General features: G+C 65.2%; 113 protein-coding genes, 1 tRNA gene and 1 pseudogene (1 of these 115 only partly in view). 61 read left to right on the top strand and 54 right to left on the bottom strand.

The genetic code is table 11. The features are described from left to right. The 3 genes in view from EBS11_RS00575 to wrbA are tightly spaced (at most 11 nt apart) and all read right to left on the bottom strand, a layout consistent with a single transcriptional unit that may run on beyond the window. A protein-coding gene (locus EBS11_RS00575) for an FAD-binding oxidoreductase (protein WP_290599734.1) crosses the window boundary here: on the bottom strand, positions 1-481 show its beginning. The gene continues 935 nt to the left of window position 1, outside the view; 481 of the gene's 1,416 nt are visible here — the first part of the coding sequence; it begins with the start codon at positions 479-481; its stop codon lies beyond the left edge, outside the window. An 11-nt stretch (positions 482-492) separates the two neighbouring features. Continuing rightward, positions 493-906, bottom strand: coding sequence for a DUF2069 domain-containing protein (locus EBS11_RS00570; protein WP_290599733.1), 414 nt, complete (start codon positions 904-906; stop codon positions 493-495). After that, complete coding sequence (gene wrbA / locus EBS11_RS00565; RefSeq protein ID WP_290599732.1) at positions 903-1,511, bottom strand: NAD(P)H:quinone oxidoreductase; 609 nt, start codon at positions 1,509-1,511, stop codon at positions 903-905. Before wrbA ends, EBS11_RS00570 begins: the two co-directional genes overlap by 4 nt. 67 nt (positions 1,512-1,578) lie before the next feature. On the opposite strand from wrbA, the gene EBS11_RS00560 reads away from it, so the two are divergent. Beyond that, positions 1,579-2,955 (top strand): YihY family inner membrane protein, encoded by a 1,377-nt coding sequence (locus tag EBS11_RS00560; protein WP_290599731.1) that lies wholly within the window; start codon positions 1,579-1,581, stop codon positions 2,953-2,955. Positions 2,956-3,212: 257 nt separating this feature from the next. Here the strand turns inward: EBS11_RS00560 and EBS11_RS00555 are convergent, their stop codons facing one another. The 3 genes from EBS11_RS00555 to EBS11_RS00545 are packed head-to-tail and all read right to left on the bottom strand — an operon-like array spanning position 3,213 to position 6,775. After that, positions 3,213-4,604, bottom strand: coding sequence for a PoNe immunity protein domain-containing protein (locus tag EBS11_RS00555; protein ID WP_290599730.1), 1,392 nt, complete (start codon positions 4,602-4,604; stop codon positions 3,213-3,215). 46 nt (positions 4,605-4,650) lie between these two features. Next, a complete protein-coding gene (locus EBS11_RS00550; protein WP_290599728.1) occupies positions 4,651-5,463 on the bottom strand; it encodes an alpha/beta hydrolase in 813 nt (270 codons plus the stop codon). 1 nt (position 5,464) lies between these two features. Further along, positions 5,465-6,775 carry an O-acetylhomoserine aminocarboxypropyltransferase gene (locus tag EBS11_RS00545; RefSeq protein WP_290599726.1) on the bottom strand — a complete coding sequence of 437 codons (1,311 nt, stop codon included), beginning with the start codon at positions 6,773-6,775 and terminating at the stop codon, positions 5,465-5,467. 284 nt (positions 6,776-7,059) lie between these two features. On the opposite strand from EBS11_RS00545, the gene EBS11_RS00540 reads away from it, so the two are divergent. Together EBS11_RS00540 and EBS11_RS00535 are read left to right on the top strand one after the other, a co-directional pair. After that, positions 7,060-7,683: a 2OG-Fe(II) oxygenase gene (locus EBS11_RS00540; protein ID WP_290599724.1), complete on the top strand. Its 624-nt coding sequence runs from the start codon at positions 7,060-7,062 to the stop codon at positions 7,681-7,683. A 247-nt stretch (positions 7,684-7,930) separates the two neighbouring features. Continuing rightward, complete coding sequence (locus EBS11_RS00535) at positions 7,931-8,377, top strand: CBS domain-containing protein (protein WP_092709205.1); 447 nt, start codon at positions 7,931-7,933, stop codon at positions 8,375-8,377. A 72-nt stretch (positions 8,378-8,449) separates the two neighbouring features. Here EBS11_RS00535 and EBS11_RS00530 read toward each other — a convergent pair whose 3' ends face one another. Beyond that, entirely contained in the window at positions 8,450-10,708 is a 2,259-nt protein-coding gene (locus tag EBS11_RS00530; RefSeq protein WP_290599722.1) for an EAL domain-containing protein, read from the bottom strand. 423 nt (positions 10,709-11,131) lie between these two features. On the opposite strand from EBS11_RS00530, the gene aroC reads away from it, so the two are divergent. After that, a complete protein-coding gene (aroC, locus tag EBS11_RS00525; RefSeq protein WP_290599720.1) occupies positions 11,132-12,226 on the top strand; it encodes a chorismate synthase in 1,095 nt (364 codons plus the stop codon). A 120-nt stretch (positions 12,227-12,346) separates the two neighbouring features. Here aroC and EBS11_RS00520 read toward each other — a convergent pair whose 3' ends face one another. The 3 genes from EBS11_RS00520 to EBS11_RS00510 form a co-directional block, all read right to left on the bottom strand. Continuing rightward, on the bottom strand, positions 12,347-13,843 hold the full coding sequence (locus tag EBS11_RS00520) for an HDOD domain-containing protein (protein WP_290599718.1): 1,497 nt from the start codon (positions 13,841-13,843) through the stop codon (positions 12,347-12,349). Next, the gene (locus EBS11_RS00515) at positions 13,840-15,579 is read right to left on the bottom strand and encodes an EAL domain-containing protein (protein WP_290599716.1); all 1,740 of its coding nucleotides are present in this window, start codon (positions 15,577-15,579) and stop codon (positions 13,840-13,842) included. The genes EBS11_RS00520 and EBS11_RS00515 overlap by 4 nt, the downstream gene beginning before the upstream one ends. 178 nt (positions 15,580-15,757) lie before the next feature. Next, a complete protein-coding gene (locus EBS11_RS00510; protein WP_290599714.1) occupies positions 15,758-15,955 on the bottom strand; it encodes a hypothetical protein in 198 nt (65 codons plus the stop codon). Here EBS11_RS00510 and EBS11_RS00505 point away from each other — a divergent pair. The 4 genes from EBS11_RS00505 to EBS11_RS00490 all read left to right on the top strand — a co-directional run bounded on the left by EBS11_RS00505 (position 15,954) and on the right by EBS11_RS00490 (position 19,357). Next, complete coding sequence (locus EBS11_RS00505; protein WP_290599711.1) at positions 15,954-17,636, top strand: isovaleryl-CoA dehydrogenase; 1,683 nt, start codon at positions 15,954-15,956, stop codon at positions 17,634-17,636. The two genes, EBS11_RS00510 and EBS11_RS00505, sit on opposite strands and share 2 nt — an antisense overlap. Before the next feature lie 183 nt (positions 17,637-17,819). Beyond that, positions 17,820-18,470 (top strand): uracil phosphoribosyltransferase, encoded by a 651-nt coding sequence (gene upp / locus EBS11_RS00500; protein WP_046682928.1) that lies wholly within the window; start codon positions 17,820-17,822, stop codon positions 18,468-18,470. Between the two features lie 22 nt (positions 18,471-18,492). Then, the gene (locus EBS11_RS00495) at positions 18,493-18,855 is read left to right on the top strand and encodes an Hpt domain-containing protein (protein ID WP_290599701.1); all 363 of its coding nucleotides are present in this window, start codon (positions 18,493-18,495) and stop codon (positions 18,853-18,855) included. Between the two features lie 298 nt (positions 18,856-19,153). Continuing rightward, entirely contained in the window at positions 19,154-19,357 is a 204-nt protein-coding gene (locus tag EBS11_RS00490) for a cold-shock protein (RefSeq protein WP_010398811.1), read from the top strand. 336 nt (positions 19,358-19,693) lie between these two features. Here EBS11_RS00490 and EBS11_RS00485 read toward each other — a convergent pair whose 3' ends face one another. Beyond that, entirely contained in the window at positions 19,694-20,602 is a 909-nt protein-coding gene (locus tag EBS11_RS00485) for a LysR family transcriptional regulator (protein ID WP_290599666.1), read from the bottom strand. 217 nt (positions 20,603-20,819) lie between these two features. On the opposite strand from EBS11_RS00485, the gene aceB reads away from it, so the two are divergent. Next, complete coding sequence (aceB, locus tag EBS11_RS00480) at positions 20,820-22,418, top strand: malate synthase A (RefSeq protein ID WP_290599665.1); 1,599 nt, start codon at positions 20,820-20,822, stop codon at positions 22,416-22,418. Positions 22,419-22,544: 126 nt separating this feature from the next. Here aceB and gloB read toward each other — a convergent pair whose 3' ends face one another. Then, complete coding sequence (gene gloB, locus EBS11_RS00475) at positions 22,545-23,354, bottom strand: hydroxyacylglutathione hydrolase (RefSeq protein ID WP_290599664.1); 810 nt, start codon at positions 23,352-23,354, stop codon at positions 22,545-22,547. 19 nt (positions 23,355-23,373) lie between these two features. Between gloB and EBS11_RS00470 the strand changes: the two genes are divergently transcribed. From EBS11_RS00470 to EBS11_RS00440, 7 genes and pseudogenes are all read left to right on the top strand, one after another. Further along, complete coding sequence (locus tag EBS11_RS00470; protein ID WP_290599662.1) at positions 23,374-24,150, top strand: class I SAM-dependent methyltransferase; 777 nt, start codon at positions 23,374-23,376, stop codon at positions 24,148-24,150. Beyond that, positions 24,143-24,580, top strand: a complete 438-nt coding sequence (gene rnhA / locus EBS11_RS00465; protein ID WP_092800349.1) for a ribonuclease HI — start codon at positions 24,143-24,145, stop codon at positions 24,578-24,580. Before EBS11_RS00470 ends, rnhA begins: the two co-directional genes overlap by 8 nt. Before the next feature lie 228 nt (positions 24,581-24,808). After that, entirely contained in the window at positions 24,809-25,525 is a 717-nt protein-coding gene (gene dnaQ, locus EBS11_RS00460; protein ID WP_290599659.1) for a DNA polymerase III subunit epsilon, read from the top strand. Positions 25,526-25,606: 81 nt separating this feature from the next. After that, a tRNA-Val gene (locus tag EBS11_RS00455) sits at positions 25,607-25,681 on the top strand. A 655-nt stretch (positions 25,682-26,336) separates the two neighbouring features. Next, positions 26,337-26,507, top strand: coding sequence for a hypothetical protein (locus tag EBS11_RS00450; RefSeq protein ID WP_290599657.1), 171 nt, complete (start codon positions 26,337-26,339; stop codon positions 26,505-26,507). Between the two features lie 33 nt (positions 26,508-26,540). Beyond that, the gene (locus tag EBS11_RS00445) at positions 26,541-26,960 is read left to right on the top strand and encodes a hypothetical protein (RefSeq protein WP_290599655.1); all 420 of its coding nucleotides are present in this window, start codon (positions 26,541-26,543) and stop codon (positions 26,958-26,960) included. A gap of 307 nt (positions 26,961-27,267) precedes the next feature. Then, positions 27,268-27,414: pseudogene (locus EBS11_RS00440) on the top strand (transposase domain-containing protein); the annotation flags it as partial. A 234-nt stretch (positions 27,415-27,648) separates the two neighbouring features. On the opposite strand, the gene EBS11_RS00435 reads toward EBS11_RS00440, so the two are convergent. From EBS11_RS00435 to EBS11_RS00420, 4 genes are read right to left on the bottom strand one after another with little or no spacing between them, the layout of a single operon-like run. Then, positions 27,649-27,975 (bottom strand): nuclear transport factor 2 family protein, encoded by a 327-nt coding sequence (locus EBS11_RS00435; RefSeq protein ID WP_290599653.1) that lies wholly within the window; start codon positions 27,973-27,975, stop codon positions 27,649-27,651. Between the two features lie 10 nt (positions 27,976-27,985). Further along, positions 27,986-28,972, bottom strand: a complete 987-nt coding sequence (locus tag EBS11_RS00430) for a saccharopine dehydrogenase NADP-binding domain-containing protein (protein ID WP_290599651.1) — start codon at positions 28,970-28,972, stop codon at positions 27,986-27,988. A 1-nt stretch (position 28,973) separates the two neighbouring features. Then, positions 28,974-29,369 (bottom strand): VOC family protein, encoded by a 396-nt coding sequence (locus tag EBS11_RS00425; RefSeq protein WP_290599650.1) that lies wholly within the window; start codon positions 29,367-29,369, stop codon positions 28,974-28,976. Positions 29,370-29,386: 17 nt separating this feature from the next. After that, positions 29,387-30,130, bottom strand: coding sequence for an SDR family oxidoreductase (locus tag EBS11_RS00420; protein WP_290599649.1), 744 nt, complete (start codon positions 30,128-30,130; stop codon positions 29,387-29,389). A gap of 133 nt (positions 30,131-30,263) precedes the next feature. Here EBS11_RS00420 and EBS11_RS00415 point away from each other — a divergent pair, with 133 nt between their 5' ends. Next, positions 30,264-31,151: an AraC family transcriptional regulator gene (locus tag EBS11_RS00415; RefSeq protein ID WP_290599648.1), complete on the top strand. Its 888-nt coding sequence runs from the start codon at positions 30,264-30,266 to the stop codon at positions 31,149-31,151. A gap of 640 nt (positions 31,152-31,791) precedes the next feature. Here EBS11_RS00415 and EBS11_RS00410 read toward each other — a convergent pair. Continuing rightward, complete coding sequence (locus tag EBS11_RS00410) at positions 31,792-33,033, bottom strand: FAD-dependent monooxygenase (protein ID WP_290599647.1); 1,242 nt, start codon at positions 33,031-33,033, stop codon at positions 31,792-31,794. Between the two features lie 137 nt (positions 33,034-33,170). Between EBS11_RS00410 and EBS11_RS00405 the strand changes: the two genes are divergently transcribed. From EBS11_RS00405 to EBS11_RS00390, 4 genes are all read left to right on the top strand, one after another. Then, positions 33,171-34,088, top strand: a complete 918-nt coding sequence (locus tag EBS11_RS00405; RefSeq protein WP_290599645.1) for a LysR family transcriptional regulator — start codon at positions 33,171-33,173, stop codon at positions 34,086-34,088. An 86-nt stretch (positions 34,089-34,174) separates the two neighbouring features. After that, positions 34,175-34,300, top strand: coding sequence for a hypothetical protein (locus EBS11_RS00400; RefSeq protein ID WP_290599834.1), 126 nt, complete (start codon positions 34,175-34,177; stop codon positions 34,298-34,300). 241 nt (positions 34,301-34,541) lie between these two features. Further along, positions 34,542-34,778 carry a hypothetical protein gene (locus tag EBS11_RS00395; RefSeq protein ID WP_290599644.1) on the top strand — a complete coding sequence of 79 codons (237 nt, stop codon included), beginning with the start codon at positions 34,542-34,544 and terminating at the stop codon, positions 34,776-34,778. 309 nt (positions 34,779-35,087) lie between these two features. Then, positions 35,088-37,319 carry an NADP-dependent isocitrate dehydrogenase gene (locus EBS11_RS00390; RefSeq protein WP_290599642.1) on the top strand — a complete coding sequence of 744 codons (2,232 nt, stop codon included), beginning with the start codon at positions 35,088-35,090 and terminating at the stop codon, positions 37,317-37,319. A gap of 103 nt (positions 37,320-37,422) precedes the next feature. Here the strand turns inward: EBS11_RS00390 and EBS11_RS00385 are convergent, their stop codons facing one another. The 3 genes from EBS11_RS00385 to EBS11_RS00375 form a co-directional block, all read right to left on the bottom strand. Further along, entirely contained in the window at positions 37,423-37,866 is a 444-nt protein-coding gene (locus EBS11_RS00385; protein WP_290599641.1) for a DUF411 domain-containing protein, read from the bottom strand. A gap of 137 nt (positions 37,867-38,003) precedes the next feature. Beyond that, positions 38,004-38,426 carry a hypothetical protein gene (locus EBS11_RS00380; RefSeq protein ID WP_290599640.1) on the bottom strand — a complete coding sequence of 141 codons (423 nt, stop codon included), beginning with the start codon at positions 38,424-38,426 and terminating at the stop codon, positions 38,004-38,006. A 51-nt stretch (positions 38,427-38,477) separates the two neighbouring features. Beyond that, entirely contained in the window at positions 38,478-39,821 is a 1,344-nt protein-coding gene (locus EBS11_RS00375; RefSeq protein ID WP_290599638.1) for a diguanylate cyclase, read from the bottom strand. A gap of 259 nt (positions 39,822-40,080) precedes the next feature. Here EBS11_RS00375 and EBS11_RS00370 point away from each other — a divergent pair, with 259 nt between their 5' ends. Next, positions 40,081-41,688: a hypothetical protein gene (locus EBS11_RS00370; RefSeq protein WP_290599637.1), complete on the top strand. Its 1,608-nt coding sequence runs from the start codon at positions 40,081-40,083 to the stop codon at positions 41,686-41,688. A gap of 134 nt (positions 41,689-41,822) precedes the next feature. Here the strand turns inward: EBS11_RS00370 and EBS11_RS00365 are convergent, their stop codons facing one another. The 3 genes from EBS11_RS00365 to EBS11_RS00355 are packed head-to-tail and all read right to left on the bottom strand — an operon-like array spanning position 41,823 to position 44,049. Continuing rightward, positions 41,823-42,851, bottom strand: coding sequence for a sulfotransferase (locus EBS11_RS00365; protein WP_290599636.1), 1,029 nt, complete (start codon positions 42,849-42,851; stop codon positions 41,823-41,825). Continuing rightward, positions 42,848-43,561 carry an aspartyl/asparaginyl beta-hydroxylase domain-containing protein gene (locus EBS11_RS00360; RefSeq protein WP_290599635.1) on the bottom strand — a complete coding sequence of 238 codons (714 nt, stop codon included), beginning with the start codon at positions 43,559-43,561 and terminating at the stop codon, positions 42,848-42,850. Before EBS11_RS00360 ends, EBS11_RS00365 begins: the two co-directional genes overlap by 4 nt. After that, the gene (locus tag EBS11_RS00355; protein WP_290599633.1) at positions 43,558-44,049 is read right to left on the bottom strand and encodes a GNAT family N-acetyltransferase; all 492 of its coding nucleotides are present in this window, start codon (positions 44,047-44,049) and stop codon (positions 43,558-43,560) included. Before EBS11_RS00355 ends, EBS11_RS00360 begins: the two co-directional genes overlap by 4 nt. Positions 44,050-44,144: 95 nt before the next feature. On the opposite strand from EBS11_RS00355, the gene EBS11_RS00350 reads away from it, so the two are divergent. Continuing rightward, a complete protein-coding gene (locus EBS11_RS00350) occupies positions 44,145-44,456 on the top strand; it encodes a hypothetical protein (protein ID WP_290599632.1) in 312 nt (103 codons plus the stop codon). Then, positions 44,453-45,436, top strand: a complete 984-nt coding sequence (locus tag EBS11_RS00345; protein WP_290599631.1) for a hypothetical protein — start codon at positions 44,453-44,455, stop codon at positions 45,434-45,436. Before EBS11_RS00350 ends, EBS11_RS00345 begins: the two co-directional genes overlap by 4 nt. Before the next feature lie 9 nt (positions 45,437-45,445). Here the strand turns inward: EBS11_RS00345 and EBS11_RS00340 are convergent, their stop codons facing one another. From EBS11_RS00340 to EBS11_RS00325, 4 genes are all read right to left on the bottom strand, one after another. Next, positions 45,446-46,159: a tail fiber protein gene (locus EBS11_RS00340; protein ID WP_290599629.1), complete on the bottom strand. Its 714-nt coding sequence runs from the start codon at positions 46,157-46,159 to the stop codon at positions 45,446-45,448. A gap of 104 nt (positions 46,160-46,263) precedes the next feature. Then, the gene (locus EBS11_RS00335) at positions 46,264-46,953 is read right to left on the bottom strand and encodes a tail fiber protein (RefSeq protein ID WP_290599628.1); all 690 of its coding nucleotides are present in this window, start codon (positions 46,951-46,953) and stop codon (positions 46,264-46,266) included. A gap of 246 nt (positions 46,954-47,199) precedes the next feature. Further along, positions 47,200-47,913: a tail fiber protein gene (locus EBS11_RS00330; RefSeq protein WP_290599627.1), complete on the bottom strand. Its 714-nt coding sequence runs from the start codon at positions 47,911-47,913 to the stop codon at positions 47,200-47,202. A 615-nt stretch (positions 47,914-48,528) separates the two neighbouring features. Further along, entirely contained in the window at positions 48,529-49,893 is a 1,365-nt protein-coding gene (locus EBS11_RS00325; RefSeq protein WP_290599626.1) for an amino acid permease, read from the bottom strand. A 188-nt stretch (positions 49,894-50,081) separates the two neighbouring features. Here EBS11_RS00325 and EBS11_RS00320 point away from each other — a divergent pair, with 188 nt between their 5' ends. Further along, positions 50,082-50,765: a YoaK family protein gene (locus tag EBS11_RS00320; RefSeq protein ID WP_290599625.1), complete on the top strand. Its 684-nt coding sequence runs from the start codon at positions 50,082-50,084 to the stop codon at positions 50,763-50,765. Here EBS11_RS00320 and EBS11_RS00315 read toward each other — a convergent pair. Beyond that, the gene (locus EBS11_RS00315) at positions 50,762-51,208 is read right to left on the bottom strand and encodes a thioesterase family protein (protein WP_290599624.1); all 447 of its coding nucleotides are present in this window, start codon (positions 51,206-51,208) and stop codon (positions 50,762-50,764) included. The genes EBS11_RS00320 and EBS11_RS00315 overlap by 4 nt on opposite strands. 140 nt (positions 51,209-51,348) lie before the next feature. Here EBS11_RS00315 and EBS11_RS00310 point away from each other — a divergent pair, with 140 nt between their 5' ends. Genes EBS11_RS00310 through EBS11_RS00300 form a run of 3 tightly spaced genes read left to right on the top strand, consistent with a single transcriptional unit; the run spans position 51,349 to position 53,563 of the window. Further along, on the top strand, positions 51,349-52,077 hold the full coding sequence (locus EBS11_RS00310) for a GntR family transcriptional regulator (RefSeq protein ID WP_290599623.1): 729 nt from the start codon (positions 51,349-51,351) through the stop codon (positions 52,075-52,077). After that, positions 52,052-52,819, top strand: coding sequence for an SDR family oxidoreductase (locus EBS11_RS00305; RefSeq protein ID WP_290599621.1), 768 nt, complete (start codon positions 52,052-52,054; stop codon positions 52,817-52,819). The genes EBS11_RS00310 and EBS11_RS00305 overlap by 26 nt, the downstream gene beginning before the upstream one ends. 51 nt (positions 52,820-52,870) lie before the next feature. Next, positions 52,871-53,563, top strand: a complete 693-nt coding sequence (locus EBS11_RS00300; protein WP_290599619.1) for an amino acid racemase — start codon at positions 52,871-52,873, stop codon at positions 53,561-53,563. On the opposite strand, the gene EBS11_RS00295 is transcribed toward EBS11_RS00300, so the two are convergent. Then, a complete protein-coding gene (locus tag EBS11_RS00295) occupies positions 53,564-54,046 on the bottom strand; it encodes a heme-degrading domain-containing protein (RefSeq protein ID WP_290599618.1) in 483 nt (160 codons plus the stop codon). A gap of 94 nt (positions 54,047-54,140) precedes the next feature. Between EBS11_RS00295 and alkB the strand changes: the two genes are divergently transcribed. Continuing rightward, the gene (gene alkB / locus EBS11_RS00290; RefSeq protein WP_290599617.1) at positions 54,141-54,803 is read left to right on the top strand and encodes a DNA oxidative demethylase AlkB; all 663 of its coding nucleotides are present in this window, start codon (positions 54,141-54,143) and stop codon (positions 54,801-54,803) included. Here alkB and EBS11_RS00285 read toward each other — a convergent pair. The 4 genes from EBS11_RS00285 to EBS11_RS00270 all read right to left on the bottom strand — a co-directional run bounded on the left by EBS11_RS00285 (position 54,800) and on the right by EBS11_RS00270 (position 56,323). Further along, positions 54,800-55,240: a hypothetical protein gene (locus EBS11_RS00285; RefSeq protein WP_290599616.1), complete on the bottom strand. Its 441-nt coding sequence runs from the start codon at positions 55,238-55,240 to the stop codon at positions 54,800-54,802. The two genes, alkB and EBS11_RS00285, sit on opposite strands and share 4 nt — an antisense overlap. Before the next feature lie 57 nt (positions 55,241-55,297). Then, a complete protein-coding gene (locus EBS11_RS00280; protein ID WP_290599614.1) occupies positions 55,298-55,555 on the bottom strand; it encodes a hypothetical protein in 258 nt (85 codons plus the stop codon). Positions 55,556-55,566: 11 nt separating this feature from the next. After that, positions 55,567-55,896, bottom strand: a complete 330-nt coding sequence (locus tag EBS11_RS00275; RefSeq protein WP_290599613.1) for a winged helix-turn-helix domain-containing protein — start codon at positions 55,894-55,896, stop codon at positions 55,567-55,569. A gap of 70 nt (positions 55,897-55,966) precedes the next feature. Beyond that, on the bottom strand, positions 55,967-56,323 hold the full coding sequence (locus tag EBS11_RS00270) for a VOC family protein (protein ID WP_290599612.1): 357 nt from the start codon (positions 56,321-56,323) through the stop codon (positions 55,967-55,969). A gap of 164 nt (positions 56,324-56,487) precedes the next feature. Between EBS11_RS00270 and folE2 the strand changes: the two genes are divergently transcribed. Both folE2 and EBS11_RS00260 read left to right on the top strand, forming a co-directional pair. Further along, positions 56,488-57,396 (top strand): GTP cyclohydrolase FolE2, encoded by a 909-nt coding sequence (gene folE2, locus EBS11_RS00265; protein WP_290599611.1) that lies wholly within the window; start codon positions 56,488-56,490, stop codon positions 57,394-57,396. 21 nt (positions 57,397-57,417) lie between these two features. Next, a complete protein-coding gene (locus EBS11_RS00260; RefSeq protein WP_290599609.1) occupies positions 57,418-57,588 on the top strand; it encodes a hypothetical protein in 171 nt (56 codons plus the stop codon). Here the strand turns inward: EBS11_RS00260 and EBS11_RS00255 are convergent. After that, positions 57,585-58,547: a hypothetical protein gene (locus EBS11_RS00255; protein WP_290599607.1), complete on the bottom strand. Its 963-nt coding sequence runs from the start codon at positions 58,545-58,547 to the stop codon at positions 57,585-57,587. The genes EBS11_RS00260 and EBS11_RS00255 overlap by 4 nt on opposite strands. A gap of 214 nt (positions 58,548-58,761) precedes the next feature. Here EBS11_RS00255 and blaOXA point away from each other — a divergent pair, with 214 nt between their 5' ends. Continuing rightward, on the top strand, positions 58,762-59,580 hold the full coding sequence (gene blaOXA / locus EBS11_RS00250) for a class D beta-lactamase (RefSeq protein ID WP_290599605.1): 819 nt from the start codon (positions 58,762-58,764) through the stop codon (positions 59,578-59,580). Next, positions 59,577-59,972, top strand: coding sequence for a hypothetical protein (locus EBS11_RS00245; protein ID WP_290599604.1), 396 nt, complete (start codon positions 59,577-59,579; stop codon positions 59,970-59,972). Before blaOXA ends, EBS11_RS00245 begins: the two co-directional genes overlap by 4 nt. Here EBS11_RS00245 and EBS11_RS00240 read toward each other — a convergent pair. Continuing rightward, positions 59,969-60,094 carry a hypothetical protein gene (locus tag EBS11_RS00240; RefSeq protein WP_290599603.1) on the bottom strand — a complete coding sequence of 42 codons (126 nt, stop codon included), beginning with the start codon at positions 60,092-60,094 and terminating at the stop codon, positions 59,969-59,971. The two genes, EBS11_RS00245 and EBS11_RS00240, sit on opposite strands and share 4 nt — an antisense overlap. 188 nt (positions 60,095-60,282) lie before the next feature. On the opposite strand from EBS11_RS00240, the gene EBS11_RS00235 reads away from it, so the two are divergent. Both EBS11_RS00235 and EBS11_RS00230 read left to right on the top strand, forming a co-directional pair. Next, a complete protein-coding gene (locus EBS11_RS00235) occupies positions 60,283-62,718 on the top strand; it encodes a PBP1A family penicillin-binding protein (RefSeq protein WP_290599602.1) in 2,436 nt (811 codons plus the stop codon). Positions 62,719-62,739: 21 nt separating this feature from the next. After that, the gene (locus tag EBS11_RS00230; RefSeq protein WP_290599600.1) at positions 62,740-63,438 is read left to right on the top strand and encodes a hypothetical protein; all 699 of its coding nucleotides are present in this window, start codon (positions 62,740-62,742) and stop codon (positions 63,436-63,438) included. A gap of 47 nt (positions 63,439-63,485) precedes the next feature. Here EBS11_RS00230 and EBS11_RS00225 read toward each other — a convergent pair whose 3' ends face one another. From EBS11_RS00225 to EBS11_RS00210, 4 genes are all read right to left on the bottom strand, one after another. Continuing rightward, a complete protein-coding gene (locus EBS11_RS00225) occupies positions 63,486-64,208 on the bottom strand; it encodes a hypothetical protein (RefSeq protein ID WP_290599599.1) in 723 nt (240 codons plus the stop codon). A gap of 13 nt (positions 64,209-64,221) precedes the next feature. Continuing rightward, on the bottom strand, positions 64,222-64,788 hold the full coding sequence (locus EBS11_RS00220) for a hypothetical protein (RefSeq protein ID WP_290599598.1): 567 nt from the start codon (positions 64,786-64,788) through the stop codon (positions 64,222-64,224). Positions 64,789-64,867: 79 nt separating this feature from the next. Next, positions 64,868-65,155, bottom strand: coding sequence for a putative quinol monooxygenase (locus EBS11_RS00215; protein WP_290599597.1), 288 nt, complete (start codon positions 65,153-65,155; stop codon positions 64,868-64,870). A 122-nt stretch (positions 65,156-65,277) separates the two neighbouring features. After that, on the bottom strand, positions 65,278-65,850 hold the full coding sequence (locus EBS11_RS00210) for an NAD(P)H-dependent oxidoreductase (protein WP_290599596.1): 573 nt from the start codon (positions 65,848-65,850) through the stop codon (positions 65,278-65,280). Between the two features lie 162 nt (positions 65,851-66,012). Between EBS11_RS00210 and EBS11_RS00205 the strand changes: the two genes are divergently transcribed. After that, on the top strand, positions 66,013-66,408 hold the full coding sequence (locus tag EBS11_RS00205) for a helix-turn-helix domain-containing protein (protein ID WP_290599832.1): 396 nt from the start codon (positions 66,013-66,015) through the stop codon (positions 66,406-66,408). Here the strand turns inward: EBS11_RS00205 and EBS11_RS00200 are convergent. After that, positions 66,405-66,857, bottom strand: coding sequence for a GNAT family N-acetyltransferase (locus EBS11_RS00200; RefSeq protein WP_290599595.1), 453 nt, complete (start codon positions 66,855-66,857; stop codon positions 66,405-66,407). The two genes, EBS11_RS00205 and EBS11_RS00200, sit on opposite strands and share 4 nt — an antisense overlap. Positions 66,858-66,902: 45 nt before the next feature. Continuing rightward, complete coding sequence (locus EBS11_RS00195; RefSeq protein WP_290599590.1) at positions 66,903-67,823, bottom strand: LysR family transcriptional regulator; 921 nt, start codon at positions 67,821-67,823, stop codon at positions 66,903-66,905. 152 nt (positions 67,824-67,975) lie between these two features. Between EBS11_RS00195 and EBS11_RS00190 the strand changes: the two genes are divergently transcribed. The 6 genes from EBS11_RS00190 to EBS11_RS00165 all read left to right on the top strand — a co-directional run bounded on the left by EBS11_RS00190 (position 67,976) and on the right by EBS11_RS00165 (position 74,164). Then, positions 67,976-69,190, top strand: a complete 1,215-nt coding sequence (locus tag EBS11_RS00190) for a 3-hydroxybenzoate 6-monooxygenase (protein ID WP_290599588.1) — start codon at positions 67,976-67,978, stop codon at positions 69,188-69,190. Beyond that, complete coding sequence (gtdA, locus tag EBS11_RS00185; RefSeq protein ID WP_290599587.1) at positions 69,187-70,239, top strand: gentisate 1,2-dioxygenase; 1,053 nt, start codon at positions 69,187-69,189, stop codon at positions 70,237-70,239. The genes EBS11_RS00190 and gtdA overlap by 4 nt, the downstream gene beginning before the upstream one ends. A gap of 21 nt (positions 70,240-70,260) precedes the next feature. Then, positions 70,261-70,968: a fumarylacetoacetate hydrolase family protein gene (locus EBS11_RS00180; protein WP_290599586.1), complete on the top strand. Its 708-nt coding sequence runs from the start codon at positions 70,261-70,263 to the stop codon at positions 70,966-70,968. Positions 70,969-71,035: 67 nt separating this feature from the next. Further along, positions 71,036-72,391: an aromatic acid/H+ symport family MFS transporter gene (locus EBS11_RS00175; protein ID WP_290599585.1), complete on the top strand. Its 1,356-nt coding sequence runs from the start codon at positions 71,036-71,038 to the stop codon at positions 72,389-72,391. Next, the gene (gene maiA / locus EBS11_RS00170) at positions 72,388-73,032 is read left to right on the top strand and encodes a maleylacetoacetate isomerase (protein ID WP_290599584.1); all 645 of its coding nucleotides are present in this window, start codon (positions 72,388-72,390) and stop codon (positions 73,030-73,032) included. The genes EBS11_RS00175 and maiA overlap by 4 nt, the downstream gene beginning before the upstream one ends. 31 nt (positions 73,033-73,063) lie before the next feature. Further along, positions 73,064-74,164 carry a porin gene (locus EBS11_RS00165; protein ID WP_290599583.1) on the top strand — a complete coding sequence of 367 codons (1,101 nt, stop codon included), beginning with the start codon at positions 73,064-73,066 and terminating at the stop codon, positions 74,162-74,164. On the opposite strand, the gene EBS11_RS00160 is transcribed toward EBS11_RS00165, so the two are convergent. Continuing rightward, positions 74,161-75,192, bottom strand: a complete 1,032-nt coding sequence (locus tag EBS11_RS00160) for an AraC family transcriptional regulator (RefSeq protein ID WP_290599582.1) — start codon at positions 75,190-75,192, stop codon at positions 74,161-74,163. The two genes, EBS11_RS00165 and EBS11_RS00160, sit on opposite strands and share 4 nt — an antisense overlap. 209 nt (positions 75,193-75,401) lie before the next feature. On the opposite strand from EBS11_RS00160, the gene EBS11_RS00155 reads away from it, so the two are divergent. Further along, positions 75,402-77,408 (top strand): glycoside hydrolase family 3 N-terminal domain-containing protein, encoded by a 2,007-nt coding sequence (locus EBS11_RS00155; RefSeq protein WP_290599581.1) that lies wholly within the window; start codon positions 75,402-75,404, stop codon positions 77,406-77,408. Positions 77,409-77,420: 12 nt separating this feature from the next. Here EBS11_RS00155 and EBS11_RS00150 read toward each other — a convergent pair whose 3' ends face one another. Next, the gene (locus tag EBS11_RS00150; protein WP_290599574.1) at positions 77,421-78,539 is read right to left on the bottom strand and encodes a Gfo/Idh/MocA family oxidoreductase; all 1,119 of its coding nucleotides are present in this window, start codon (positions 78,537-78,539) and stop codon (positions 77,421-77,423) included. Between the two features lie 34 nt (positions 78,540-78,573). Continuing rightward, positions 78,574-79,761, bottom strand: coding sequence for a phytanoyl-CoA dioxygenase family protein (locus tag EBS11_RS00145; protein ID WP_290599572.1), 1,188 nt, complete (start codon positions 79,759-79,761; stop codon positions 78,574-78,576). Between the two features lie 110 nt (positions 79,762-79,871). Between EBS11_RS00145 and EBS11_RS00140 the strand changes: the two genes are divergently transcribed. From EBS11_RS00140 to EBS11_RS00095, 10 genes are all read left to right on the top strand, one after another. Beyond that, complete coding sequence (locus tag EBS11_RS00140) at positions 79,872-80,927, top strand: LacI family DNA-binding transcriptional regulator (RefSeq protein WP_290599571.1); 1,056 nt, start codon at positions 79,872-79,874, stop codon at positions 80,925-80,927. 66 nt (positions 80,928-80,993) lie between these two features. Next, the gene (locus EBS11_RS00135) at positions 80,994-82,814 is read left to right on the top strand and encodes a DUF885 domain-containing protein (protein WP_290599570.1); all 1,821 of its coding nucleotides are present in this window, start codon (positions 80,994-80,996) and stop codon (positions 82,812-82,814) included. 77 nt (positions 82,815-82,891) lie between these two features. Continuing rightward, positions 82,892-83,848 carry a DMT family transporter gene (locus EBS11_RS00130; RefSeq protein ID WP_290599569.1) on the top strand — a complete coding sequence of 319 codons (957 nt, stop codon included), beginning with the start codon at positions 82,892-82,894 and terminating at the stop codon, positions 83,846-83,848. An 81-nt stretch (positions 83,849-83,929) separates the two neighbouring features. Continuing rightward, positions 83,930-84,385 (top strand): homoprotocatechuate degradation operon regulator HpaR, encoded by a 456-nt coding sequence (hpaR, locus tag EBS11_RS00125; RefSeq protein ID WP_290599568.1) that lies wholly within the window; start codon positions 83,930-83,932, stop codon positions 84,383-84,385. 357 nt (positions 84,386-84,742) lie between these two features. Then, positions 84,743-85,909 (top strand): porin, encoded by a 1,167-nt coding sequence (locus EBS11_RS00120; RefSeq protein ID WP_290599567.1) that lies wholly within the window; start codon positions 84,743-84,745, stop codon positions 85,907-85,909. A 28-nt stretch (positions 85,910-85,937) separates the two neighbouring features. Further along, on the top strand, positions 85,938-86,453 hold the full coding sequence (locus tag EBS11_RS00115) for a sugar dehydrogenase complex small subunit (RefSeq protein WP_290599566.1): 516 nt from the start codon (positions 85,938-85,940) through the stop codon (positions 86,451-86,453). A gap of 9 nt (positions 86,454-86,462) precedes the next feature. Further along, positions 86,463-88,073, top strand: a complete 1,611-nt coding sequence (locus EBS11_RS00110) for a GMC family oxidoreductase (RefSeq protein WP_290599565.1) — start codon at positions 86,463-86,465, stop codon at positions 88,071-88,073. Continuing rightward, the gene (locus tag EBS11_RS00105) at positions 88,070-89,458 is read left to right on the top strand and encodes a cytochrome c (RefSeq protein ID WP_290599564.1); all 1,389 of its coding nucleotides are present in this window, start codon (positions 88,070-88,072) and stop codon (positions 89,456-89,458) included. The genes EBS11_RS00110 and EBS11_RS00105 overlap by 4 nt, the downstream gene beginning before the upstream one ends. A 124-nt stretch (positions 89,459-89,582) precedes the next feature. Then, a complete protein-coding gene (locus EBS11_RS00100; RefSeq protein ID WP_290599563.1) occupies positions 89,583-90,035 on the top strand; it encodes an Rrf2 family transcriptional regulator in 453 nt (150 codons plus the stop codon). Beyond that, positions 90,022-90,984, top strand: a complete 963-nt coding sequence (locus EBS11_RS00095; RefSeq protein ID WP_290599562.1) for an NAD(P)/FAD-dependent oxidoreductase — start codon at positions 90,022-90,024, stop codon at positions 90,982-90,984. The genes EBS11_RS00100 and EBS11_RS00095 overlap by 14 nt, the downstream gene beginning before the upstream one ends. Positions 90,985-91,011: 27 nt before the next feature. Here EBS11_RS00095 and EBS11_RS00090 read toward each other — a convergent pair whose 3' ends face one another. Next, entirely contained in the window at positions 91,012-91,779 is a 768-nt protein-coding gene (locus EBS11_RS00090) for an SDR family oxidoreductase (RefSeq protein WP_290599561.1), read from the bottom strand. Between the two features lie 122 nt (positions 91,780-91,901). Between EBS11_RS00090 and EBS11_RS00085 the strand changes: the two genes are divergently transcribed. Continuing rightward, positions 91,902-92,825 carry a LysR family transcriptional regulator gene (locus EBS11_RS00085; protein ID WP_290599560.1) on the top strand — a complete coding sequence of 308 codons (924 nt, stop codon included), beginning with the start codon at positions 91,902-91,904 and terminating at the stop codon, positions 92,823-92,825. 107 nt (positions 92,826-92,932) lie between these two features. On the opposite strand, the gene EBS11_RS00080 is transcribed toward EBS11_RS00085, so the two are convergent. From EBS11_RS00080 to EBS11_RS00045, 8 genes are all read right to left on the bottom strand, one after another. Continuing rightward, positions 92,933-94,054, bottom strand: coding sequence for a metallophosphoesterase (locus EBS11_RS00080; protein ID WP_290599559.1), 1,122 nt, complete (start codon positions 94,052-94,054; stop codon positions 92,933-92,935). A gap of 1 nt (position 94,055) precedes the next feature. Next, positions 94,056-94,877 carry a transporter substrate-binding domain-containing protein gene (locus tag EBS11_RS00075; protein WP_290599558.1) on the bottom strand — a complete coding sequence of 274 codons (822 nt, stop codon included), beginning with the start codon at positions 94,875-94,877 and terminating at the stop codon, positions 94,056-94,058. 130 nt (positions 94,878-95,007) lie between these two features. Continuing rightward, positions 95,008-96,528 carry a response regulator gene (locus EBS11_RS00070; protein WP_290599557.1) on the bottom strand — a complete coding sequence of 507 codons (1,521 nt, stop codon included), beginning with the start codon at positions 96,526-96,528 and terminating at the stop codon, positions 95,008-95,010. Continuing rightward, positions 96,515-98,338 (bottom strand): ATP-binding protein, encoded by a 1,824-nt coding sequence (locus EBS11_RS00065; RefSeq protein ID WP_290599556.1) that lies wholly within the window; start codon positions 98,336-98,338, stop codon positions 96,515-96,517. The genes EBS11_RS00070 and EBS11_RS00065 overlap by 14 nt, the downstream gene beginning before the upstream one ends. Continuing rightward, positions 98,335-99,417: an ATP-binding SpoIIE family protein phosphatase gene (locus EBS11_RS00060; RefSeq protein ID WP_290599555.1), complete on the bottom strand. Its 1,083-nt coding sequence runs from the start codon at positions 99,415-99,417 to the stop codon at positions 98,335-98,337. The genes EBS11_RS00065 and EBS11_RS00060 overlap by 4 nt, the downstream gene beginning before the upstream one ends. Further along, positions 99,414-99,845 (bottom strand): ATP-binding protein, encoded by a 432-nt coding sequence (locus EBS11_RS00055; RefSeq protein WP_290599554.1) that lies wholly within the window; start codon positions 99,843-99,845, stop codon positions 99,414-99,416. The genes EBS11_RS00060 and EBS11_RS00055 overlap by 4 nt, the downstream gene beginning before the upstream one ends. A gap of 16 nt (positions 99,846-99,861) precedes the next feature. Then, on the bottom strand, positions 99,862-100,224 hold the full coding sequence (locus tag EBS11_RS00050; RefSeq protein ID WP_290599553.1) for an STAS domain-containing protein: 363 nt from the start codon (positions 100,222-100,224) through the stop codon (positions 99,862-99,864). Between the two features lie 7 nt (positions 100,225-100,231). Then, positions 100,232-101,110, bottom strand: coding sequence for an STAS domain-containing protein (locus EBS11_RS00045; protein ID WP_290599550.1), 879 nt, complete (start codon positions 101,108-101,110; stop codon positions 100,232-100,234). A gap of 238 nt (positions 101,111-101,348) precedes the next feature. Here EBS11_RS00045 and EBS11_RS00040 point away from each other — a divergent pair, with 238 nt between their 5' ends. From EBS11_RS00040 to EBS11_RS00025, 4 genes are all read left to right on the top strand, one after another. Further along, a complete protein-coding gene (locus tag EBS11_RS00040) occupies positions 101,349-101,759 on the top strand; it encodes a hemerythrin domain-containing protein (protein ID WP_290599548.1) in 411 nt (136 codons plus the stop codon). 54 nt (positions 101,760-101,813) lie between these two features. Beyond that, on the top strand, positions 101,814-102,995 hold the full coding sequence (hmpA, locus tag EBS11_RS00035) for an NO-inducible flavohemoprotein (RefSeq protein ID WP_290599546.1): 1,182 nt from the start codon (positions 101,814-101,816) through the stop codon (positions 102,993-102,995). A gap of 138 nt (positions 102,996-103,133) precedes the next feature. Next, the gene (locus EBS11_RS00030; RefSeq protein WP_290599544.1) at positions 103,134-103,442 is read left to right on the top strand and encodes a DUF485 domain-containing protein; all 309 of its coding nucleotides are present in this window, start codon (positions 103,134-103,136) and stop codon (positions 103,440-103,442) included. Further along, positions 103,439-105,127 (top strand): cation acetate symporter, encoded by a 1,689-nt coding sequence (locus EBS11_RS00025; protein ID WP_290599542.1) that lies wholly within the window; start codon positions 103,439-103,441, stop codon positions 105,125-105,127. The genes EBS11_RS00030 and EBS11_RS00025 overlap by 4 nt, the downstream gene beginning before the upstream one ends. Positions 105,128-105,191: 64 nt before the next feature. Here EBS11_RS00025 and EBS11_RS00020 read toward each other — a convergent pair whose 3' ends face one another. Further along, the gene (locus EBS11_RS00020) at positions 105,192-105,647 is read right to left on the bottom strand and encodes an Rrf2 family transcriptional regulator (protein ID WP_290599540.1); all 456 of its coding nucleotides are present in this window, start codon (positions 105,645-105,647) and stop codon (positions 105,192-105,194) included. Positions 105,648-106,007: 360 nt separating this feature from the next. On the opposite strand from EBS11_RS00020, the gene ppc reads away from it, so the two are divergent. The 3 genes from ppc to EBS11_RS00005 all read left to right on the top strand — a co-directional run. Continuing rightward, positions 106,008-108,761: a phosphoenolpyruvate carboxylase gene (gene ppc / locus EBS11_RS00015; RefSeq protein ID WP_290599538.1), complete on the top strand. Its 2,754-nt coding sequence runs from the start codon at positions 106,008-106,010 to the stop codon at positions 108,759-108,761. 109 nt (positions 108,762-108,870) lie between these two features. Continuing rightward, positions 108,871-109,881, top strand: a complete 1,011-nt coding sequence (gene gap, locus EBS11_RS00010) for a type I glyceraldehyde-3-phosphate dehydrogenase (protein ID WP_290599536.1) — start codon at positions 108,871-108,873, stop codon at positions 109,879-109,881. 91 nt (positions 109,882-109,972) lie between these two features. After that, the coding region (locus EBS11_RS00005) for a pyruvate kinase (RefSeq protein WP_290599534.1) at positions 109,973-110,736 on the top strand (764 nt) is incomplete at its 3' end.

Raw genomic sequence — 110,736 nt, 5'->3', positions numbered from 1 at the left:
CGTAACGCAGCACAGCCGTGCCGCCCGCATTCGTCGCCAGGTTGCCGCCGATGGTGCAGCTGCCTTCGGCCGCCAGCGACAGGGGGAACAGACAGCCGGCGGCGCTGGCCGCTTCCTGGATGGTTTGCAGGATACAGCCCGCGTCCACGGTGATGGTGCGGTTGACGGGATCGAGCGCGCGGATGGCGTTCAGGCGCGCCAGCGACAGCACGATGGCCGTGCCGGCGGCGTCCGGGATGCTGCCCAGGACCAGGCCCGTGTTGCCACCTTGCGGCACGACGGGAATCCGCCATTGCGCGCAGGCGCGCAGCACGCCTGCCACTTCTTCCACGGTGGCGGGACGCAGCACGGCCAGCGCCTTGCCCGTGAACCGGTCGCGCCAGTCGGTGAGGAAGGGCGCCATATCGGCATCCAGGGTGAGCACGTAGGCATCGCCCAGCAGGGCGCGGCAGGCGGCGAGGAATTCGGCTTGTTCGCTCATGGACTGTTCATTCATTTCTTGATACTCACCTTGTTCACTTTGTCCAGCAGCTCTTTGGCCATGCGCTTTGCCGCCTTTTTATACGGGCGCAGATACAGCACGGCGCAGATGAAATACAGGCAGACGATGGCCGCCTCGCCCCAGGCCATCATGGCCGAGACGGGATTCGTGTCGCTGTAGCCGCGCACCACGCCCTCGGTAAAATACAGCAGGATCACCATCGACGACCATTGCAGCGTGTAGACGTCGCGCTTGATGACGCCATACAGGGGGATGAGCAGCGGCGCGGCCTTCAGGGCGACCCAGGAGCCGCCCGGATGCAGGGGGGCGACGAGCATTTCCCACAGCACGCACCAGACGATCAGGGTGGCCAGGCTGGCGATGGCGCCCCAGTGCAGGTATTTGTGCAGCGCGCCGTGCATCATGCGCCTGCCAGTTTCGCGGCGTTTTCCGCCAGGCGCCGGCCCAGCGCGATGGCCAGGCGCTTTTCATCCTCGCTGATGACCTTGTCGCCGTCTATGCCCGACCAGTGCGTGGCGCCGTAGGGCGAGCCGCCCGTGGACGTCGTCATCAGTTCAGCATGCGTGTAGGGCAGGCCCATGACCAGCATGCCGTGGTGGAAGAGGGGGATCATCATCGACAGCAGGGTCGATTCCTGGCCGCCGTGCAGGCTGCCCGTGGAGGTGAACACGCAGGCGGGCTTGCCGGACAGGCTGCCGGCCAGCCAGTCGCTGGCCGTGCCGTCCCAGAAGTACTTCATGGCGGCGGCCATGTTGCCGAAGCGCGTGGGCGAACCCAGGGCCAGGCCAGCGCATTCCTGCAAGTCGTCCAGTTCCACGTAGGGCGCGCCATCGGGCGGCACCTCGGGCGCCGTCGCCTCGGTCACCGTGGAGACGGCAGGCACGGTACGCAGGCGGGCATCGCAGCCTGGCACGCTTTCCACTCCCTGGGCTATCAGTTCGGCCAGCTGGCGCGTGGCGCCATGGCGTGAATAAAACAATACAAGAATAATCAGATTGGTTGGCTTCATCGTTGGTATTATAGGGCGCTTTACAGCCTGATACGACTGCTGTCATGGCGCCGTTCTGATTTTGCACATGTTTTCAAACTATATCTTCCCGTTCTTTCAATACCTGTGGCGGGTCCTGGGCCTGGGCCTCGATGCCGTGCGCGGCCTGACGTGGTCCGAAACGCGCGACCTGCTGCAGTTCGCGCGCCGCCGCGTGCGCGAGGAAAGCCTGCCGCAGGTGGCGGGCAGCCTCACGTTTGCCACCGTATTCGCGCTGGTGCCGCTGCTCACCCTGGCGCTGGCCATCTTCACGACGTTTCCCTTATTCAACACCTTCCGCCACGCGCTGGAAGACTATTTCGTGCAAAGCGTCATGCCCAAGGGCATTTCGAACACCATCCTCGACTACCTGACGACGTTCGCCTCGAAGGCCACGCGCCTGTCGGCCATCGGCGCGGGCGCCCTGATCGTCACCTCGGTGGGCATGATGGGCTTGATCGAGCGCGTCTTCAACCGCATCTGGCGCGTGCGCCAGGAGCGCCGCTGGACCAAGCGCCTGCTCGTCTACTGGGCCATCGTCACCCTGGGCCCGCTGCTGGTGGGCGTGTCGCTGACGGTGACGTCGCGCCTCTTCATGGCCACCAGCGGCGTGGTGGGCGCCGTGCCCTTCCTCGGCACCGTGTTCTATACCCTGGTATCGATCGGCCTGACCATGCTGGCGTTCACCCTGCTGTACATCGCCGTGCCGAACCGCGACGTGGACTGGCGCGATGCGGCCTGGGGCGGCTTGCTGGCCGCGCTGGCGTTCGAGGTGGCCAAGCGGGGCTTCGGTGAATTCATCCAGGAATTCCCCACCTATTCGCGCATCTACGGCGCGCTGGCCGCCTTGCCGCTGTTCCTCGTGTGGATATACCTGAGCTGGATGATCACCCTGGTAGGCGCCTTGCTGGTGGCCGCCTTGCCCGTCGTGAAATACGAGCGCTGGTGGTACGAGGCGGCGCCGGGCAGCGAATTCGTCGACGCCGTCGCCATCCTGAAAGTGCTGCACCAGGCGTGCCACTGCGCCGATTCGGCCCTGGTGGGCGCGGCCGAGATCCGCCGCAGCACGCGCCTGGGCTTCGAGGAGATGGAAAACCTGCTCGACAAGATGGTGCTGCAGGGCTGGGTGGGCAGGGTCAACGTGGAGGGAGCCGTGCGGGTGCAGTGGGGCAAGCGCGTCGCCGACAGTTCCGACCACTGGGTCTTGCTGGGCAATGTCAACCGCATCACCCTGGCCGACGTCTACCGCCTGTTCGTCTTCGGCGGCATGCGCGTCAATTCCGGCTACCCGGCCGGTTCCACCAACGAGCGCGACATCAAGGCGGCGGAGGAAGCGGCCGCGCTGGCGGCGCAGGTGGAAAACGCGGTGGAGCAGGGCCTGGGCATGAGCCTGGCGCAGCATTTCGGGGAAGTGCGCTGCAACTGACCTCGTTTACAGCAGTGCGGGGCGCAGCGCCGCCTGCCGCACCGCGCCCAGATAATACGCGTCCTCGCCGCCGTGCAGGTTGACGGAGCGCCGCCGATGCGGCGCCAGGCCCCCGGCCATGGCGTCGGCTTGCTGGTCCGGCCAGGCAAAGTCCCGCAGCGCGGGCAGCCGGATGTGCCGGCCAACGAGGGCGATACGCTCCGCCGACTTCCCGTCCGGCGTGGTGCCGCGGGGTCAGCCCATCGGCGGTTGTGGACTCAGGGTTCCGGCGGCATGAGCCAGTGGACCAGCGCGCTGCGGTCCAAGCCCAGGCGTTGCGCCACGGCGGCCGCCTCGAAGGCCCACAGGCCGTAGTAGCCGCCCGGGCCCTGCGTGCGCAGATGGCCGTTGAACCAGTCCTCCTGCACCAGCGCCGGGTGCCAGGTGGCCAGGTAATGGCGCAGGTGCGCCAGCTGCTGCGCGGGATCGTCCGCGTGCAGGCCGTCGTACAGGGCCGTGTAGGGTGCGGCGAAATACCATTCGTCGACGGCGGGACGGCGCGGGTAGACGGCGGCCAGCAGCGCCTCGTACACGCCATCCTCGCCATCGAAGGCCGTCTGCAGGGCGGCCAGGCGCATGGCCAGGTCGTGGCGGCCGAACAGCAGGCTGGCGCCCAGCAGTTGCAGGGTGCGCGCGTAATCCGTCAATTGTTCGAAATCAAAGGCAGGCAAGGCGTCGTCACCGTAGGCGTCGGCCAGGGCCGCGCGCGCCGACTCGCAGGCGGCGACGGCCGCTTCCAGTGCCGTTGCCACTTCCGGCAGGGGCAAGCCGGCCGTATAGCGCAGCGAAAAGACCTGGTAGGCCGTGCTGGCGGCCGCGCAGGCCCAGTAGGCCGCGTCGCCGCCGTCGCTTTCCGCCTGCGTCTGCGCGCGCGCATAGGCGGCCAGCAGGGTGTCGAGGTAGCGCAGGTTCTGCGCAAAATCAAAGGCGGCGGGCGGCGCCTGGCGCGGTGCATGGGGCCACGGTTCCTGCGCTGGCCGGCAAGCGTCCGCGCACTCGCGCTGGATGGCCCAGTCGGCAAATACCTGGCGCAGATAGGCGGCCGTGTCGTCGTCGTGGGCGATGGCGCCGGCACCCACCAGGGTCGTGCCCAGCAGCGTGTGGCCGGGGAAGCGGCTGCTTTCGTAGGCGATGGTGGTGACGCTCTGGATGGCCTTGCCGTCGCTCAGGTCGCGCACGCGGAAATACACTTCGTCCCAGCCCGCCAGCGGCGGCGCCGGCGGGCCGGCCGGCAAGGTGTTCCAGCCGCCGTCGGCCTCTTCTTCATAGGCGTCCAGCAGCGCATCGAGGCCGCCCGGGCGGTCGATGCGGTTGTTGGCGTCGTACTGCAGGCCCAGTTCGGCCGCGAAGGCGGCCGCGTGGCGGCCGGCGAACACGAGGTACTGGGCGTTCAGGGTGCCGACCAGCAGGTCCGTCCGCTGGCCCGCCACGCCCAGCGCCTGCGGCAGCCGGTACCAGTGGTGGCCGGGGATGCCGGCCATGGGGCCGCCCTCGGCCGCCTGCGGGTTGGCGCAGCGCAATTGCTCCAGCCAGTCGTAGCGCTCGCGCCGCGCCGCCTCCGTGCCGCTGCCGCGGCCGGTCAATTCGTCCAACAGGGTATTCAACAACATGGTGCGTCTATCCTAGAATCCTAAAAAACACGTGCGCGGCAGGCCGTCATGCCGACGTGCCTTGTGCGAACGCAAACAGCGCGTCCAGCACGGCGTCCGGCTGTTCGGCCATCAATTCGTGCCCGCTGTCGACCTGCACCACCGTGCCATGCGCGATGCTTGAGGTCAGCAGCCGGGTCGACTTGGGGGGCGTCATCATGTCGCGCGCGCCGAAAATGAACAAAGTGGGGCAGTGTACCGAAGCGGCGGCGATTTCGCCGTTCGCGTAGGCATTGCAGGCAAAAAAATCCGTGTGAAACACGTGCTCGGGGTTGATGGCGGCGATGCGCTGTTTCAGGCGCCGCGCGCCGCCCATGGCGTAAAAGCCGGGGCCGGGGAACGAGGGCTTTTGCGCGATCGACGAATGCGACCAGATATTGACCATGTCGATGGCCGCCTGCTCGTCGCTCAATGACGTTTCCAGCAGGGCGGGCGAGACTTTCATCGGGTAGGTCGAGCCGAGCATGGCCAGGTGGCTGATGCGCCCGGGCGCGAGGAATGCCGCTTCCAGCGCGATCAATGAGCCCATGCTGTGGCCGGCCAGCATGGCCTTGGCCGCGCCGGCCGCGTCCAGCACGGCCAGGACCCACTGCGCCAGTTCCTCCACGCTGGTTTTCGCCGCGCCGCCGCTGCGGCCGTGACCCGGCAGGTCGACGGCCAGCACGTTCCAGCCGTGGTGGGCGAAATAGCGCGTCTGCAGGGCCCACACGCTATGGTCATTCTGCGCGCCGTGGATGAAGACGGCCGTCGGCTGCTCCGGCTTGAATGGCTTGCCGCCCGTGTAGCAATAGGCCGTGGTGTTATCGATGGTGAACTGCATGTCAGGCGCCTTTCTGCGACAGTTTCAGGCCACGGGCCAGGTCTTCGATCAAATCGTCCGCGTCTTCCAGCCCCACGGACAGGCGCATGGTGCCCTGCGTGATGCCCGCCTGCTCCAGCTGTTCGTTGGGCACGCGGAAATGCGTGGTGGAGGCGGGGTGGATGACGAGCGACTTGGCGTCGCCCACGTTGGCCAGGTGCGAGAAGATCTTCAGGCTGTCGACGAAGCGCTGGCCCGCCGCGCGGTCGCCGCGCAGGTTGAAGGTGAACACGCCGCCCGCGCCCTTCGGCAGCAGGGTCTTCGCCAGCGCGTAGTCGGGATGCGACGGCAGCTCGGGATAGGACACGGATTCCACGGCCGGATTGGCCAGCAGGAAGTCGATGATCTTGCGCGTGTTGGCCACGTGGCGGTCCATGCGCAAGCCCAGGGTTTCGATGCCCTGCAGGACGGCGAAGGCGTTGTGCGGGCTCATGACGGCGCCGAAATCGCGCAAGCCTTCGCGCCGCGCGCGCAGGGCGAACGGCGCCACCGTCGATTCCTCGGCGAAGACCATGCCGTGGAAGCCCTCGTAGGGCTCGCACAGTTCGGCATAGCGGCCCGTTCTGTCGTAGGCCGCCTGCCAGTCGAAGGTGCCGCCGTCGACGAGCAGGCCGCCGATGGCGGTGCCGTGGCCGCATAAAAACTTGGTGGCCGAGTGGAACACCAGGTCGGCGCCGTGCTCGAAGGGGCGCAGCAGGTACGGCGTGGTAAAGGTCGAATCGAGCATCAGCGGCAGGTGGTGTTCGTGGGCCAGGGCGGCAATCGTCGGGATGTCCAGCACGTCGAGGCCGGGATTGCCCAGGGTTTCCGCGAACAGCACCTTTGTTTCGGGGCGGATGGCGGCGCGCCAGGCGTCCGGGTCGCGCGGATCGACGAAGGTGGTGGCGATGCCGAAGCGTTTCAGGGTGTAGGCGAGCAGGTTGTGCGAGCCGCCGTACAGGGCGCGCGAGGCGACGATGTGCGAGCCGGCGCCGGCGATGGTGGACAGGCCCAGGTGCATGGCGGCCTGGCCGCTGGCCGTGGCGATGCCTGCCACGCCCCCTTCGAGGGCGGCGATGCGCTCTTCCAGCACGGCGTTGGTGGGATTCGAGATGCGCGAGTACACGTGGCCGGCCCGCTCCATGTTGAACAGCGAGGCCGCATGGTCCGAACTCTTGAAGGCGAACGAGGACGTGAAGTGGATGGGCGTGGCGCGCGCGCCCGTGGCCGGGTCGGGCGCGGCGCCCGCATGCAGGGATAGGGTGTCAAAGCCGGGGTATTTCGGGCCGCTCATGGTGTCTCCGCCAAGTTTTATAGTGGCAAGATCGTAACCTGATTTGCAGTTGAGCAAAAGGGCTGCCGTGCGGGGCGCATGGCGCCATGCCTGCGGGCAGGGCGTGTAACCTGAAGTGTAAAAAAAGTGACCGGCGCGGCACGGCGGTGGTAGGATATCGGATCAGCGATATTCGGGCTGTTTTACCTGTGCGCGTGCGCCGCGCCGCAGGGTAGACCGTCACGTGCCAGCGAAATCCTGGGCTTCAGGCGAACTCTCATCGCATGTCCACCAGGAAAGATTTTATGCCCGCAATATCGTTCGACGGCGCCCTTGCCGTTCCCGGACCATCTGTCGTCGACGGCCTGTGCCACGCAGGCTGGGTCATGCAGGACCATTTCATCCCTCCCGAACTGAGTCGCCAGCTGGCTGCCGAATGCGTGCAATCCATGCTAAATGGCAACATGAAGGGCGCCGGTGTGGGCAGCGGCCATGCGCCGCTGCTGCAGCCGGAGATCCGCGGCGACCATATCGAGTGGCTGGAAACGGGGCGCTCCAGCGCCTGCGACCGCTACCTGGCGCACATGGAAACGCTGCGCCAGACCCTGAACAGGGAGCTGTTCCTGGGCCTGGACGAATACGAAAGCCATTTCGCCCTGTACGGGCCGGGCGCCTTTTACCGGGCCCATCTGGACCGTTTCCGCGACGACGACAAGCGCACCGTCTCCGTCGTGCTGTACCTCAACGAGGACTGGCTGCCCGAGCACGGCGGTGCATTGCGGCTGCACCCCGATGGCGGTCCCAGCGTGGATATCGCGCCCGAAGCGGGGCGCATGGCCATGTTTTTGTCGGCCGAGCTGCTGCACGAGGTGCTGCCGACGGCGCGCCAGCGATTGTCGATCGCTGGCTGGTTCCGCCGCCGCGGCTGAAGCCGCCTGAACAACACCACGGCGCGTCGCGGCGCGCTTGCCGGCGGCATGCGCCGGCCCGGCGCCAGTGTCCATGAGCCGCCGTGCCTGCCTGCCGCGCCGCGCATTCGCCCGCCACGTTTTTCTCGCCCGTCTTTCCCCTCGATTTGATTACGCGCAAGGCTGGATTTTTCCGCAGGCATAGGCTACAGTCGCAGTAAGGGCTTAGAATAACTAAAATACCACTCACGCGGACAGGACGGCCAATATGAAAGTATCTGAAATTCTCCAAGTCAAGGGCAACATCCTCTACACGGTCACGCCTGACCAGCCCCTGCTTGACGCGGCCAATACCATGGCTGAAAAAGACATCGGTTCGCTGGTGGTCATGGAATTTGGCGACCTGGTCGGCATGCTGACCTTCCGCGAGGTGCTCAACGCCTTGCATGAAAACGCGGGCCAGATCGGCGGCGGCACCGTGCGCAAGCACATGGATGACCACCCGATCACCGTCACGCCCGACACGGAAGTCAATGAAGTGCGCCGCATCATGCTGGAAAAGCACGCGCGCTACCTGCCCGTCATGAACGCCAAGACCTTGCTGGGTGTCATCTCCTTCTACGACGTCGCGCGCGCCGTGCTGGAAGCGCAAAGCTTCGAAAACCAGATGCTGAAAGCCTACATCCGCGACTGGCCGGCCGAAACGGCGGACTGAGCTTCGTTCATGCAGTCAACACAACGCCGGCGTATGCCGGCGTTTTGCATGGGGCAGGGCGGCTGGCGCCGCCTACGCCGCCCCCTGCAGCGCCTCGTTGTTCAGCCAGCTGCCCAGCGCGCTGGCCGTCATGGGGCGGGCGAACAAAAAGCCTTGCGCCATGGGGCAGCCCAGGGCCTGCAGGATCTGCGCCTGGCGCTCGTCTTCCACGCCTTCGGCGATGACGGCCAGGCCCAGGTTGCGGCCCAGCTGGATGACCATTTCGGCGATGCTGCTGCCGCGCGCGGAACCCGTGATTTCCGTCACAAAAGCCCTGTCGATTTTTAAGCGGTCCACCTGCAGGCGCTGCAGGTAGGACAGCGACGAGAAGCCCGTGCCGAAGTCGTCGATGGCGATGCTCACGCCCGTCTGCTTGATCTGCCACAACATCTTGATCAGCATGTCCGGCTCTTCCATGGCCATCGATTCCGTGATTTCCAGCTCGATGAACTCGGGTGGCGCCTGCGTCTCTTCCAGCGCCGCGCGCAGCATTTCCAGGAACAGCGGGTGGCGGAACTGCACTTGCGACACGTTGACGGACATGACGAAGTTGCGGTGACCCTGCTCGCGCAGCAGCACCAGTTCGCGGCAGGCCGTGCGCAGCACCCATTCGCCCAGGTCGATGATGATGCCGGAATACTCGGCGATGGGGATGAAACGGTCGGGCGAGATGAACTTGCCGTCCGGCGTCTGCCAGCGCAGCAGCGCTTCGGCGCCCACGGGACGGCGCGTCGTCAGGTCGATCTGCGGCTGGTAGACGACGAACAGCTGGCCCTGGCTGAAGGCCGTGCGCAGCGCGTGCATCATGCGCACGCGCTCGCGGATTTCGATGCCCATGCTGCGCGAAAAGTAGAAGTGACCGGCGCGCTGCTGGCTTTTCGCCCGTTTCAGGGCGATGTCGGCGTCCTTCAGGGCGTCGGCGCCCGTGCCCGTGTGCTCGCCCAGGCGCACCAGGCCCAGGGTGGCGGACAATTGCACGTCCTGGCCGTCGATGCTGAACGGGGTCTGGAACAGGGCCAGGATATTGGCCGGATTGACTTGCGAGGAGTCGCCCAGCACGCAGAAGATGTCGCCGCCCAGGCGCGCCACGGTCAGCTGCGAACCCAGCTGGGTTTGCAGGCGGCCCGCCACGGCGACGAGCAGCAGGTCGCCGAACTGGTGGCCCAGCGCGTCGTTGGTCTCGGCAAAGTGGTCCAGGTCCACCAGCGACAGGGTGGCATCGTCGCGCGCGGGGCCGGCCAGGGTGGCGTCGAGGATTTCAACCAGGCGCGTGCGGTTCGGCAGTTTCGACAGCTGGTCGTAGAAGGCGGCATTGTGCAGGTGGGACACCAGCTCGACGTTGTCCAGGCCCACGGCGACGTTGCTGCAAAACACTTCCAGCAGGCTTTCATCGATGGCGGTGAGGGGGCGCGGCAGCAGCAGGTAGGCGGCCGCGTCGCGGCTGGCCTTGCCGGCGAAGTACAGCGTGGCGTAATCGTGCGCGTACACGTTGCGCCGCTGCGTCAGGGTGTGCTCGATGGCGGCCATCACGCGGGGATTCTGCAGGCCGCACAGGGCGCTGTGCGGCAAGCCGGAAAAACTGCCCGTGCAGGCCGACACGAGCAGCTCCTTGCCGCCGCTGTCCGGCATGTCCTGTACACACAGCACGCCATCGGCGCGGATGCCCAGCAGGTCGGCGATCTGCGCCAGCACGCCGGCCGAGAAGTTCTGCACGCCGTGCAGGGCCATCAGCTGCGTGCTGGCGTGCACGATCTGGTCCAGGCCGCGCCGGCTGCTGCTGATCGAGCGGATCTGGTCGTACGAGCGGATGGCCGCCGTCACCGTGGTAAACAGCTTGATGCGCGTCAATTCCGACTTGGTCTTGTAATCGTTGATGTCGAAATCGCGGATGGCGTCGATTTCGGGGGCATAGCCGGGCTGCCCCGTGCGCAGGATGATGCGCACGTCCGTCATTTTGAGGGTTTCGCGGATGTAGCGCACGAGGTGCAGGCCCGCGTCGTCCTGTTCCATCACCACGTCGAGCAGGATGACGGCGATGTCGCTTTCATGCTTGAGCAGCTCGCGCGCCTGGCCGGCCGAATAGGCGTGCACGAATTCCAGCGGCCGGTGCTGCATTTCCAGGTTGCCCAGCGCGAAAGTGGTGGTGGAGTGGACGTCTTCATCGTCGTCGATGATCATCACCCGCCAGACGCTGCGCGGCGCGGCCGTCAGCGGCGCTGGTTGTTCATCGAGGAATACCAGGTCGTCGTGATCGTCCTTGTTGGCGTCAAGGGGGATGATCGGTGCGGGCATGTATAGCTTCTCCAGGATGACTCGATATTTTTACGAGCACGTCACAAAAGCCCATGGCGTTGTTGCGTTGCCTCGCCGTACTTGCGTACTGTCTTCGGCAACGACGCCTAGCCCTGGGCATTTTGTGACGCGCTCTCGGCGCAGCCCAAATCCGGTTTTGCAACCGGTATTGTGTAGCGCGCTTTGATCCAAGTATATAGCTATTTAATAAGCAAAATGTTTTTTTAAATCTATTCCGTCGAGCAATATTTCTTGTATTGCATGATTGCAACTCATATTTGGTATTTTTTACATGAAAAGCACGGGAGATTGTAAAGTGACGCGTTGGGGGAGGGGGAATATCGGGGCCAGGCGCGGCATTAGCGGCATGGCCTGCCCCGCAGGCTGGTAGAATTGTGTTTTCCAGTCCTCACACTTCCTACTATGTCCGGCAATTCTTTTGGCAAGCTGTTTACTGTTACCACTTTCGGCGAATCGCATGGTCCGGCCATCGGCTGCGTGATCGACGGCTGTCCGCCGGGCCTGGTCCTGTCGGAAGCCGATATCCAGCCCGAGCTGGACCGCCGCAAACCGGGCACCTCGCGCCACGTGACGCAGCGCCAGGAATCCGATACGGTCGAGATCCTGTCCGGCGTGTACCAGGGCGTGACGACGGGTACGCCCATCGCGCTGCTGATCCGCAATGAAGACCAGCGCAGCAAGGATTACGGCAATATCGCGGAAAGCTTCCGTCCCGGCCACGCCGACTACACCTACTGGCATAAATACGGCGTGCGCGACCCGCGCGGCGGCGGGCGTTCCTCGGCGCGCCTGACGGCGCCCGTCGTGGGCGCGGCGGCGATCGCCAAGAAATGGCTGCTGCAGCAGTACGGCACCACCTTCAAGGGCTGCATGAGCCAGCTGGGCGACATTCCCGTGCCGTTCCAGTCCTGGGAGCACGTGCATGCGAACCCCTTCTTTGCCGCCAGCGATGATGCCGACCTGATCGCGCGCATGGAAGCGGCGATGGACCAGCTGCGCCGCGACGGCGATTCCATCGGCGCGCGCATCGATGTCATCGCGCAGAACGTGCCCGTCGGCCTGGGCCAGCCCATCTACGACAAGCTCGACGCCGACATCGCCTACGCCATGATGGGCATCAATGCCGTCAAGGGCGTGGAAATCGGTGCCGGTTTCGACTCGGTGGCGCAAAAGGGTTCCGAGCACGGCGACGAACTGACGCCGGACGGCTTCATCGGCAATCACGCCGGCGGCGTCTTGGGCGGCATCTCGACAGGGCAGGATATCAGCGTGTCCATCGCCATCAAGCCGACGTCGTCGATCCGCACGCCGCGCCGCTCGATCGATAAAGAGGGCAATCCCGTGATGGTGGAAACCTTCGGCCGCCACGACCCCTGCGTGGGCATCCGCGCCACGCCCATCGCCGAAGCCATGCTGGCGCTGGTGCTGATCGACCACGCCCTGATGCATCGCGCGCAGTGCGGCGATGTCAGCGTGAATACGCCGAAGCTGAAATAAGTTTTAGCAGCTCGCGACGGAAGGGCAGGGGGCAGACCCGGCGGGAGAATGCGTCCCAATGGGACGTATTCCGATCGCGAAGCGACTGACCCCGGCAATTTCGCCGTGGGCTTGTAAATTTCACGCCACCTTATTTGCCACCAGCTCGAGTTGGTGGCGCATCTCCACCGACTGCACCAGCAAGGCCCGGATATCGTTGATCAGGTTGAATTCCGTCTGGTTCAGCTGGATGGGCGGGAAGCTGTCGTCCCAGTCACCATACAGGAAGCCCGTGGGGTGGCCGTTGGCCGACAGGGGCAGCACGACGAAGCTGCGCGCTTCCGACAGCGTCGCTTTCCACCATTGCGGCAGCTTGGCGGCAAATTTCGGATCGCGCGCATTGTCGATGAAGATCACGCGGTCGCTGTTGAGGGCCGCATGGAAGACGTTCGGCTCATATGCGTCGCCAAACACCATCAGGTCCTGCAGGTCGGCCATGCCGTCGCCCAGGCTGATGCGCGCCGAATACAGATGGTCCTTGTGGTTGCGCACGAAGGCCACCGAGCGCGAAAAATCAAAGCCCTGGTGCAGGGTTTCCAGCGCCATCGACACCATCTGGCCCGGGCTGGCGCTGCCGATGGCGCCGCGCAGGTCGGCCAGGCCGCTGATCAGGACGCGGTTGCCTTCGGCGCGCATGCGCGTCGAGGCCAGCTGGCGCGCGCGCCGTTCGGCCGGTTTCGACAGGGGGGCGATCGACAGGTCGGCCGCCGCCATGGCCTTGGCCTTGTCGACGGCTACCACCAGGTCCGTGGCGGCGATGCCCAGGGTGCCCGCATAGTCGTCGATCAGCGCGTGCACCTGCGCCGTGCCGGCCGCATCGTCATGCCACAGCGAGTCGGCGCAGCGCGCCGCCATCGTCGACAGGCCCGCCATCCAGTCGGCGCCGCTGACGGGCAAGTTGTCGGGCGACGGGTCCATCGGCCGCATGCCGCTGATCAGGTGCTGCGGCAAGCCCCAGTGGGCGGCCGTGGCATAGCCCACTTCCGGCAGCGACAGGCCGAGGATTTCGCGCGCGGCGGCCGCCTCGTTGCCCGGCCCCGCGTGCGCCTGCATGCGGGCCCAGAAATCCGTCATGTAGAACGTCACCATCATGCGTCCCAGCGTATGCAGCATGGAGCAGACGACGGCCTGCTCGGCCTGCAGGCTGCCCGCGCTGGTGGCCACCTGCTGCGCCACCATCCCGGCCAGCACGGCCTTTTCCATTTCCACGTGGGCGCTGACGGAGTCGGGCGAGGCCTGCGACAGTTCCTCGATCAGCTTCAGGCCCAGCGCCAGGTGGCCGATGGCATCGATGCCCAGCACCAGCACGGCCTTCGACACCGTGTTGACCCTCTGGCCGAAGGCCGAATACATGCCGCTGTTGGCCAGCCTGAGCACCTTGTGCGTGAGGACGGGGTCCGACAGCACCGTTTGCGTGATGTCGAATTCGTGGTCGTCCTCGCCGCGCATGGCGCCCAGGATGGCGCTGATGGCTTTCGCGAAGCCGGGCATGTCGCCCTGCTGGCGCGTGCGCGCCCACAGCAGGTCCAGGGTGTTTTTGCCGAGCTGTGTCGGCACCGTGAAATGGCCTGGATTCATTGCACCCCTCCGCGCGGTTCATTGGCAGGCGGCGTGGGCACCAGCGCCGCATAGGTTTTTTCGCTCAAGGCCGATAGCGCGGCGTGGGCCGGCATCGGTTTGCCCGTCAGGTAGCCTTGCACATAGTGGCAGCCGCGCGATTCCATGAAATGCATCTGTTCTTCCGTTTCCACGCCTTCGGCCACCACCGACAGGTTCAAGTGCTTGGCCAGGTCGAGAATGGTGTTGCAGATGGCCGCGTCCTTGCTCGATTCGGGCAGGTCCTTGATGAAGGTGCGGTCGATCTTCAGCACGGAAATGGGGAAGCGCTTCAGGTAGGCCAGCGAGGAATAGCCGGTGCCGAAATCGTCGATGGCGATGCGCGCGCGGCGCTCCGTCATCTTGCCGAGGATGGTTTCCGCGTGCACGGGATCGATCATCAGGGTGCCTTCCGTGATTTCCAGCACCAGGTGTTCGCCCGACAGCCCCGAGAAGGCGAGGGCGTCATCGAGCACGTCGAGGAATTTGTCGTTGCGGAACTGGCGCGGACTGATGTTGACGGACATGTACAGCGCCCGCCTGGCCACTTCCTGGAACTGCTTGAGCTGGACGCAGGCAGCCTTCAGCGCCCAGGCGCCCAGCAGGTTGATCAGGCCGTTCGCCTCGGCGATGGGGATGAAGCGCACGGGAGGCACCAGGCCCAGGGTCGGGTGCTTCCAGCGCATCAGGGTTTCGAAGCCCTGGATCTGCCGCGTGCGGGCGTCGACGATGGGCTGGTAGAACAGCAGGAATTCGCCTTCGCGCACGGCGTGGAACATGGCCGCTTCCAGCGAGATGTCGTGTTCCGACGGACCGTTCAGGCGCGGGCTGTAGACGAGGCAGCGGGCCTTGCCCGTTTCCTTGGCGCGCGACATGGCCGCATCGGCCAGCGCCACCAGGCGCACTTCGTCTTCCGCGTGCAACGGATAGATCGATACGCCGACGGAGGCGCCCACGTAGATGGTGTGGCCATCGACTTCGAACGGCGCCTGCAGGGTGGCCAGCAGGCGCCCCGTCACCAGCTTGATCTGCGCGTCCGTGGCGCTGCCGGGCAGCACGGCGACGAATTCATCGCCGCCCACGCGCGCCAGGGTGTCGCTGTCGCGCAGGGTCTTGCGCAGGCGCGCCGCGGCCAGGCGCAGCACGGCGTCGCCGACGGGGTGGCCCAGGCCATCGTTGACCTTCTTGAAGCCATCGAGGCCGATGGTGGCCACGGAAAAGCCCTGGCCAGAACGCGCCGCCTGGGCGATCACCATGCGGATGCGGTCCGACAGCAGCAGCCGGTTCGGCAGGCCTGTGAGCGCATCGTGCGTGGCCATGTGGCGCAGGCGTTCTTCCGTGTTGTGCTGGGCCGACGTGTCGCGGCCCACCACCAGCAGTTCGGCGATGCCGGCCCCGTTCATATAGGAAGACAGGCGCAGCTCGAACCAGATTTCCTGGTCCGGCGTCTGCAGGCGCACTTCCAGGCGGCCCGGTTCTTCCAGGGCGTCTTCCAGCGCCGCCTGCAGCGCCGCGCGCGAGGCCTCGGCCGCCAGCGGCAGCAGCAGGTGGCCGGACAGGCCGTTGGGCGCGCCGAACAGGGTGGCTGCGCGCTTGCTGGCAAACAGGATCAAGCCGTCCGCATCGAGGCGGAACACGACGTCGCCAGCCTCTTCCATGAGGTTGTCCAGCTCGTGGCGAGCTTCGCGGTGGGCGGCGGATGGGGTACTGGAAAACATCGTGCTGGCTTTTACCTTTTTTTATCAGTGCTGGTGCCCGCGGCAGGGCAGGGCGCCAGCGAAAACAGTGCGTCGCGCGGCTGCTCCGCCGCCGGGCACAGGGTTACTATCGGAACGCGATCCACACGAAATGTATCATTGAAAAGCACCCGATTACATGAAATAGAGCAACATTGCTTCAGGTTTTGTAAATATTCCTGCCGCGCTTGACGAAATCCGCATGCTTTTCGACGCGGTGCTTTTTATCCATCCGCTTGCCGCCGTGGCGCGCTTGCCCCGCTGGCGCGTTTGCGCTAGTCTGGCTGGCAGACGACGGGGATGGCGTGCCAGTGGCGGCAAGGGCGCCATGATAACAAATCGCAACGGAGATACCCATGAATGCCTTTGACACGCATGAAGTTTTCAACCAGGCGACGCCGTTTGAAAACGTCAATCTGTTCGCCTGCGACCCCGCCCTGGCCGAGGCGCTGCTGCGCGAAGGAGGCGGCGCGGCGCGGCAGGAACTCGACGCGCTGGGCGAGCGCCTGGGCCGCGCGGACACGTACGCCCTGGCGCGCGAAGCGAACCGGCACGGGCCCGAATTGCAGCAATTCGACCGCGCCGGCCGCCGCATCGATGAAGTGGCCTTCCATCCCGCCTGGCATGCCCTGATGGAGATCCTGATCGGCGCCGGTACGCATGCCGCGCCCTGGGCCGCGCCCGGCCCGGGTGCCCAGGTGGCGCGCGCGGCCGCCTATCTATTGGTGGGGCAGGTGGAAAACGGCGCGCAATGCCCCGTGACGATGACGTACGCCTCCGTGCCGGCGCTGCGCCAGGCCCTTGATCTGCCGCAAATCGCCGCCCGCTGGCTGCCGAAGATCCTGTCGCGCGAGTACGATCCCCGCTCCTTGCCGGTGGAACAGAAGCGCGGCGCCCTGGTCGGCATGGGCATGACGGAAAAGCAGGGCGGCTCGGACGTGCGCAGCAATACCACGCGGGCCACTCCCGTGCCGGCGGACGAAGCGCGCGCCCTGTTCGGCGACGAGGCCGGCGGGGCCTGGCGCATCGTCGGCCACAAATGGTTTTTCTCGGCGCCGCAAAGCGATGCCCACCTGATCCTGGCGCAGGCGGACGAGGGCGGGCTGTCGTGTTTCTTCGTGCCCCGCTACCTGCCCGACGGCAGCCGCAACCCCATCCGCGTGCAGCGCCTGAAGGACAAGCTGGGCAACCGCTCGAACGCCTCGTCCGAGGTGGAGTTCGCGAATGCGTATGGCTGGCTCGTGGGCCAGCCGGGGCGGGGCATCCCCACCATCCTGGAAATGGCCAGCCACACGCGCCTCGACTGCGTGCTGGGCAGCGCCGGCATCATGCGCGCCGCCCTGACCCAGGCGCTGCACCACGCGCGCCAGCGGGCCGTGTTCGGCAAGCCGCTCGTCGAACAGCCCCTGATGCAGAACGTGCTGGCCGACCTGGCGCTCGAATCGGAAGCCGCCACGGCCTTCGCGCTGCGCCTGGCCCGCTGCTTCGATGAAAAGGAGGATGCGGGGCAAGCCATGCTGGCGCGCGTGCTCACGCCGGCCGGCAAGTACTGGATCTGCAAGCGGGGGCCAGGCTTCGGCGCGGAAGCCATGGAAGTGCTGGGCGGCACCGGCTACGTGGAAGATGCGCCGCTGGCGCGGCTGTACCGCGAACTGCCCGTCAACTCGATCTGGGAAGGCTCGGGCAACGTCATGTGCCTCGACGTCTTGCGCGCCTTCGGCAAGTCGCCCGCCGCGCGCGACGCCCTGGCGGCCGAACTGGCGCTGGCCGGCGACGAGCATGCCGCCTTTGTGGCCTATCGCGCGCGCCTGCTGGCCGAGCTGGACGGGCCGCAAACGGATGAGTTTGGCGCGCGGCAACTATCGGAACGCATCGTGCTGGCCGTGCAGGCCGGCTTGCTGCTGCGCCACGCGCCGCCCTGTGTCGCGCAAGCGTTCCTGCAGTCGCGCCTGGTGCAGGCGCCGGGCGGCACCTATGGTCGCTTGCCGGCCGGCACCGATTGCGCGGCCATCCTCGCGCGCGCCCTGCGCGAGTACTGATTCGCCCGCGGCGGTGGCATGCCGCCCGCCGCCAGGGCGGCATGCTCTGCAATTATTTCGAAAATTCCGGCCACAGGCGGGCTGCGGGCTGGGATAATGCTGGAATCCATGATTTTATCGACACACAGCGCGCCTGCGGCCCAGGCTTGCCGCCGCGCCAGAGAGTAGAGAAAGAAAAACAATATGAAACAAGATCCACGCTTCCCGAATTTGTTCATTACCGATCACCCTTTGATCCAGCACAAATTGAGTCACATGCGCGAGCACGACACGTCGACGCGCACCTTCCGTGAATTGCTCAAGGAAATCACTTTGCTGATGGGCTATGAAATCACGCGCGACCTGCCGCTGACGACGCGCGAAATCAAGACCCCGCTGGTCACCATCGACGCGCCCGTGATTGCCGGCAAGAAACTGGCCATCGTGCCTATCTTGCGCGCCGGCATCGGCATGAGCGACGGCCTGCTGAACCTGGTGCCATCGGCGCGCGTGGGCCACATCGGCGTGTACCGCGACCCCGCCACCCACATGCCCGTGGAATACCTGGTGCGCCTGCCGGACCTGAACGAGCGCACCTTCATCCTGTGCGATCCGATGGTGGCGACGGGCAATTCGGCCGTGTATGCCGTCGACGTGCTGAAAAAACGGGGCGTGACGGACGAGCAGATCATCTTCCTGGCCCTCGTGGCCGCGCCGGAAGGCGTGACCGTGTTCCAGAACGCGCACCCGAACGTCAAGATGTTCTGCGCCGCGCTCGATTCCCACCTGGATGACCACGCCTACATCGTGCCGGGCCTGGGCGACGCGGGCGACCGCATCTTCGGCACCAAATAAGCGCATTCAGGCGAGTATTGCGATGGCAACCTTGATCGACCCGGATTTTCGCGCCCGTTTGCGTGCCTTGAATGAAAAATATGCGGCCGGCGTGCCGGCCCTGATGCTGGCCATCGCGCAGGCGCAACAGCGCTGCGACAGCGAGGGGCCGCGCCTGGAGCCGCTGACGCAGCTGCACCGGGCCCTGCACGCCGTGGCAGGCTCGGCGGCCACCTTCGGTTTCGCCGCGCTGGGCCAGGAATGCCGGCGCCTCGAACAGCTGGTGCGCGGCCTGCTCAATGAGCCGGGGCAGGTGCTGGCCGACTGGCCGGCGCTGAGCGGGCAGGTGGACGCGCTGCTGCGCTGGGCGGGACGCGATGCGGCCGCCACCCACTTCAGCGCATGAGCGACAACGTTTAGGCGATGTGGTTGCAATGATTCATTTGATACAACGCAAAGCCCCCGCGTCGCAGATTAGGATATAGTGTGTCCATGCCGCTGGTACAGGGCGCCGCAAGACGGGGATTTGGCTATTAAAGTGGTGTTCGCAAGTTTATTTTGCGAAAGAATGGTTTTTCTCAGTTTTGTTGGTATAATTGGGCATCGTTGGATTCGAGGTAGTAGTGCAGTTTGTCTGTCATTTCTTTCTTGCTTCAAACGATATAACGGGCGCAAGCCCAACTTAACTGAAATAGGAAATTGTAATGGCAACTGGCATCGTAAAATGGTTCAATGATTCGAAGGGTTTCGGCTTTATTACCCCTGACGAAGGCGGCGAAGATCTGTTCGCTCACTTCTCGGCTATCCAGTCGAACGGCTTCAAGTCCCTGCAAGAGAACCAACGCGTTTCTTTTGAAGTGACCGCTGGCCCTAAAGGCAAGCAAGCTTCGAACATTCAGCCAATCTAATACGCTGGATCAAACGAAATAAAGAAATCCTCGGTCTCCGGGGATTTTTTTTCGCCTGAATTTCCGTGAGGCACGGGTTTTTCATGCGGTTGCCGGCACATGCGGCCCTTGCGCGCCATGCTTTGCCCTTGTGGCGCTGCCGGCGCATGCCGCGCCACCAGCGCGCGCCCTGCTTGTGAAGCCATCGACGCCACGGTGCCGGCAACGCCGTCGCGAGCGGCAGGCGGGGCGGGGAGCGCAAGCGTATCTTGAGTGCGGGCCGCCGGAGTGGCGAGCACCGCAGGTCTTCCATGCCGTCGCGCAACAGGCTGTGTCCGGCGCCCTCGGATGGCGTGATCAGGCGGGCACGCGCCAGTAATCGGCTTGCGCATAGCTGTGCCGTAAAAAATCCACGAATGCCCGTATGCGCAGCGGCAGGTGGCGGCGCTGGGCGAACACGGCGTAGATGTCGTTGCCCGGCGCGGCAAACTGGTCCAGCACCGTCACGAGCTGGCCCGATTCGATCTCCGCGCCCACTTCCCACATCGAGCGCCATGCCAGGCCCTTGCCGGCCAGCGCCCAGTCGTGCAGCACTTCCCCATCGTTGCAGACCATGTTGCCCGCCACCTTGAGGGTCACATTCTTGCCGTTTTCGCGGAAGGTCCAGCCCCGCTGGCTGCCTTCGCTGCTGATCGCCAGGCAATTGTGCTTGGCCAGGTCGGCCGGGATGCGCGGCGTGCCCGCCCGTTTCAGGTAGGCGGGCGAGCCGACGAGCACGCGCTGGTTGTCCGCCAGCTTGGTGCTCACGAGGGAGGAATCGGACAGGCTGGCGATGCGGATGGCCACGTCGATGCCTTCGCCGATCAGGTCGACGAGGCGGTCGTTCAGGTTCAGCGATACCGTCACGTCGCGGTGCTCGGCGACAAAAGAGGGAATCAGGGGCGCCACGTGCTGGCGCCCGAAGCCGGCCGGCGCGGAAATGAGCAGGTGGCCGCTGGCCTTCACGCTGCGCACGGCCACGGCCGCTTCCGCCTCTTCCAGCTCGCCGAGGATGCGCTGGCAGTCTTCCAGGAAGGCGGCGCCTTCATTCGTCAGTGCCAGCTTGCGCGTCGTGCGCTGGAGTAATTTCACGCCCAGGCGCTGCTCCAGCGCGTCGAGGCGCCTGCCTATCATGGCCGGGGCGATGCCCTCGGCGCGCGCGGCGGCCGACAGGCTGCCCTTGGCTACCACTTCCACGAAGGTCGATATTTGTCTGAACTGCCCCATGTCATGCTCCCGCAACGCCGTCACTTGTGATAAAAACGCATAGATGAAGTGATTTTTAATCTCGTTTCCATGCTTTATAGTGCACTACTATAGAACAAACGCGCCGCCTGGCAGAGTGTTTTTTGCGCCTCTGTCCGGCTTGCCCGCGCAGTCGTTCCGCTTATACTTGGCTCACCAGATCACCTTTGCTTATATTTATTAAAAACCGGAGAACTTCATGACGCAGAACACGATCGCACTTCCCGATGGCATGCAAATCACGGGTGACATCCAGCCCGGCTATGAACAGATCCTGACGCCGGCGGCGCTGGCGCTGGTGGCCAAGCTGACGCGCGAATTTGAACCGCGCCGCCAGCAATTGCTGGCCGTGCGCGTGGAACGGGCCAAGCGGCTGGACGCGGGCGAGCGTCCTGATTTCTTGCCAGAAACCGCACACATCCGCGATGGCGACTGGAAAATCGCGCCGATCCCGAAGGCGCTGGAATGCCGCCGCGTAGAAATCACGGGCCCCGTCGAGCGCAAGATGGTCATCAACGCCTTCAATTCCGGCGCCGACAGCTACATGACGGACTTCGAGGATTCGAACACGCCGAACTGGGACAACCAGCTGACGGGCCAGATCAATATGTACGACGCCGTGCGCAAGACGATTTCGCTGGAGCAAAATGGCAAGTCCTACAAGCTGAACGACAAGATCGCCACCCTCGTCGTGCGTCCGCGCGGCTGGCACCTCGATGAAAAGCACGTGCTGGTCGACGGCAAGCGCATTTCCGGCGGCATTTTCGACTTTGCTCTGTTCATGTTCCATAACGCCAAGGAACAGCTGGCGCGCGGCGCCGGCCCGTACTTCTATCTGCCGAAGATGGAGTCGCATCTGGAAGCGCGCCTGTGGAACGACATCTTTGTCATGACGCAAAATGAACTGGGCTTGCCGCAGGGGACGATCAAGGCGACCGTGCTGATCGAGACCATCTTGGCGGCGTTTGAAATGGATGAAATCCTGTACGAACTCAAGGAGCACAGCTCGGGCCTGAACGCGGGCCGCTGGGATTACATCTTCTCGTGCATCAAGAAATTCAAGCTGGACAAGGATTTCTGCCTGGCCGACCGCGCCAAGGTCACGATGACGGCGCCGTTCATGCGCGCCTACGCCTTGCTGCTGCTGAAAACCTGCCACAAGCGGGGCGCACCGGCCATCGGCGGCATGGCGGCCTTGATCCCGATCAAGAACGATCCGGAAAAGAACGACATTGCCATGGGCGGCGTGCGCAACGACAAGGCGCGCGATGCCACCGATGGCTACGACGGCGGCTGGGTGGCCCATCCTGGCCTGGTGGAACTGGCCATGGGCGAATTCACGAAAGTGCTCGGTGACAAGCCGAACCAGATCGACAAGCAGCGTCCCGACATCGACGTGAAGGCGGCGGATTTGCTCAATTTCCAGCCGGAAGCGCCGATCACGGAAGCAGGCTTGCGCTACAACATCAATGTGGGCATCCACTACCTGGGCAGCTGGCTGGCCGGCAATGGTTGCGTGCCTATCCACAACCTGATGGAAGACGCGGCCACGGCCGAGATCAGCCGCTCGCAAGTGTGGCAATGGATCCGTTCGACCAAGGGCGTGCTGGACGATGGCCGCAAGGTCACGGCCGAGATGGTGCGCGCCATGATTCCGGAAGAACTGGCCAAGGTGCAGCGCGAAGCGCCGGGCGGCAATGGCCCCACCTATGTGCGTGCGGGCCAGATCTTCGAAGAAATGTCGACCGCCGAATCGTTCGCCGAGTTCCTGACCTTGCCGCTGTACGAAGAAATCTGATCCTGATCAACTAGATCGATAAAAAATCCCGGCGATGCATGCAAGCATCGGCCGGGATTTTTTGTATGGATGTCGGCAGTGCCTGAGAAAACCGTGGCGACATGCAGCAGCTTGACCCAGCTGTCCTCAGAAATTGTTCTTCCACATGCGCAAGGCGGCAAACGCTTCCACGGGCGAGGCGTCGGCGGCCAGCTTGCCTTCCACCTTCAGGCTGGTCAGGATGGCCGGTTCGCGGTAGCGCAGGAAGGGGTTGGTGGCTTTTTCCAGGCCGATGGTCGACGGCACGGTAGGCAAGCCTTGCTGGCGCTTTTCCGTGTCGACGGCAACGCGCTCCTGCAGGACGAGGTTGCCCGGCTCGACGGCGCTGGCGAAGCGCAGATTGGACAAGGTGTACTCATGCGCGCAGAATACCTGGGTATCATCGGGCAGGGCGGCCAGCTTGCCCAGCGAATCGGCCATCTGGCCCGGCGTGCCCTCGAACAGGCGGCCGCAGCCGCCCGCAAACAGGGTGTCGCCGGAGAACAGCCAGGGCGCGTCGCCGTGCTCCGTACGCTGGCGCACGTAGGCGATATGCCCCTTGGTGTGGCCGGGCACGTCGATGACGGTCAGTTGCAAGCCCAGTTCGGCCACGTAGGCGACATCGCCTTCGGCAAGCGGTTCCGTGATGGCTGTGATAGCCTCATTGCGCGGGCCGAATACGGGTACGGCGAAATGCTGCAACAATTCAGGCACCCCGCCCGTGTGGTCGGCATGGTGGTGCGTGAGTAAAATGGCGGACAAGGTCAACTGATGGGCTTGCAGCGCATCGAGGATGGCCATCGCATCGCCCGGGTCGACCACGGCGGCATGGCGGCCGTCGTGGATGAGCCACAGGTAGTTGTCGGCAAAGGCGGGCACGGCAAGTACCGATAAAGCGTGTTCGGGAGATTGAGTCATGAGTCAAAGAGAAAACTGAATGGACAGTGGGGCATCCGAAAAATCCATTATAGCGCTTGACGGCTGGCTGCAGACACCGGCCGGTCTCTACGTGCGTGCCTGGGAGCAGCAATGCCTCGACAGCCTGACGGTCGACATCTTCGGTTACAACGCCGTGCAGATCGGCTTGCCCCAGCTCGACGCGCTGGCCGCCAGCCGCATGCCGAACAAGTGGCTGCTCGATTCGCGCCTGCCGGGGCCAGCGCCGCAGGAAAGCCGCACGACGCTGGTGGCCGCGTTTGACGAGCTGCCCTTCGATTCGCAAAGCCTGGACCTGGTGGTCTTGCCGCACGTCCTGGAATTTGCCGCCGAGCCGCACCAGGTCTTGCGCGAAGTCGAGCGCGTGCTGATCCCGGAAGGGCGCGTCATCGTCTGCGGCTTCAATCCGGCCAGCCTGTGGGGCATGCGCCAGGGGCTGGGACGGGTCACGGGGCGCCATTACCTGCCGCAGGCGGGCGAGCTGATCTCTATGCCGCGCATGAAAGACTGGTTAAAATTGCTGAACATGGGCGTGAGCCAGAGCCACTTCGGCTGCTACGCGCCCGCCTGCAGGACGGAAAAATGGCTGCGCCGCAACGCCTTCATGGACAAGGCGGGTGCGCGCTGGTGGCCATATCTGGGCGCAGTGTATATAGTGCAGGCGATCAAGCGCGTCAAAGGGATGCGTTTGATCGGTCCGGCGTGGACCAAGAAACCGGCGACGGCGCCCGCAGGCGCACCGGTCACGAATAAAAGGCGGGAACAGCAAGATGGATAAGGTAGAAATTTACGCCGATGGCGCATGCAAGGGCAATCCGGGCACGGGCGGCTGGGGCGCCCTGATGGTGGCCGATGGCGCCAAGAAAGAAATTTATGGCGGGGAGCTGAACACGACGAATAACCGCATGGAATTGAAAGCCGTGATCGAAGCCTTGACGGCGCTCAAACGTCCCTGCCAGGTGGTGATGTATACCGATAGCCAGTACGTGCAGAAGGGCATCAGCGAGTGGATCCACGGCTGGAAGGCGCGCGGCTGGAAAACGGCGGCCAAGGCTCCCGTGAAAAACGTCGACCTGTGGCAGGCGCTCGACACGGCCCAGGCCGTGCATGAAGTGGAATGGCGCTGGGTACGCGGTCATAACGGCCATCCGGGCAACGAACGTGCCGACGAACTGGCCAACCTGGGCGTGGAAACCGTGCGCGCGTAAGGCCGCACAGGCAGGCGGACCGCGGGCCGCACTGGCGGCCGGCGCGGCCCGCCACCCCGGCGGCACGGTACGCCGGTACGGAGCGTCTCCTGGTCCCCAGGGCGCATCGGGCCTCGCTGCCGCCCGCCATGGTGTTGCGGGGCGTCCCGGCGTCACTGCTTGCAATCGCGGGGCACAGGTTTGTTATACTGTGCCCTTCGCTTTTTTGCTTTTAAGATTGAACCTGCCATGCGTCAAATTGTTCTCGATACTGAAACCACCGGCCTGAACCCGCGCACGGGCGACCGCATCCTGGAGATCGGCGCCGTCGAGCTGAACAACCGCATGCTGACGGGGAACAATTTTCACCACTACATCAATCCCGAGCGCGATTCGGAAGAGGGCGCGCTGGCCGTCCACGGTCTGACCACCGAATTCCTCAGCGACAAGCCGAAATTCGCGGAAATCGCCGACGAATTCCGTGCCTACATCGCCGGCGCCGAATTGATCATCCACAACGCCCCTTTCGATATCGGCTTCCTCAACGCGGAATTCAAGCGCCTGAACCTGCCGCCCGTGCACGAGCAGGTGCATGGCGTGATCGATACCCTGGTGCAAGCGAAGGAAATGCACCCCGGCAAGCGCAACTCACTGGACGCCCTGTGCGACCGTTACGGCGTCTCGAACGCCCACCGCAAGCTGCACGGCGCGCTGCTCGACTCCGAATTGCTGGCCGACGTCTACCTGGCCATGACGCGTGGCCAGAACAGCCTCAGCATGGAAGAGGAAGTGGAAGTGGCCGCCGACGGCGCCGCCCTGGAAATCGTGCCCCTGGCCGAAGTCATCTTCCAGAGCGCCACGCCCGACGAACTGGCCGCCCACGAGGCCACCATAGCCGGCCTCGACAAGGCAGCCAAGGGCCAGTGCATCTGGAGCGCCGTCACGGCACCGCCAGCGCCCGCCTGAGGAAAAAGCAGGGCGCGCCAAATTTCCTGCCGCCAGCCCTTGCGGATGCCGCAACACCTATGCGATAATTCGCCTCGCTTCGGGAGGTTAGCTCAGGGGTAGAGCACTGCATTCACACTGCAGGGGTCGCAAGTTCGAAACTTGCACTTCCCACCAAAATTTTCGTTTGTATTCAATGGCTTACGATTTTACATCTGGTCGAAATACGAACTTGGGGCAAACTTGGGGCAATGGGTTTTTCGTCCATTGTCCAGCCCCAAACAATACGGCCGCTTTCTGCGGCCGTTTGCATATCTAGCTATAGTTAATTGTATTTCGGGAATTCATCCGCCCGCAGCGGGTTCGTCTGCGCGTACCGGCGCAGTAGTCGTTCCCTGCGTCCATGGTCCAGGCCTGCGGCGATCCATTTGCCGTAGGTACGCACTACCATAGTCGTGTCCGCATGGCCCATTTGCGTGGCGACATACAATGGCAGCGCGTCGAGCATGAGCAGGTTGGAGGCGAAGGTGTGGCGCGTCTGCTAACTCGAATCGATTGCGCCGCGACCCACGGAGCCCGAGATTGCCGTCGCAAGGCGTTTTGCCACGGAAGAGTTCATGGTGGAATCCACCGAAGCTCAAGCAGCTTTTACTTGAGCGCGGTAGAAGTCTCTGCAGGGCAGGGGGCACAGACAGGCCAGACCCGACCTCGTCGGTGGATCAGACTGCCACGAGATCGCACGCCAAGCGCCTGGCAGGACACCTAGGTCCTAGCACGATCCATCGGTATATCCTCTTCTAGGAATTATGCACCAGGAGAGTTTAAGCTACTGATGGAGATTCAGGTCGCAAAACTGCTGGATAGCAGCGTGGCAAAGTTCAGGGTTGCTGGGGATGCGTCCGCCGCTACCGCCGCTTCAACAGGTACAGTTGAGTTGAGCAGTGCAGCAGTTAAAATTATCAATCACGATAACGTTGCAAAATTTAAATTTCCTGGGGTTTGAGCGGCTTATGATTAAATTCGATGTTGAAATTCAGTGAAATTCGATGTTGAAATTCAGCGACAAATTATTTTGGCTGGGTTGGACGATTTCTCCCCCAATGCAATGCTGCCTAAAATACATGGTGGGCAATGTGGGGAAACGCCAAAGGAGTGGCGAAAAGAAGTTGTTTCGTTTGTATTTATAATGTTGGCAGCGGGACTTATTGCTCCATTACCTGGGGTAGAAGGTTACCAATCGAAAAGCTCAGAAGAAATTATCGATATTTTGCAGCAAGGTGATTCGGAAAATGGACTAGACGTTGATTTGGTTTGGGACGTCATACATTTTTCTGCCACGCAGAAGTTGCTTGAGTTGTTGCGGATATTTCAACTCAACACCTGGGAGTCGATGCATTCGGAATTGTCGCTGTCTCTTGGTAAGGACCTTGCGGAAATGAATGTTGTTTGTATTTGATCTACTTACCTTGCTACAAGGGCTGGGCGTACTGAGTTCGGAAGTGTAGAGCACCGAAAAACCAGGTGTTCTACTAGAGGGGGCGGGGTAAATACAGCGGAATCTTTCGTTCCTTTCTGTAATTCTAAAGCTTCGCTCCGAGGCTGATCGCCTTTGGGAGAAGGATGATGTGCTAACAACAACGGCTGAATCAGGTCCCACAGGTCGTCAGGAAGAAGGGCTCTGGCCGTGGCGCTGCTCCCGAAAACGATATCAGGTGAGTTTGACCAGCATTGCGGCCGTTGTTTCTCTGGATGTCAGGCGCTCTTACTCGCTGACCGGCACATCCAAGCTGAACGGGATCGATTCCGAAGCTTGGCTGCGCCATGTGCTGGCACACATCGGTGATCCCTCCGTCAACCGCGTGGACCAGTTCCTGCCATGGCATTTCCGTCGGCATTCAAACCCTGCCTGACCAACACCTGCCTCCCAGTGCTTGGACGTCATCGGTCACATTGAATGACCGTTCAAGACAGTTGTGGTCCGACGCTTACAGGGTATCGACTACTGCCAGCCGGTCTGCGAGCTCGTTGGCAAGTGCTGGTGACATGGTCATAAGTCATTCCTTTGCTGAACCGGTGGCTTGCGAAATGCAGCCAGTCCCGGCATCGGCACCCTTGAAGGCGCCAATCAATGTTTTCTTTAATGGTTACTCGAGATCGGCGTCGATGCGTTCGATCAGACCGGCGGCGTTGGCCTGGATTCGGAGCGACCCAATCTCGTGGCCAAAGGTGCCGGTGAAGTCAACGCGAACAAGCGCCACCTGCTTGTGTGGTTGTTCTAGCGACAATAACTTGCTCGCAGTGTTATAACCGACGAAGAATTGTTCGAGATAGCGACGAATACCTTCGATGCCGGCGAAGGCACAGCCAACCGACACGTCTTCGATGACCGCATCGGGCGTGAAGAGAGCCAACGTTCCCTCGACGTCAAAGGCATTGGCGAGTCGTATAAATTGATTAACCAGCTTTTGCATGGAATGCTCCTCAAGCATCGACGATTGTGGTGTCGGCGATGGTCTCGGCAAAACCATTGCCGAAAAGCATGGCAGGGGTTTGAAAACCAGAACGGTGCTCGCCGGCGAGAACGCGCCGTCCTGCCTCGACGGCGGCAGTAGCGGTGAACGTGTAGCCGTTGACCGTGTCGAGCACCGAGCGGACGACACTGCCATCTGAACTGGTGACCTCGGCGACGGCCTGATAACGATGGGCCAGCCGTTCCTGCTCACTCGGCCCATCCGTCAGTGCCGAGAGATCACCTCCTTGAGGGAATCCGTCACCGGCAACGTGGACGAACGTTTCAATGTCAGGAATGCCAGTTGATTTCCAGATCGTAATCAGATCGGGAAGGGTGACCCGAAAGCAATCCACTGCCCCCTTGCCAAAGTCGAGTTTTCGGACCGTTCCGTGCGGCCGCACAAGCAGCCCTCCGCCGTGGCGTGCAAGCGTCTCGGCGGTGACGCTGCCCATGGCGCTGACGGCCGAGCCTCGCGACAAACCACCTGATACATGCATGGCCACTTGAATGCTCGATGGATTATTTGCCTTTGCGACGGCGTGTCCGGCAAGGCAGCCGAGCATTGCCACGCTGCCGCCACTGCCCGGCAGTAGCATCACACCTGCGGCTTTCGCCTCGCCGTCGAGCACTTCGGCCAGACGATAGCTGTCAAGTTCCGCTGCGACGTCAAGATAGTGCACGCCTTGGCGAATACAGGCTTTCATCAGGACATTGGCAGTCCTTGCGAACGGACCTGCGCAATTGAGGAGGACACCGACATCGGCGAGTGATGAATCAAGCACTGCGGTGTCTTCGAGTGCGAAGACGCGGTACTCCAGGCCGAGCAACGCGGATATTGAAACGAGCGTCGCCTCATTACGTCCAGCAAGGATAAGCGGCGTTTCTGCCGCTGCGGCGTACTGCGCCGCCATGCGGCCGGTGTAGCCGGTCGCGCCATAAATCATTAATTTCTTCATATCAGTGCTGCCATTCCTTGTAGACGAATTCCAGGCTATAGCCATCCGGGTCGCGCACCTGCGCGGCGTAATAGCGTGGGTCATAGTGCAACTGCGGTCCGGGCGGATGGATGTCGGTGGCGCCAGCGGCCATCGCCGCCGCAAAGGCCGCGTCGACCATGCGCTGGCTATCGGCGACGAAGCCCACATGGGCGGCGCGGCCATCCACCGTCCCTTCGCGCAGCCAGAAGAACACGCGGCCGTTGGCGCCGAAACCCTTCAGGTCCGGGTGGCCTGCCGGGCCTTGGCGGCCGTCGTAGTCAAGCGCATGGGCAATGCCCAGCGGCGCCAGTGCTTTTTCGTAAAAGGCAATCGAGCGAGCGATATCGCTGACGCAGATAAAAACGTGATCGAGCATGATGCGTTCTCCTTGATTCAGATGATGTAGCCGCCCGCGACTTCGATGTTCTGAGCATTGATCCAGCGGTTCTCATTGGAAAGCAAGCTGGCGATAACGCCGCCGACTTCTTCCGGCTCACCGACCCGGCCGAGCGCCGTCTGGTCCGCCAGCATAGCCTCGAACTCCGGTGTCAGTCCGCCGCCCAGCTCAGTGCGGATCGCACCCGGCGCGATCGAGTTGGCCCGAATGCGGCGCGCGCCGAATTCCTTGGCCATGTAGCGCGTAAGTACCTCCAGACCACCCTTGAAAGCGGCATACGGCGCCACGCCAGCCGTCGCTACCCGGCTCGTTGCGCTGGTGACGTTGACCACGTGGCCGCCGTCCTCGATGAGCGGCAGCAGCGCCTGAGTCAGGAAAAACGGCCCCTTGAGGTGGATGTTGAACAGACCGTCGAACTGCGCCTCGGTGACCTCAGCGATCGGCGCATACAGCCCGTGGCCGGCGTTGTTGACAAGGAAGTCGAAGCTGTTTCGGCCCCAGACGGCGGCCAGCTGGCCAGACAACGCCTGGCGGAAATCGGCGAACGATTGGCTGTTGCTAACGTCCAGCTTCAGCGCAACCGCCTTTCCGCCCGTCCCCGTGATGGCTTGTACGACCGCTTCCGCTTTTTCCGGCTTGCTGTTGTAAGTGACGACCACGCCCATGCCGCGCTTGGCGCATTCCAGTGCAGTGCTGGCGCCGATGCCACGGCTGCTGCCCGTCACGATGACAATCTTCATTCGATTCCTCCAGTAGATTAGTGAGATCCATGGTAAGACTGCCGCCAGCAACGGACTCACCCGATCCTCCTCAAAACTTGCCTATTTCTGCTTTCCCATTGCATCCGGGGGTGGCCCCTGTTAGGGTTTCAACATGGAACAGCAAATGCAAGAATTGAGAGCACTGGCCGCAGGGGCCGAGAATCGCCGCACCGAAACCGGCATCCCACGTGTCGCCATGGTGCAGGGCGAGATCCCGGAGCATCTGCTCGCTGCCGTCTACGATCCAATGGTCAACTTGATACTGACGGGATCGAAAACGATGACGATTGGCGACCGCACTTTTCATTATGATCCGGCCACCTACTTTGTGATGTCAGTGGATCTCCCTGCAGTGGGGGCTGTACATCCTGCCGCGACAGGCGAAGCGTATCTGGCTGTGAGCTTGACGCTTGATCCCGCCATCGTCGCTGCGCTTATCCGTGACTTGCCGGTTCGGGTAGGTAGTACGCTGTTGGGTTCAGGATTCTCGGTTGCGCCAGTCAATGGGGAGCTGCTCGACGCGTGGATCCGTATGCTGCGACTAATGGAACGGCCGGACGAGATAGCAGTGCTCGCTCCTGCTTATGAGCGTGAGATATTGTTTCGTGTGCTTCAGGGGCCTCTCGGTTGGATGCTACGAGACATTGCATCGCCTGACACGGCTCTTTCACGTATTAGTGTGGCAATCAACTGGATACGTCGTAACTTTACCGAACAGATAAAGGTGGAGGCACTCGCTGAGATGGCGGCGTTCAGCGTTTCTGCATTCCATCGCCATTTTAAAGCGGTGACGGCATTGAGCCCCTTACAATATCAAAAACGTCTACGTTTGTTACATGCGCGCTCCCAACTCATCTCCGGCCAAGGCAGCGCGACTTCGATTGCGTTCAGTGTCGGCTACGAGAGCCCTAATCAGTTCAGCCGGGAATATGCTCGCTTGTTCGGCCTGCCACCTTCTCGAGACCTTGTGAAAGCCACCCGAGAGCTGCGGGGGGAGTAGTAATCGAGCCAACACCCCTGGACGGCTCGCAAGCTTGGTCTATCAGGTGGAAATTTAAAATTGCTCGCACCAGGCGGTTGGTCGGTCACCAGCTATTTGAAGGCCGGATCAATACGGTGCTGGGCTTACGCTTTCAGTTAAGCGGCCGTGGCAAGCTTCTGTTTTGGCGTGATACCGTCAGGTGCCATGTCGCACCGGCCGTGATGGCAAAGCTACCGCCAGCCTCCAAAGTCCCCGATCTGGCTGAGCGCGCGAAGCAGATGACGGGCCAGTCTATCGTAGCCAATTGTGCCGCTATCGCGCGTATAGGCAGGCGCTCTGCTGCTGCCTTGATCGGGTAAACCAACCTTCGCCGTCCGTTATCGCGAGAGAAGGCCTGCTTTTGCTAGCGCGCGACAGGAGTCTCTGCAGGGCAGGGGCGATAGACAGGCCAGGCCCGATCTCACCGTTGGATCAGGCAGTGACGAGATCGCATACCTGGTGCCTGGAAGACACCCAAGCCCCGGACACGATCCATGGGTTTTTCATTTTGCAAGAACTATGGATCAGGAAAGCCTAAGCGACTGATGGCGATTCAGTCTGAAAATGCCCGGTTCGCTCAATAGTGAGGCGTCTCGCGGCCGGAGACGCCATGCGGTGTCTACATTGGCACAGTCTTTCTGAGGCGGTACAGACTGCCGGAGCCAACGCTGTCCGCCGGCGCGCCGTCCGTGCAGCCGGCCATCGGCAAGCCCTGCGCCCATCCTGCTGCCAAGGCATGCACGTCACGCAAGGGATCGGACGCCTTGGCGCGTTCATTGCGAATGCGGCAGGTTTCAGGATCAGTGGCAAACAGGCCGCGCGCGAAAACGCGGCCCTGCTCGGCCAGCCTCGCGGTCTTCGGCCCGCGGATCTCGGCGAAGCGCAGCAAGGCTGCATCGAGGCAGCCCTCCGTCCCAGCCAGACACTGAGCCAGATGCCAGGCGTCTTCCAGTGCCTGACAGGCGCCCTGGCCGGAGGTCGGCAACGGCGCGTGCGCCGCATCTCCCACGAGCAGTACATTGGCGCGGCTCCACGTGTGCAGCGGCTCCAGGTCGTGCACGGCAATCAGTCGGATGGCATGCGCCGGTGTCGCCTGGATGATACGGGTGACAGGCTCGGGCCATCCCGCGAACAGATCCTCGATCTCCTTACGCATATCCGCTGCGGGCGCCGCCCCCGGCAATGGGCGTGCCTGCGCCGCCGCCCAGTAGACCAGATCCGGCCGGACGGCCACGCAACCGAAGCGGTCACCCGAACCCCAGTAATCCTGAATCGCGATATCGTCCACCAGTGCGCTTTCCGCCTGCGTCACGCCCACCCAGTTCACAAAGCCCTGATAGACTGGCGTGTTGTCCCCCGCGACGAAGCGGCGTGCCACCGAGTCCATGCGGCCATCGGCGCCGATCAGCAGGTCCGGACGAATGCTTGCCCCGTTTTCGAAGCGCGCCACGGCTTTGCCGCCAGCATCGAGGTCGATCGCCACCGCCCGATGCCCGAATGCTACCGGGATCCCGGCCTGTGCCGCATGATCCAGCAGTACCGCCTGCAAGTCCCGGCGCAAGATCGTATGCGTCGGATGCCCCATAATCTGGTCCAGCAGGGCAATATCGATGCCCCCCAAAGAATTGCCCGCGGCATCCTGACGGTGCATGGCCACTGGCCGGCCTCCCACTGCAGCGATGTCTTGCAGCAGCCCCAGTTCCTCCAGCACAAAGCCGGCGTTGGGCCAGAGCGTAACGCCAGCCCCCATCGTCGCGGGCCCCGCCCGGCGCTCATATACGCGGGGTTTGTATCCCCGCTTGCTCAGGGCAAGCGCCACGCTCAACCCTGCAATGCCGCCGCCAAGTATTCCGATTTCCATGCTGAAGCTCTCCTATTCAATCCGTCCCGACGCGCCGCCGGCGGCGATCCATCGGACGAGACGGCATCTTAAATTCCGCCACTTTGGAGTACTAGTATGTGAAAATGGGCAGCTTTCATACCTGAATCGGGATAATCATGCGCAATGCCCTCGACTTGAATACCGTCCGTGTCTACGTGGCGGTCGTCGATGAACAAAGCTTTGCCGGCGCGGCACGCCTGCTGACCCTGCCATCTTCCAACGTCAGCCGCCACGTTGCCTCGCTGGAACGCATGCTGGGCGTCCGCCTGCTGGAACGCAGCACCCGCCACCTGCGTATGACGGAAGCTGGCAGGCTGCTCTACGAACGCGCAAAACCCTTGCTCGAGGCCTTGCTCGCCACCGAGGAAGAGCTTGGCGCCGTGCAGCGTGAACTGCGCGGCCCCCTCAGGATGTGCATGCCAGGCGAAGCGCCGAGGCTGCTAGCTCCTATCCTGGCCGAGTTCTGCAGCCTTCATCCCGGCATCGAACTGGAATGCGACACGCGCCTGACTGGTCTGGACGCTCTCCGGGAAGACATGGACCTGTCCATCGTCTTCCATCGCGGGCGCCAGGATGACAGTACCTTCATCACCCGCGAACTCGCTACGCTGCCCAGCATCGTGGTCGCGGCGCCCGCCCTGCTAGCCAAGACTGGCATACCGCGCCACGTGCGCGAACTTAGGTCATTGCCGTGCATTACCACCTTGAGCGCGTTAAAGGGCCAGCCCTGGCAGTTTCTCGATGCCACGGGCGACATCGTAAAGGTAGCTGTGCGTAGCCGCTATCGTGTTAACAGCGGAGAACTGGCATTGGCGGGCGCGCGGCAAGGCATCGGCTTCGCGATCGTGGCGGCCTATCCATGCCAGGAAGATCTTGCCGCGGGCCGCTTGCAGGAAGTGCCGCTGGACCTGTGCCCTGCGCCACTGCAATTGCTTGGCGTGTACAGCCATCGGCACTCCGTAACTGCGCGGGTTCGGGCTTTGCTGGAATTGATACAGCTGCGATTGGAAGGAGTCGGGAGCGGCGCAAAATGAAAATCGAATTGGGGAACGCGCCCGAATAGCGGCATGAATCGCCACGACCATTGTAGACACTCCTGAGTTTAGGCAAAGGGGAAATCATGAGCGGTAAGCGTTACCCGGAAGAATTTAAGGTCGCTGCGGTCAAGCAGGTGAATGAGCGCGGGCACCCGGCGCTTGAGGTCGTTGAACGGCTTGGCGACGCAAGCCAGTCGAGCCAGTCATGATTCATTCGGATCAGGGCGCGCAGGGCGGATTCAAGCGGTCCTCGCAACACCGGATTGTTATACCTTTCAGTTGAGAAAAGATAAACAATGGAGGAGGAAGGCTGCTCATCGCATGGTTGTTCTGATAAGTTGGTTTAATCGATATCAAACCGGCTGCAGATAGTCGGGGAGTGGCGTGGATGGCAGACGTACGCCAACGACAGACCATACTGGTGCATTTCACACAAACGGGGGAGGCGACATGTCCGAGATGATCGAATGGCTGCAATGGCCCGCCATGGCCGCTTCGCTGCTGGCGGCCTGGCTGGTGGCTTCGCGCACTGCCGCGCGGCGCTTCGCCGGCTTCTGGGTATTTTTGTTCAGTAATGTGCTGTGGGTCTGCTGGGGCTGGCAAGACGGGGCCTGGGCCCTGATCTTCCTGAACCTGTGCCTGGCCTTGATGAACGTGCGCGGCATCTTCAAGAACGAGCGCCCGTGATACCGTTTGCACGGGTTGATTTGTAAATTTATATTTGTTTCCTATGTCTCATACATGCGCGGCCGGCCCGCCGGCGGCCATTTTCCAGCGGAAAACCGTGCGTTGCGTCCATCTTCCCCGGATATTTGCTGTCTTATATAAGATTCCTCGCCATCGGATACACAAACAGCGGCAGGACAGTCTAAAATACGTGGTGGGCAAGCACGGCGTCACCGCCGGCACACTAGCCGTCCAAAGCAAGGCTAACCGTCCTGTGTTTGGAATGAAGAAAGTTAACCACCAGGCATCACCGCATACAAGGGAATGAACATGGCAACACAAAAATCCAAAATCATCTACACGCTGACTGACGAGGCGCCGCTGCTCGCGACGTATTCCCTGCTGCCAATTATCAAAAAATTCACTGCGCCGGCTGGCGTGGACGTCGTTTCCAGCGATATTTCGGTGGCGGCGCGCGTACTGGCTGAATTTCCCGAATTCCTAACGGACGCGCAAAAAGTCCCGAACACCCTGGCGGAACTGGGCAAACTGACCCAGCTGGCTGACACCAACATCATCAAGCTGCCGAACATCAGCGCTTCGCAAGGCCAGCTGATCGCCTGCGTGCGCGAACTGCAAAGCCGCGGCTACAAGCTGCCGGACTACCCGGAAGATGCAAAAACAGACGAAGACAAAGCCCTGAAAGCCCGCTACGGCAAGTGCATCGGCAGCTCCGTCAATCCGGTCCTGCGTGAAGGCAATTCCGACCGCCGCGCACCGAAGGCTGTCAAGGAGTACGCGCGCAAGCACCCGCATTCGATGGGCGAGTGGAGCCAGGCTTCGCAAACCCACGTGTCGCACATGCATCACGGCGACTTCTACCACGGCGAAAAATCGCTGACCCTGGAAAAGGCCCGCGACGTCAAGATGGAACTGGTCACGGCTTCGGGCAAGACCATCGTGCTGAAACCGAAGGTGTCCCTGCAAGCGGGCGAAATCATCGACAGCATGTTCATGAGCAAGAAAGCGCTGCTGGAGTTCTACGAGAAGGAAATCGACGACGCCTTCAAGACGGGCGTGATGTTCTCGCTGCACGTCAAGGCCACCATGATGAAAGTGTCGCACCCGATCGTCTTCGGCCACTGCGTGCGCATTTTCTACAAGGACGCGTTCGCCAAGCACGCCGAACTGTTCGACAAACTGGGCGTGAATGTCAACAATGGCATGAGCAACCTGTACGACAAGATCGAGACCCTGCCAGCGTCGCAAAAGGATGAAATCCTGAAAGACCTGCACGCCTGCCACGCCAACCGTCCGGAACTGGCCATGGTCGATTCGGCCAAGGGCATCACCAACTTCCACTCGCCGAACGACATCATCGTCGACGCGTCGATGCCAGCCATGATCCGTATCGGCGGCAAGATGTGGGGTGCCGATGGCCGCCCGAAGGACGTCAAGGCAGTCATGCCGGAATCGACGTTCGCACGCATCTACCAGGAAATGATCGGCTTCTGCAAATGGCATGGCAACTTCGATCCGAAGACCATGGGCACCGTGCCGAACGTGGGCCTGATGGCGCAGCAAGCGGAAGAATACGGTTCGCACGACAAGACGTTTGAAGTGCCGGAAGGCGGCATCGCCAACATCACCGACCTGGAAACGGGCGAAGTGCTGCTGACGCAGACGGTGGAAGAGGGCGACATCTGGCGCATGTGCCAGGTCAAGGACGCGCCGATCCGCGACTGGGTCAAGCTGGCCGTCACGCGCGCGCGCAACTCGGGCATGCCAGCCGTGTTCTGGCTGGACAGCTATCGTCCGCACGAAAACGAAGTCATCAAGAAGGTCCAGGTTTACCTGAAGGACCACGATACCAGCGGCCTGGACATCCAGATCATGTCGCAGACGCGCGCCATGCGCTACACGCTGGAACGCGCCTTCCGCGGCCTGGACACCATCTCCGTGACCGGCAACATCCTGCGCGACTACCTGACCGACCTGTTCCCGATCCTGGAACTGGGCACGTCCGCCAAGATGCTGTCGATCGTGCCGCTGATGGCCGGTGGCGGCATGTACGAAACGGGCGCCGGCGGTTCGGCACCGAAGCACGTCAAGCAGCTGGTGGAAGAAAACCATCTGCGCTGGGATTCGCTGGGTGAGTTCCTGGCCCTGGCCGTGTCGCTGGAAGACATGGGCATCAAGACGGGCAACGCGAAGGCGAAAATCCTCGCGAAAACCCTGGACGAAGCGACGGGCAAGCTGCTGGACAACAACAAGTCGCCATCGCCGCGCACCGGCGAGCTGGACAACCGTGGCAGCCATTTCTACCTGGCCATGTACTGGGCACAAGCCCTGGCGGCACAGAAGGATGACGCGGAACTGGCGGCGCACTTCGCGCCAGTGGCCAAGGCCCTGGCCGACAACGAAGAAAAAATCGTTGCCGAGCTGAAAGAAGTGCAGGGCAAGGAAACGGATATCGGCGGCTACTACCTGCCCGATCCGGCGAAGACGGAAGCCGTCATGCGTCCTAGCGCCAGCCTGAACGCGGTGCTGGATACGATCTGATGCAGGCTTGATGTTTAGCAAGGCCAGCGTCTGCTGGCCTGCTGGCTGATAAAAAAACGCCGCCGGGAGCGATACCGGCGGCGTTTTTTATTTCCCTACGGCTTTATTGATAATGCCTGTAGACACCGGTGCTGCCATTGTGCCTGACCAGCAGGACGTCATACGGGTCCTGGCGCGGGCCTTCCATGCCGGGCGAACCCATGGGCATGGCGGGCACGGCCAGGCCTCTGGCCTTGGGTTTGTCGCGCAGCAGTTGCCGGATCTCGCTGGCGGGCACGTGGCCCTCGATGGCATAGCCGTTGACGAGGCCCGTGTGGCAGGAGCCGAGCGCGTCGGGAATGCCGGCCAGCTTGCGGTATTGCGCCGGCATCTCCACGTTTTTCGCGCGCACGGTAAAACCGTTCTTCTCCAGGTGCCTGATCCATTCGGAGCAGCAGCCGCAGGAGGCGCTCTTGAACACGTCGATGACGGGCGCGGCGGCCATGGCGAGGGTGGGCAGGGCCAGCATGCCGGCGACGGCGCCCCGCAGCAGGAAATTCTTGATCATGGTGTAGCTCTCAGGTAGATAAGGTCGGATGGTCGGGCGTGCTCCGGCCAAGTGGCGGGGAGGGGCGCGGGCCGGCAATTCCCGCCCGCCGCGCAGGCATGGCGGGTGGGCCAGGGCAGCGTGCCTGGCGCCGGCGCTTACGCCGGCACGTGGCGCGGCGGCCGCAGCAGGGCGTCGGGAATGAAGCCCGTGAACAGGACCGGGGCTGAAGGGGGGACGTTTTCCGCGCCGCGCAGGGCCGCAGGCGCGCTGGCGAGGGAGGGCGGCATGCAGGCGCCCGTGCAAAAGCCCGCACAGCTGCCGCAGGCGGGGTGACCGGCGCCGGCGCCATCGTGCGGCCGCGCGCCAGGGTCTGCCTCCGCGGCGGCGGCGCTTGCCCGGGCCGCGTCGCCGTGATGCGGGCACGCTTCGCCCATCGGGGGCGCCGCCGGCGCGTGCGCCGCCTGGGGGCGCGCCGGACTACTGCTTGCGCACGGCCAGCCCATGCCGGCAGCGGCGGCCTGCAGGGGCAGCGCCGTGATCAGCAGCAGGACCAGCCATGTTTTGAAGAGTCTTAGCATCGCTGGAAAGTATAGCATAGGGGCAACAGCAGCCAGGCCGGGGCGGAGCTCCTAGGCCGAGGCATCCTGGCGCGATTTCGACAGGTACATGGCCCGGTCGGCGTGGCGCAGCAGCATCTGCATGCTGTCGGCATCGTCCGGGTAATGGGCCGCGCCGATGCTGACGGCCGTTTGCAGCACGTCGCCGTTGCCCAGGTGTAGCGGCATGGCCAGCGCCGCATGGATCTTTTGCTCGATCAGCGCGATGTCAGCGGGCATGGCATTGTTTTCCAGCAAGATGACAAACTCGTCGCCGCCCATCCGGGCCAGGGTGTCGGTTTCGCGGATGCAGTCGCGCAGGCGCGCGGCCACGGCCTGCAGCAGCAGGTCGCCGCAGGCGTGGCCGTGGCGGTCGTTGACGCGCTTGAAACCATTCAGGTCCAGGAACAGCAGCGACAGCCGGCCCTGCTGGCGGTGGGCGCGGGCGAAGGCCGTGTACAGGCGGTCGTGGAACAGGCGGCGATTCGGCAGGCGGGTCAGTTCGTCGTGCATGGCCATGAACTGCATCTGCGTGTGCAGCTGCTGGCGCTCGATGGCCGTGGCCAGCTGCTTGGCGACGAATTGCAGCAGATCCTGGTCCTGCTCCGTGCTCATGACGCCATCCTGGCCGCTTTGCCACGCCAGCACGCCGATGCTGCCGCGCGACGAATACAGCGGCACGGCCAGCCAGTCGGCGGCCAGGCCGCTGGCGGCCTGCTGCAGCGCCTCCGGCAAGCCCGCCAGCTTGCCCGTTTGCAATAGCACGGTCCGGCCGCAGCGCAGCACTTCATCGCACAGCAGGCCCGCCAGGGGCGGGGCGGCCTGCGGCGCGCTGCCGGCCGCATGGCAGGTGATGGGCGTTTGCATGCCATGTTCGTCCTGCAGCTGCAGGGTCAGGCTGCGCACGGGCAAATGCTCGCCGATGATGTGCAGGATGCGTTGCAGCAGGGCGGGCATGTCGCCCGCCGCATGCGTGGCTTCGGAAATGGCATACAGCGCGGCCTGCTTTGCCTGCGCCTGTTTCAGGGCGCTGACATCGCGCGCCACCGCCACGCGCAGCTGGTGCGGAGCGGACCAGCGGGCGGACCACATGATGTGCGCCAGGCGGCCATCCTTGCGCAGGTAGCGGTTTTCAAAGTGCGTCTGCGCATGGCCGTCCATGATGGCGCGGGCCGCCGCCAGGGTGCGGGCGCGGTCGGCGGGCGCGACCAGGTCGATCATCTGCATGCCGATCATTTCCTGCTGCGTGTAGCCGAAAATGCGTTCGCAGGCGGCGCTGACAAAGACAAAGCGCCCCTCCACGTCGACCATGCACACGGCGTCGAGCAATAAGTCGGTAAAACTGGCCAGCGGCGCGCTCAGAATCTTGTGTTCCATAGTCTTGCATTTTAATGGACATTTCTGGCCGCTATACAACTTGTTGGGGTGCATCACTCTGCCAGCATGAAAATGTTTCATTTCCCCGACGCTCATGCTTTGCGATTTCTTGCCGTTATAGCAGTATTGCCATGCCACCGCACGCCACCTCGCCGTATCCGGGGAGGAAGGCGCGTTTGTCGGCTCTTGATTGCAAAATAATTAAAGATAGCGATATTTCACTCATGCACCTGTCCACGTCCTGCAAGGCGACCGCCCCATGACTTCCATTGCCCCCCTCTCCAGCTGGAACAGCGCCCCGTCGCGCGCGTCCGCCGCCAGCCCCGTCCGCGCGGAGGCACCGCCGTCCGCCGCCACGCCATCGACCATCGTCGCCCTCAGCCCGGAGAGCGTGAACGGCGGCGTCCCGGCGGGCCAGCAGCCGTCGCCGATGGTGTGGGAGAGCGGCACGCGCGACAAGGTCAGCGAGGCGATGACGAAGAGCTTTTCCGCGTATGCGTTTGGCGGCCGCTTCAGCGGCCTGGGCGCGGCCATGCTGGGACAGGCCAAGCTGGGCAACTATCAGTTCTCGCAGGCGCTGCGCCAGCCGCCGCCGAGCACGACGCCGAATATCTACGGGGCATCGGCCATCGCGCCGGGCGACCTGCACGGCAATGGCGAGGATAAGGTCACGCTCAGCATCACCACCAAAAGCGGCGTGGAGGTCAAGTTGTCGCTCGACAGCCAGGGCGACGGCCTGGCCGTGCAGATGACGGCCAACGGCGAGCTCAGCGACGTTGAAACGCGGGCGCTGGGCGAGCTGGCGGAGGGTTTCCAGGACGCCATCGACGGCATGGGCCAGGACACGCCGAAACTCAAGCTGGCCGGCCTGATGCAATTTGACCAGCAGGCGCTGGCATCGGTGAAGCTGCATGCGGAAGTCAAGGTGCGCGGCGAGCCCGCAGGCGTGCAAACCCTGGATTTCCAGGCCGATGGTACGCAGCGCTCGGTCAGCTTCAGCGGCGTGGCCGGCACCCTGGACCTGAAGGTCGATGCCAGCGCGCTCAATACCCTGGGCAGCCCCGAGCGCCAGGCCAAGGCGCTGGACAGCTACATGAAGCAGTTCGACCAGGCGGCCTCGCGCGGCCATGGCGACGCCGGCCTGATGGCCATGCTCAAGGATGGCTTCACGGCCCTGCACAGCAATACTGCCGCGCCGCAGGCCGCGACGGCCACGCCGGAAGCGGGCAAGTGGCGCCTGGCGGCCGAGGACAAGTCCATCCTGACGGGACTGGCGGATTTCAGCGCTTCCGTGTCGCAGAGCGTCAATTTCAGCAATCCCATGCGCGGCATGGAAAAGGATGGCTTCGATTATGCGGTGTCGCAGAAGACGGCGCAGGCGGGCGCCAGCCAGGATGAACGGTCTGTCAGGCAACAGCAGCAGTCAACGCTGAGCGCCAGCTTCCACCAGTCGCTGGTGCCCGGCGTGCCGCTGCGGCTGACGAACAATACGGAATCGCAGAACTATACCTATCACCAGATCGAGGACTCGGCCAGCAGCGAGGCGCAGGTAGCATACAAGGAAGGCAAGCTGGTGCGGGCAAGCCTGCGGCAGGAGGGCAGCCAGTCCACGCATGTCACCAAGTATTTCTTCGGCAAGGTGCAATCGGACACGACCACGCCAGGCAGCTATGCCGTGCTGCGCGACCTGCTGCCCGTGCTGGGGCCTTACCAGACGGGCGCGAAGGAAGCGACGTCCGAGGCGCGCATCGAGCAGCGCAAGCAGGCGCTGGCGGCGCTGGGCGACGACGTGCTGCTGCAGTCGTACCGGGGGCAGACGGTCAGCCTGTGGCAGGCGGACGTGCAGCCGAAGGCCGACGCCAGCTAGAACCACGCGGCGGCACGGCCCCGGAGAAGCCCGTCTCCGATGCCGGCGGCGGTTTGCATGTCCCTTCGGCTGTATTGACCATGCTTGTCCGGCTCGCTACGCGCCGTGGCGCCGGCAGACGTGGCATGCCTCTGCTACGCCGTCCATCCCCGCGCCTGCAGGCGCTGCCGTTCCAGTGCCGCGTAGGCGGGGGCAATGCCTGCCGCCAGTTGCGCCAGCCGCTCTTCCTGCGGAGGGCGCGCATCGCCGCGATATGCCGTGCCCGTATATTTGGAGTGAAACTGCGAGCGTTGCCGCATCGCTTCCAGCTGCGGCGGCGTGCAATCGATCCGCAAGGCGTCCAGCAATTCTGAAAAGACCATCCCCGGCAGCTGGCTGTAGTTGATCAGCTGGATCCGTCCCGCCGCCGCATGGGCCTGGGCCGCCGTGTAAAAGCTTTCCAGCACCAGGGCCGCGTACGCATCGAGGTCGCCGGGGGCGGTGGCGCGGACCGCCAGGGGCAGCAGGGCGGGGTGGATCAGGCCGGGCACCATTTGCGGGCCGCGCTGGCGCTGGTGCGAGGCCAGCACCGCCTGCGGCTCGCGGTAGAGGAACAGGCAGGGCGTGTCGGGGAAGGCTGCGCGCAGCAGGTCCAGGCTGTGGATGTGCCAGCAGTCGAACTTGATGATGAACTTGTTTTCGACGCCGCTGCGGCGCTGGCCCATGGCGCGCATGACGTGGCGCAGCAGGGCGATGCCATCTCCGGCCGCCCCCAGGTCGTGGTGCAGGCGCAGCACGGAATCGATGATGGGCGGTTCGGACATGACGATGCATTGCGGCAGGGAGGCCAGCAATTGCGTCAGCAGCGTGGAACCGCAGCGCGACACGTGAAAGATGAAGACGTCGGGCGCCGGCACGTCGCTGAACTGCGCCAGCGCCGCGGGCGGCGCGTGGCAGACGCGGCGTTCGTCGCGCTCCTGGCGCGCCAGGGTGTTTTCAAAGAAGGAATCGGTGAAGCCGATGTCGCCCATGTCGCGCCACGCCAGCGTCATCGCGCCACCATCGGGCCCGGCGCTGGCTGTCAGCGGATACCAGTTGCGCAGGTCCATGCCCGCGTGCCAGTCGACGGGCGCGCCCCTGGTCAGCAGGCGTTCCTGCACCGCAAAGCCGTTGTGCGCGCTCATGCGGCCACCCCGCGCCGGATGGCGGCCAGCTGGTCGGCCCGGGCCAGCACGGCCGGCTCGCCGGTGGCCCGCAGGCGCTCGATGATGTCCTGCACGTTGCCATCGTTGATGCTGGCGTCGCCATATTTGGGCGGCGCTTTCGGCACGAAGCCGGCGCTGGCGAACAACTGTTCCAGCCAGGCGTTGGTGACGCAGTCGATCACCAGGTGCACGCGCGGCGCCGTGCCCCGGTTTTCCACGGCGTGGCGGCAGCTGGCATCCATGTACCAGGCGTGGCCGGCGCTGAAATGCACAGGCTCGCCGTCGATGCGGAACAGCACCTGCGGCGAGGTCCGGATCGGGATATGGATGCGCGTCACGCCATCGGCCAGCGCGGTGCCGGGATCGCGGTGTTCGCGGATCACGGCGCCGGCGTCGAGTGCCATCAGGCGCGCGGCGCCCACGTCGCAGGCGAAACCGGCGATCACCTGCCTCAGGTACGGACAGTGCGCCAGGTGCGGCGTATCGGCATACGCCACGTCGTCGAGCGACATGATGTGACGCGCATCGCCGCCGGAGGAACGCAGCGGCAGCACGCTCCAGCCATTTTCATAGGCGCCCGTATTGAAATGCGCCAGCCAGTCGGCGGGCAGGAAGCGGTCGATATCGTGCTGCATGCGCGCCACGTCGAAGGACAGCGGCAGGCGCAGCCAGGTGCTGGGCGCCGTCATGCCGCGCTCCAGCGCAATTGTTGCTGGATGGGGTCTTCGCTCTCGGCAACGAAGCCCAGGCGCGCATACAGGCGGCGCGCGGCCAGGTTGGCGTGATTCACGCCCAGGTGGAGCGTCCATTGCTGCGCGGCGGCATGCGCCTGCAAGCCAGCCAGCACGGCGCTGCCCGCTCCCTGTCCCTGCGCCTGCGGCAGCAGCGTGATGTCGACCACGCGCAGCGCCTGTGCGCCGGGGTTGACGATCAGCCGGCCGATGGGGGCGCCGTCGCGTTCGATCAGCAGCTGGCGCGCCTGCGGATAGGACTGCCGGTAGCCCAGTTCGTGCGTGCGCTGCTGCATGGCGATCAGTTGCTCGATGAAGTCGGGTTCTGCCTGCATGTGCAGCAAGTCGCCACGGCTGCAGCGGTACAGGGCGCGTACAAAATCCTGGTCGCCATCGCTGGCGGCATCGATGTCGCGCAAGTGGAAAGGGGAGGGAAGGGAATACACCGGCGCTCCAAAAAAGGTGTGGTTCAAATGGCTGTCTATTTGCTATGCTGCCAATGTTTACGCCGTCTTGCAATCACATTTACAGGATTTCCCCTATGAATATCACTCTTGAACTGATCGGTCCCCTGGTGGACAGCGTCTTCATGGCCCATACGGCGGCCGGCGTGGTGCCGCTGACCTTGAGCGAAGCGAAGGAACTGCCGCGGCGCGGCTTGCCGGACCAGTTCCGCACGCCGCTGAGCATGATTTTCGCGGGTCCGGCCGAACTGGTGTTGTCAGACGGGAATTACACGCTTGATCATGCGCAACTGGGCCGGCTGGAGCTGTACCTGTGGCCGATCTCGGCGCCGTTGCCGGCCAAGCCAAGTGAGCTCGGCAAGCAGTGCTATCAGGTCTCGCTGTCGTGAGTGGGCCTGATCGTGCTGCCTGGCAGGCGGAACTGGCGGACATCGCCCGCGCCATTGCCGATCCGGCCCGCCCGCTGGCCTCGCTGATCGGCGAAACGGGCCAGCTGCGGGCCTTTGTCGAGCGCCATTCGCAGCTGTCGATGGCGGGCTCGGACCGCATGACCGAGGGCGAGAGCATCTTGCCAAGCGGCTGGGCGATCTCCCCGGTGCAGGCGGCGCTGTGCGCGCGCGAACCGCTGCGCAGCGCCGCCTTCATCCAGGGCCTGGCCGCAGCCATCCGCGCCGCGTTGACGGGCGACAAGCCCGTCTCGGTGCTGTACGCGGGCTGCGGCCCGTTTGCCTTGCTGGCCTTGCCGTTGATGGCGATTTTTTCGCCACGCCAGCTGCGCTTCACCATCCTCGAAGTACACGAGGATGCGCTCGGCTATGCGCGCGCGCTGATCGAAGAGCTCGGCTATGGCGCGCACGTGGCGGCCTACGTCTGCGCCGACGCCGCCGCCTGGCGCATCGCGCCCGATGCGCTGCCGGACGTGATCGTCAGTGAAACCATGAATACGGCATTGGGCAAGGAACCGCAGGTGGCCATCATGCGCAACCTGTTCGTGCAGGCGCCGCAGGCGGCGCTGGTGCCTGCCGCCATCGCGGTGCACCTGGGCCTGCCCGGCCGCGCCATGGACGAGCCGTGCGCCGACTGGGGCCGCATCTTTGAAGTGAATGCCGCCAGCATCCTGGCATGGCAGGGGCAGGGCGGCAGCGCATTGCCGGCCGCCAGCATCCGCCTGCCGGCGCAGCTGGCGCGCGCGCCGAAACTGCTCACGCGCATCCAGGTGCATGGCGATATCGTGCTGCACGACTATGACTGCAGCCTGAATCTGCCGCTGCACCTGCCCGGCAAGCCGCAACTGACGGGATCGGAAACGCTGGCCTTTTCCTACCAGCTGGGCAGCACGCCGGGCCTGGCGTGCGACGTGATGCGCTGAGACAACGTCTTAATTGCGTGCTGGAAAGTAGCCCTCGATGGCGATCAGGTAATTCATCGCCAGGAAGGGCGGCGTCGGCGCGCTCTGCGCCGTCAGCGTCACCGGCGTGCTGATTGTCTGGCCGCTACCGGTGCTGGCGTTGGTGACGGTCGGGCTGAAGCTGACCTGACCGGTGGCGCCGGCCAGGGCGACGCTGCCGGCGCTGCCCAGTGCGGGCAAATACATATTGGTGACGGACGTGCCCGACGAGGCGGCAGTGGCCAGGTAGCCGCCTGCCGTAGGCGCAGGGGCGGTGGCTTCATCCAGGGCGGCGTTCAAGGTGACGTTGACCGTCGACGAACCGCCCGACACGGTGGCGGCGTGGGTGTGCGCCGGCAGGTTGTCTTGCGTCAGCGTGATGTTGGCGTGGCCGGTGCTGACGAGGCGCACGTTGGTACCCAGCGTGTCGCCATTTTGCGACGCCCGTGTCGGCGTACCAGCATCATTGACTGGTGCGGTGACGATGCGGTCAGATGCGACCGCGTTGTTCAGTGCCACCGGAATGCGGCCGCGCAGGTCGGGCAGGGCGAAGGTGGTCCTGCCGTCGCCGCCGAACTGCACGCCCAGCAGGGCGTACAGGGCGGGATAGGTTTGAATATTGAGTATCTGGCCATTGCAGAACATCCAGCCCTTCGGTGCGAAAGGGAATGCCGCCAGCATGATGGTGCCGATAAGTGGGTCCATATTGTCTCTGATGAAGTGAAGAGTGTGTCAGATGGGCAGGTGAAACAGCCGCGACCGCTGCGGATCCGGGGCGCGCCTTGTGCGTCCCGGATCGTGCTGCATGATTAGTTGCGGCTAGGGAAGATGCCATTGATGCAGATGATGTACTGTACCGTCTGGAACGGCGGCACGGTGGCCACGTTGCCGGTGGTGGACACGGTGACCGGCGCGACCACGGCGGTGCCATTGCCGGTATTGCCGACAGTGACCGTGCCGCTACCGCTGCCAGTCACCGTCGCGGTGGCGGCATTGAGCTTGGTCAGCGTGCCGCCACCGGCATACAGGAACGGCGTGCTGGTGCCGTCGGTCGCGCCTGCGGCCAGGTAGCCGCTGGCCAGCGGTGCCGCTGACGTGCCATCGGCGGTGCTGACATTGATATCGACGGTGATGGGCGTGCCGCCGCCAGCCGTAAATGTCGCGGGATGGTTGTGGGCCGGCAAGTTGGCGACGGTCAGGGTGGCGGTGGCGGTGCCGGTGCCGGCTGCGGTAAACGTCGTGGCCACGGTGCCACCGGCGGTGCCGTTGTCGCCGGGGATACGGCCCTGTATCGCGGTCGTGCACTGACCCACGGCCGCGCGGCCGCGCAAATCGGGCAAGCCGAAGGTGTTGACGCCGTCGCCGCCATACTGCGTGCCGAGCAATGCAAACAGGGCCGCGTTGTTGTTGATGCTCAGCAACTGGCCGTTGCACGTCATCCAGCCGCGCGGTGGAAAGGGAAAGCCTACGGCAAGAATGGTACCGACAAATGCATCCATGTTGATTGCCTTTCAAATGAGAGTTTCAATATTATGTCGCCGGGACCGCCAGGCCGGCCTGGACGAAATGAATTCAACCTGGGAATTCAGCCTAGATACATTATGTCAGTTTTGAAAACATTTTCCTGGCATGTGTAATATGGCGTTATTTTTTAAAATGGCATGCGCAACGATATGGACAGTATGGAAAATATGTAAATAATAATAATCCATGCTGTCTGCGGCTTGAAGCGTGCCGCGTTGTCATCAGTTGCGTTGTGGGAAAACTCCTTCCACGGCGATGATGTATTGCATGGCCAGGAAGGGCGGCGTCGGCGCGCTCTGCGCCGTCAGCATGACTGGCGCGGTGACCGGCAAGCCAATGCCGGTGATGGCGTTGCTAACGGTCGGGGTGAAGTTGACCTGTCCTGTGGCGCTGGCCAGGGCGGCGCTGCCGGCGGCGCCCAGCGCCGGCAGATACATATTCGTGACGGACGTGCCCGACGATGCGGCAGTGGCCAGGTAGCCGCCTGCCGCAGGCGCAGGATCGGTGGCTTCGTCCAGGGCGACGCTCAGGGATACGTTCACGGTCGACGAACCGCTCGACACGGTGGCGACGTGGGTGTGTGGCGGCATGTTGGCTTGCGTCATCGCGAAGCTGACGCCGCCGCCGCTGACGAGGCGCACGTTGGCGCCCAGCGTATCGCCCACCACGCCTGGCCGGGTGGGCACGCCCTGGCCGTTGACGGGCGCGGTGACGATGCGGTCGGCCGCGACGGTGTTGTTGACTGCCACCGGGATGCGGCCGCGCAAGTCTGGCAGGGCGAAGGTGGTTCTGCCGTCGCCGCCGAACTGCACGCCCAGCAGCGCGTACAGCGCCGCATTGCTTTGAATGTTGAGGATCTGGCCTTGGCAAAACATCCAGCCCTGCGGTGCAAAGGTGTAGGGGCACAACAAGACGCTACCTAAAATCGGATCCATGCGTGTTCGCTTTCAAATGATGGGAATGAAAAGACAGGCGGCGCGACTGCACCGCCGGGAAAGATGCCGGGGCTTTGTCATGCAAGAATCAGCCTGCCGCAAGCAGAAAAGAAAAATCCGCATGGATTATGCTGGCGGCATAGGCTTGCATGTTCTTCCTTTCGAATATGGAATACGGCAGTGTCTCGCTGCCGATTAAATCGGCGCGGCATGGTGTGGATATATTAATTCAAAATTTTAAAAATATCACTATTAATTATTGGGGAATATTATTATTGATAAATATGAAACTTTATCGATTGCCGCTGCCGCTGCAAAGCCGTTGCCAAAGGCGCGCGTATCAGCTGCGGCAATAAAATGGCGGCCCCATGATTGGATGCGGCCAGCCTGTCAGCGGGCTGGCTGAAGTCCGATAGCGCCACGCCGGGCGGGCATGCGCCGCTGCGCGACCTGGCGTTGGCGCTGGCGCCGTACCAGACCGGTGAGGCATGGTGGAACGTGGAGGAAAAGCGCGTTCAGCGCGAGCCGATGCCGGCGGCGCTGAACGGGGGGTGTTCCTGCCGGCGAGGGCAGGAGCATGCGGGAACAGAAGGAGGGAAGGGCGCTGGCGCCGGATCAGGCTTGCGCCTTGCTTTGCTTGATCCAGTAGCCGATGCCCAGGGCAGCCAGCCAGACGGGAATCAGGTAGACGGAGATGCGCAGGCCCGGCGTCAGGTACATGATCACCAGGATGCCGGCCAGGAAGACCAGGCACAGGTAGTTGGTGAACGGGTAGCCCAGGCTCTGGAACAGGGTCGTCTTGCCCTCGGCCTTCTTTTGTGCGCGGAAGCGCAGGTGGATCCAGCTGATCATGGCCCAGTTGATGATCAGCGCCGAGACCACCAGGCCCATCAGCACTTCGAACGCTTCGCCCGGCATGAAGTAATTCACCACCACGCAGGCGCCGGTGGCCAGCGCGGACACGCCCAGGGCCACGAGCGGCACGCCGCGGCGGTTCAGGTGCAGCAGCGCGCGCGGCGCGTTGCCCTGCTTGGCCAGGCCGAACAGCATGCGCGTGTTGCAGTACACGCCGCTGTTATACACGGACAGGGCGGCCGTCAGCACCACCACGTTCAGGGCCGTGGCCACCAGGTTGCTGTCGAGCGCATGGAAGATCAGCACGAAGGGGCTGCCGCCGGTGACGACGTTCTGCCACGGGTACAGCGACAGCAGGATGCCCAGCGCGCCGATGTAAAAGATCAGGATGCGGTAGATGGCCTGGTTGGTGGCGCGCGGAATCGTCGTGCTCGGGTCATCCGCCTCGGCTGCCGTGATGCCCACCAGTTCCAGGCCGCCAAAGGAAAACATGATGACGGCCATGGCCATCACCAGTCCCTGCCAGCCGTTCGGGAAGAAGCCGCCGTGCTGCCACAGGTTGGCGACGGACGCCTGCGGTCCCGCGTCGCCGGAGGCGAGCAGGTAGGCGCCGAAGACGATCATGCCGATGATGGCCACCACCTTGATGATGGCGAACCAGAATTCCATTTCGCCAAACGCCTTGACGTTCAACAAGCTGATGGCATTGATGGCGCAAAAGAAGATGAGCGCCGAGACCCACGTGGGCACGCCGGGCCACCAGTACTGCACGTAGATGCCGACGGCCGTCAGTTCGGCCATGCTGACGAGCACGTACAGCACCCAGTAATTCCAGCCCGACAGGAAACCGGGCAAATGGCCGCAGTACTTGTCGGCAAAATAGCTGAAGGAGCCGGCGACGGGTTCGTCGACCACCATTTCGCCCAGCTGGCGCATGATCAGGAAGGCGATGACGCCGGCGATGCCGTAGCCCAGCAGCACGGAAGGGCCGGCCATCTTGATGGTTTGTGTGATGCCCAGAAACAGGCCGGTGCCGATGGCGCCGCCCAGGGCGATGAGCTGGATGTGGCGGCTTTTCAGGCCGCGCTTGAGCTCTTGTGGTTCGGTATTCCCGACTGCCGTCATGTGTTTTATCCTGTTTATACGGGGCTGAGGTCGCTGATTCTAAAGCATGCACGGGCAAATCAGGAGCGAAATGCATGTTGCACTGCGGAGGCGCAAGAAAAGCCGCGCATCTTCGCCGAACGGCGCGCAAAACGCCTGCCGCCGGCGGCGCCCGCTTGCTATGATGGCGGCAACTTCAAGGAGAGCATATGAATATTGCGCAGCGCAGCCGCATGCAGGGCATCAGCCTGGGCTTTTTGGCCGGCTATGTCGACACCCTGGGCTTTGTCGCCCTGTTCGGCCTGTTCACGGCCCACGTGACGGGCAACTTCGTGCTGATCGGCGCGGCGCTGGCGAAGGCCACGCATGCGTCCATCGCCCTGAAATTGCTGGCCTTTCCCGCCTTTATCCTCGGCGTGGCGGCGGCGCGGCTGCTGAGCGTGGCGGCCGAACGCCGCGGCGGACCGGCCCTGCGCCTGGCGCTGCTGCTGGAGATGGCGCTGCTGCTCGGCTTCATGGTGTGCGGCATGCTGGCCGAACCGCTGGGGCCGGAGCCGGGCGCGCTGGCCATGACGGCGGGCCTGTTCGGCGCGGCCGGCATGGGCGCGCACAGCGCCATCAGCCGGCTGCTGCTGGCGCACCTGGCGCCGACCTCCATGATGACCGGCAACGTGACGCAAATCGTCATCGACAGCGTGGACGTGCTGCGCGGCGCGGCCGACGGCGCCACGCGCGACCGCTGCGTCAAATTCTTCTGGCCCCTGCTGGGCTTTGCCGTGGGCGCCATCCTGGCCGCCTTTGCCTACCTGGCCGTGGGCTTTGCCGCGCTGGCCGTGCCGCTGGCGATATTGCTGGTGCTGATGGCGCTGGAACCGGCGCGCCTGCCCGCCTAGCCGCCGCGGCTTGCCGTGACGATGGCCGGTTCGTACACGGCCAGGAACTCGGGCGGCAGGCGGCGCGCGCGGCCGCTGCTCAATTCGATGCAGATCAACTCCCAGCGGCCGCGCACGACGGTGGCGCCGTCGCTGTCGCGCACCAGCTGGAAGCGCCGCTCCATGCTGGAGCGTCCGTCGCTGGCGCACAGCCAGGTGGCCAGGGTCAGCGCTTCGCCGGCCCGGGTGGGCAGCAGGTAGTCGTACTCGCCGCGGCGGATCGCCATGGCCCGGTCCAGGCGCCGGTAGTCGTCCAGGTCCAGCCCCAGGGTGGCGGAATGGTGCCAGGCGATGTGCTCGCACCAGCGCACGTACACGGCATTGTTGGTGTGCTGCAAGCCGTCGATATCGTCCGCCGAGGGCGTGACGGGCAGGGTGCAGGCGTGCGGATAATCCCAGTTCAAGTGCGTTCCTTTCGATGCTGTCCGGGCGGATTGTACGTGCCGGCGGCATTTCCTGCGCGGCGCGCACGCCAGGCGCGGCAGCATTTTTCTTCCTGATGTATGATGCATCATCTTTGAAAGACACCACGCAGGCATCGGCCATGACGCACCAACTGGACAATCTGTCGCACGTCAACCTGGGCAAGTCCGTGTATGCCACCTTGCGCGAGGCGCTGGCGGCCGGGCGCTTCCAGCCCAACGACCGCCTGCGCATCCGCGAACTGGCGCTGCAGCTGGGGACCAGCGTCACGCCCGTGCGCGACGCCATGCTGCAGCTGGTGCAGGAAGAGGCGCTGGTGCTGCGCTCGCCGCGCGACTTCCGCGTGCCCGTGCTGAGCGTGGCGCGCTACCTGGAAATCCGCGCCCTGCGCCTGGAGCTGGAAGGCCTGGGCGCGTTCGAGGCGGCGCGGCGCATCGACGACGCCAGCCTGGCCGACCTGGAACGCCTGCTGCTGGCAAATGAAGAGGCCATCGCCCGGCACGACCTGGCGGCGGCCCTGCAATGCAACCAGGCGTTTCACCTGGGCCTGGCGCAGGCGGCCGGCATGCCCACGTTAAAACGCTTCGTCGACCACCTGTGGATGCAGACGGCGCCCCTGATCGCCGCCGGCTATGCCGCCTTTTCGCCGGACATGCGGGTGGGCCACCACCACGCCATCATCGCTGCGCTGCGCCAGCGCGATGGCGCGGCCGCGCGGCAGGCCATCGAACAGGACATTCTCGACGGCGGCGCGCAGATGCTGGCGCATGTCATGCGCCAGGAGCGCATCCACGCCGGCGCAACGCAACAGGACAAGGAAGAACATGACGCATCATCCGCACAAGACTGAACCGGGCACTGAACGCAAAACCGCCATCGTCACGGGCGCCAGCCGCGGCATCGGCCACGCCGTCGCCGAGCGCTTCCGCAGCCTGGGCTGGCGCGTCATCACCGTCTCGCGCAGCCCGATACCGGGCGGCTGCCCCCGCAGCCAGGAGCACAACACGCACTTCTGCATGGACCTGTCGGACCTGAGCCAGATCGGGCAGATGGTCGATACCCTGCGGCCCATGCTGGGCGACGGCAAGCTGCACGCGCTGGTGAACAACGCGGGCGTGTCGCCGAAGGGGCCGGGCGGGGCGCGCGTCAATTCGCTGACCACCGACCTGCAGACATGGCAAGCCATGTACAACACGAATTTCTTTGCGCCGCTGGCGCTCACGCGCGGCTTTGCGCAGGAACTGTCGAACGCGCACGGCGCCGTCGTGAACCTGTGCTCCATCGCCGGCTACCGCGTGCACCCGTTTGCCGGTTCCGCCTATGCCAGCTCGAAGGCGGCCCTGGCCTCGCTGACGCGCGAAATGGCCAACGACATGGCGCCCATGAACGTGCGCGTGAATGCCATCGCGCCGGGCGAGATCGACACGGCCATCCTGTCGCCCGGCACCTCGCACATCGTCGACACGCAAATCCCCCTGCGCCGCCTGGGCACGACGGCCGAGGTGGCGGACCTGGTGGAGTTCTTATGCAGCGAGCGCGCCTCGTACATCACGGGCGCGGAAATCCCCATCGACGGCGGCCAGCGCATTTGATTGAAAAGGAAGACCGCATGAAAAGGAAGACCGCATGAAAAGGAAGATCGCATGACTCGACATATCGGCATCGTCGGCTGCTCCGCCGAAGGCGCGGCCCTGTGCTACCGCACCATCTGCGAAGAGGGCGCGCATGCGCTGGGCGCGTATGAACATCCGGAAGTGACGCTGCACACGCCGCCGCTGGTGCGCTATGTGGCGTGCCTGAATGCGGGCGACCTGGCCGGCGTGGCGGAGCTGATGCTGGCGTCGGCGCACAAGCTGGCCGCCGCCGGCGCCGACTTCCTGATCTGCCCCGACAACACCATCCACCAGGCATTTGCGCTGATGGTGCCCCGTTCGCCGCTGCCGTGGCTGCATATCGCCGATGTCGTCGCCGCCGAAGCGGCGGCGCGCGGTTTCCGCCGCGTGGGCCTGACGGGCACGCGATGGCTGGTCGACAGCGCCGTGTATCCGGACATGCTGGCCGCGCGCGGCATCGATTGCGTGCGGCCGGGCGAGGACGAGCGCGGCGAGATCAACCGCATCATCATGGAAGAGCTGGTGCCGGGCGTGGTCAAACCGGGCAGCGTGGCGCGCTTCCAGGCCATCCTCGCCGGCTTGCGGGGGCAGGGCTGCGACGCCGTCATCCTCGGCTGCACGGAAATCCCGCTGATCATCAGCGACGCCAATTCGCCGCTGCCGACTCTCGATTCCACGCGCTTGCTGGCGCGCGCGGCCCTGCGCCGGGCGCTGGCCGCCTGACTATTTGTTGAGTTGAGTATCGAGCCGTGCCTGCAGCGCGGCCACCACCAGCGCATGGTCGTCCGCCTGCGCCAGGCCCGAGACGGTGACGGTGCCGACCAGCCCCACGCCGCGTATCAGCAGGGGAAAGGCGCCGCCATGGCCCGCGTACTCGACGTCGTCGAGGTATTTCACGTCCTCGAAGGTGCTGCCGCGGCTCTTGTACGAGATGCCCATGTAGTAGGAACTGCGGCAGAAGCGCTGCACCGTGTTGTTCTTGCGGCGTATCCAGTCCGCCTGGTCGGCCGTGGCGCCCGTCATGGCGTGGTGGAACAGGACCTGGCCGTTGCGCGTGATGTTGACGGTGACGGCCTTGCCGCGCCGGCGCACGTCCTCGACGATCCACATGCCCACGGCGAGCGCATCATCGTTGTCGAAGCGCTTGAACTGCAGGGTTTCTTCCTGCTGCGCCAGGGTGTGCAGCAAATCGGCGTAATGATCCATCGTGAAAGTAGGCAAGAGTGGCTGGAAGCGCTACTGTAGCGCACCCTGGCGCGGCCGCGCGCGCTTTTTGCGCGCCGGGCCTACAATAGGCGGCATGAACCTGTCCCTGTTTGCCGATGAAGAGCAAGTCCCGGCCGCGCCCGTGCCGCTCGTGCCGGGCACGCGCGCGTCGTGGCTGCTGCGCGGCTTTGCGCTGCCCCACGTCGACGCCGTGCTGGCGGCGCTGGACGCCATCGTGCAGGCGGCGCCCCTGCGTCACATGGCCACGCCGGGCGGCCTGCGCATGTCGGTCGCCATGAGCAATTGCGGCACCCTGGGCTGGATCACGGACGGGCGCGGCTACCGCTATGCGCGGCGCGACCCCGCCAGCGGCCTGGCCTGGCCCGCCATGCCGCCCGTTTTCCTGCGCCTGGCGCAGCAGGCGGCGCTGGCGGCCGGCTATCCCGACTTCACGCCCGACGCCTGCCTCGTCAACCGCTATGCGCCCGGTGCGCGCATGACCCTGCACCAGGACCGCGACGAGTGCGATTTCAACGCGCCCATCGTTTCCGTCTCGCTGGGGCTGCCCGCCACCTTCCTGTTTGGCGGCGCCGGGCGGGCCGACCGGGCGGAACGCATCGTCCTGCTGCATGGCGACGTGGTGGTGTGGGGCGGCGCGGACCGGCTGCGCTTTCACGGCGTGGCGCCATTGAAGGAGGGCGAACACGCGCGGCTGGGCGCGCAGCGCATCAATCTGACCTTTCGCAAGGCCGGTTAGGCCGCAGGCGCCTCAGGTTCCGCCTGCGCCCGCTGCGCGCGCCAGGGCGTTGCCGGCCCAGCCACGTAATGCGCATACACATGGCGCCACGGGATGGCCAGGTACACCAGCACGACGAACGCGCATTCGAAGGCGGTGGCCGCGGTGGCGGCATCGAGGCTGCCATTGAGCCATTGCGGCAGCGGCACGAGCAGCAGCCAGATGGTCTTCCACAGCGCTTCCCACAGCAGCACGGGCAGCATCTGCAGCGGGTAGCGCAAGCCCAGCAGACATAGCAGCGAGAACGCGGCCAGCATGCAGTTGACGGTGCCGCGCGCCAGCTCCCACGGCGCGTGCGGCTGGACGATGCCGGGCCACAGCACGCTGCCGAGGCCCAGGACGACCAGCAGATACATGGCGCGTAGCGCATACAGGCGGGCGGTCGATACGGTGTTCATGGTGTTCGCTCCTTGGCGTGATGGGGGATGGACGGCTGACGTTGCGGGATTTCCCGCTTACTCGACTTCCTTGAGTATCTTTTCCAGGCTGCCCAGGCGGGCCTCGATCTGCGCCACGGACGCGCCCAGCGCCGCCAGCGCGGCCGCCGTTTCCGCCTGCGCAGCCGCCATGGACTGGGCCAGTTCCTGGTAGGCGCCGTCCTGCGCCAGCCGCGCGCGGGCTTGCGCCACGCCGGAAGCATATTTGAAGGCGAAGATGAGGACGGCGGCGGTGCAGCTAAAGAAGAACGCCGCGAAAAATGCATTTTCAGTCATGATGGCCTCGGTTATTCAGGGTTGGGGGTAAGCGACGACGCGGCCGTGGCGATGCTGGCCGGCGTCAGCAGCAGTTGAAACGGGCGGGCTTCAAAGTAATTGAGGGCCTTGCCGTCGTGCGACAGTTCCAGCTGGCTGCTGACCAGGCCCGCGTTTTCCAGCTTTTGCAGGTGCAGGTGCAGCAACGGACGGCTGATGCCCAGGTCGCGCGCCAGCTGGCTGATGTAGTTGCGTCCGCCCGTCGCCAGCGCGGCGACGATGCGCAGCCGGTGCGGGTTGTCGAGCGCCGCCAGCATGGCCAGCAGGCGGTCTCCGGTCGGTGGTGTGTTTGAATCTGTCATGTGTCAACATTATCTGACACATGACAGCGAGTCAAGCGAAATATGCGCCGCGTTGCGGCAGGCGCGGGGCCTAGGGTGCCGTCGCGTGCGGCCCTGCCTGGGCGAAGGCGAGATGGTTGCCGTCCGGGTCGGTGAGCATGATGGTGTGCACCTGCGCCGTCTGCATCAGCGCGCCGTGCGCCACGTTCAGCTGCTGCAGATGCGTGGCCAGCAGGCCGATATCGTCGACGGCCAGGGTGACGGAGCCGCCGCCGGCGCGCTCGGGCTGCTGGTACAGCTGCAGCCCGCCGCCCCGGTAAAATTTCCATTCGGCAACTTCCGGCAGGGGCCGGCTGTCGGCTTCCCTGTCCAGCAGGCTGGCATACCAGGCGCTTGCCGCGTGCAAGTCGCGCACGGCGAGGCTGGCGATGGCGTTCAGGATGGGCATGATGCATCTCCTTGATCGAGGGCGAACGTCAAGATAGCGCCATGACACAGGCATTTTCCGTGCGGGTGCGCACGGTGTCCGTCATTTCACATGCAACCATCTTGCAAATGGCGGGGAATGCCTGCATCATATGCAATTAATTTGCATATACGGGATGAATTCTCATGAAACGCGATGAGCACGCAGCGCCCTTGCCCGATGTCGCCAGCAGCGGCAATGCCGGCAGTCTCCTGCCACTGGAATGGGTGGGCATGCAGGGCATCGCGTTGCCTTTGTGGCTGGAAGAGGGTGGCCAGGCGCAGCAGGTCCATGCCTGGGCGGACGTGCACGTGGACTTGCCCGACCCGCGAGTGAAGGGCATCCACATGTCGCGCCTGTACCGGCTGCTCGATGCGTTTGCCGCCGCCGGGCCCCTCGATGCGGGCGAGCTGGCGGCGCTGCTGCGGCGCATGGTGGACAGCCACGCCGATTGCGCCAGCACGCGGGCGCGCATCGCGCTGGCCTTTGCCGTGCTGCGGCGCCAGCCGGCGTTGCTGACGGCCGGCCTGGCAGGCTGGAAATCGTATCCCGTGCGCCTGCAGGCCACGCTCTCGCCGCGTGGCCTGGCCATGACCCTGGCCGTGGAGGTCGGCTATTCGTCGACCTGTCCGTGTTCGGCGGCGCTGGCGCGGCAACTGCTGGCCGACGGCTTTGCGGCGCGCTTTGGCACGGGCGGCATCGATGGCGCGGCCGCCCGCGACTGGCTGCGCGAGCACGCCAGCCTGGCCACGCCGCACAGCCAGCGCAGCACGGCCAGCATCACCCTGTCTCTCGATGGCACAGCGGAGCTGGACCTGTTTCCCCTCATCGACCTGGTCGAAGCGGCGCTGGCCACGCCGCTGCAGGCGGCCGTGAAACGCGCCGACGAACAGGCCTTCGCGCGCCTCAATGGTGCTAACCTGATGTACGTGGAAGATGCGGCCCGCCGCGTGCAGGCGGCGCTGGCGCCACATTACGCGCAGGCTGGCGTTTCCGTGCGGCATATGGAAAGCCTGCATCCGCACGACGCCGTGGCGCAGGCCGGCGTCTTTTAATCATTCCTGGAGGAGAACGGCATGCCGGAGAAAATCGAGCAGGACGCCATGGATGGCACCCTGGAGCAGGAACTGGAGCGCGAACGGCGCGAGCATGCGCTGATCGATGAGGAAAAGCTGGGGATGGACGAACTGGAGGAAGAGCGCCTGAAGCATGACCGCCCGCCGCCAGTGCCGACCATCCGGCCTTAGCGCGCCTGGCCGTGCCCCCGCAAGCCAGCGTACGCCTCCTTGAAACGCCGTGCCAGCCTTGACCATGCGCCAGGAGGCGCGCTGCACAGCTGCGCCATGCCTGTGGCGCTGCCGTAGTACAGAAAGGTGGGTGAAAAAGCCAGGTCGAGCGCCAGTTCCTGTTTTTCCACGTCGGTGGCGGGAAACCAGAATTCGCCGATGCCTTGCACGCCCATCGCTTCGAGCTGCGCACGGTCCAGGGCCCACATCTCGACGGGCGGGCAGCCGTCGTGCGTGCCCTCCTTGCGCGCAATCGTTTCTGTGCCGAAATTGGCCTTGCGGTTGGCCAGGTAGCGCAGGTAGGCCTGGTAATTGTCCTGCTGTATGCCCATGTCGCGGTAAAACGCCTGTTCGCGGCGCTGCGTGCGCTCAAATTGTTCGAGGCTGTTCATGTCGCCCCTGCTTTGAAACAGCCGGGCCGCATCGGTGGCCGGCACCAGAGCGACGGCGCCCTTTTCCTGGTAGGTGACGCGGATGTTGTGGATGCCGACGACGGAGCCGGGCAGCACGGTCTTGCGCGCGGCGGCGGGAAACAGGTAGTTGGCGCAGGCGGACAGGCAGCGCCCGTCGACGATCAAGTCCAGCTTCTTCGCGCGCAGGATGGCGGCGATGTCCATGGCGCTGTCGATATTGCCGCCATAGGAGTCGACGACGACGGCCCGTATGGGAAAGCGCCCGGTAAGTTCCTTGACGGCCTGCGCCATGTTCACGTCGATGGTGCCGATCAGTACCAGCTCCATGCTTTCCTGCTCGATGCCCGTGAGGCTTATGTTAAGGTGGCGATTGCCATTTTCCCGCATGTGGTAGGGCGAACGCGGGTGGGCGCGTTGGGCGACCGAGTCGGATGGCACGGCATAGCCGGCGGCGCAAGCCGAGGCGCTTGCCAGCGATAGCAGCAGGGCGCAAATGGTGATTTTCATGGTCCGATATTATCAATAATGAAAATTATTGCATAGTATATATTTCATTTTTAGCATCCTGGCGGACCTCTCCTGCCATATCTTGCGCACGGGTGTTTTTTCGCTGCCGCAAGCGCTTATAATTCTTGCGATTCCACTCTGGCGCCCGGGCATGCCGGGCATGGCGCCGCGCGCCGCGTCCAGGCCTGGCGACCGACTTTATAGATGAGAACCCATGCCTATTCCACATCTGCGACTGATTTCTCTGGCGGCACTGTCCGCCTTCCTGGGCACTGCCCCTGCCCAGGCCGCCACCATCTGCACCGCCATGGCCGATGCCAGGGCCGGCACCGTCCTGCTGCAGGAAGGCAACTGCATCGACCGCGTGACGCCTGCCTCCACCTTCAAGATCGCCCTGAGCCTGATGGGCTACGATGCCGGCTTCCTCAAGGATGAGCACAAGCCCCGGCTGCCGTTCCGCCAGGGCTATGTGGACTGGGGCGGCGAGGCCTGGCGCCAGGATACGGACCCGTCGCGCTGGATGCAGTATTCCGTCGTCTGGTATTCGCAGCAGATCACGCAGGCGCTGGGCGCCGAGCGTTTCCAGAAGTACACGCGGGCCCTGGGGTATGGCAATGCGGATGTCTCGGGCGACAAGGGCAAGGACAACAGCCTGGAGCGTTCCTGGATCAGCTCCTCGCTGAAGATTTCGCCGCTGGAGCAGCTGGGCTTCCTGCGCAAGCTCGTCAACGACCAATTGCCTGTCAGCAAGCAGGCAATGGAGCAGACGCGCCGCCTGACGCGCCTGGCGGACGTGGGCGGCTGGCAAGTGCATGGCAAGACGGGCGCCGCCTTCCCGCGCAAGGCGGACGGCAGCTTCGACGAGGCGCATGGCTACGGCTGGTTCGTGGGCTGGGCCAGCAAGGGCGAGCGCACGATCGTCTTCGCGCGCCTCGTGCAGGATGAACAGAAGGGAGCGCAATCGGCGGGCCTGCGCACGCGCGAGGCCATGCTGAAGGAACTGCCGGCGCTGCTGGAGCAGGCGCAGAAGTGAGCCAGCCAGCCGTCACGGCCACTTTCATCGCCACCGATGGTGAATACCTGGAAGCTGTCATCGAGGTGGACGGCCAGCGCCTGCACGTGATGGACGAGTTCGGCGGCGCGCAGATGGCCGCCGGCACGCAGTTCCAGGCCGAACTGCGGCCCCTGCCCGGCGAGAGCGACGACTGGGACGCCATCTTCGGCGCCAATCCCGGTGCGGAAAAAGGCTTGCGCCGGCTCGATGGCTGGCGCTACCTGGCGCTGGGCGTCGTCGTCAGCGTCGATCCCGTCGTCTGCGACTGCGGCCTGCTGCGGGTGGAAGATGCCTTCCGCACGCGCGACGAGCGCTGCGTGGGCGCCTATGTGGGCGTCACCCTGGCGCGGCTCGATGCCGGCATCGCCTAGCCTTGCAGCAAGAGGCCATGGATGAATTGATAGCCGAGCCGTATGCCGATGCAGAATAGGGCATAGGCGCTGGCGGCAAGCAGGAGGGCGCGGTATTGCTGGCGTTCGGACAGGGGCGGCATGGCATTTCACACGGTGGACGGTGGGACGGCATGCGTGACAGCATACGCGATTGTTTCTTTTGAGGCAATAATGTACTTTTCCCCGAGGAACTACGTTACTAATTTCCAGCCAGCCACATTGCCCGCCCTATATACTTGCTGAAACGGATCATCCGGCATCAGACAAGGTTACAGGCATGGCATCAGGCATGGAGCAGTTTCAGGAAAAGGCACGGCAGGTATTGGCAAGGGCGCGCACGCATGCCCTGCGCGTGGCGGGCGTGGCGTGGAGCAGGGCGGTGGCGCTGTCCCGGCGCGGCCACGCTTATTTGATGACCCTGCCGCCCGTGCGGCGCGCGCTCGTGCTGGGCCTGTGGGCGCTGCTGGCCCTGCTGGCGCTGGTGCTGGCCTACATGCTGCTGCTGATTCCCCTGACGCCCAGCATCCACGACCTGCGCCAGGCGCGGGCCGCCGCGCCCAGCACCATGGTCAGCGCCGACGGCAAGGAGCTGGTGCGCTTCGACCAGGGCTTGCAGGAGCGCGTCACCCTGCAGCAGATTTCGCCCAACGTGATCAGCGCCCTGATCGCGACGGAAGACCACCGTTTCTATGAGCACCACGGCATCGATTTCACGCGCACGGCAGGCGCCATCGTGCACAGCCTGCAGGGCAACGCCCAGGGCGGTTCCACCATCACGCAGCAGCTGGCGCGCAACATGTTCCCCGAGGAAATTGGCCGCTCGCGCAACCTGAACCGCAAGCTGAAGGAACTCATCACAGCGCTGAAGATCGAAGCCACCTACAGCAAGACGGAAATCCTGGAAGCCTACCTGAACACGGTGCCTTTCCTGTACAACACCTACGGCATCGAGATGGCGGCCCGCACGTATTTCGACAAGCCCGCGTCGCGCCTCGACATTCTGGAAAGCGCCACCCTGGTCGGCATGCTGAAGGGCACGAATTACTACAATCCGGTGGGCAATCCCGAACGTTCCTTGCAGCGGCGCAATGTGGTGCTGGGCCAGATGCGCAAGCATGACGTCATCGACGAGGCGCGCTACCGGCAGCTGATCAAGCGCCCGCTGCGCCTGCATTTCGAGCGCCAGAGCGAACGGGTGCAGTCCGACAGCCACTTCACGGCCTATGTGCGCAAGTGGCTGATCGACTGGGCCGACGAGAACGATTACAACCTGGAGCGCGACGGCCTGGTGGTGCACACGACGCTGGACCACGACCTGCAGCAGGCGGCCGAGCGCGCCGTCGAACGCCAGGCGAATGCCTTGCAGGCCATCGCCGACGTGGAATGGAGCCGCGCCGGCGTGCCGTCGTCCACCTCGACGGGCATGTACGCGGGCATGCAGGCCGGCAGCGTCGCATTTGATTACTTCTGGAAATCGCATCCGGCCCTGCTGGACGCCTTCGTGCGCGAGTCGGCCGACTACCGCAAGCTGACGGCGGCCGGCGGCACGCCGGACGAGGCGCTGGCGCAGCTGAAGGGCGACCGCGCCTTCATGGCGGCCCTGCGCAAGTCGAAGACGCGTCTGGAGGCGGGCTTCGCGGCCATGGACCCGGCCACGGGCGCCGTGCGCGCCTGGGTGGGCAGCCGCGACTTTGCGCGCGAGCAATTCGACCACGTGTCGCAGGCGGCGCGCCAGCCCGGCTCCACCTTCAAGCCTATCGTGTACGGCGCGGCGCTGGAAAAGGGCCTCAGTCCCGACCACGTCTACCGCGATGCCGTGATGGATATCAAGGCGGCCGACGGCACCAAATGGCGGCCGACGGACATGAGCGGCACGACGGGGCGCGACATGACCATGCGCGACGGCCTCGTGTATTCAAAGAACACCATCACGGCGCAGGTGATGCAGGACGTGGGCTTGCCGCCGATCATCAAGCTGGCCCGCGCGCTGGGCATCCGCGACAGCAAGCTGGAAAAAGTGCCGTCGCTGGCGCTGGGCACCAGCCCCGTGACCCTGCTGGAAATGGTCAACGCCTACGCCAGCATCGCGGCGCAGGGCGAGGCGCGCCTGCCCTTCGTCGTCACGCACATCACTGACCGCGAAGGCAAGACCATCGCCCGTTTCGGCGACGACAAACCCAAGCGCGCCATGCAGGCCGCATCGGCGGCCACTCTGACGGACATGATGCGCGGCGTCATCGACCGCGGCACGGGCACGGCCATCCGCAGCCGCTTCGGCATCCGCTCCGACGTGGCCGGCAAGAGCGGCACGACGCAAAACAATGCGGACGGCTGGTTTATTTTGATGCACCCGGAACTGGTGGGCGGCGCCTGGGTGGGCTTCAACGACGCGCGCGTCACCATGCGCAGCAATTACTGGGGCCAGGGCGGCCACAATGCCGTGCTGGTGGTGGGCGACTTCTTCAAGACGGCGCTGGACACGGGCAAGATCGCGCGCGATGCCATTTTCCCCGGCGGCAAGCCGCCACCGCCGCTGCGCCACGTGGAGCCCGTCGAGGCGCCGCAGGATGAACCCGTGGAAGAGCCGGGCGATCTGCTGCCCGAAGGCGCGCCGCCCGCGCCGCTGGCCATGCCGCCCGAAGGCGAGGGCGGGCAGGAAGCGCACGGCAAGGCGGTGCCGGAGCCGGTGCCCGCACCCGCGCCGCAGCCGGCGCCGCAGGGTTAAAAGGATCCAAGGGGCCATTCCGTGCTTAAAAAACTGCTGGCGTTGATGCTGTGTTGCGCGCTTGATTCCTCTGCGGAAGAATTGATCCAGGTCGGCTCGCCAATGGGCTATATTGCGCTACCTCAAGTCGTCGAGCATTCTTCCCTGGTGGCGCAGGTGACGGTCGTGTCCGCGACGGTGGTGCCGCAGGAGGATGCTGCTGATGGGAAACCCTGTGGCATTGTCTACCGGGCAAAAGTCGTGCAGGCATTGAAGGGCAGCCGGGACGGCGATGTGCGGTTTTTCCTGCCAGTGGAGATTTATCCTCTCCAAGCGGGTCTCAAGTACCTGGTATTCCTGGAGCATCGAAGCGAGCGCCAGGCCAGGGACCTCTTTGCGTCCCTGAACGTGGCCTTGCCTTTTGAGGAAAGCAAGCGCTTGAAGTGTAAATTTCCAGAGGGATATTATGTTTCCCTGCAGGCGGACGCCCTGGCATTTGATGCAGATGCCGGGAGACAATTTGGTGGTGAGTGGCTGAGCCTGGTAAGAGGCGGGGTGCCAGCGCGCCTCTTGCTTTGCGAAGTCCCTGGGATCACTATCAGTACAGTGGAAAGCGGGCACCATCGACGAATAAAATCCGGCGGCGCGGTGGTCAGCTGGACTGAAATGGCCCGCCTGATCAAAAGGGCCGACAGCGTGTTGAGCTTCTTGAACAGGGGACTCGATGCGTGCAGCCAGTAAGCCGTGCCGCCGCCCGTTCCAGTCTCGGATTTAGGGTGTATTGCGCATCAGCCCGCCTGGCGCACGAATACCTGCAGCGCGGGCATGGTCTGTTGGTGCAGCGCTTCCAGTTCCATGCGCAGCGCGGGTGTGACGACGAGGCTGCCGTCGGCCTGGCGGTGCAGGGGCAGGCCCAGCGCCTGTGCCATTTCCACGGTGTAATTCGTAAAATTGCCATACGGCCGCTTGCCATCCACGGCCGGGGTGGGCCAACAGCCTTCGGCCAGATAATCCTCGGCGCTGCCCATGCCCAGCATCTCCAGCGACAGCCACGACTGCTGGCGCAGCAGTTGCAGGTGGCGGGTGGTAAACGTGAACGGCGCCTTGCCGTTGGCATAGCTGCCCGGTTTCAGATTTGCCATCTGCACGAAATGGGGCAGCAGCAACGCCGCTTCCATCAGGCGCTGCGCGGCCAGGGGCGCATCCTTGCCGGCAATGGCCTGCATGGCCAGCGCCAGGGTGTCGCCCGGGCCCAGCGGCTGGGCCGGGTTGAGCATGGGCGCGCCGCTTTCCACGGGCGACCAGCCGATCCGGAACTGCCGTAGCAGGGCCAGGTGGTGCACGTTCAGCACCTTGGGGGGCGGCGCGTCGAGGGTCGTCAGGATGCGCCGGCGCACGGCGGCGGGCAGGGGGCCGCCGGCCGCGCGGGCCAGCGTGGGCGAGCACAGCAGGGCACCGGCAAGGCGCAGCAGCCGGCGCCGGAACGGCAGGGCAGGGATCAGCGATGGCATGGCAGCTGGCGCGTCACGGTTTGCCCGTATCCTGGCGCTGGAATTCGATGCGGTTTTCCTGGTAGTCCCACTTCGTGTAGGGGCCGAACACGCGCCGGTTTTCCTTGCTGTCCGCGTTCGACTGCTCGCGCTTCATGCGCCGCACGAGGGCGGTGTCGGCCAGCGGCGCGCTCGTGGGACCGAACACTTCGTGGCGCACGCTCTGCCTGGCGTCGGCGCCGCGCGAAATGATGGTGAGCTTGCGCGAGGCGGGATCGAAGTACAGGCGCATGGCGAAGGTGTTCATGTCCTGCAGGTACAGGCCCTCGTCGCGCCACTGGGCATAGAAATAGTCGCCGCAGACGGCCTTCGGCTCGCGTCTCCACTCGCAGGCAAGCAGGATCAGCAGGTGATGGTCGTCGAGTTGCTTGATCGACACACGGGCCTTGGAATAGCCCCAGGTGCTGGGCGGCACGGTCGTCGACGAGAGCAGATTATATTCGCCCACGAGGTTGGGCATGGGGGGCTGCGCCGAAGCGCTGCCGCACAGGGTCAAGGCGGCTGCCAGTGCGGCGCCGCGTATCCGGGAAAAGGTTGTCATGATTGCCATAAAGAAAAGTTGCCACATTATAGATGGCAACTTGCCAAGATGGCCGCGCGTTTGAACGGGCCGCCTGCGCTTACTTCAGCTTGCTCAATTCCGCCACGTCGATCCTGGCCACCTTGCCATCCGTGGCGGCCACCAGGGTCAGGAAGTGGGGCGTCGCTTCATGCGCCCTCAAGGCGGCCGTGTCGGCCCACTCTTCCAGCATGATGAAGCGGGTGGGGATCTTGTTGTCGACATGCAGTTCGTAGCGCAGGCAGGCACTTTCCGCGCGGCTGGGCGGCACGACGGCTTCCAGGGCGGCGCGCACGGCGTCGACATGTTGAGGTTGGGCATCGATGGTGGCGACGACGATCAGGGTCATGGTGGTCCTTGTGTAGTGGTGGGGCGCAAGCAGCTTAGCGCATCCTGACCTTTCTTGCCTGCCACCCACAGTCCGGCTGCGCCGCAACCGTTTGCGCCGCAGCCAGAAAACTTCCCTGCCGATTACGCGGCCTGCAGCGCCCCGATCTGGGCGAATGCGGCGCTCAAGGCTTGCGCCCGGGCGTCGTCGCTGACCTTGACGCCTTCGGCGCGCACGATCTCGAGCTCGGTGATGCCGAGGAAGCCGAGGAAGCTGCGCAGATGGCTTTCCTGGTGTTCCAGCGCGGCCATCGGCGTGTCGGCGCCGTAATAGCCGCCGCGCGTCGAGGCGATGATCACGCGCTTGGCGCCCAGCAAGCCTTCCGGGCCATTGGCGCCATACTGGAACGTCTTGCCCGGCACGGCCAGCGCGTCCAGCCACGATTTGAGCTGGCTGGGGATGGCGAAGTTGTACATGGGCGCGCCGATGACGATGACGTCGGCGGCCAGCACCTGTTCCAGGGCGGCAGCCAGCGCCGCAGCGTCGTCGGCGCCGGGGGCGGCCGTGAATTGCGGCAGGGGCTGGGCGGCCAGGTCGCGGTAGTGGACCGTGGCGCCAGGCGCGGCCGTCTGCAGGCGGGCCGCGATGGCGGCGGACAGCTGGCGGCTGATGGAATGCTCGCCGAGGATGCTCGAATCGATGTGCAGGATGTTCATGATAGCCTTCTTGGGTGGTATGATCGGGTGGTATGCTTTTGTTACCGAGGTAAATATAGTGACTATCAAATGAACGCACAAGAAGGCACTTTTTCCACACTGGGGCACACGGAGGTAACCATGGACGAGGTGGCGGCGCGCAGTGCGGAGCTGGAACGGCGCATGCGCGACCATGGCGGCCATGCGGGTGTGGCGGACTCGTGCCGCCCCATCACGGACATCCTCACGCGCGTGGGCGACAAATGGAGCGTGATGGTGGTGATGCTGCTGGGCAATGGCACCAAGCGCTTCAACGAGATGCGCCGTCTGATCGGCGGCATTTCGCAGCGCATGCTCACCCTGACCCTGCGCGGCCTCGAGCGCGACGGGCTGGTGACGCGCACCGTTTTCCCCACCGTGCCGCCGCGCGTCGACTACGCGCTGACGGACCTGGGGCGTTCCTTGTTGCCCCCCATCAGCGCGCTGGGCGCCTGGGCGTACGGTCACCGCGACGCCATCGATGCGGCGCGGCTGGCGTTTGATGCCAGGGCAGGGACGCAGCTCGCCGCGGACGATTAAATGTCGATGACGGCCAGCATGTCGCAGCCGTCGGCATCCATGCCGGTTTCCACGAAACCCATGCTGGCATAGAACTGTTTCGCGTTTGCATTACCGGGCTTGTAGCAGATTGCGATGCTGCGCGCATCGGGGCGGGCGCGGATGTCCGCCAGCGCCAGGGCGAGGGCGGCGCGGCCGTGGCCCTGTCCCTGGCGCCGGTGATCGATCATGAAGCGCCAGATCCGGTAGTGGCCGGGCGGGTCGTCCGCGTCGGGCGAGACGAACATCAGGAAGCCGGTGACCTCCTCATCGGCATACACGGCGCGCGTATGCATGGTGGCGGGGTAAAAGCTCGCCTGCGCGATGGAATAGTCGTTGCTGGCCAGATAGTCGCGCTGCGCCGGCAGCAGGGGCAATTCGCTGATGAGGTCGAAATTGTCGGCGGTGACGGCGCGCAGGCTGATGGGCATGGTTGAAAATATGTAAATGGCAAGGCGCGGCAGTATGCGGAAAAGTTACGCAACAGGCAATGCCGCACCGTCGCCGGCGCCAAACAGCTGCGCCATCGTCTGGCGCAGCCAGCGGTTCGACGCATCCTCGTGGTAGCGCTCGTGCCAGTGCTGCTTGACTGAAAAGCTGGGCAGCTGCACCGGCAGGGGCAGGATGCGGAACGCTTCGTGGTCCTGCATCTGCAGCGCGTAGCGGTACGGTACCGTGACGATGTACTCGGTTTCGGCGACGATGCGCGACACGCCCAGGAAGCTGGGCAATTTCAGCACGATGCGCCGCTGCACGCCGGCCGCCGCCAGCACCTTTTCCACGATGGAGTGGCCCGTGCCCGAGCTTTTCACTTCGATATGTCCCTCCTGCAGGAATTGTTCCACCGTAATCGTGTCGCGGATGCGCGGGTGCGCGCGCGCCACCAGGCAGACAAAATGCTGGTCGAACAGTTTCTGCTGATAAAACCCCGATTCCAGGTGCGGCATGAAGCCCACGGCCAGGTCCACTTCGCCCCCTTCCAGGCGCCCGGGCGTGTCCGTGGCGATCTTCGACACGTCCAGGGTGATGCCGGGGCCGATCTGCTGCAGGTGGTTGAGCAGGGTGGGCAGCAGCACGACTTCGCTGATGTCCGTCATGCAGATGGCAAATTCGCGCGTGCTGGCGGCCGGGTCGAACACGGGCTGGTCGGCCAGCGCGTGCTGCCAGGCGGCAATGGCAGCGCGCACGTCCTGCACGGCATTCTGCGCGCGCGGCGTCGGCTCCATGCCTTTCGAGGTGCGCGCGAACAGGCGGTCGCCGAAATGCGTGCGCAGCTTGCCCAGGCCGATGCTCACCGTCGACTGCGGCAAGCCCAGGTTTTCCGCCGCGCGCGTCACGTTGCGGCTCTTGTAGATCTCGTCAAAGATGAACAGCAGTTCGATATCGAAGCGGGACATGGGGGTCAGCCTTTCCAGCATTATTTAAAAACGTGATTGTGGCTATTGTATTCCATCGCTTTACCAAATATTGAGCTGTCGGCACACTGCCTGCATACCAGGAGCACGCCAACGTGCTTCGCACAAGCACACAGATCAATTGGAGGAGAGAAATGGAAACTACCCACAAACCGTCGGTCTTGATCGTCGGCGGCGGCATCGGCGGCATGGCCGCCGCCCTGTCCCTGTCGCGCCTCGGCATGGCCGTCACCGTGCTGGAACAGGCCGCCACCCTGGGCGAAATCGGCGCCGGCATCCAGCTGGCGCCCAACGCCTTCGCCGCGCTCGATGCGCTGGGCGTGGGCGAACGCACCCGGGCCCGCGCCGTGTTCACGGAACGCCTGGTCATGATGGACGCCGTCGACGCCGCCGAAGTGGGCACCTTCGTCGTCGACGCGGCCTTCCGCCAGCGCTTCGGCAATCCCTATGCCGTCATCCACCGGGCCGACATCCATGGCGCCATCCTCGACGCCGTGCGCACCTCGCCCCTGATCACCTTTGTCACCTCGTCGCACGTGACGGATGTCGCGGAAGACGAGACGGGCGTCACCGTGCTGGATGCGGCGGGGCGCAGCTTCCGCGCCGACGCGCTGATCGGCTGCGACGGCGTCAAGTCCGTGATCCGCGAGCGCATCGTCGGCGACAAGGTCCGCGTGTCCGGCCACGTGGTCTACCGCGCCGTCGTGCCGGCGGCCGACATGCCGGCCGACCTGCGCTGGAACGCGCCCGTCGTCTGGGCCGGGCCGAACTGCCACCTCGTGCACTACCCGCTGCGCAATGGCGAACAATACAACCTGGTGGTGACCTTCCACAGCCGCGAACAGGAGCAGTGGAACGTCACGGACGGCAGCAAGGAAGAAGTGCTGTCCTACTTCGACGGCATCGACGCGCAGCCGCGCCAGCTGCTGCACAAGCCCACGAGCTGGCGCCGCTGGAGCACGGCCGACCGCGATCCCGTCGCCAACTGGAGCACGCGGCGCATGACCCTGCTGGGCGACTCGGCCCACCCGATGCTGCAATACCTGGCGCAGGGCGCCTGCATGGCGCTGGAAGACGCCGTGACCCTGGGCGAGGCCGTGCGCGCCTGCGACTTCGACATGGCGGCCGCCTTCCAGCTGTACCAGGCCTCGCGCATCGCCCGCACGGCCCGCGTCGTGCTGTCGGCCCGTGAAATGGGGCGCCTGTATCACGCCCGGGGCGTCGAACGCCTGGTGCGCAACGACCTGTGGCGCGGCCGCACGCCCGCACAATTCTACGAGGCGCTGGCCTGGCTGTATGGCTGGACGGCGCAAACCTGCCTGGCAACCTCCCTGAAAGACGCAGCATGACTTCCCAGCAAACCCCCGAACGCGAAGCCCTGTACCACGCATTGAGCGGCATGCACCTGTCGCCGCTGTGGCAATCCCTGCACGCGCTGGTGCCGCCCCATCCGACGGCGCCGTACGCGGCGGCCCTGTGGCGCTATGCCGACATCGCGCCGCAGCTGGCGCGCGCCGGCGAAGTCATCACGGCCCACGAAGCCGTGCGCCGCGTCCTCGTGCTGGAAAACCCGGCCTTGCCGGGCCGCTCCTCCATCACGCAATCGCTGTATGCGGGATTGCAGCTGATCTTGCCCGGCGAAGTGGCGCCGTCGCACCGCCACAGCCAGTCCGCGCTGCGCTTCGTGATCGAAGGGCAGGGCGCCTACACGACGGTGGCGGGCGAGCGCACCACCATGCACCCGGGCGACTTCATCATCACGCCGTCGTGGACCTGGCATGACCACGGCAACCTGGGCGTCGACGGCGTCTGCGAGCCTGTCGTGTGGCTCGACGGCCTCGACATCCCCATGCTGCGCTATTTCGACTCCGGCTTCGCGGAAAACGATACGCAGGACAGCCAGAGCGTCAGCCGCCCGGAAGGCCAGAGCTTTGCCCGCTACGGCTACAACATGGCGCCCGTGAAGCAGCTGCACGAGGGCGCCACCTCGCCCATCTTCAACTACCCGTATGCCCGCTCGCGCGAGGCGCTGGACCTGCTGTCGCGCACGGACGCCATCGACGACTGGCACGGCTACAAGCTGCGCTACGTGAACCCGCTGACGGGCGGCGCGCCCATGCCCACCATGGCCACCTTCCTGCAGCTGCTGCCCAGGGGTTTCAAGGGCAAGCGCGCGCGCAGCACGGACGGCACCGTCTACAGCGTCGTCGAAGGCCACGGCACGGCGACGATCGGCGGGCAGGTGTTTGACTTCGCGCCGCGCGACACCTTCGTCGTGCCGTCGTGGGCGGCTGTTTCCTTCGATTGCCCGCAGGACGACGTCGTGCTGTTCAGTTTTTCCGACCGCCCCGTGCAGCAAGCCATGGGCGTGCTGCGCGAGCAGTTTTTGACCGATTGATTTTTCACACAGGATTTCACCATGACGACCTTCATTTTCGCCCCCCAGGCCATCGCCGGCCTGCCCATCCTCGGCACGGACGCGCAGTTCCCCGTGCGCCGCATCTACTGCGTGGGCCGCAACTACGCCGCCCATGCGCGCGAAATGGGTTTCGACCCGGAGCGCGAGCCGCCTTTCTTCTTTTGCAAGCCGAATGACGACAAGTCCGTCGTCCCCGTGCTCCCCGGCGTGGCGGCGACGGTGCCGTATCCGGCGCAGACGTCGAACTACCACCATGAAATCGAACTGGTGGTCGCCATCGGCAAGGGCGGCAGCAATATCGCCCTGGAAGACGCGGCGTCGCACATCTTCGGCTACGGCGTGGGCCTGGACATGACGCGGCGCGACCTGCAGATGCGCATGCGCGAGCAGGGCCGCCCATGGGAAATCGGCAAGGCCTTCGACTATTCGGCGCCCATCGGCGCGCTCACGCCCATCGCCAGCAGCGGCGAAATCACCACGGGCGCCATCGTGCTGGAAGTCGACGGCAAGGTCGTGCAGACGAGCGACCTGGCGCACCTGATCTGGTCCGTCAATGAAGTCATCGCCAACCTGTCGACCCTGTTCGAGCTGCAGCCGGGCGACATCATCATGACGGGCACGCCCGAAGGCGTGGGCGCCGTCACGCCCGGCCAGACGATGGACGCGCGCATCGCCGGCCTGACGCCGATCACGGTCGCCGTCAAGTAAAAAACCACGGGGCCAGCGCGGCACAGACCGCGCAGCCCCAGCGAACAATAACAATGGAGACACCAGCATGCCCACCCACGCCAGTACCGACGTCCAGCATTTCCTCGACCAACACCCGTTTTCCCGCTACCAGAAGCTGATCCTCTGGCTGTGCTTCCTGATCGTCGCCATCGACGGCTTCGACACGGCCTCGATCGGCTTCATCGCGCCCGCCATCCGCGCCGAATGGAGCCTGACGCCCGCCGCGCTGGCGCCCCTGTTCGGCGCGGGCCTGTTTGGCCTGATGGCAGGCTCCTTCTTGTTCGGCCCCCTGGCGGACCGCTACGGCCGCCGGCCCGTGCTGATCGTTTCGGTCGCCTTCTTTGGCGCGGCCAGCCTGCTGTCGGCCTGGTCGACGGATTTGACCATGCTGCTGGTGCTGCGCTTCCTGACGGGGCTGGGCCTGGGCGGCGCCATGCCCACGTCCGTCACCATGACGTCCGAATACTGCCCGCAGCAGCGCCGTTCCGGCCTCGTGACCCTGATGTTCTGCGGCTTTACCATCGGTTCCGCGCTGGGTGGCCTGGCCTCGGCGCAGCTGCTGCACCTGATCGGCTGGCGCGGCGTGCTGATGCTGGGCGGCGCCTTGCCGCTGCTGCTGGTGCCCGTGCTGCTGCTGGCGCTGCCCGAATCGCTGCGCTGGCTCGTGCTCAAGGGACGCGACGGCAGCCAGAAGATCATGCGCCGCATCGCGCCCACCCTGGACAGCCTGCCGCGCCTCGTCGTGAGCGACAAGAAACTGGCCGGCTCGCCGATGGCGGAACTGTTCCGCCCCGGCGTGATCGGCGGCACCTTGCTGCTGTGGTCCACTTTTTTCATGAGCCTGCTGATCATCTATCTGCTGTCGAGCTGGATGCCGACTTTGCTTAACGGCAATGGCCTGTCCCTGTCGAACGCTTCGCTGGTGACGATGATGTTCCAGGTGGGCGGCACGGTGGGGGCGATTCTGCTGGGCCGCTGGATGGACCGCCACAGCCCCCATAAGGTGCTGAGCATCGCCTACCTGGCCGCCGCCGGCTGCATCGTCGTCGTGGCCCTGTCGGGCAGCAACCTGGCCTTGCTGGTGCTGGCCGTCTTCGGCGTGGGCTTTGGCGTGAGCGGCTCGCAAGTGGGCGCCAATGCGCTGGCGGCCGCCTTCTATCCCACCTCCAGCCGCGCCACGGGCGTCAGCTGGGCCGCCGCCGTGGGCCGCAGCGGCTCCGTGCTCGGTTCCATGGCCGGCGGCCTGATGCTGACCCTGAAGCTCGATAACGAAACCATCTTCTTCCTGCTGGCCATCCCCGCCGTGCTGGCGTCCCTGGCCTTGCTGGCCATGGGGCGCCTGATGCGCGCCCGCGGCGCGGCCAGCGCCGTTCCCGCCACCCTGACTGAAAGTACCGTATGAAACTGCATGGCTATTACCGCAGCTCCGCATCCTACCGCGTGCGCATCGCGCTGAACCTGAAAAACCTGCGTGCCGACACGGCCTATGTGCACCTGAGCCGCCATGGCGGCGAGCAGTTCACGCCCGATTTTTCCAGCCTGAACCCGCAGCAGCTGCTGCCCGTACTGGAAACGGGCGGCGCCGTGCTGACGCAGTCGCTGGCCATCATCGAATACCTGGACGAGACGCGGCCCGGCATGGCCCTGCTGCCGCAGGACGCGCTGGGACGCGCCCGTGTGCGCCAGCTGGCCATGGTGTGCGCCTGCGACATCCATCCGCTCAACAACCTGCGCGTCCTGAACTACCTGACGGGACCCCTGGCCCTGTCGCAGGAGCAGAAGAACGCCTGGTACCGGCACTGGACGCACCTGGGCCTGGCCGCGCTGGAGGCGGAACTGGCGCGCAGCCCGCACACGGGCCTGTTCTGCCATGGCGATACGCCCACCCTGGCCGACTGCTGCCTGGTGCCGCAGGTGTACAACGCGCGGCGCTTCCAGTGCGACCTGGCCGCGTACCCGACGATCTGCCGCATCGTGGCGCAGTGCGAGGCGCTGCCCGCGTTTCAGCAGGCGCACCCCGATGCGCAGCCGGACGCAGAGTAAAAAAACTAAAAACCAGCATCAGGAGACAAGCATGAGAAAGATCAACGCCATCACCGTGGCGCTGCTGGGGGCGTGCGCCCACGGCGCGTGCACCAGCGCCCAGGCGCAGAGCAGCGTCACCGTGTACGGAGTGCTCGACAGCTCCGTGGCCTACACGACGAATGTCAATGCGGCCGGCGACAGCCTGGCCAAGGTGCCGACCCTCACGGGTTCCTTGCCCTCGCGCCTGGGCTTCAAGGGCGTGGAAGACCTGGGCGGCGGCCTGCAAGCCATCTTTGCGCTGGAATCGGGCTTCGGCGTCGATACGGGCATCGCGGGGCAGGGCGGTCGCCTGTTCGGCCGCCAGTCGTGGGTGGGGCTGAAGGGGCGCTACGGCAGCGTGATGCTGGGCCGGCAGATGAACATGTCGTTCTGGGCCACGCAGAAGTCCGACATCATGGGGCCGGCCCTGTTTTCCATCAGCAGCCTTGACCTGTACCTGCCGAATGCGCGCAGCGACAACGCCATCGGCTACCTGGGCACGTTTTCCGATGTGACGGTGGGCGCCACCTACAGTCCGGGGCGCGATGCCTCGGCGGCGGGCGGTCCGGCCGCCACGGGCTGCGCGGGCGAAGTGGCGGGCAATGCGAAGGCTTGCCGCCAGATCACCGCCTTGCTGGGCTACGACACGGGCCGCTACGGCGCCACGGCCTCATACGACATCATGTACGGCAACGCGGGCGCCGCCAACGGACTCACGTCGAGCCGCCACTTCGACCGCCGCGTGATTGCCAGCGCCTACGCCATGGCCGGCCAGCTGAAAATCGGTGGCGGCATCATCGACCGCAGCATCCGCGCCGCCACGGGGCCCGTAGCCTCGCAGCTGCTGTATCTGGGCGCCGCGTATCCGCTGGCACCGGCGCTGGTGCTCGACGGCCAGGCCGCCCGGCTGGCCGTGAAGGACAGCCCGAACGACACCACCCTGGCCACCGCGCGCCTGACCTATCACCTGTCGAAGCGCACGGCCATCTACGGCGCCATCGGCCGCATGGACAACGGCGGCGCGGCCGCCGTGGCGCTGGACGCGGGCGGCACGGTGGGCGCGGGACGCACGCAGAATGGGGTGATGGCGGGCGTGCGCCACTTCTTTTAATTGCCCTGCATGTCGTGGCGGTAGCGCGCGGGCGGCAGCTCGAACTGGGTCCTGAAGAAGCGGGTAAACGCGCTCTGCGAGGAAAAGCCCAGGCGCTCGCCGATTTCCGCCACGCTCAAGGTGGTGTCGCGCAGCAGGCGGCGCGATTCGCGGCTCTTGGCGCGCAGCTCCAGCGCACGGAACGAGGTGCGCTCCTGCTGCAGCTGGCGCTGCAGGGTCCAGCGGTTCATCGCCAGGCCGTCGCACAGGGCCGGCAGCAGCGAGGCGCCGTCGGCGTCCGCCTGCCGCCCCAGCAGGTCGATGATGGCCTGCTCCACGCGGGCGGAAAACAGCTGCGCGCCCTGCAGCTGCTGTAATTGCCCCTGCGCGTGCCGCAGCGCGTGCGGCGCCAGCGTGGGATTGAACTGCGCGAAGGGCCGGTCCAGGTCGGGCGCATCGAACACCAGCGTATTGCGCGCCTGCCCGTAGCTGGCGCTGGCGCCGAAGCATTCCGAGATGGCGGACGCGAACCACGGCGCCTTGCCGCGGAAATGCGCGCGGAAAGCCGTGGGCGCGCCCGTATCGTAGGCGCGCGCCACCAGCGACAGCATGCGGAAATTGGCCAGCGCCTGCATGGCGCCACCGGCCGGACAGAATTCGGACAGGTATTCGATCTCGATGCGCGTGCCGCTCTCGCTCATCAGCATGAAGTCGAATTCGCCGATCAGCCCGCGCAGGTGCAGCAGCTCGTGCAGGGCGCTGCGCAGGGTGGGGCGGTTGAAGCAGACGTGGGCGACGCCGGAAAAATGCGCGAACCACTGCGTCACGTCGAGGTCGAGGATGCCGCGCTGCGGCGGCAGCTGCTGGGCATAGGCCGTCATGCGCCGGTGCCGCTCGGCATTGATGCGGCCCCCCGGCTCGTCCAGCTGCGCCGGCGTGATGCCCGTGTGGCGGAAGAAGTCGGCGGGATCGTGGCCATCGGCCTGCAAGGCGCGCGCGCATTGCTGCGCGATCCGGTTCGAGACCGTGCGCGTGTCGGGTTTATGCAAGGGTGTCTCCTGCTTGTTGTAGTAATTTTTCACAAATATTAGCACTTTGTAGGAGATTGTTGGTTGTCGTGCCGCCTAACCAAAAATTGTTTTCGCCGGTATAAAACGCGTGCTGCGCGGTCAAGAAACTCACGGATTCTCACGCTATATTGTTTGCGGGGTGGCCTTGCCGCCACACCCGCTACCTACAATAAAATTGGGAGACTTCCATGCATTGCACTATGAAACCGATGGCCCGCGTGGTCGCCGGCTGCGTCGCCACGCTTGCCCTGGCCGCCTGCGGCAACGATACCGTCAGCGAGGCATACACGCAGCCCGTGTTTGGCGCCACCACCTTCAATCTGGTCAAGGTCGACGGCTATACCTTCAAGGACATGAACCGCAACGGCAAGATCGACCCGTACGAGGACTGGCGCCTGTCGGCCGAGGCGCGCGCCGACGACCTGCTGTCGCGCATGACCCTCGACGAGAAGGCGGGCCTGATGATGCATGGCACGGCGCCCACCGTGTCCGACCCTTCCGGCATCGGCCTCGGTGGCGCGTATGACCTGGCGGCCCTGCAGGACCTGGTCGTCAAGCAGTACGTCAACACCTTCATCACCCGCATGGCGGGCGACACGGCCAACATGGCGGCCCAGTACAACAAGCTGCAGGCCCTGAGCGAAACCTCGCGCCATGGCATTCCCGTCTCCATCAGCACGGACCCGCGCCACCATTTCCAGTACACGGTGGGCGCCAGCGCGGGTACCAAGGGTTTCTCCCAATGGCCGGAAACCCTGGGCCTGGCGGCCATCGGCGACGACGCGCTGGTGCGCCGCTTCGGCGACATCGCGCGCCAGGAATACCTGGCCGTCGGCATCACGCAGGCCCTGTCGCCGCAGGCCGACCTGGCCACGGAACCGCGCTGGGCGCGCATCAACGGCACCTTCGGCGAGGATGCGGATCTGGCCAAGCGCATGGTGCAGCACTATATCGAAGGCTTCCAGGATGGCAATACGGGCCTGCATGACGGCAGCGTGGTGGCCGTCGTCAAGCACTGGGTCGGCTACGGCGCGACGAAGGAGGGCTTCGATGGCCACAATTACTATGGCCGCTACATGACTTACCCGGGCAACAACTTCGCGTATCACGTCAAGCCGTTCGAGGGCGCGTTCGCGGCCAGGGCCGCTTCCGTCATGCCCACCTACGCGCTGCCGGACGGCAACATCACCATCGACGGCATCACCCTGGAGCAGGTGGCGGCCGGCTTCAGCAAGACCCTGCTGACGGATTTGCTGCGTGGCAAGTACGGCTTCGAAGGCGTGATCCTGTCCGACTGGGGCATCACCTCCGATTGCGACGCCAACTGCCGCAACGGCACGCCGCCTGGCGTCGCGCCATCCTTCATCGGCTTCGGCACGCCGTGGGGCATGGAAGACGCCACCAAGGCCGAACGTTACGTGAAAGCCGTGACGGCGGGCATGGACCAGTTTGGCGGCGTGACGGAAGCGCCGTACCTGACCCAGGCCGTGCAGCGGGGCCAGCTGACGGAAGCGCGCATCAACGCCTCGGCGCGGCGCATCCTGGTGCAGAAGTTCAAGCAGGGCCTGTTCGAGCACCCCTTCGTCGATGCGGCCAAGGCGGCTGCCACGGTGGGCAAGGCGGACTTCGTCGAGGCGGGCCTGGACGCGCAGCGCCGTTCGCTGGTGCTGCTGGAAAACAAGGACAAGGTGCTGCCGCTGGCGGCCACGGTGAAGAAGGTCTACCTGTACGGCATCGATACGGCCGTGGCGAAGCAGTATGGCTACACGGTGGTGGCGACGCCGCAGGAGGCGGACGTGGCCCTGCTGCGCGTGGCCGCGCCGTATGAAACCCTGCACCCGAACTACATCTTCGGCAGCATGCAGCACGAGGGGCGCCTCGATTACGCGGACGGCAATGCCGACTACGAGGCGATCAAGAACGCGGCGAAATTCGCGCCGAAGACGGTGGTCACCGTGTACCTGGACCGCCCGGCCATCCTCGCCAACGTGCAGGACAAGGCCAGTGCCATCATCGCCAACTTCGGCGTGAGCGACGGGGCGCTGTTCGATGTCCTGACGGGCAAGGCCAAGCCGCAAGGCAAGCTGCCGTTCGAGCTGCCCTCGTCGATGGCCGAGGTGCTGGTGCAGAAATCGGACGTGCCGTATGACACGGCGCATCCGCTGTACAAGTTCGGCTACGGCCTGGGGTACTAGGCGCCCCTGCCGTCAGCGCAGGGTAATCCAGCTGCGCTCCTGCACGGAGCGCAGCGCCGCCTCGATCACCCTGTCCACTTCGTAGCCGTCGCGGAAGGTGGGCCAGACCGGCTTGCCGCCGGCGATGGCCTGCAGGAAGTCGCGCGCCTCGATGACGATGGTGTCGTTATAGCCCGTGCCATGCCCCGCGCCCTGGGAAAAGGCGAGGAAGTCGGGGTGGGCAGGCCCCATCAGCAGGCGCTGGAAGCCCTGGCGCTGCGCCGGGCGGCCGGCGTCGTACAGCCACAGTTCATTCTGGTTTTCCTGGTCGAAGGCGATCGCCCCTTTCGTCCCCGTGATGCGGTAGGTGTAGCCCATCTTGCGTCCCGCGGCCACGCGGCTGAAGGTCAGCGCCCCGAGCGCGCCGCTGGCAAAGCGCAGCATCACATTCCCCTGGTCGTCGTTGTCCACCGTTTCCATGCCATGCGGGCCGTCGCGCCGCGCATGCACGGTATTCATGTCGGCCACCAGCGAGTCGACGGGGCCGGCCAGGCGCAGGGCCAGGTTGACCAGGTGCGAGCCGACGTCGGCCAGCGCGCCGGCGCGCGTTGCCGTCGCCTCCCGCGTGCGCCACGAGGCTGGGGCACGCGGGTCGTGCAGGTAGTCTTCCACGTGTTCGGCGGCGACGTGGATGATCTCGCCGATTTCGCCGGACTCGATGATCTGCCGCGCCAGCTGGCTGGCCGGCGTGCGGATGTAGTTGTAGCCGACCATGTTGGCCACGCCCGCGCTTTCCGCCGCCTGCGCCAGCTGCAGCGATTCGGCGGCGGAAAATCCCAGCGGCTTTTCGCAGAACACGGGCTTGCCCTGAGCCAGCGCCGCCAGCACGATGTCCTTGTGCGTGGCCGGCGGGGTGGCGACGATGACGGCGCCGATGGCGGGATCACGGACCAGCGCGCGCCAGTCTCCCGTGGACCTGTTCCAGCCCAGTTCCCGCGCGCTGCGGGCCGCACCGTCGTCGCTGCTGGTGCTGATGCATTCGCACACGGGATTCAGGGACACGGGAAAGATGCTGCGCACGGTCTTGCAGGCGATGGTGTGGGCCTTGCCCATGTAGCCGGCGCCGATCAGGCCGATGTTGATGTCTTGCATAGGGAGTCTCCGTAAGTGTCGCGCGTTGGGGGATTCAGGCTTGCTGGCGCCAGGCGTGGCTGTCCAGCGCGTCCGCAAGGCGCGCCGGTGGCCAGTCCTGTTCCAGCGCCTGCAGCATGATCTGCTGCTGCGTGGGCGGCGCCATGCCGCCTATGGGCTGGTCGCGATCGAGGTTGCAGGGGAAGGCATAGCCTTCGGCGCAGGCGGCGATCGCGTGCCGGGCACCGTCGCCGGACAGGACGCCGCGCGCCCGCAGCGCCTGCAGGGCCGGATACAGCGCGGCGCTCATGGCACGCCGGTCCAGCGCTTCCATGGCGCGCCCGAATGGCGAGGACACTTGCAGCAGGTTGGCCATGCGGCGGATGCCGGTCGAGCGGTTATGTCCTGCCGCGTGGAACAGGGCGGGGTTGAAGAACACGGCATCTCCCCTGGACAGCGGCAGCTGCACGCAATGCTGCGCGAAATAGTCGCGGAAAGGCCGCTGCTGCCAGGCGAGAAAGCCGGCCCGATAGCGCTGCGAGCCGGGCAGGTACAGCGTGGGACCCGATTCGAGCGGCATGTCGCAGTGGGCGACGGCGCCCTGCAAGGTCAATAGCGCGGACATCTGGTGCACGGGCGCGGGGTAGGCGGCGCAGGCGGTGGCGCTCTGGAAGCCCAGGTGGAAGTCGCGGTGCGGCGCCTGGGCGGCGCCGCCCGGATTGACGACGTTCACCTGCGCCGTCATCTGGTAGGCTGGGCCTAGCCAGGATTCGGCGATCCACGCGAAGACGGGGTTGGCGTAATAGCGGGCGAATGCCTCGGGGGCGCGCAGGCACAGTTTCTGCTGGGCGTTCCAGATGCGGTCATTCGCTCCCGGCTTGGCGAAATGGTCGCCGCCCGCCTGGCCGCTGGCATGCTGCCCGGCGATCAGGTTGCGAAACACGCCATTCACCTGTTCCAGCGTCTGCATGTCGGTGACGGCGCGCTGGAGCACGATGACGCCCGGGCCATCCATCAATGCCTTGCCCCATTCGGCCTGCAGCGCGCGCAGGGCCGCCGGATCGCCAGCCAGGCCACGCACGGCGTCGCAGTCGTAGAGCAGGATGTTTTCCCGCACCGCGGCGGCGTGGGGATAATCGGCCAGCGCCGTGCGCTCGCTGACGGCGGCGATAAAGTCTTGCAGGTCGCAGTCTTGCTGCGACAGCCAGAAGGGAGCGGGCGGCGCGGCGTCTGTGGTGGGCATGCGGTGTCTCCTGATTTAAGTTGTAGAATCAGTATAGGGATGGAAAAGGGCATTTTTCATCAGAAAATCCATCAAAAAACCATCAATTCCGCAACCGGAGGAGGCTCGGCATGACACATCCCTTTCCCGTCAAGGTCGTGGCCCTGCAGGCTGGCGTCAGCATGGCCACCGTCGACCGCGTGATCAAGGAGCGCGGCGGCGTGCACGCCAATACGGTGCGCCGCGTGATGCAGGCGCTCGATGAACTGGCGCGGCAAAGCACGCAGGTGGGCCTGTCCGGCAAAAAATTCATGCTCGACGTGCTGATGGTGGCGCCGCGCCGCTTTACCGATGCCGTGCGCACCGCGCTGGAAGCGGAACTGCCGTCCCTGCATCCGGCCGTGCTGCGCTCGCGCTTCCACCTGCACGAAACCCTGGACGCGGACGGCATCGTCGGCCTGCTGGAGCGCATCCGCAAGAACGGCAGCCACGGCGTGCTGCTCAAGGCGCCGGACCTGCCGCCGGTGGTGGCGGCCGTCGCGCGCCTGGCGGCGGCCGGCATCCCCGTGGTGACCCTGGTGACCGACTTGCCCGATTCGGCGCGCAGCAGCTACGTGGGCATGGACAACCGCGCGGCGGGCGAGACGGCCGCCTACCTGATCGGGCAGTGGATGGGCGGCGCGCGCAAGCGGCAGCAGGTGCTGGTGACCCTGAGCAGCAACCGCTTTCATGGCGAGGAAGAGCGCGAGATCGGCTTTCGCCGCGCGCTGCGCGAACGCCACCGGCACCTGAGCATCGTCGAAGTGAGCGAAGGCCATGGCATCGACGGCGCCACGGGCGCGCTGGTGCGCCAGGCGCTGGCCGGCCATCCGGGCATCGCCGCCGTGTATTCCATCGGCGGCGGCAATGCGGCCATCTTGCAGGCGTTCGCGCAGGCGGGACGGCGCTGCCAGGTCTTCGTCGGCCACGACCTCGATGCGGACAACCTGGCGCTGCTCCAGTCGGGCGCCATCCAGGCCGTGCTGCACCACGACCTGGGCCAGGACATGCGCCGCGCCTGCCAGGACATCCTGCGCGCGCGGGGCGCGCTGCCGCCGCTGGCGCCGTCGCACGCGCGGGCGGGCTGCCTGTCCGCCATCCAGGTCGTCACGCCGTGGAACCTGCCGGCCATGAATGGCCGCAATTGACAGTCACCCGGGGCTGGACGATACTCGTCGCTTCGCTCATCGCTCACCCCAGGAAGGAAATCCCCGATGTTCGTCTCCCCGCAATTGTGCAAGACCGTGCTTGCCGCCACACTCGCCACCGCATTTTCCACCGTGCTGGCCATGCCAGCCAGGGCCGCCGCCCCGGCCGCGGCCAGCGCATCGTCCGCCTGGGTCGAAGCCAGCAACCGCAATGCCGCCATCGTGCTGGCGGCGCAGGCGCAGTTTTCGCCTGAGCGCGCGTCCGACACGGGCCTGGCGCAGTACGACGGCCTGGCCGCCGACCTGGGGCCGAAGCTCACGGAGCGCTATGTGGCGGCCATGCAGCAGGCGCGCGCGCAGCTGCAGCAGAAGTTGGCGGCGGAAAAGGACGAGCGCATCCGCCAGGACTTGCAGATCCTGACGAATGCCGTCGACCAGTCCATCGCCGGTGCCCAGCTGGAAGCGAAGTACAGCCTGCCGTGGATGGACGTGCCGCAAATGGTCTTTGGCAGCATGCAAAGCCTGCTGCAGGAGCAGCGTCCGGCCGCGCGCCGCGCCAAGGCGCTCGAACGCCTGCAGCGCTACGTGGGCCAATTCCCCGGCAGCACGCCGCTCACGCAGCAGGCCAAGGCCCGCTTCACGGAAAAGATAGGCCAGCAGGGCCTGGCCGGCCCCGTGCGCATGCAGGTGGAGCAGTCGCTGGAAAACGTGCCGACGTATATCGCCGGCATCCGCAAGCTGTTCGCCGACATGAAGATCACCGGCGCGGAAAGCGCGCTGGCGGCCATGGAGCAGCAGCTCAATGACTACGCGGCGTGGGAGCGGCAAGTGGTGCTGCCCCTGTCGCGCACGGATTTCCGCATGGCGCCCGAGCTGTACGCCTTCCGCCTGAAGCAGGTGGGCATCGACATCGAGCCGCGCGCGCTGGTGGAGCGGGCGGAAGTGGCCTATCTGGAAACGCGCGCCGCCATGCAGGCGCTGGCGCCCGTGGTGGCGGCGAAAATGTCGCTCAAGGGCATCGATGGCACGGATTACCGCCAGGTGCTGCGCGCGCTGAAAAGCGATTCCATCCCAAACGAGCAGCTCGAAGCGCACTACAAGGGCGTCAACACGCAGCTCGAGGAGCGCATCCGCGCGCAGGGCGTGGTCGACGTGCCGCAGCGCGCGATGACCATGCGCCTGGCCTCGGCGGCCGAATCGGCGGCCCAGCCGGCGCCGCACATGCGTCCGCCTCCGCTGATCGGCAACACGGGAGAGCACGGCCAGTTCGTCCTCCCCGTCAGCAATCCGTCCAGCAGCGGCAAGGGCGAAGCATATGACGATTTCAATTTCGCGGGCGCCGCCTGGACCCTGAGCGCGCACGAGGGCCGCCCGGGCCACGAGCTGCAGTTCAGCGCCATGGTGGAGCGGGGCGTGTCGCAGGCGCGCAGCCTGTACGCGTTCAACAGCGTCAACGTGGAAGGCTGGGCGCTGTACGCGGAAGCGGAGATGATTCCCTACGAGCCGGCCGAGGGCCAGCTCATCGCGCTGCAGTTCCGCATGCTGCGCGCCGCGCGCGCCATGCTCGACCCGATGCTGAACCTGGGCCAGGTCACGCGCGAGGAGGCGGGCCGCATCCTGACGGAGGAAGTGATGCTGTCGAAACCGATGGCGCGCCAGGAACTGGACCGCTACACCTTCAAGATGCCGGGCCAGGCGGGCAGCTACTTCTATGGCTATACGCGCATCCTGCAGCTGCGCGCGGAGACGGAGCTGGCGCTGGGCGACAAGTTCGACCGCCTCGCCTTCAACAACTTCCTGCTGGGCCAGGGCCTGCTGCCGCCAGGCCTGCTGGCCAAGGCCGTGCGCGAGCACTTCATCCCCGAGCAGCGCAAGGCCAAGGGCTGACGCGACAGCGCGCCGCGCCGCGTTGTTCCGCATGCCATATACTGGCGTCCTTGACTTGATGACGTGGGTGTGGCTGCATGTGGCGTGGGATCGTTTTTGGCTTGCTGGCCGGCGCCTTCTGGGGCGCCGTTTTCATTGTGCCGGTGCTGCTGCCGGACTTTTCTCCCGTCGAACTGATGGTGGGGCGCTACGCCTGCTATGGCGCGCTGGCGGCGGGGCTGATGCTGCCCCGGCTCGTGCCCCTGCTGCGGCGTCTGCGGCGGGCCGACTGGCTGGCCATGCTGCGCCAGGCGCTGGCCGGCAACGTCGTGTATTACCTGCTGCTGGCGTATGGCGTCAAGCTGGCCGGCGTGGCGCCCACGTCGCTGATCATCGGCCTGCTGCCGCTGAGCGTGACGATAGTCGGCCACAAGGACCACGGCGCGCTGCCCCTGCGCCGCCTGGCCCCGCCGCTGCTGGTGGTGGCACTGGGCATCGCCTGCATCAATATCGATATCTTCAGCCATGCGGGCGCGGACGGCACCAGCCTGGCGCACAAGCTGCTCGGCGTGCTGTGCGCCGCCTGCGCTCTGGCCTGCTGGACCTGGTATGCGCTCGACAACGACCGCTTCCTCAAGCGCCATGCGCACGTCAGCGCCGTGGAATGGTCCATGCTGTATGGCCTGGCCAGCGGCGTCATCGCGCTGGCCGTCGGCGCCGTGGCGCTGGCGCTGCACCATGCCGGCCCCGCCGCTGGCGCGCCGGCGCGCGACTGGCCCCGCTTCTGGCTCGTCTGCCTGCTGCTGGCGCTGGGCGCGTCCGTGATCGGCAACTACCTGTGGAATCTGGCGTCGCGCCTGGTGCCCGTGACCCTGTCAGGCCAGCTGATCCTGTCCGAAACCCTGTTCGCGCTGCTGTATGGCTACCTGTACGCGCAGCGCATGCCGCGCCCGCTCGAGTGGGCGGCCATGCTGCTGCTGGCGGCGGGCGTGCTGTGGTCCGTGCATGCGCATGCGCGCGAGGAAGGGTGCAGGCAGTCTGCGGGGGCAGGGTAGAAAAGGCGCAGTTTTGCCTGCCATTCTGCTCTTGCCAGTCGTATAATCATGCTCATTTGCTGGCCACCCCGGGAGTTCCGCTTGCAGTTACCGATCCGTTATCCGAACATGCCGCAACTGCTGCTGAAGGCCCGCGACAGCCTGCTGCAGCACTTCCGTCCCATCCTCAATCATTTCGGCGTGACGGAGCAGCAGTGGCGCATCATGCGCGCCCTGAATGAAAGTCCGACCCTGGAGCCGCGCGAACTGTGCGACATCTGCCAGATTTCCAGTCCCAGCATGAGCGGCATCCTGGCGCGCATGGAAGAAATCGGCCTGATCGGGCGCAGCAAGTTCGAAGGCGACCAGCGCCGCCGCAAGGTGCACCTGTCGGAAGCGGGCGCCAGCCTGCTGGTACAGATGGGCAAGCTGATCGACTTGCAGTACGCCAACCTGGAACAGGCGTACGGCAAGCAAGTGTTCGATGACATGCGCCGCGCGCTCGAAGCCTTCATTGCCCTGGAAACCCTGCCCGTGGCGCCCGCCATCCTGCGCTGAGCGGTTTCCCCTCCCGTCACCTGACCGTCTTTGCGGCGCGTGTTTTTCAGCACGTGCCGCCGCTGATTTTTCCATGCTGTTTTTGATAATTTCCGCACGCTGCGGGGCTTGCGCCCGTGCGCCGCTACGTTTTGCTATAAGACCAATGAATGTTTTGCTATAAGACTATGCCTTACAGTCAATCACTTACATGTGAGTAATTCGGCGTATAATTTGCCTCACTTGATCCAAATCAAGAAGAAAAAGCGCACGTTCCGGCGATCAGGCGGAGCGGCAGCGCGGCGCCACCGCCGTATTTCCGTCTCCCGACGGAAAAAAATGGCAGGCGTACAATAAAACAGGAAAGTCAGGAAAAAAATGAAAACTACTTGCATGCGCGCCGTGGCGCTGGCTGCCGTTTCACTCGTCGGCGCAAACGTTTGCGCCCAGAGCAATGTCAGCATCTATGGCGTGGTCGACGCGGCGACCGCGTACACGAGCAACCAGGGCGGCAACTCGAATACCTATATGCGCAGCGGCAGTTTGTCCGCCAGCAAGATCGGTTTCCAGGGCGTGGAAGACCTGGGCGGCGACCTGAAGGCGCTGTTCTTGCTGGAAAGCGGCTTTGAAAGCGACACGGGCGCGCAAAGCACGGCCGGCTCGCTGTTCAACCGCCAGGCCTACGTGGGCTTGCAGTCGCAGGCCTACGGTACGCTGACGGCCGGCCGCCAGTACACGCCGTACTACCTGCTGGTCGGTTCCCTCGCGTCGAGCAATATCCTGACGGGCGCCACCGGCGCCCACCCTGGCGATATCGACGGCCTCGATACCACCGTGCGCATCAACAACTCCCTGAGCTACAGCACGCCGGTCTGGCGCGGCCTGCAGGCCAGCGCGCAGTACGGCTTCGGCGAAGCGGCCGACGGCAATGCCGTGGGCAGCAGCTTCAGCGCCGCCGTCAAGTACAGCACCTCGCCGGCCGAATTCGCGCTGGGCTACCTGAAACTGAAGAATGGCGAGAATGGCACGGGCTGGAGCGACAAGGCCTCGGCCAGCTTCGGCATCTCCGCCATCAACCAGGGCTATGCCACGGCCGACAGCATCCAGTACATCGCCGCCAGCGCGCGCTACACCATGGGCAAGTGGATGGTGGGCGCCAATGCCAGCAACGTGCAATACCAGGCCGGCACCCGCTCCGCCTTCCGCGATACGGCCATCTTCAACACGGCCGGCCTGATCTCCAGCTACCAGCTGACGCCGCGGTGGTTCCTGGCCGCCGGCTACAGCGACACCTTCGCCAGCCGCGCCAACGGCATCGCCGACCGCGCGCGCTACCGCCAGCTGTCGTTCGAGCAGAATTATGCGCTGTCGAAGCGTACCGCGATCTACCTGATCGAAGCGCGCCAGCTGGCGCGCGGCCAGACCCTGGGCCAGAACGGCGCCATCGTCGATGCCGTCGCCTCGGTCGGCGATTCGCAGAACGGCACGCCGTCGTCGGACGGCGGCCAGACGGTGGTCATGGTCGGTCTCAAGCACTCTTTCTGAACGGTTGCAGAACTCACGGGAGCTTCAATTGGACGCTACACATCACAAGGAGGGCCGCGGCCCTCTGAATCCCGGCCGCCGCATGGTGCTGGCCGGCTTGCTGTCGGCTTCGGCGGCGGCGCTGATTCCCTGGGCGCTGGCCGAGCCGGTCGCCAATGCGGAGCAGGGCGCCTTCCTCGGCGTGTCGGCCATGCTGGTCGGGCGCCAGGTGCTCGACCCGGCGCTGGCCAAGCGCCTGTACGACGCGCTGGTGGCGCAGGACGCCGCCTTCCCCGCGAATGTGCGCACGCTGCTGGCGCTGATCAATGCGCAGGGCTTGCAGGCCGCCGGCCTGCAGCAGGCGCTTGACGCGGCGCAGTCGCCGCTGGCGGCCCTGCCGCGCCAGATCGCCAGTGCCTGGTACCTGGGCATCGTCGGCACGGGCGAGGCGGCCGTCTGCGTCGCCTACGAGCAGGCGCTGAACGCGGCCGTCGTGGCCGACGTGCTCAAGCCGCCCACGTATTCCTACGGCGCCTACGGCAGCTGGGCCAGAAAACCAATTTAAGGAGCCATCATGGCTGAACAACTCTCCGCCGATTACCTCGTGATCGGCTCCGGCATCATCGGCTCCCTGGCCGCGCGCAAGCTCGCGCTGGCCGGCGCCTCGGTGCTGATCCTGGAAGCGGGACCGCGTGTCTCGCGCGGCGAAATCGTCGCCCGTTTCCGCAACACGACGCGCCGCAGCGACTGGATGTCGCCGTATCCGTCCGTCGCCACGGCGCCGCACCCGATCTACCAGCCGAAGGACAATGGCTACCTGGTGCAGGCCGGCCCGTATCCGTATCCGGCCGAATACATCCGCCAGTTTGGCGGCACCTCGTGGCACTGGGCCGCGCAGGCGTGGCGCAACGTGCCGAACGATTTCCGCATCCATACCCTGTACGGCGTGGGCGTCGACTGGCCCATCAGCTATGAAGACCTGGAGCCGTTCTACCAGGAAGCGGAAGAAATCATGGGCGTCTCCGGCGCGGAAAACACGGGCTCGCCGCGCAAGCAGGCCTTCCCGATGGATTCCGTGGCGGAGCCGTACGCCATGCGCCGCATCCGCGAGCGCCTCGACCCCACGTTCAAGGTGGTGGGCAACACGGTGGCGCGCAACAGCGTCAGCTACGGCGGCCGTCCCGCCTGCTGCGGCAACAACAGCTGCCAGCCGATCTGCCCCATCGACGCGCAATACCATGGCGGCATCGCCGCGCAGCAGGCCGAAGCGGCCGGCGTGCAGATCGTCTGCAATGCCAACGTCTACAAGCTGGAACACGATGCCCAGGGCCGCATCACGGCCGCGCTGTACTACGACGTCGACAAGAAGAGCCACCGGGTGACGGCCAAGACCTTCATCCTGGCCGCCAACGGCATCGAAAGCCCGCGCCTGCTGCTCGTTTCCGCTTCGGACAAGTACCCGAACGGCCTGGCCAACAGCAGCGACATGGTGGGCCGCAACCTGATGGACCACCCGAGCACTTCGATTACTTTCGACGCCGACGAAGACCTGTGGCTGGGCCGGGGCCCGCAAAGCCCCAATTCCATCAACACCATGCGCGACGGCGATTTCCGCAGCCAGCATTCGCCGTACCGCCTGGACTTCACGAACATCTCGCGCGTCGATGGCACGACCAAGGAGCTGATCGGCAATGGCGTGTTCGGCGAGGAGTTCGAACGGCAGCTGCGCTTCCGTTCGGCCCGCGAAATGAGCCTGAAAAACGTGCTGGAAGTGCTGCCGAACCCGGAAAACCGCATCGCCCTGAGCAGCGAAAAGGATGCCATGGGCATCCCCAAGCCGCAGGCGCACTATTCGATCGACGAGTACACCAAGCGGGGCCACGAGCGCTCGAAGCAGGATTTCGAGAATATCGCCAGACTGATGGGCGGCACCAATCTGCGCCACAGCAAGGAAGGCGTGTTTGCCAACAACCAGCACATCTGCGGCACCCTGTCGATGGGTTCCGACCCCGCCAAGGCCGTCTGCGACCAGTGGGGCCGCACTTTCGACCACGCCAACCTGTTCCTGTGCAGCACCGGCGTGCTGCCCACGTCCGGCACCTGCAACTCGACGGAAAACGGCCTGGCCGTGGCCTTGCGCACCGTCAAGCACATCCTCGACGAACAACAGGGAGCGACAGCATGATGGCGACCTTCAGAATGGCGGCCGGCGCCGCCTTGCTCTCGCTGGCCTTGCCCGTGCTGGCGGCCGGCCCCGACGCGGCGGCCATCGAGCGCGGCCGCTACCTGGCCACGGCCGGCGACTGCATCGCCTGCCATAGCGTGCCGGGCGGCAAACCGATGGCTGGCGGCTTGGCCCTGGCCACGCCGCTGGGGGCCATCGTTGCCACCAACATCACGCCATCGACCACGCACGGCATCGGCAAGTACACGCTCAAGCAGTTTTCCGACGCCGTGCGCCATGGCGTGCGCGCCGACGGCGCCAACCTGTATCCGGCCATGCCCTACACGGCCTACGCCAAGGTGACGGACGAGGACACGGCGGCCCTGTATGACTACTTCATGCACGGCGTGGCGGCCGTGGACGCGGCGCCGGCGCAGGCGACGGACCTGCCGTTCCCCTTCAATATCCGCCTGTCGATGGCGGGCTGGAACCTGCTCTTCCTGGACAAGAAGCCCTTCGTGGTCGATACGGCGAAGAGCATGGAATGGAACCGCGGCGCCTACCTGGCGCAGGGCCTGGCCCACTGCACCACCTGCCATACGCCGCGCAATGCGCTGATGGCCGAGCAGATGTCGAAGGAACTGGGCGGCGCCGACCTGGGCACCTGGTATGCGCCGAACATCACCTCGGACATCCACAGCGGCGTGGGCGGCTGGAGCCAGCAGGAACTGGTCGACTACCTGCGCACGGGCCGCGCGGCCAACAAGGCGCAGGCGGCGGGGCCGATGGCCGAAGCCATCGACCATAGCCTGAAGCACCTGAGCGACGCCGACCTGAACGCCATCGCCCACTACGTCAAGGGCGTGCCGGCCATCCGCGACAAGGCCGATACGCAGCCGGTGACGCAATGGGGCAAGGCGGGCGACGAGCTGGCCAGCATCCGCGGCGTGCCGCTGCCGCAAAACCTGAACAAGATGTCGGGTGCGCAGCTGTACGATGCGCAGTGCGCCAGCTGCCACCAGGCCAAGGGCGAGGGCAGTTTCGATGGCAGCCTGCCGCCCCTGTTCCACAACTCGGTGACGGGCCGCAGCAACAGCAACAACCTGGTGATGGCCATCCTCGATGGCGTGGAACGGCAGGATGGCAAGGGCAGCCATGCCGGCCATTTGATGCCGGCCTTCCGCCAGGCCCTGTCGGACGAGCAGATCGTCACCCTGGGCAATTACGTGCAGAAGATGTACGGCAATCCCGACGTCAAGGTGACGGCGGAACAGGTGACGACCCTGCGCAACGGCGGTCCCGCCTCGAACCTGATCGGCCTGGCCCGCGCGGGCATCATCGTCGGCGTGCTGGTGCTGCTGGCATTGCTGCTGTGGTGGCGCGGACGCCGGCGCAAGGATGCATAGGCACGTTAACAACACCCCCTGAAGCAACGGCTGGGGTCAGACCCAAAGGGTCTGGCCCCTTTTTTTATGCCGCAAAAATGCAACTGGCTTGCAGATATGGATTTCATGTACTATCATTGGTTACATGAGACGCGACAGCAAACTATCATCGATCCTCCATGTGCTGCTGCACATGGCCCACGCGGGACGCCCGATGACGTCCGAAGAACTCGCCGGCTACCTGGACACCAATCCCGTGCTGGTGCGGCGCGTGATGGCCGGCCTGCGCGAGCGGGGCTACGTGGCCTCGCTCAAGGGCCATGGCGGCGGCTGGCGCATCGCCTGCGACCTGCACGGCGTGACCCTGCACGACATTTACGTGGCCGTCGGGTCGCCCGCCATCTTCGCCATGGGCAACCGCGTCGAGCAGCCGGGCTGCCTGGTCGAGCAGGTAGTCAACCAGTCGCTGGCCGGCGCCTTCGACGAAGCCGAGACGCTGCTGCTGCGGCGCTTCGGCGCCGTCACCCTGGCCGACCTGGCCCAGCGCTTCAGCCAACAATACGCCACCCACCAAGGAGCACCGCATGCCCATTCCTGAATCCCAAGACGGGGGCGGCACCGCGCCTGCCGCCGCATCCGACGTCCCGTTCGACGCCATCATCGTCGGTGGCAGCTACGCGGGCCTGTCGGCCGCCACGCAGCTGGCGCGCGCCCGCCGCCGCGTTCTCGTGGTCGACGGCGGCCAGCGCCGCAACCGCTACGCCAGCCATTCCCACGGATTTCTCACTCGCGACGGAAGCGGGACGGCCGCCATCGCCGCCGAGGGCAAGGCGCAGCTGCTGGCGTATGCCAGCGTGTCCTGGCTGGACGGCACGGCCGTGGCAGCGGCGCCGTCGGGCGGCGGCAATGGCTACGACGTGACCCTGGCAGACGGCACGCTCGTGCGGGGCCGCCGGCTGGTGCTGGCCACCGGGGTGATCGACGAATTGCCGCCCGTCGCCGGCCTGGCCGAGCGCTGGGGCCGCAGCGTGTTTCACTGCCCGTATTGCCATGGCTATGAACTGGAGCAGGGCGCCATCGGCGTGCTGGCCACCGGCCCCCTCTCCATGCACCATGCGCTGATGCTGCCCGACTGGGGCACGGTGACTTTCTTTCTCAATGGCGCGTTCGAGCCCGATGCGGCGCAGCTGGACCAGCTGGCCGCGCGCGGCGTGACCGTGGTGCGTGCCCCCGTGGCGCGGATCGACGGCGAGGCCGACGTGGTCATGCAGGACGGCAGCCGCCACGCGATGGCCGGCCTGTTCGTGGCGACGCGCACGCGCCTGGCCAGCACCCTGGCCGCGCAGCTGGGCTGCGCGCTGGAAGAGGGTGCCATGGGCCCGTTCGTGCGCACCGACGAGCAAAAGGCCAGCAGCGTGCCGGGCGTCTTCTGCTGCGGCGACGCGGGCCGCATGGCCGGCAGCGTGGCGTTCGCCGTGGCCGACGGCGCCATGGCGGGCGTGGCCGCGCACCGCTCGCTGATGTTCGGGCTGGCCCCGGCAGCGTAATGCCGGGACCGTGGTGCGTGCTTGCGATCAGGCGGCAAAACCGCCGTCGATCTTCAGTCCCGCGCCCGTGACGAAGGCCGCCTCTTCGCTGGCCAGGTAGGCCACCATGCCGGCGATTTCCTCGGCGCTGCCGTGGCGGGGCAGGGCCATCAGGCCGTGCATCAGGTCGGCGAAGTCGCCCGTGGGCGGGTTCATGTCCGTGGCGACGGGGCCCGGTTCCACGTTGTTGATGGTGATGCCGCGCGGCCCCAGGTCGCGCGACAGGCCTTGCGTCAGGCCGCTCAGGGCCGACTTGCTCATGGCATAGGCGGCAGCGCCGCCGAACGGCATGCGGTGGGCATTCGTGCTGCCGATGTTGATGATGCGCCCGCCCGTCTGCATGTGCGCCACGGCGGCCTTGATGGCCACGAACACGGCGCGCACGTTGACGGCCACGGTCTTGTCGAAGTCCGCCAGCGAAAAATCGTCGATGGAACCGGGCAGGAACACGCCCGCGTTGTTGACGAGGATATCGAGCTTGCCAAACTGCGCCGCCACCTTGTCGATGGCCGCCGTCAGTGCGTCGGCATCGGCCGCATCGGCTTGCACGCCCAGGGCCTTGCCGCCGTTGGCCTCCACCTTGGCGGCCAGCGCCTGCGCTTCGGCGGCCGAGCTTTGATACGTGAAGACGACCGTGGCGCCTTGGCGCGCCAGGCGCTGGACGATGGCGGCGCCGATGCCGCGCGAGCCGCCCGTCACAAAAGCGATCTTGTCTTGCAGTGACAGGGAGGTGCTGGTGGTGGCTTGGGTTTGCATGATGGGCTTTCTGAGTGAGGAGTCGAGAAGCCCAGTATCTGCCTTTCATTCCTGCCGCGCTAGCCATGAATCGCTACAATCACTTTCAACTATGACGATCAAATAAGCGGGTAAAATGGGGCATGGACGCACTCAATCACTTGCCATCGTTCGTGCTGTCGGCCGAGCTGGGCAGCTTTTCGGCCGCCGCGCGCCGCCTGGGCCTGACGCCGGCCGCCGTCAGCAAGAACGTGGCGCGCCTGGAAGCGAGCCTGGGACTGCGGCTGTTCCAGCGCAGCACGCGGCGCCTGACCCTGACGGAAGGAGGCGAACGCTTCCTGCAGCAGGTCAAAGGCGCCCTGTCCACCTTGCAGGAAGCGATCGCCGGCGTGGCGGAAGAGGGCGGCCAGCCGGCAGGCATATTGAAAATCAGCATGGCGCCGTCGTTCGGCCGCAGCTACGTGGTTCCCCTGCTGGGTGACTTCATCGCACGCTATCCGGGCGTCATCCCCGACTGCCATTTCGACAACCGGCAAGTGGACCTGATCGGCGAGGGGTTTGACGTGGCCATCGGCGGCGGCATCGAACTGACGCCCGGCGTGGTGGCGCGCGAACTGGGCCACGCCCACATCGTCGCCACGGCGTCGCCCGCCTTCATGCGGGACAAAACCATGCCCGCGCATCCGCTTGACCTGGCGCACTTCGACGGCGTGGCGCGCCGCTCGGCCGGCAGCGGCAGGCTGCGCAGCTGGATACTGCGCGATGGCCGGGGGGGCGAAGGCGTGGCCGAATGCCGGCCCCGCGCCATCTTTGACGACCCGGAAGCGATGGCGCAGGCGGCCATCCTGGGCGTGGGCGTGGCGCTGTTGCCCATGCCGCACGCGCTGGCCCACTTGCGCAGCGGCGCCCTGATCCGGTTGCTGCCCGGCTGGCACGCCGACTCCGGCCCCCTGTCCGTGTACTATCCCAGCAAGAAGCTGCTGCCCGCGAAGACGCGCGTGTTCGTCGATTTTTTGCTGGAGCAGTTCCGCCAGCGCGATTTCGCCGCGCAGATGCGGCCCGATTGACGGGCGGGAGGCCGACAGCCTGGCGATAGCCGCCTGGTCTGCACCGTTGACGGCGACCGGTCCATCCGCGTGCCGCAGCGTGGGTGGCCGGCCCGGCGCGCTGGGACTTACGCCGCCACCAGCCTGAGTCGCGTAATTTCCGCCGGCGCGCCGATGCGTTTCGGCGGGCCCCAGTAGCCGGTGCCGCGGCTCACATAAATCCACAGGCGGCCGCGCCGGTGCAGTCCCGCCACGTAGGGCTGCTGCAGCGGCACGAACAGGTTCCACGGCCAGAACTGGCCGCCGTGCGTGTGGCCGGACAACTGCAGGTCGTAGCCGGCTGCCTCGGCCTCGGGCGCGCTGCGCGGCTGGTGCGCCAGCAGGATGCGGGGGATATGCGCCGGCGCGCCGGCGATGGCTGCTTGCGGATCGCTGCGTTGATCCGGGTCAAAGGCGCCCGCGTTGAAATCGGTGACGCCGGCGACGGCCAGGCGCGCGCCGTCGTGCTCGAGAATCACATGTTCGTTCATCAGCACGCGCAGGCCCAGGTGGCGGAACTCCGCCACCCACGGTGCGGCGCCCGAATAGTATTCGTGGTTGCCCGTCACCAGAAACACGCCATGGCGTGCGCGCAGCTCGCCCAGCGGCGCCGTGTGCGCGCCCAGCTGCGCCACCGTGCCGTCGACCACGTCGCCCGTGATGGCGATAAGGTCCGCCTGCAGGCCGTTGGCGCGCGCGACGATGGCCTCCACGTAGGCGCGCTTGATGGTGGCGCCCACGTGGATGTCGCTCAGCTGCACGATGGTCAGACCCTGCAGGGCGGTCGGCAGCCCGGCGATGGGCACGTCGACCTCGCGCACGCGTGCCACCCTGCGGGCGTTGATGAAGCCGACGACGGTGGCCAGCAGGGCCAGAACCAGGACGGCCACGGCGGAAGCCTGCGCGTGCGGGCGCGTGGCGGGAATCAGCATCAGCAGGGCGCGCAGCACCGTGAGCACGAACAGCGAGGAAAAAAAGCCCATGCACAGCGAACCGGCCCAGCTCAGGCGGTCGGCCAGGCGCGCATCGTGCGTGATGGCGCGGGCGAAGATCGTCATCGGCATCAGCATGGTCGAGGCCAGCAGCACGGCGCCGCCGAGCAGCCAGCCGGCCAGGCCGACGGGCAACGCCGGCAGCAGCAGCCAGCCCAGCAGGGCGTGCAGGGCGCCCAGTATCATGGTGATGCGCAGCAGGGGCGTGCGGGTTTTCATGTCATGGTTCCAGGAGTGGGGCGCCCAGGTAGGCGGAAGTGATGCGCGCGAAAGTGCCGTCCTGGCGCATCTGCCGGAACACGCGGTCGAAGGCGGCGGCCAGCGCCGGCGACGCGGCGCTCTTGCGGAACACGATATAGGTGTCGAAGCGCATGGAGGGCGACGATGGCGCCACGCGCGCGATGCCGCCCAGCTTCAGCTGCCGGACCGTGTACTGGCCGACGATGCCGTCCGCCAGCACGGCGTCGATGCGCTGCAGCGCCAGTTTCTGGAAATTGGCCGCATCCGTCGGCACTTCGGCGATGCTCCAGCGCCCCTGCGCGGCGCCGGCGGCGATGGCCTCGGGCAGGCGGAAGCCGGCGCGCACGCCGATCACCTTGCCGGCCAGGTCGTCCAGCCTGCCCACGGCCGGCAAGGCATGGGCCGGCTGCGCGGCCTGGCGTACGAACAGCGCGTATTCGGTCGGCTGCAGGGGCACCTTGCCGAATTCCAGGTACTGCTCGCGCGCCGGCGTGCGGCTCATGGCGAAGGCGCAATCGACCGTGCCTTGCGGCCTGGCCAGTTCACTTTCCAGGCGGCGCCACGGCATGGCGCGAAATTCGATGGCGATGCCCAGCCGCGCCGCGGCTTCGCGCAGCACGTCCACGTTCAAGCCTTCGATGCGTCCCTGGTTCTGCATGAAGTAGGGCACGAAAAGGTCGTCATGGCAGACCAGCCTGGCCGGCAGGGCGTCGTCGGCGCGGGCCGGCGCCGCCAGCAGGGCCGTGGCGGCCCAGGCGGCGGCCAGCCATGCGCGGGGACGCAGGCGGTGAAAAAAAGGCACAGCAGCGCCATCGCACATCGGTTGTTGCCGCAATTGTTCATCCCAGGTGGCCCGAAACTGTCGCGTTTCGCACCCGCCGATTATAGCCGAAGCGTCATGTAAAAAAACCAGGCGCGCAGGCCGTCCCGCGTCATGGCGCGATATGCAGCCCCAGCATGGCCAGCTTGCCGAAATCGACAGGCTTGGCGAAGTGCTCATTGAAGCCCGCCGCCAGGGCCGCCTGCCGGTCGTGCTCCTGGCCGTAGCCGGTCAACGCCACCAGCAGGAAATGCTGCGGTATCGGCAGCTGGCGCAGCTTGACGGCCACTTCGTAGCCGTTCATGTCGGGCAGGCCGATGTCGAGAAAGACGATGTCGGGCTTGAATTCCAGGGTGCGCTCGGCGGCCTGCGCTCCCGTGTAGGCCGTGCGTACCGTGTGGCCGTACATTTCCAGCAGCTCGGCCAGGGTGTCGGCCGCGTCGCAGTTGTCGTCGACGACGAGGATGCGCTGGCTGCTGCCGGCCGGGGAAGCTGACGGCGCCGGCACGGCGGAGGGCAGCGGCACGTTGGCGTCGAGCGGCAGGCTGACTTCGAAGGTGCTGCCCAGCCCCACGCCGGGACTTCTGACGCTGACCTGGCCGCCGTGCAGTTCGACCAGGGTGCGCACCAGCGACAGGCCGATGCCCAGGCCATCCTGCACCCGGTCCGGCGAGTGGCCGCTCTGCGCGAACAGGCCGAAAATGCTGTCGATGCTGGCGGCGGCGATGCCGATGCCGTTGTCGCTGAGACGGATATGCACGTTATCGCCTGCGCGCTCGGCGGAAATGGCGATGCGCCCGCCCGGCGCCGTGAACTTGGCTGCGTTGAGCAGCAGGTTGGCGACGATCTGCGACAGGCGCACGGCATCGCCGCAGACCCACAGCTCCTGCTTGGGCAGCGTCACGTCCAGCGCATGGCCGCGCGCCTCGATGCTGTGCGAACTCGTTTCCACGGCGCTGCGGATCACGCTGGCCAGGCTCACGCTGTCCCATTGCAGCGAGATCTTGCCCAGCGAAATGCGCGACACGTCGAGCAGGTCATCCACCAGGCGCACCAGGTGATCCGTGTGGCGGGCGATGGTGCGGCGGGCATTGTCCTGCGCGGCCGGCACGACGGGGTCGAGCTTGCACAGCAGGGCCAGCGCCGTGCGGATGGGACCGAGCGGATTGCGCAGTTCGTGCGCCAGGGTGGCGAGGAATTCGTCCTTGCGGCGGTCGACTTCGCGCAGCGCGCGCTCGACCTGGCCCAGGCGCAGCAGGGCACGCACGTTGGCGATCAGTTCGTCCGCCTCGATGGGCTCGACCAGATAGTTGTCGGCGCCGCCGTCGAGGGCGCGGATCTTGTCGGCCGTGCCGATGCACGAGGCCGACGTTTGCAGGATCAGGATGGTATTCGTCTCGGCGCCGCCCTTCAGCTGGCGGCACACTTCCAGGCCATTGATGTCGGGCAGCTTGACGTCGAGCAGGATCAGGTTGGGATGATCCTGGCGCGCGCGCAGCAGCGCGTCGCCGCCGTTCGAGGCCTCAATTACCTTGAAGCCGGCGCGCGTGAGGATGCGCGACTTGGCGTAGCGTGCGCCGTCGCTGTCATCGACGTTGAGGATCAGTGCATCGCTGTTGTTATCCGTTAGCATGCGCATTATCCCTGGTGGTGGTGCCTTGCGGCGGGGCCGGCTCTTGCCGGTGGTGGGTCTGGCCGATCAGCGCGCGCAGGGTGGCCAGCAGCTGCTGGCGCAGCAGGGGCTTGACGTAGTAGGCATCGGCGCCCAGGGCCAGGCCCTTGCGCTTGTCCTCGATCTCGGTGGCGACGATGACGGGCACCTGGCGCCGCAGCGGGTCGTTTTTCAGTTCCGCCAGCCAGTGCCAGGCATTTTCGCCGTGCAGCAGGATGTCGAGGATGACGGCGGCGGGACGCTGCTGTTCCCAGCGTTCCTGCGCTTCGCGCACGCTGCGCGCGGCCACCACGCGAAACTCGCTGCCGGCCAGGAATTTTTCATACAGCAGGCGGATGGGCGGGTTATCCTCCACCACCAGCACGGGGATGCGCTGGTCGTTGCCATTGTCGTTGGCGGGCGCGCAGGGCGGCAGGCTGCCTTCGGGCGCATGGTAGCTGGTGGGCAGGACGACGGAGAACAGCGAACCCTTGCCCAGGGTACTTTCCACGGCTACCGTGCCATTGAGCAGGGTGGCCAGGTTGCGGCACAGGGGCAGGCCCAGGCCCGTGCCCTTGACCTTGCGCTGCATGTGGTTTTCCACCTGGCTGAATTCCTCGAAGATCAGCTGCACGTCCTCGGCGCCGATGCCCAGGCCCGTGTCGGAGACGGAAAAGCGGATCGCATCCTGCTCCGGCAGCGGCGTGGCGCTGACGATGATGGCGCCCGCTTCCGTGAACTTGAGGGCGTTGGAGATGAAGTTGCGCAGGATCTGCGACAGCTTGCCTTCGTCCGTGTGGATGTGCAGGGCCGGATCGGGGTCGATGAAGGTCAGGGCCAGCGATTCTGACACGAGCAGCGGGCGCAGCATGCCGCGCAGGGCGCTGAACAGGTCGGCCACCTGGAAGCTGTTGGCGTGCACGTCGACCTTGCCCGCCTCGATCTTGGCCAGGTCCAGCAGGTCGTTGACCAGGTCGCTGAGGCTGACGGCGCCCTGCAGGATGAACAGCACCTGTTTTTCCTGCTCGTCCGTCAGCGTGCCGTCGACCCGGTCCAGCAGCAGCTTGGAGAGGGCGCGGATGGAGCTGAGCGGCGTGCGGAATTCGTGGCTCATGTTCGACAGGAAGCGCGATTTCATCTGGTCGGCGCGGCGCAGGTGGTCGGCCTTTTCGTCCAGCTCCGCGTACAGGGCCACCACGCCCCGGTTGGTGTCTTCCAGTTCGCGCGTCAGCTGCAGCAGGTCGTCCTGGCGCGTCTTCAGTTCGGCCAGGGTGGCCAGCAGCTCGCGGTTCTGCTGCTGCACTTCGGCCAGGGTGATATCCGTTGGCAACGCCTGCAGGCTGCCGGAGAGGGCGCCGATGCCGCTGCCGTCGAGCAGGGGCGCATCGCGGGGGAACAGCTTTTGCAGGGTGATTTCCGTGCCTTCGCCCGGCACGCTGTGGATGTGGCAGCGGTCCATCAGGCGCTGCGCGCCCAGGATGCCCAGGCCCATGCCCGTGGGCGAGCGGTAGGTGCCGGCCAGGATCTGCTCGAGCTGCGCGATGCCGGGGCCCTGGTCCTCGATGCGGATGCTGAACAGCTGCGGCGCCGTCTGGCCGTCGATGGCGAAATGCACCTTGCCGCTGCCCGCGTAGTTGTAGACGTTGCGCGCCAGTTCCGACACGGCCGTGGCGATGCGCACCTGGTCCTGCACGCCAAAGCCGCACAGGGCGGCGATCTGCCGCGCGCGCTGGCGCGCGCCCACGACATCGAGTTCGCTGCCGATATGGGCCGTCAATATGCGTTGCGTCATGCCGCACCTTCTTCTCTGTTCAAAGGTTGATGTTCCTCATGCTCGCGCAGGACCACCACCGTGACGTCGTCGCGTCCGCGCGAAAAGTCGCGGTACAGCACGGCCGCGACGAGGCTGGGATGGCACTGCGCCAGTCCAGGATACTGTTCCAGGTCCCAGCGCGTGTGCAGGCCGTCCGAATGCATGACCAGCATGGTGCCGGCCTGCCACGGGTAGCGGAATTCCTGCACCTTGCGCAGGTTGCTGCCGACGATGCCGTTGTGCGACAGCAGGTGGCGCCGCTGCTGCGCGTCGAAGGCGCAGGCGGCGATGTTGCCCACGCCGGCGAAGCGCAGTTCGCGCTGCGCGCTGTCGATGTGGGCCACGGCCAGCGCCGCGCCGCGCGTGGCGCGCAGGGCGCCGTGAGCCAGTTCGATGAAGGGCGCGGGCAGGGGCGGCAAGCCGGGCGTGCTGTGCTCCAGCAGCGTGCTGGCCAGCTCCGAGGCGCGCGCCGCCAGCGGGCCGTGACCGAGGCCGTCGGCCACCATCAGGCTCAGTTCATGGCCTTCGCAGACGACGTTCCAGGCGTCGCCGCTCACCTGTTCCGAGGCCAGCGGCAGACAGATGGCGCCGATCTGCCAGTTCGGGCTGGCGGGAATGGCGCTGCTGGCGTGTGGCCCCCACACCACCATCATCAGCACGGTGCCCTTGCCGGGCGCCGTGTACAGGTCGAATTCCTGGCTCAAACGGCGTATCGCGCCCAGGCCCACGCCATACGTGCCGGTGGTGGAATGGCCGTCCTGCATGTGCTGGCGCACGTTCGCCATGCCGGGGCCCTGGTCGATGGCCAGCACCTCGATGCCGCTGGTGCCGCCACGCAGCACCTTGCGCAGCAGGATTTCGCCGCGCCGCGCGTGCTTGACGATATTCGTCGCCGCTTCGCTGATGACGATGGCCAGCTGGCCGGCGCGCACGTCGTCGAAGCCGACGTGGCGCGCCAGCTCGTTGCCGGCGCGCCGGGCCGCGGCGATCTCGCTCGGTTCGCCGATGGTGAAGCGTTGTTGCCTGCGCAGGTCAGGGTGCGGCTCTTGGTAGTTCAAAACAGCTTCCATTTCGCGATGGTGACGGTGGTGCCCATGCCGGGCGCCGTGTCGATGTGAAATGTGTCGGCCAGGCGCTTGGCGCCGCCCAGCCCCAGTCCCAGTCCGCCGCCGCTGGTATAGCCATCGGTCAGCGCCTGGGCGATATCCTCGATCCCCGGCCCCGCATCGACGAAGCGCAGTTCCAGTCCCTGGCGCGCGCCGTCGCGCACGCGCCCGACATGCGCTTCGCCGCCGCCGCCATAGCGCAGGGTGTTGCGCGCCAGCTCGCTGGCCGCCGTGATGATCTTGGTCTGTTCGATCAGGCCAAAACCCATGGCGACCATGCTGTCGCGCACCTGCTTGCGCAGGCGCACCACGTCTTCATCGCTGCGCAACGGCAGTACCTGCGCCGCGTCGTGCGCCTGCTGCGCACCTGCGCCTAGCACGCGGCACCCGTGCGCGTCAGTCCCACAGGCTGCCCCGTTCCAGCAGCTTGATGCCCAGCTCCACGTTCAGGGCCGTGCTCACGCCTTCGAGTGCCAGCCCCAGTTCCACCAGGGTGATGGCGACGGCCGGCTGCATGCCGACCACCACCGTGCGCGCGTCGAGGATCTTCGCCATCGCCGCCGTGTTGCTGATCATGCGGCCGATGAAGGAGTCGACGATGTCGAGCGCGGAAATGTCGATCAGCACGCCCGTGGCGCGGTCCTTGACGATGCGCGTCGTCAGGTCGTCCTGCAGGGTCATCGCCAGGCGGTCATGCATGTCCACCTGGATCGTCACCAGCAGCAGGCGGCCCATGCGCAAAATGGGGATTCTCTCCATGGGCGCCTCAGTGTTGCTGCTGCTGGTAGGTGATGCTGGAACCCGTGCGCTTCAGGGCCACGACGAAGGCATCGGCCAGGGTGGCCTTGGTGATCACGTCCTCCAGGTTCACGCCCAGGTGCACGATGGTTTGCGCGATCTGCGGACGGATGCCGCTGATGATGCAGTCGGCGCCCATCAGGCGCGCCGCCGCGATGGTTTTCAGCAGGTGCTGCGCCACCAGGGTGTCGACGGTGGGCACGCCCGTGATGTCGATGATGGCGATCAGGGCGCCCGTATCGACGATCTTTTGCAGCAGGCTTTCCATCACCACCTGCGTGCGGGCGCTGTCAAGCGTGCCGATCAGGGGCAGGGCCAGCACGTTTTGCCATAGCTGCACCACGGGCGTGGACAGTTCCAGCAGTTCCTGCTGCTGGCGCAGGATGACCTGCTCGCGCGCCTTCTGGTAGGTGGCGATGGTCAGCAGGCCCAGTTCGTCGAACAGCTTGCTGGTGGCAACGATGGCATCGCCCAGCTGCTGCGGCTGGGCGGCGATTTCCTTGCGCAGGTAGGCGAACAGGGGCTCCTTGAGGGCGAACACGAAGCTGGCCGTGTCGATGGGCGAATAGCCCTGGCGCACGCGCGACTGCGAGATTTCGCTGAGCAGCTGGCGCGTGTCGTCCCAGGCGCCCCCTTCGATGTCGAAGGAATCGCTGCTTTCCAGCGCGCGCACCAGCAGGGGCAGGAATTGCGCCGCCTGCTGGCGCAGTTCATTTTCCGCAATCTTGTCGCGCCGCACCAGGCGGGCGATCAGGTCGGCCATCCAGCCGTCCAGCAGTTCCGTGTGGTGGTCGCCGATGATGGCGGCCAGCTGCTGCGGCTGGCCCGTGCCCGTCTTGTTTTTCATGCTCGTCCTTGGCTGGAGTGGTGGGAACGGCGCGGCCACTGGCGGCGCGCGCTGTCGTTCACAAATTATAGGCAGGCATGGCCATATTGTTATGTTCTCTGGCGCACATAATGGCGTATATCAAGCAAGATTCTCCCGGGAAATACTCATGCATCCGCTCCGGCCTTAAAGATGTATTTTGTTTGCATGTTTAAATGGATTCCGTTACACTGGAGATACTCCAGCAGAGAAGACCATCATGAATATCGACAAATTCAAGCAGCAGCACCTGGCCATCCTGGCCGCCATCGATGACTTGCGCCAGCTGGCGCGCGGCGGCGTGGCCGCCCAGGCGCAGGCGATTGCCGCGCACATCGTCGCCATGAGCGGCCTGATCAAGCTGCACCTGGCCGTCGAGCAGCGCTATCTGTATCCGGCCGCGCAGGCTTGCGGCGTGGCCACGGTGGCCCGGCTGGGACGCCAGTACGAAAGCGAGATGCACGGCATCGCCGGTGCCTACCTGGCCTTCGCGGGCCGCTGGAACACGCCCGTGCGCCTGGCAGCGCAGCCGGAGGCATTCCGCAGCGAAGCCAACACCGTGCTGCACGCGCTGTACCAGCGCATGCGGCGCGAAGACCGCGAGCTGTATCCCGCCGTCGAAGCGCTGTAGCTTGCCGCTACCTTGCGACTTTCTCATTCCCTCACATTCAGACAGGAGTTTTACATGCTGACCCAAGCACAACGCGCCATCATCACCGCCACCGTCCCCATCCTGGAACAGGGCGGCGAAACGCTGACCCGCCATTTCTACCAGAACCTGTTCCGCGACCACCCGGAAGTGCTGCCCTACTTTAACCAGGCGCACCAGCACAGCGGCGAGCAGCAGCGGGCGCTGGCCAATGGCGTATTGATGTACGCCAGACATATCGACCGCCTCGAGTCCCTGGGTGAGCTGGTCTCGACCATCGTCCACAAGCACGTGGCCCTGCAGATCCGCGCCGAGCACTATCCGCTGGTGGGCGCCAGCCTGCTGCAGGCCATCCGCGAAGTGCTGGGGGAAGAGGTGGCCAGCGATGCCGTCATCGATGCCTGGGGCGCGGCCTACGGCCAGCTGGCCGACATCCTGGCCGGCGAGGAAGGGCGCATCTACAAGGCCCAGGCCGCCGCGCCGGGCGGCTGGAGCGGCGCGCGCGACTTCATCGTGCAGGAAAAGAGCGTGGAAAGCGAGGAGATCACCTCCTTCCTGCTGGCGCCCGCCGACGGCCGGCCCGTGCTCGACTTTGCGCCGGGTCAATATATTGGCGTGGTGGCGACCGTCGATGGCGTGCCCATGCGCCGCCAGTATTCGCTGTCGGCGGCCAGCAATGGCCGCACGTACCGCATCAGCGTCAAGCGCGAAGAGGGCGGCAAGGTGTCGAACTACCTGCACGACGGCGTGCAAGCGGGCGGCACCGTGCAGCTGACGCCGCCATCGGGCGACTTCGTGCTGACGGAGAGCGACAAGCCGCTGGTGCTGATCAGCGGCGGCGTGGGCATCACGCCGACCCTGGCCATGCTGGCGGCGGCCCTGCGCGGCAAGCGTCCCGTGCATTTCATCCATGCGGCGCGCCACCACGGCGTACATGCCTTCCGCCAGCAGATCGACGCGCTGGCCGCGCAGCACCCGCAGCTGCAGCGCTACTACTGCTATGCGGAGCACGACGGCGGGCAGGGCGCGCCGGACGCCGTCGGCTTGCTCAATAAAGCGACGCTGGAACGCTGGCTGCCCGCCACGCGCGACGTCGATGCGTACTTCCTCGGACCGCAACCCTTCATGCGGGCCGTCAAGCAATACCTGCGTGAACTGGGCGTGCCGGAACAGCAGACGCACCATGAGTTCTTCGGACCGGCCGCCGCGCTGAACTGACATCGCGACATCGCTTGAGGCCAGGTGTTGCCCTGGCGAGAAAAACTCCGCGCCGTAAGGGGCGGGTAAGCCTCGCGCCGTATTGTGAAGCCAAGCTCGAAAACAAAAGAGCAGCTTTTACATAACGGAGGCAATACCATGCATGACGATCTGGTGCAACAAATCAAGCGCGATCCCAATTACCATCAGCTGGTCAAGGTGCGCTCGCGCTTTGGCTGGGCGCTGACGGGGCTGATGATGCTCGTGTATTACGGCTACATCCTGCTGATCGCGTTCGATAAAGAATTTCTTGCCGCCAAGACCGGCGCCGGCGTGATGACCTGGGGCATGCCGATCGGCCTGTTCGTCATCGTGTTTACGGTGCTGATCACCGGCATCTACGTGCGCCGCGCCAACAAGCAGTTCGATGACCTGACGCAAGCCATCCAGGTACGGGTGCAGCCATGAGCGCCGTCACCTTGATGCAGCGCAAATCGTCCCGCCTGGGCGCGCTGGCGCTGCTGGGCGCAGGCGCCAGCAATGCCGTCTTCGCGGCCGGCGCGGACCTGGGCCAGGCCGTCAAGCAGCCCACGAACTGGACGGCCATCATCATGTTCGCCGTCTTCGTCATCTTCACCCTGTTCGTCACCAAGTGGGCGGCCGCGAAGACCAAGTCGGCGGCCGACTTCTACACGGCGGGCGGCGGCATCACGGGCTTCCAGAACGGCCTGGCCATCGCCGGCGACTACATGTCGGCCGCCTCCTTCCTCGGCATTTCCGCCGCCGTCTTTTTGAACGGCTACGATGGCCTGATCTACGCCATCGGCTTTCTCGTCGGCTGGCCCGTCATCACCTTCCTGATGGCCGAGCGCCTGCGCAACCTGGGCCGCTTTACCTTTGCCGACGTGGCCGCCTACCGCTTCAAGCAGGCGCCGATCCGCATCTTTTCCGCTTCCGGCACCCTCGTCGTCGTGGCGTTCTACCTGATCGCGCAGATGGTGGGCGCGGGCCAGCTGATCAAGCTGCTGTTCGGTCTGGAATACTGGATCGCCGTCGTCCTGGTGGGCACCCTGATGATGATCTACGTGCTGTTCGGCGGCATGACGGCCACCACCTGGGTGCAGATCATCAAGGCCGTGATGCTGCTGGGCGGCGCCACCTTCATGGCCGTGGCCGTGCTGGCGCAGTTCAACTTCAGCCCGGAAGCGCTGTTCGCCAAGTCCGTCGACGTGCACGCCACCAAGGAAGCCATCATGGGCCCCGGCTCCTTCATCAAGGATCCTATTTCCGCCATCTCCTTCGGCATGGCGCTGATGTTCGGCACGGCCGGTCTGCCGCATATCCTGATGCGCTTCTTTACGGTGCCCAGCGCCAAGGAAGCGCGCAAGTCCGTGTTCTGGGCCACCACCTGGATCGCCTATTTCTACATTTTGACCTTCATTATCGGCTTCGGCGCCATCGTGCTGGTGAGTACCAATCCCGAGTTCAAGGATGCGGCTGGCAAATTGCTGGGTGGTAACAACATGGCGGCCGTGCACCTGGCCAAGGCCGTGGGCGGCAACGTCTTCCTCGGCTTCATGTCGGCCGTCGCGTTTGCCACCATCCTCGCCGTCGTGGCGGGGCTGACCCTGTCGGGCGCGTCGGCCGTGTCGCACGACCTGTACGCCACCGTCATCAAGAAGGGCAAGGCGACGGGCGCCAGCGAACTGAAAGTGTCGCGCGTGACGACCATCGTGCTGGGCATCATCGCCGTGGTGCTGGGCATCGCGTTCGAGAAGCAGAACATCGCCTTCATGGTGTCGCTGGCCTTTGCCATTGCCGCCTCGGCCAACTTCCCCGTGCTGTTCATGTCGGTGCTGTGGAAGGATTGCACGACGCGGGGCGCCACCATCGGCGGCTTCCTGGGCTTGATCACGGCCGTGGCGCTGACGGTGGTGTCGAAATCCGTGTGGGTGGACGTGCTGGGCCATGGCGAAGCGCTGTTCCCGTACGCCTCGCCGGCGCTGTTCTCGATGACGGCCGGTTTCGTCGGCATCTGGCTGTTCTCGGTGCTCGACAAGAGCCCCCGCGCCCGCATCGACCGGGCCGGCTACGAAGCGCAGCAGATGCGCTCGGAAACGGGCATCGGCGCGGCAGGCGCCAGCGCGCACTGATGGTGTAGCGGACTGTTGCAGGAAACAATGCCCGGCTTGCCGGGCATTGTTGTTTTTGGCGCGCCTATTTGGCGACGCGCAGGGGGATCACGCCCGGGGCCGGGGCCGGCGCGGCGGTGCCCGATTCCAGGATGGAAGCCAGCGTCACCGTGTCGAGCACGGCCAGGAAGGCGCCCGTGGCCTGGCCCAGCTTGGCCTTCAGCAGGCAATCGGGCGTCAGCGGGCAGGTGTTGCTGTCCTTGTTGAAGCATTCGGCCATGAAGAAATCGCTTTCCGTCTCGCGCACGACGGTGCCGATATTGATCTCGGCCGGGTCGCGCGCCAGGCGCAGGCCGCCGTTTCTACCGCGCACGGTTTCCACGATGCCCGACAGCCCCAGCTGGTGCACCACTTTCATCAAGTGATTCTTCGAGATGGAATGCAGGTCGGCAATGTCCTGGATGGTCACGAGCCGGTCGCGGTGCGTGCCCAGATACATCAGGGTGCGCAGGGTGTAGTCGGTATAGGCAGTCAGTCGCATGGGGCTAGGGGTGGGTGAACATGTGGATTACATGCCTGTTTCAAGCCGCCAGCATACAGGAAAAGCGCTCGCGCCGAGCCAGCGCCTTGCGCATTTCCCCGTCACTTTTCACCCGAGAAAGACAAAAGTTGGTTGCCTTTCGCTCAAATGCGTAGTAAATTTTCATATTGTTGCCCTGGCAAATAGCTCATATGCCCTGTAAAGGGCTTTCGGCAAGGATTTTGTTGATGAAAATCAAGAGGATGGTGAAACAATAAGGTAAATTTACTACAAATTGGACGATGGGCGTTTCCCGGGTCGGGAAGCGCGTACTACGCAATCCGTGCGGTGCCGCCGTGGCCGCCCCAGGAAATACATACCATGCAAATGAATGAAGTGAAAGACGAGCTGCTGAGCAGCGATATCCGCCAGCTGGGCCGTCTGCTGGGCGACGCCATCCGCAACCACCTGGGCGACCCCGCCTTCGAGCGCATCGAACACGTGCGCCAGCTGGCCATCCGTTTCCGCCGCGACAATGACGAGGTGGCGCGCGCGCAACTGTCGGACGCGCTGCAAGCGCTGTCGCAGGAAGAAACGACGCAACTGACGCGCGCCTTCAGCTATTTCTCGCTGCTGGCCAATATTGCAGAAGATCAACACCACATCCGCCGCACGCGCGCCCACCTGATCGCCGGCTCGCCGCCGCGCCAGGGCAGCCTCGTCCACGCCGTCGGCAATGTGCTGGAAGCGGGCAAGGCCGATGCGCTGGCAAGCTTCTTTGACGATGCCTTCGTCAGTCCCGTGTTCACGGCGCACCCGACGGAAGTGCAGCGCAAGAGCATCCAGAATTGCCAGATGGCTATCGCGCGCCTGTTGAACGAGCGCGACCGCGTGCAAATGACGCCGGAAGAGGCGCAGCAGAACGAGGAAGCGCTGGGGCGCGGCATCGTCACCCTGTGGCAGACGCGCTTGTTGCGCACGAGCAAGCTGTCCGTCATGGATGAAGTGGCCAATGGCCTGTCGTTCTATGACCACACCATCCTGCGCGAATTGCCGAAACTGTATTCCTCGCTGGAAACCATGCTGGCCCAGCGCGATGCCCGCTGGGAAGATGTGGAATTGCCCAACTTCATGAAAGTGGGCAGCTGGATCGGCGGCGACCGCGACGGCAACCCGTTTGTGACGGCCGACATCCTGCGCAGCACCTTGCAGACCCAGGCCGACAAGGTGCTGGACTTTTACCTGGGCGAATTGCGCAAGCTGGCGTCGCAGCTGTCCCTGGCGCAAATACTCAATGCCTGCAGCGAGCCGCTGCGGGCCCTGGCGGAACGCTCGGCCGACGCGTCGCCGCACCGTGTCGATGAACCGTACCGCCGCGCCCTGCATGGCATCCATGCGCGCCTGGACGCCACGCGCGTGGTGCTGTCTGGCAAGGGCAAGCAGGCCGACGGCGTGCAGCCTTACGCTTCCGCCGTTGAACTGCTGGCCGACCTGGATGTCGTCCAGCACTCGCTCGTCAGCAACGGCTTGCGCGCGCTGGCCCGTGGCCGGCTGCGCCAGCTGCGCCGCGCCGTGAAGGTCTTCGGCTTTTCGCTGGCGCCCCTGGACTTGCGCCAGAATTCCGACGTGCACGAGCGCGTCGTGGGCGAACTGTTCGCCGGTGCCCAGCCGGGCCTCGTCTATCTGGACCTGGACGAAGAGCAGCGCATCGCCGTGCTGCTGGCCGAGCTGGAATCGCCGCGCCTGCTGACGTCGCCGTATGCGCAATACTCTGAAGAAACCACGTCCGAACTGGACATCTTCCGCGCCGTGCGCGCGGCGCACCAGTTGTATGGCAAGGAATCGGTGCCGAACTGCATCATCTCGAAGGCGGCCAGCGTGTCGGACTTGCTGGAAGTGGCCTTGCTGCTGAAGGAAGTGGGCTTGCTGCGCCAGGACAGCCGCGCAGTGGACGTCAACATCATTCCCCTGTTCGAAACCATCGACGACTTGCGCGCCGGCCCCGCCATCATGGCGCGCGCCTTCGGCCTGCCGTTCTACCGGGGCTTGCTGGCCTCGCGCGCGGACCAGCAGGAAGTCATGCTCGGTTATTCGGACAGCAACAAGGACGGCGGTTTTCTCACGTCCGGCTGGGAACTCTACAAGGCCGAGATCGAGCTGGTGACAGTCTTTAAAGAATATCAAATCAAGCTGCGCCTGTTCCACGGCCGCGGCGGTTCCGTGGGCCGTGGCGGCGGACCCAGCTACGAAGCCATCCTGGCCCAGCCGGCAGGCGCCGTGCAAGGCCAGATCCGTCTGACGGAGCAGGGCGAAGTCATCACGGCCAAGTATGCGAACCCGGAAGTGGGGCGCCGCAACCTGGAAGTGCTGGTGGCCGCCACCATCCAGTCGACCCTGCTGCCGCAGGCCCAGCTGCAGCCGAAGGCGTCGGCCGGCGCGGGCCACCTGGCCGCGATGGAAGAGCTGTCCGGCACGGCCCTGAACGCCTACCGCGACCTCGTGTATGGCACGGAAGGCTTCGAGCAGTACTTCTGGGAATCGACCGTGATCGCGGAAATTGCCGCCCTGAACATCGGCAGCCGTCCCGCCTCGCGCAAGAAATCCACCTCCATCGAAGACTTGCGCGCCATTCCCTGGGTCTTGAGCTGGGCGCAATGCCGCTTGATGCTGCCGGGCTGGTTCGGTTTCGGTTCCGCCGTGCAAGCCTACCTGGCCGCCCACCCGGCCGGCGGCGCGGACGTGCTGCGCGGCATGTACACGGACTGGCCCTTCTTCACATCCTTGTTGTCGAACATGGACATGGTGCTGGCCAAGAGCGACATCGCTATTGCCGGCAAGTATGCGGAACTGGTCAAGGACGAAGCCTTGCGCGACGCCATCTTCACGCGCATCCGCGCCGAATACGCGGCCACCCTGGACGCCCTGAAGCTGATCACGGGCCAGGAAGAGTTGCAGCAAGCCAATCCGCTGATGCAGCGCTCCATCCGCAACCGCTTCCCTTACATCGACCCGTTGAATCACGTGCAGGTGGAGCTGCTGAAGCGCTTCCGTGAGGGCAAGCAGGATGCGGCGGCGCGCACGGGCATCCATTTGTCGATCAATGGCATTGCGGCAGGCTTAAGAAACAGTGGTTGATTCTTTTTAACCCAACAACAAATGCTGGGGGCGTACCCTCAGGGTACGGCCCCGGTTTTTGCACTTGGGCGGGCTTTACGGACTCAGTAAAAAACAACAAGGAGACAGCATGACCATCAAAGTTGCCATCAATGGCTATGGCCGCATCGGCCGCAATGTCTTGCGCGCGTTTTATGAAGGCGGCAAGCAGCAGGATATCGCCATCGTCGCCATCAACGACCTGGGCGACGCCAAGTCGAACGCCCATTTGACGCGCTACGACACGGTGCACGGCAAGTTTCCCGGCGTCGTCACCATCGATGGCAACAATATGCTCGTCAATGGTGACCGCATCCGCGTCTTCGCCCAGCGCGACCCGGCCCTGATTCCCTGGGGCGAACTGGGTGTCGACGTCGTGCTCGAATGCACGGGTTTCTTCACCACCAAGGAAAAAGCGTCGGCCCACCTGAAGGGCGGGGCGAAAAAAGTCATCATCTCGGCCCCGGGCGGCAAGGATGTGGACGCCACCATCGTGTTTGGCGTGAACCAGCATGTGCTGAAAGCTTCCGATACGGTCATCTCGAATGCCTCGTGCACGACGAACTGCCTCGCGCCCCTGGTCAAGCCGCTCAACGACGCCATCGGCATCGAATCGGGCCTGATGACCACCGTGCATGCCTACACGAATGACCAGGTACTGTCCGACGTGATGCATGAAGACTTGCGCCGCGCCCGCTCGGCCACGCATTCGATGATTCCCACCAAGACGGGCGCGGCTGCAGCAGTCGGCCTCGTCTTGCCGGAACTGAATGGCAAGCTGGACGGCTTTGCCGTGCGCGTGCCGACGATCAACGTGTCGCTGGTCGACCTGTCCTTCATCGCCAAGCGCGACACGACAGTCGAGGAAGTCAACGCCCTGCTGAAAACGGCGTCGGAAGGCGCGCTGAAAGGCATCCTCACGTACCAGACGGAACCGCTCGTTTCCATCGATTTCAACCACAACCCCGCCTCGTCGAACTTCGATGCGACCCTGACCAAGGTCTCGGGCCGCCTCGTGAAAGTGTCGTCGTGGTACGACAACGAGTGGGGTTTCTCGAACCGCATGCTCGACACCACGGTCGCCCTGATGGCGGCCAAGTAACAAGGAAGCAGCGCTGATCCAGCGCACCACGACGGCCGGCCCACAAGGCCGGCCCTTGCAGCAGCACGAACTTTATAGAAAGCAGCACACCATGACCATGCAAGTACAGCAACGCGCCACCAAGATCGTTTCCACCATCGGTCCCGCCTCGAACGATATCGATACCCTGGTCCGCATGTTCAAGGCCGGCGTCGACGTCGTGCGCCTGAACTTCTCGCATGGCAAGGCGCAAGACCATATCGACCGCGCCCGCATGGTGCGCGAAGCGGCAGCCCTGTGCGGCCGCGAAGTGGCCATCATGGCCGACTTGCAAGGTCCGAAGATTCGCGTCGGCAAGTTTGAAGAAGGCAAGATTTTCCTGGAAAACGGCGCCGCCTTCATCCTCGACGCGAAGTGGGGTGAAAACGGCGAGCTGGGCAACATCGAGCGCTGCGGCCTCGACTACAAGGAATTGCCGCGCGACTTGCGCGCCGCTGACGTATTGTTGCTCAACGATGGCCTCATCGTCTTGACGGTGGACAAGGTCGTCGGCAGCGAAATCCACACGACCGTGAAAATCGGCGGCGAACTGTCGAACAACAAGGGCATCAACCGCCAGGGCGGCGGCCTGTCGGCGCCGGCCCTGACGGCGAAGGACATGGAAGACGTGAAGACGGCGATGAGTTTCCAGGCCGACTACGTGGCCGTGTCCTTCCCGAAAAACGCGACGGACATGGTCATGGCGCGCCAGCTGGCCAACATCGCCGGCGAAGCGTGGGACCACAAGCCGATGATGATCGCCAAGATCGAGCGCGCGGAAGCCATCCCCGCGCTGCAGGAAATCCTCGACGCCTCCGACGGCATCATGGTGGCCCG

Origin of the sequence: Janthinobacterium sp. (assembly GCF_009923995.1) — a bacterium.
Lineage (GTDB): Bacteria > Pseudomonadota > Gammaproteobacteria > Burkholderiales > Burkholderiaceae_D > Janthinobacterium.
Note: the sequence above shows the minus strand (reverse complement) of the source record. Positions and strands in the feature narration are given on the sequence as shown.

Excerpts from the sequence above, each read along its gene's own strand:
- EBS11_RS00570 (WP_290599733.1), bottom strand. The coding sequence starts at position 906 with ATGATGCACGGCGCGCTGCACAAATACCTGCACTGGGGCGCCATCGCC.
- wrbA (WP_290599732.1), bottom strand. The coding sequence starts at position 1,511 with ATGAAGCCAACCAATCTGATTATTCTTGTATTGTTTTATTCACGCCAT.
- EBS11_RS00560 (WP_290599731.1), top strand. The coding sequence starts at position 1,579 with ATGTTTTCAAACTATATCTTCCCGTTCTTTCAATACCTGTGGCGGGTC.
- EBS11_RS00555 (WP_290599730.1), bottom strand. The coding sequence starts at position 4,604 with ATGTTGTTGAATACCCTGTTGGACGAATTGACCGGCCGCGGCAGCGGC.
- EBS11_RS00550 (WP_290599728.1), bottom strand. The coding sequence starts at position 5,463 with ATGCAGTTCACCATCGATAACACCACGGCCTATTGCTACACGGGCGGC.
- EBS11_RS00545 (WP_290599726.1), bottom strand. The coding sequence starts at position 6,775 with ATGAGCGGCCCGAAATACCCCGGCTTTGACACCCTATCCCTGCATGCG.
- EBS11_RS00540 (WP_290599724.1), top strand. The coding sequence starts at position 7,060 with ATGCCCGCAATATCGTTCGACGGCGCCCTTGCCGTTCCCGGACCATCT.
- EBS11_RS00535 (WP_092709205.1), top strand. The coding sequence starts at position 7,931 with ATGAAAGTATCTGAAATTCTCCAAGTCAAGGGCAACATCCTCTACACG.
- EBS11_RS00530 (WP_290599722.1), bottom strand. The coding sequence starts at position 10,708 with ATGCCCGCACCGATCATCCCCCTTGACGCCAACAAGGACGATCACGAC.
- aroC (WP_290599720.1), top strand. The coding sequence starts at position 11,132 with ATGTCCGGCAATTCTTTTGGCAAGCTGTTTACTGTTACCACTTTCGGC.
- EBS11_RS00520 (WP_290599718.1), bottom strand. The coding sequence starts at position 13,843 with ATGAATCCAGGCCATTTCACGGTGCCGACACAGCTCGGCAAAAACACC.
- EBS11_RS00515 (WP_290599716.1), bottom strand. The coding sequence starts at position 15,579 with ATGTTTTCCAGTACCCCATCCGCCGCCCACCGCGAAGCTCGCCACGAG.
- EBS11_RS00505 (WP_290599711.1), top strand. The coding sequence starts at position 15,954 with ATGAATGCCTTTGACACGCATGAAGTTTTCAACCAGGCGACGCCGTTT.
- EBS11_RS00510 (WP_290599714.1), bottom strand. The coding sequence starts at position 15,955 with ATGGGTATCTCCGTTGCGATTTGTTATCATGGCGCCCTTGCCGCCACT.
- upp (WP_046682928.1), top strand. The coding sequence starts at position 17,820 with ATGAAACAAGATCCACGCTTCCCGAATTTGTTCATTACCGATCACCCT.
- EBS11_RS00495 (WP_290599701.1), top strand. The coding sequence starts at position 18,493 with ATGGCAACCTTGATCGACCCGGATTTTCGCGCCCGTTTGCGTGCCTTG.
- EBS11_RS00490 (WP_010398811.1), top strand. The coding sequence starts at position 19,154 with ATGGCAACTGGCATCGTAAAATGGTTCAATGATTCGAAGGGTTTCGGC.
- EBS11_RS00485 (WP_290599666.1), bottom strand. The coding sequence starts at position 20,602 with ATGGGGCAGTTCAGACAAATATCGACCTTCGTGGAAGTGGTAGCCAAG.
- aceB (WP_290599665.1), top strand. The coding sequence starts at position 20,820 with ATGACGCAGAACACGATCGCACTTCCCGATGGCATGCAAATCACGGGT.
- gloB (WP_290599664.1), bottom strand. The coding sequence starts at position 23,354 with ATGACTCAATCTCCCGAACACGCTTTATCGGTACTTGCCGTGCCCGCC.
- EBS11_RS00470 (WP_290599662.1), top strand. The coding sequence starts at position 23,374 with ATGGACAGTGGGGCATCCGAAAAATCCATTATAGCGCTTGACGGCTGG.
- rnhA (WP_092800349.1), top strand. The coding sequence starts at position 24,143 with ATGGATAAGGTAGAAATTTACGCCGATGGCGCATGCAAGGGCAATCCG.
- dnaQ (WP_290599659.1), top strand. The coding sequence starts at position 24,809 with ATGCGTCAAATTGTTCTCGATACTGAAACCACCGGCCTGAACCCGCGC.
- EBS11_RS00450 (WP_290599657.1), top strand. The coding sequence starts at position 26,337 with ATGGAGATTCAGGTCGCAAAACTGCTGGATAGCAGCGTGGCAAAGTTC.
- EBS11_RS00435 (WP_290599653.1), bottom strand. The coding sequence starts at position 27,975 with ATGCAAAAGCTGGTTAATCAATTTATACGACTCGCCAATGCCTTTGAC.
- EBS11_RS00430 (WP_290599651.1), bottom strand. The coding sequence starts at position 28,972 with ATGAAGAAATTAATGATTTATGGCGCGACCGGCTACACCGGCCGCATG.
- EBS11_RS00425 (WP_290599650.1), bottom strand. The coding sequence starts at position 29,369 with ATGCTCGATCACGTTTTTATCTGCGTCAGCGATATCGCTCGCTCGATT.
- EBS11_RS00420 (WP_290599649.1), bottom strand. The coding sequence starts at position 30,130 with ATGAAGATTGTCATCGTGACGGGCAGCAGCCGTGGCATCGGCGCCAGC.
- EBS11_RS00415 (WP_290599648.1), top strand. The coding sequence starts at position 30,264 with ATGGAACAGCAAATGCAAGAATTGAGAGCACTGGCCGCAGGGGCCGAG.
- EBS11_RS00410 (WP_290599647.1), bottom strand. The coding sequence starts at position 33,033 with ATGGAAATCGGAATACTTGGCGGCGGCATTGCAGGGTTGAGCGTGGCG.
- EBS11_RS00405 (WP_290599645.1), top strand. The coding sequence starts at position 33,171 with ATGCGCAATGCCCTCGACTTGAATACCGTCCGTGTCTACGTGGCGGTC.
- EBS11_RS00400 (WP_290599834.1), top strand. The coding sequence starts at position 34,175 with ATGAGCGGTAAGCGTTACCCGGAAGAATTTAAGGTCGCTGCGGTCAAG.
- EBS11_RS00395 (WP_290599644.1), top strand. The coding sequence starts at position 34,542 with ATGTCCGAGATGATCGAATGGCTGCAATGGCCCGCCATGGCCGCTTCG.
- EBS11_RS00390 (WP_290599642.1), top strand. The coding sequence starts at position 35,088 with ATGGCAACACAAAAATCCAAAATCATCTACACGCTGACTGACGAGGCG.
- EBS11_RS00385 (WP_290599641.1), bottom strand. The coding sequence starts at position 37,866 with ATGATCAAGAATTTCCTGCTGCGGGGCGCCGTCGCCGGCATGCTGGCC.
- EBS11_RS00380 (WP_290599640.1), bottom strand. The coding sequence starts at position 38,426 with ATGCTAAGACTCTTCAAAACATGGCTGGTCCTGCTGCTGATCACGGCG.
- EBS11_RS00375 (WP_290599638.1), bottom strand. The coding sequence starts at position 39,821 with ATGGAACACAAGATTCTGAGCGCGCCGCTGGCCAGTTTTACCGACTTA.
- EBS11_RS00370 (WP_290599637.1), top strand. The coding sequence starts at position 40,081 with ATGACTTCCATTGCCCCCCTCTCCAGCTGGAACAGCGCCCCGTCGCGC.
- EBS11_RS00365 (WP_290599636.1), bottom strand. The coding sequence starts at position 42,851 with ATGAGCGCGCACAACGGCTTTGCGGTGCAGGAACGCCTGCTGACCAGG.
- EBS11_RS00360 (WP_290599635.1), bottom strand. The coding sequence starts at position 43,561 with ATGACGGCGCCCAGCACCTGGCTGCGCCTGCCGCTGTCCTTCGACGTG.
- EBS11_RS00350 (WP_290599632.1), top strand. The coding sequence starts at position 44,145 with ATGAATATCACTCTTGAACTGATCGGTCCCCTGGTGGACAGCGTCTTC.
- EBS11_RS00340 (WP_290599629.1), bottom strand. The coding sequence starts at position 46,159 with ATGGACCCACTTATCGGCACCATCATGCTGGCGGCATTCCCTTTCGCA.
- EBS11_RS00335 (WP_290599628.1), bottom strand. The coding sequence starts at position 46,953 with ATGGATGCATTTGTCGGTACCATTCTTGCCGTAGGCTTTCCCTTTCCA.
- EBS11_RS00330 (WP_290599627.1), bottom strand. The coding sequence starts at position 47,913 with ATGGATCCGATTTTAGGTAGCGTCTTGTTGTGCCCCTACACCTTTGCA.
- EBS11_RS00325 (WP_290599626.1), bottom strand. The coding sequence starts at position 49,893 with ATGACGGCAGTCGGGAATACCGAACCACAAGAGCTCAAGCGCGGCCTG.
- EBS11_RS00320 (WP_290599625.1), top strand. The coding sequence starts at position 50,082 with ATGAATATTGCGCAGCGCAGCCGCATGCAGGGCATCAGCCTGGGCTTT.
- EBS11_RS00310 (WP_290599623.1), top strand. The coding sequence starts at position 51,349 with ATGACGCACCAACTGGACAATCTGTCGCACGTCAACCTGGGCAAGTCC.
- EBS11_RS00305 (WP_290599621.1), top strand. The coding sequence starts at position 52,052 with ATGACGCATCATCCGCACAAGACTGAACCGGGCACTGAACGCAAAACC.
- EBS11_RS00300 (WP_290599619.1), top strand. The coding sequence starts at position 52,871 with ATGACTCGACATATCGGCATCGTCGGCTGCTCCGCCGAAGGCGCGGCC.
- EBS11_RS00295 (WP_290599618.1), bottom strand. The coding sequence starts at position 54,046 with ATGGATCATTACGCCGATTTGCTGCACACCCTGGCGCAGCAGGAAGAA.
- alkB (WP_290599617.1), top strand. The coding sequence starts at position 54,141 with ATGAACCTGTCCCTGTTTGCCGATGAAGAGCAAGTCCCGGCCGCGCCC.
- EBS11_RS00285 (WP_290599616.1), bottom strand. The coding sequence starts at position 55,240 with ATGAACACCGTATCGACCGCCCGCCTGTATGCGCTACGCGCCATGTAT.
- EBS11_RS00280 (WP_290599614.1), bottom strand. The coding sequence starts at position 55,555 with ATGACTGAAAATGCATTTTTCGCGGCGTTCTTCTTTAGCTGCACCGCC.
- EBS11_RS00275 (WP_290599613.1), bottom strand. The coding sequence starts at position 55,896 with ATGACAGATTCAAACACACCACCGACCGGAGACCGCCTGCTGGCCATG.
- EBS11_RS00270 (WP_290599612.1), bottom strand. The coding sequence starts at position 56,323 with ATGCCCATCCTGAACGCCATCGCCAGCCTCGCCGTGCGCGACTTGCAC.
- folE2 (WP_290599611.1), top strand. The coding sequence starts at position 56,488 with ATGAAACGCGATGAGCACGCAGCGCCCTTGCCCGATGTCGCCAGCAGC.
- EBS11_RS00260 (WP_290599609.1), top strand. The coding sequence starts at position 57,418 with ATGCCGGAGAAAATCGAGCAGGACGCCATGGATGGCACCCTGGAGCAG.
- EBS11_RS00255 (WP_290599607.1), bottom strand. The coding sequence starts at position 58,547 with ATGAAAATCACCATTTGCGCCCTGCTGCTATCGCTGGCAAGCGCCTCG.
- blaOXA (WP_290599605.1), top strand. The coding sequence starts at position 58,762 with ATGCCTATTCCACATCTGCGACTGATTTCTCTGGCGGCACTGTCCGCC.
- EBS11_RS00240 (WP_290599603.1), bottom strand. The coding sequence starts at position 60,094 with ATGCCGCCCCTGTCCGAACGCCAGCAATACCGCGCCCTCCTGCTTGCC.
- EBS11_RS00235 (WP_290599602.1), top strand. The coding sequence starts at position 60,283 with ATGGAGCAGTTTCAGGAAAAGGCACGGCAGGTATTGGCAAGGGCGCGC.
- EBS11_RS00225 (WP_290599599.1), bottom strand. The coding sequence starts at position 64,208 with ATGCCATCGCTGATCCCTGCCCTGCCGTTCCGGCGCCGGCTGCTGCGC.
- EBS11_RS00220 (WP_290599598.1), bottom strand. The coding sequence starts at position 64,788 with ATGACAACCTTTTCCCGGATACGCGGCGCCGCACTGGCAGCCGCCTTG.
- EBS11_RS00215 (WP_290599597.1), bottom strand. The coding sequence starts at position 65,155 with ATGACCCTGATCGTCGTCGCCACCATCGATGCCCAACCTCAACATGTC.
- EBS11_RS00210 (WP_290599596.1), bottom strand. The coding sequence starts at position 65,850 with ATGAACATCCTGCACATCGATTCGAGCATCCTCGGCGAGCATTCCATC.
- EBS11_RS00205 (WP_290599832.1), top strand. The coding sequence starts at position 66,013 with ATGCGCGACCATGGCGGCCATGCGGGTGTGGCGGACTCGTGCCGCCCC.
- EBS11_RS00200 (WP_290599595.1), bottom strand. The coding sequence starts at position 66,857 with ATGCCCATCAGCCTGCGCGCCGTCACCGCCGACAATTTCGACCTCATC.
- EBS11_RS00195 (WP_290599590.1), bottom strand. The coding sequence starts at position 67,823 with ATGTCCCGCTTCGATATCGAACTGCTGTTCATCTTTGACGAGATCTAC.
- EBS11_RS00190 (WP_290599588.1), top strand. The coding sequence starts at position 67,976 with ATGGAAACTACCCACAAACCGTCGGTCTTGATCGTCGGCGGCGGCATC.
- gtdA (WP_290599587.1), top strand. The coding sequence starts at position 69,187 with ATGACTTCCCAGCAAACCCCCGAACGCGAAGCCCTGTACCACGCATTG.
- EBS11_RS00180 (WP_290599586.1), top strand. The coding sequence starts at position 70,261 with ATGACGACCTTCATTTTCGCCCCCCAGGCCATCGCCGGCCTGCCCATC.
- EBS11_RS00175 (WP_290599585.1), top strand. The coding sequence starts at position 71,036 with ATGCCCACCCACGCCAGTACCGACGTCCAGCATTTCCTCGACCAACAC.
- maiA (WP_290599584.1), top strand. The coding sequence starts at position 72,388 with ATGAAACTGCATGGCTATTACCGCAGCTCCGCATCCTACCGCGTGCGC.
- EBS11_RS00165 (WP_290599583.1), top strand. The coding sequence starts at position 73,064 with ATGAGAAAGATCAACGCCATCACCGTGGCGCTGCTGGGGGCGTGCGCC.
- EBS11_RS00155 (WP_290599581.1), top strand. The coding sequence starts at position 75,402 with ATGCATTGCACTATGAAACCGATGGCCCGCGTGGTCGCCGGCTGCGTC.
- EBS11_RS00150 (WP_290599574.1), bottom strand. The coding sequence starts at position 78,539 with ATGCAAGACATCAACATCGGCCTGATCGGCGCCGGCTACATGGGCAAG.
- EBS11_RS00145 (WP_290599572.1), bottom strand. The coding sequence starts at position 79,761 with ATGCCCACCACAGACGCCGCGCCGCCCGCTCCCTTCTGGCTGTCGCAG.
- EBS11_RS00140 (WP_290599571.1), top strand. The coding sequence starts at position 79,872 with ATGACACATCCCTTTCCCGTCAAGGTCGTGGCCCTGCAGGCTGGCGTC.
- EBS11_RS00135 (WP_290599570.1), top strand. The coding sequence starts at position 80,994 with ATGTTCGTCTCCCCGCAATTGTGCAAGACCGTGCTTGCCGCCACACTC.
- EBS11_RS00130 (WP_290599569.1), top strand. The coding sequence starts at position 82,892 with ATGTGGCGTGGGATCGTTTTTGGCTTGCTGGCCGGCGCCTTCTGGGGC.
- EBS11_RS00120 (WP_290599567.1), top strand. The coding sequence starts at position 84,743 with ATGAAAACTACTTGCATGCGCGCCGTGGCGCTGGCTGCCGTTTCACTC.
- EBS11_RS00110 (WP_290599565.1), top strand. The coding sequence starts at position 86,463 with ATGGCTGAACAACTCTCCGCCGATTACCTCGTGATCGGCTCCGGCATC.
- EBS11_RS00105 (WP_290599564.1), top strand. The coding sequence starts at position 88,070 with ATGATGGCGACCTTCAGAATGGCGGCCGGCGCCGCCTTGCTCTCGCTG.
- EBS11_RS00100 (WP_290599563.1), top strand. The coding sequence starts at position 89,583 with ATGAGACGCGACAGCAAACTATCATCGATCCTCCATGTGCTGCTGCAC.
- EBS11_RS00095 (WP_290599562.1), top strand. The coding sequence starts at position 90,022 with ATGCCCATTCCTGAATCCCAAGACGGGGGCGGCACCGCGCCTGCCGCC.
- EBS11_RS00090 (WP_290599561.1), bottom strand. The coding sequence starts at position 91,779 with ATGCAAACCCAAGCCACCACCAGCACCTCCCTGTCACTGCAAGACAAG.
- EBS11_RS00085 (WP_290599560.1), top strand. The coding sequence starts at position 91,902 with ATGGACGCACTCAATCACTTGCCATCGTTCGTGCTGTCGGCCGAGCTG.
- EBS11_RS00080 (WP_290599559.1), bottom strand. The coding sequence starts at position 94,054 with ATGAAAACCCGCACGCCCCTGCTGCGCATCACCATGATACTGGGCGCC.
- EBS11_RS00070 (WP_290599557.1), bottom strand. The coding sequence starts at position 96,528 with ATGCTAACGGATAACAACAGCGATGCACTGATCCTCAACGTCGATGAC.
- EBS11_RS00065 (WP_290599556.1), bottom strand. The coding sequence starts at position 98,338 with ATGACGCAACGCATATTGACGGCCCATATCGGCAGCGAACTCGATGTC.
- EBS11_RS00050 (WP_290599553.1), bottom strand. The coding sequence starts at position 100,224 with ATGGAGAGAATCCCCATTTTGCGCATGGGCCGCCTGCTGCTGGTGACG.
- EBS11_RS00045 (WP_290599550.1), bottom strand. The coding sequence starts at position 101,110 with ATGAAAAACAAGACGGGCACGGGCCAGCCGCAGCAGCTGGCCGCCATC.
- EBS11_RS00040 (WP_290599548.1), top strand. The coding sequence starts at position 101,349 with ATGAATATCGACAAATTCAAGCAGCAGCACCTGGCCATCCTGGCCGCC.
- hmpA (WP_290599546.1), top strand. The coding sequence starts at position 101,814 with ATGCTGACCCAAGCACAACGCGCCATCATCACCGCCACCGTCCCCATC.
- EBS11_RS00030 (WP_290599544.1), top strand. The coding sequence starts at position 103,134 with ATGCATGACGATCTGGTGCAACAAATCAAGCGCGATCCCAATTACCAT.
- EBS11_RS00025 (WP_290599542.1), top strand. The coding sequence starts at position 103,439 with ATGAGCGCCGTCACCTTGATGCAGCGCAAATCGTCCCGCCTGGGCGCG.
- EBS11_RS00020 (WP_290599540.1), bottom strand. The coding sequence starts at position 105,647 with ATGCGACTGACTGCCTATACCGACTACACCCTGCGCACCCTGATGTAT.
- ppc (WP_290599538.1), top strand. The coding sequence starts at position 106,008 with ATGCAAATGAATGAAGTGAAAGACGAGCTGCTGAGCAGCGATATCCGC.
- gap (WP_290599536.1), top strand. The coding sequence starts at position 108,871 with ATGACCATCAAAGTTGCCATCAATGGCTATGGCCGCATCGGCCGCAAT.